Annotated in this window: 118 protein-coding genes, 1 tRNA gene and 2 pseudogenes (2 of these 121 running past the window's edge); 28 read left to right on the plus strand and 93 right to left on the minus strand. The window is 46.9% G+C overall.

Features of this window, described 5'->3' with window-relative positions:
- Together AD710_RS04920 and AD710_RS04925 are read right to left on the minus strand one after the other, a co-directional pair.
- Positions 1 to 507: the 5' end (the start) of an aminotransferase-like domain-containing protein gene (locus AD710_RS04920; protein WP_049627438.1), read on the minus strand. The gene continues 684 nt to the left of window position 1, outside the view; the window shows 507 of its 1191 coding nt (coding positions 1-507); the start codon lies at positions 505 to 507; its stop codon lies beyond the left edge, outside the window.
- A 30-nt stretch (positions 508 to 537) separates the two neighbouring features.
- Entirely contained in the window at positions 538 to 1257 is a 720-nt protein-coding gene (locus AD710_RS04925; RefSeq protein WP_049627439.1) for an L-lactate utilization/bacilysin biosynthesis transcriptional regulator LutR, read from the minus strand.
- Positions 1258 to 1461: 204 nt separating this feature from the next.
- Between AD710_RS04925 and lutP the strand changes: the two genes are divergently transcribed.
- On the plus strand, positions 1462 to 3138 hold the full coding sequence (gene lutP, locus AD710_RS04930; RefSeq protein ID WP_049627440.1) for an L-lactate permease LutP: 1677 nt from the start codon (positions 1462 to 1464) through the stop codon (positions 3136 to 3138).
- A gap of 36 nt (positions 3139 to 3174) precedes the next feature.
- Here the strand turns inward: lutP and rpoN are convergent, their stop codons facing one another.
- Entirely contained in the window at positions 3175 to 4485 is a 1311-nt protein-coding gene (gene rpoN, locus AD710_RS04935) for an RNA polymerase factor sigma-54 (RefSeq protein ID WP_049628769.1), read from the minus strand.
- A 77-nt stretch (positions 4486 to 4562) separates the two neighbouring features.
- Between rpoN and yvfG the strand changes: the two genes are divergently transcribed.
- The gene (gene yvfG, locus AD710_RS04940; protein ID WP_003151570.1) at positions 4563 to 4781 is read left to right on the plus strand and encodes a protein YvfG; all 219 of its coding nucleotides are present in this window, start codon (positions 4563 to 4565) and stop codon (positions 4779 to 4781) included.
- Positions 4782 to 4794: 13 nt separating this feature from the next.
- Here the strand turns inward: yvfG and AD710_RS04945 are convergent, their stop codons facing one another.
- The 15 genes from AD710_RS04945 to AD710_RS05015 all read right to left on the minus strand — a co-directional run bounded on the left by AD710_RS04945 (position 4795) and on the right by AD710_RS05015 (position 20511).
- A complete protein-coding gene (locus tag AD710_RS04945; protein WP_049627441.1) occupies positions 4795 to 5760 on the minus strand; it encodes a polysaccharide pyruvyl transferase family protein in 966 nt (321 codons plus the stop codon).
- On the minus strand, positions 5739 to 6911 hold the full coding sequence (locus AD710_RS04950) for an aminotransferase class I/II-fold pyridoxal phosphate-dependent enzyme (protein WP_047477223.1): 1173 nt from the start codon (positions 6909 to 6911) through the stop codon (positions 5739 to 5741). The genes AD710_RS04945 and AD710_RS04950 overlap by 22 nt, the downstream gene beginning before the upstream one ends.
- A 4-nt stretch (positions 6912 to 6915) precedes the next feature.
- Positions 6916 to 7563: an acetyltransferase gene (locus AD710_RS04955; RefSeq protein WP_049627442.1), complete on the minus strand. Its 648-nt coding sequence runs from the start codon at positions 7561 to 7563 to the stop codon at positions 6916 to 6918.
- Positions 7560 to 8168: a sugar transferase gene (locus AD710_RS04960; protein WP_049627443.1), complete on the minus strand. Its 609-nt coding sequence runs from the start codon at positions 8166 to 8168 to the stop codon at positions 7560 to 7562. The genes AD710_RS04955 and AD710_RS04960 overlap by 4 nt, the downstream gene beginning before the upstream one ends.
- Entirely contained in the window at positions 8165 to 9682 is a 1518-nt protein-coding gene (locus AD710_RS04965; RefSeq protein ID WP_016937863.1) for an MATE family efflux transporter, read from the minus strand. Before AD710_RS04965 ends, AD710_RS04960 begins: the two co-directional genes overlap by 4 nt.
- The gene (locus AD710_RS04970) at positions 9679 to 10713 is read right to left on the minus strand and encodes a glycosyltransferase (protein WP_049627444.1); all 1035 of its coding nucleotides are present in this window, start codon (positions 10711 to 10713) and stop codon (positions 9679 to 9681) included. Before AD710_RS04970 ends, AD710_RS04965 begins: the two co-directional genes overlap by 4 nt.
- Positions 10710 to 11786 (minus strand): polysaccharide pyruvyl transferase family protein, encoded by a 1077-nt coding sequence (locus AD710_RS04975; protein WP_049627445.1) that lies wholly within the window; start codon positions 11784 to 11786, stop codon positions 10710 to 10712. Before AD710_RS04975 ends, AD710_RS04970 begins: the two co-directional genes overlap by 4 nt.
- Positions 11787 to 11790: 4 nt before the next feature.
- On the minus strand, positions 11791 to 12828 hold the full coding sequence (locus tag AD710_RS04980) for a glycosyltransferase family 2 protein (RefSeq protein WP_049627446.1): 1038 nt from the start codon (positions 12826 to 12828) through the stop codon (positions 11791 to 11793).
- A gap of 18 nt (positions 12829 to 12846) precedes the next feature.
- Entirely contained in the window at positions 12847 to 13950 is a 1104-nt protein-coding gene (locus AD710_RS04985; protein WP_049627447.1) for a biofilm exopolysaccharide biosynthesis protein EpsG, read from the minus strand.
- 3 nt (positions 13951 to 13953) lie between these two features.
- Entirely contained in the window at positions 13954 to 15090 is a 1137-nt protein-coding gene (locus AD710_RS04990; RefSeq protein ID WP_049627448.1) for a glycosyltransferase family 1 protein, read from the minus strand.
- Positions 15083 to 15925, minus strand: coding sequence for a glycosyltransferase EpsE (locus AD710_RS04995; protein ID WP_016937857.1), 843 nt, complete (start codon positions 15923 to 15925; stop codon positions 15083 to 15085). Before AD710_RS04995 ends, AD710_RS04990 begins: the two co-directional genes overlap by 8 nt.
- On the minus strand, positions 15922 to 17061 hold the full coding sequence (locus tag AD710_RS05000; RefSeq protein ID WP_049627449.1) for a glycosyltransferase family 4 protein: 1140 nt from the start codon (positions 17059 to 17061) through the stop codon (positions 15922 to 15924). The genes AD710_RS04995 and AD710_RS05000 overlap by 4 nt, the downstream gene beginning before the upstream one ends.
- Before the next feature lie 15 nt (positions 17062 to 17076).
- Positions 17077 to 18894: a polysaccharide biosynthesis protein gene (locus AD710_RS05005; RefSeq protein ID WP_197083928.1), complete on the minus strand. Its 1818-nt coding sequence runs from the start codon at positions 18892 to 18894 to the stop codon at positions 17077 to 17079.
- Positions 18895 to 19117: 223 nt separating this feature from the next.
- Positions 19118 to 19798, minus strand: a complete 681-nt coding sequence (locus tag AD710_RS05010) for a protein tyrosine kinase EpsB (protein WP_016937854.1) — start codon at positions 19796 to 19798, stop codon at positions 19118 to 19120.
- Positions 19799 to 19803: 5 nt separating this feature from the next.
- Positions 19804 to 20511: a YveK family protein gene (locus tag AD710_RS05015; RefSeq protein WP_049627450.1), complete on the minus strand. Its 708-nt coding sequence runs from the start codon at positions 20509 to 20511 to the stop codon at positions 19804 to 19806.
- A 244-nt stretch (positions 20512 to 20755) separates the two neighbouring features.
- Between AD710_RS05015 and slrR the strand changes: the two genes are divergently transcribed.
- The 3 genes from slrR to AD710_RS05030 all read left to right on the plus strand — a co-directional run bounded on the left by slrR (position 20756) and on the right by AD710_RS05030 (position 23112).
- Entirely contained in the window at positions 20756 to 21211 is a 456-nt protein-coding gene (gene slrR, locus AD710_RS05020) for an HTH-type transcriptional regulator SlrR (RefSeq protein WP_003151541.1), read from the plus strand.
- Between the two features lie 80 nt (positions 21212 to 21291).
- On the plus strand, positions 21292 to 22755 hold the full coding sequence (locus AD710_RS05025; protein WP_049627451.1) for a carboxylesterase/lipase family protein: 1464 nt from the start codon (positions 21292 to 21294) through the stop codon (positions 22753 to 22755).
- A 156-nt stretch (positions 22756 to 22911) separates the two neighbouring features.
- Entirely contained in the window at positions 22912 to 23112 is a 201-nt protein-coding gene (locus AD710_RS05030; RefSeq protein WP_049627452.1) for a hypothetical protein, read from the plus strand.
- A 29-nt stretch (positions 23113 to 23141) separates the two neighbouring features.
- Here the strand turns inward: AD710_RS05030 and AD710_RS05035 are convergent, their stop codons facing one another.
- Positions 23142 to 23672 carry a dihydrofolate reductase family protein gene (locus AD710_RS05035; protein ID WP_049627453.1) on the minus strand — a complete coding sequence of 177 codons (531 nt, stop codon included), beginning with the start codon at positions 23670 to 23672 and terminating at the stop codon, positions 23142 to 23144.
- A gap of 37 nt (positions 23673 to 23709) precedes the next feature.
- Positions 23710 to 24345: a YczE/YyaS/YitT family protein gene (locus AD710_RS05040; RefSeq protein WP_049627454.1), complete on the minus strand. Its 636-nt coding sequence runs from the start codon at positions 24343 to 24345 to the stop codon at positions 23710 to 23712.
- Positions 24346 to 24464: 119 nt separating this feature from the next.
- Here AD710_RS05040 and AD710_RS05045 point away from each other — a divergent pair, with 119 nt between their 5' ends.
- Positions 24465 to 24983, plus strand: coding sequence for a spermidine/spermine N(1)-acetyltransferase (locus AD710_RS05045; RefSeq protein WP_049627455.1), 519 nt, complete (start codon positions 24465 to 24467; stop codon positions 24981 to 24983).
- A gap of 53 nt (positions 24984 to 25036) precedes the next feature.
- On the opposite strand, the gene AD710_RS05050 is transcribed toward AD710_RS05045, so the two are convergent.
- The 4 genes and pseudogenes from AD710_RS05050 to AD710_RS05060 form a co-directional block, all read right to left on the minus strand.
- Complete coding sequence (locus tag AD710_RS05050) at positions 25037 to 25525, minus strand: phenolic acid decarboxylase (protein WP_045925902.1); 489 nt, start codon at positions 25523 to 25525, stop codon at positions 25037 to 25039.
- 21 nt (positions 25526 to 25546) lie between these two features.
- Positions 25547 to 25693, minus strand: a pseudogene (locus tag AD710_RS20255) (DUF3237 family protein); the annotation flags it as partial.
- A 260-nt stretch (positions 25694 to 25953) separates the two neighbouring features.
- On the minus strand, positions 25954 to 26238 hold the full coding sequence (locus tag AD710_RS05055) for a DUF1433 domain-containing protein (protein WP_049628771.1): 285 nt from the start codon (positions 26236 to 26238) through the stop codon (positions 25954 to 25956).
- A gap of 211 nt (positions 26239 to 26449) precedes the next feature.
- Positions 26450 to 26737, minus strand: a complete 288-nt coding sequence (locus tag AD710_RS05060) for a DUF1433 domain-containing protein (protein WP_049627456.1) — start codon at positions 26735 to 26737, stop codon at positions 26450 to 26452.
- A 202-nt stretch (positions 26738 to 26939) separates the two neighbouring features.
- On the opposite strand from AD710_RS05060, the gene AD710_RS19960 reads away from it, so the two are divergent.
- A complete protein-coding gene (locus AD710_RS19960; protein WP_015387666.1) occupies positions 26940 to 27065 on the plus strand; it encodes a hypothetical protein in 126 nt (41 codons plus the stop codon).
- A gap of 95 nt (positions 27066 to 27160) precedes the next feature.
- Here the strand turns inward: AD710_RS19960 and AD710_RS05065 are convergent, their stop codons facing one another.
- Positions 27161 to 27499: a DUF1433 domain-containing protein gene (locus tag AD710_RS05065; protein ID WP_049627457.1), complete on the minus strand. Its 339-nt coding sequence runs from the start codon at positions 27497 to 27499 to the stop codon at positions 27161 to 27163.
- 66 nt (positions 27500 to 27565) lie between these two features.
- Here AD710_RS05065 and AD710_RS19790 point away from each other — a divergent pair.
- Positions 27566 to 27676 (plus strand): annotated as a pseudogene (locus tag AD710_RS19790) (sporulation transcription factor Spo0A); the annotation flags it as partial.
- A 188-nt stretch (positions 27677 to 27864) separates the two neighbouring features.
- On the opposite strand, the gene AD710_RS05070 reads toward AD710_RS19790, so the two are convergent.
- The gene (locus AD710_RS05070; RefSeq protein ID WP_171866179.1) at positions 27865 to 28179 is read right to left on the minus strand and encodes a DUF1433 domain-containing protein; all 315 of its coding nucleotides are present in this window, start codon (positions 28177 to 28179) and stop codon (positions 27865 to 27867) included.
- Between the two features lie 51 nt (positions 28180 to 28230).
- Here AD710_RS05070 and AD710_RS19965 point away from each other — a divergent pair, with 51 nt between their 5' ends.
- On the plus strand, positions 28231 to 28839 hold the full coding sequence (locus AD710_RS19965; protein WP_049627459.1) for a hypothetical protein: 609 nt from the start codon (positions 28231 to 28233) through the stop codon (positions 28837 to 28839).
- Here the strand turns inward: AD710_RS19965 and AD710_RS05080 are convergent.
- Positions 28787 to 29128 carry a DUF1433 domain-containing protein gene (locus AD710_RS05080; RefSeq protein WP_049627460.1) on the minus strand — a complete coding sequence of 114 codons (342 nt, stop codon included), beginning with the start codon at positions 29126 to 29128 and terminating at the stop codon, positions 28787 to 28789. The two genes, AD710_RS19965 and AD710_RS05080, sit on opposite strands and share 53 nt — an antisense overlap.
- 50 nt (positions 29129 to 29178) lie before the next feature.
- Between AD710_RS05080 and AD710_RS05085 the strand changes: the two genes are divergently transcribed.
- Positions 29179 to 30600: a lipase gene (locus AD710_RS05085; RefSeq protein WP_049627461.1), complete on the plus strand. Its 1422-nt coding sequence runs from the start codon at positions 29179 to 29181 to the stop codon at positions 30598 to 30600.
- Positions 30601 to 30616: 16 nt separating this feature from the next.
- A complete protein-coding gene (locus AD710_RS05090) occupies positions 30617 to 30928 on the plus strand; it encodes a hypothetical protein (protein WP_045925896.1) in 312 nt (103 codons plus the stop codon).
- Between the two features lie 848 nt (positions 30929 to 31776).
- On the opposite strand, the gene AD710_RS05100 is transcribed toward AD710_RS05090, so the two are convergent.
- From AD710_RS05100 to AD710_RS05110, 3 genes are all read right to left on the minus strand, one after another.
- A tRNA-Arg gene (locus AD710_RS05100) sits at positions 31777 to 31852 on the minus strand.
- A 251-nt stretch (positions 31853 to 32103) separates the two neighbouring features.
- On the minus strand, positions 32104 to 33573 hold the full coding sequence (locus tag AD710_RS05105; RefSeq protein WP_049627462.1) for a glycoside hydrolase family 32 protein: 1470 nt from the start codon (positions 33571 to 33573) through the stop codon (positions 32104 to 32106).
- A 14-nt stretch (positions 33574 to 33587) separates the two neighbouring features.
- Positions 33588 to 34820: an MFS transporter gene (locus tag AD710_RS05110; protein WP_049627463.1), complete on the minus strand. Its 1233-nt coding sequence runs from the start codon at positions 34818 to 34820 to the stop codon at positions 33588 to 33590.
- A gap of 365 nt (positions 34821 to 35185) precedes the next feature.
- On the opposite strand from AD710_RS05110, the gene AD710_RS05115 reads away from it, so the two are divergent.
- Both AD710_RS05115 and clpP read left to right on the plus strand, forming a co-directional pair.
- Positions 35186 to 36160, plus strand: coding sequence for a LacI family DNA-binding transcriptional regulator (locus AD710_RS05115; protein ID WP_016937835.1), 975 nt, complete (start codon positions 35186 to 35188; stop codon positions 36158 to 36160).
- Between the two features lie 240 nt (positions 36161 to 36400).
- On the plus strand, positions 36401 to 36997 hold the full coding sequence (gene clpP / locus AD710_RS05120; protein ID WP_003151513.1) for an ATP-dependent Clp endopeptidase proteolytic subunit ClpP: 597 nt from the start codon (positions 36401 to 36403) through the stop codon (positions 36995 to 36997).
- Between the two features lie 41 nt (positions 36998 to 37038).
- Here the strand turns inward: clpP and AD710_RS05125 are convergent, their stop codons facing one another.
- Positions 37039 to 37899: a LysR family transcriptional regulator gene (locus tag AD710_RS05125; RefSeq protein ID WP_049627464.1), complete on the minus strand. Its 861-nt coding sequence runs from the start codon at positions 37897 to 37899 to the stop codon at positions 37039 to 37041.
- A gap of 173 nt (positions 37900 to 38072) precedes the next feature.
- Here AD710_RS05125 and AD710_RS05130 point away from each other — a divergent pair, with 173 nt between their 5' ends.
- From AD710_RS05130 to AD710_RS05140, 3 genes are all read left to right on the plus strand, one after another.
- Positions 38073 to 39203: a 2-methylaconitate cis-trans isomerase PrpF family protein gene (locus tag AD710_RS05130; protein WP_049627465.1), complete on the plus strand. Its 1131-nt coding sequence runs from the start codon at positions 38073 to 38075 to the stop codon at positions 39201 to 39203.
- A 43-nt stretch (positions 39204 to 39246) separates the two neighbouring features.
- Complete coding sequence (locus AD710_RS05135) at positions 39247 to 40623, plus strand: MFS transporter (protein ID WP_049627466.1); 1377 nt, start codon at positions 39247 to 39249, stop codon at positions 40621 to 40623.
- Between the two features lie 133 nt (positions 40624 to 40756).
- Positions 40757 to 41641, plus strand: coding sequence for a hypothetical protein (locus AD710_RS05140; RefSeq protein WP_231595044.1), 885 nt, complete (start codon positions 40757 to 40759; stop codon positions 41639 to 41641).
- Between the two features lie 8 nt (positions 41642 to 41649).
- On the opposite strand, the gene AD710_RS05145 is transcribed toward AD710_RS05140, so the two are convergent.
- On the minus strand, positions 41650 to 42225 hold the full coding sequence (locus AD710_RS05145) for a TIGR00730 family Rossman fold protein (RefSeq protein WP_047477263.1): 576 nt from the start codon (positions 42223 to 42225) through the stop codon (positions 41650 to 41652).
- A 115-nt stretch (positions 42226 to 42340) separates the two neighbouring features.
- On the opposite strand from AD710_RS05145, the gene AD710_RS05150 reads away from it, so the two are divergent.
- Positions 42341 to 42661: a MazG nucleotide pyrophosphohydrolase domain-containing protein gene (locus AD710_RS05150; protein ID WP_016937830.1), complete on the plus strand. Its 321-nt coding sequence runs from the start codon at positions 42341 to 42343 to the stop codon at positions 42659 to 42661.
- Between the two features lie 44 nt (positions 42662 to 42705).
- Here AD710_RS05150 and AD710_RS05155 read toward each other — a convergent pair whose 3' ends face one another.
- Both AD710_RS05155 and AD710_RS05160 read right to left on the minus strand, forming a co-directional pair.
- Positions 42706 to 44295, minus strand: a complete 1590-nt coding sequence (locus tag AD710_RS05155) for a SulP family inorganic anion transporter (RefSeq protein WP_049627467.1) — start codon at positions 44293 to 44295, stop codon at positions 42706 to 42708.
- A gap of 2 nt (positions 44296 to 44297) precedes the next feature.
- The gene (locus tag AD710_RS05160) at positions 44298 to 44888 is read right to left on the minus strand and encodes a beta-class carbonic anhydrase (RefSeq protein ID WP_095241440.1); all 591 of its coding nucleotides are present in this window, start codon (positions 44886 to 44888) and stop codon (positions 44298 to 44300) included.
- A 364-nt stretch (positions 44889 to 45252) separates the two neighbouring features.
- On the opposite strand from AD710_RS05160, the gene AD710_RS05165 reads away from it, so the two are divergent.
- Together AD710_RS05165 and AD710_RS05170 are read left to right on the plus strand one after the other, a co-directional pair.
- Positions 45253 to 46245 (plus strand): 2-hydroxyacid dehydrogenase, encoded by a 993-nt coding sequence (locus AD710_RS05165; RefSeq protein ID WP_156187155.1) that lies wholly within the window; start codon positions 45253 to 45255, stop codon positions 46243 to 46245.
- 130 nt (positions 46246 to 46375) lie between these two features.
- The gene (locus tag AD710_RS05170; RefSeq protein ID WP_016937826.1) at positions 46376 to 46840 is read left to right on the plus strand and encodes a ribonuclease; all 465 of its coding nucleotides are present in this window, start codon (positions 46376 to 46378) and stop codon (positions 46838 to 46840) included.
- A 62-nt stretch (positions 46841 to 46902) separates the two neighbouring features.
- On the opposite strand, the gene AD710_RS05175 is transcribed toward AD710_RS05170, so the two are convergent.
- From AD710_RS05175 to AD710_RS05275, 21 genes are all read right to left on the minus strand, one after another.
- Positions 46903 to 47649: an arylamine N-acetyltransferase family protein gene (locus AD710_RS05175; protein WP_016937825.1), complete on the minus strand. Its 747-nt coding sequence runs from the start codon at positions 47647 to 47649 to the stop codon at positions 46903 to 46905.
- 24 nt (positions 47650 to 47673) lie between these two features.
- A complete protein-coding gene (locus tag AD710_RS05180; RefSeq protein ID WP_012118534.1) occupies positions 47674 to 47931 on the minus strand; it encodes an HPr family phosphocarrier protein in 258 nt (85 codons plus the stop codon).
- Between the two features lie 23 nt (positions 47932 to 47954).
- Positions 47955 to 48905: a DNA-binding protein WhiA gene (gene whiA, locus AD710_RS05185; RefSeq protein ID WP_007407421.1), complete on the minus strand. Its 951-nt coding sequence runs from the start codon at positions 48903 to 48905 to the stop codon at positions 47955 to 47957.
- Positions 48906 to 48931: 26 nt separating this feature from the next.
- Positions 48932 to 49885, minus strand: a complete 954-nt coding sequence (locus tag AD710_RS05190) for a gluconeogenesis factor YvcK family protein (RefSeq protein WP_013353725.1) — start codon at positions 49883 to 49885, stop codon at positions 48932 to 48934.
- The gene (rapZ, locus tag AD710_RS05195) at positions 49882 to 50769 is read right to left on the minus strand and encodes an RNase adapter RapZ (protein ID WP_013353726.1); all 888 of its coding nucleotides are present in this window, start codon (positions 50767 to 50769) and stop codon (positions 49882 to 49884) included. The genes AD710_RS05190 and rapZ overlap by 4 nt, the downstream gene beginning before the upstream one ends.
- Before the next feature lie 25 nt (positions 50770 to 50794).
- Positions 50795 to 51262 carry an 8-oxo-dGTP diphosphatase gene (locus AD710_RS05200; protein ID WP_013353727.1) on the minus strand — a complete coding sequence of 156 codons (468 nt, stop codon included), beginning with the start codon at positions 51260 to 51262 and terminating at the stop codon, positions 50795 to 50797.
- 274 nt (positions 51263 to 51536) lie between these two features.
- The gene (gene trxB, locus AD710_RS05205; RefSeq protein ID WP_029575303.1) at positions 51537 to 52487 is read right to left on the minus strand and encodes a thioredoxin-disulfide reductase; all 951 of its coding nucleotides are present in this window, start codon (positions 52485 to 52487) and stop codon (positions 51537 to 51539) included.
- 206 nt (positions 52488 to 52693) lie between these two features.
- Entirely contained in the window at positions 52694 to 54100 is a 1407-nt protein-coding gene (locus tag AD710_RS05210; RefSeq protein ID WP_049627469.1) for a peptidoglycan DL-endopeptidase CwlO, read from the minus strand.
- A 397-nt stretch (positions 54101 to 54497) separates the two neighbouring features.
- Positions 54498 to 55952: a tetratricopeptide repeat protein gene (locus AD710_RS05215; protein WP_049627470.1), complete on the minus strand. Its 1455-nt coding sequence runs from the start codon at positions 55950 to 55952 to the stop codon at positions 54498 to 54500.
- A gap of 92 nt (positions 55953 to 56044) precedes the next feature.
- Positions 56045 to 57130 carry a sensor histidine kinase gene (locus AD710_RS05220; RefSeq protein ID WP_049627471.1) on the minus strand — a complete coding sequence of 362 codons (1086 nt, stop codon included), beginning with the start codon at positions 57128 to 57130 and terminating at the stop codon, positions 56045 to 56047.
- A complete protein-coding gene (locus tag AD710_RS05225) occupies positions 57127 to 57804 on the minus strand; it encodes a response regulator transcription factor (RefSeq protein WP_049627472.1) in 678 nt (225 codons plus the stop codon). Before AD710_RS05225 ends, AD710_RS05220 begins: the two co-directional genes overlap by 4 nt.
- A 37-nt stretch (positions 57805 to 57841) precedes the next feature.
- Positions 57842 to 58456, minus strand: coding sequence for a hypothetical protein (locus tag AD710_RS05230; RefSeq protein ID WP_049627473.1), 615 nt, complete (start codon positions 58454 to 58456; stop codon positions 57842 to 57844).
- An 88-nt stretch (positions 58457 to 58544) separates the two neighbouring features.
- On the minus strand, positions 58545 to 60314 hold the full coding sequence (locus AD710_RS05235) for an ABC transporter ATP-binding protein (protein WP_016937819.1): 1770 nt from the start codon (positions 60312 to 60314) through the stop codon (positions 58545 to 58547).
- Between the two features lie 213 nt (positions 60315 to 60527).
- Complete coding sequence (gene hisIE / locus AD710_RS05240; RefSeq protein WP_016937818.1) at positions 60528 to 61148, minus strand: bifunctional phosphoribosyl-AMP cyclohydrolase/phosphoribosyl-ATP diphosphatase HisIE; 621 nt, start codon at positions 61146 to 61148, stop codon at positions 60528 to 60530.
- The gene (hisF, locus tag AD710_RS05245) at positions 61145 to 61903 is read right to left on the minus strand and encodes an imidazole glycerol phosphate synthase subunit HisF (protein WP_049627474.1); all 759 of its coding nucleotides are present in this window, start codon (positions 61901 to 61903) and stop codon (positions 61145 to 61147) included. Before hisF ends, hisIE begins: the two co-directional genes overlap by 4 nt.
- On the minus strand, positions 61900 to 62637 hold the full coding sequence (gene hisA / locus AD710_RS05250; RefSeq protein WP_047477288.1) for a 1-(5-phosphoribosyl)-5-[(5-phosphoribosylamino)methylideneamino]imidazole-4-carboxamide isomerase: 738 nt from the start codon (positions 62635 to 62637) through the stop codon (positions 61900 to 61902). Before hisA ends, hisF begins: the two co-directional genes overlap by 4 nt.
- A complete protein-coding gene (gene hisH, locus AD710_RS05255) occupies positions 62634 to 63272 on the minus strand; it encodes an imidazole glycerol phosphate synthase subunit HisH (protein WP_049627475.1) in 639 nt (212 codons plus the stop codon). The genes hisA and hisH overlap by 4 nt, the downstream gene beginning before the upstream one ends.
- Positions 63273 to 63857 carry an imidazoleglycerol-phosphate dehydratase HisB gene (hisB, locus tag AD710_RS05260; protein ID WP_016937814.1) on the minus strand — a complete coding sequence of 195 codons (585 nt, stop codon included), beginning with the start codon at positions 63855 to 63857 and terminating at the stop codon, positions 63273 to 63275.
- Positions 63854 to 65137, minus strand: a complete 1284-nt coding sequence (gene hisD, locus AD710_RS05265; RefSeq protein WP_049627476.1) for a histidinol dehydrogenase — start codon at positions 65135 to 65137, stop codon at positions 63854 to 63856. Before hisD ends, hisB begins: the two co-directional genes overlap by 4 nt.
- Positions 65134 to 65775 (minus strand): ATP phosphoribosyltransferase, encoded by a 642-nt coding sequence (gene hisG / locus AD710_RS05270; protein WP_045925879.1) that lies wholly within the window; start codon positions 65773 to 65775, stop codon positions 65134 to 65136. The genes hisD and hisG overlap by 4 nt, the downstream gene beginning before the upstream one ends.
- On the minus strand, positions 65768 to 66940 hold the full coding sequence (locus tag AD710_RS05275) for an ATP phosphoribosyltransferase regulatory subunit (protein WP_049627477.1): 1173 nt from the start codon (positions 66938 to 66940) through the stop codon (positions 65768 to 65770). The genes hisG and AD710_RS05275 overlap by 8 nt, the downstream gene beginning before the upstream one ends.
- Positions 66941 to 67180: 240 nt before the next feature.
- Here AD710_RS05275 and AD710_RS05280 point away from each other — a divergent pair, with 240 nt between their 5' ends.
- A complete protein-coding gene (locus tag AD710_RS05280; RefSeq protein WP_016937810.1) occupies positions 67181 to 67906 on the plus strand; it encodes a C39 family peptidase in 726 nt (241 codons plus the stop codon).
- 16 nt (positions 67907 to 67922) lie between these two features.
- Here AD710_RS05280 and AD710_RS05285 read toward each other — a convergent pair whose 3' ends face one another.
- From AD710_RS05285 to hprK, 4 genes are read right to left on the minus strand one after another with little or no spacing between them, the layout of a single operon-like run.
- A complete protein-coding gene (locus AD710_RS05285) occupies positions 67923 to 68441 on the minus strand; it encodes an acyltransferase (RefSeq protein ID WP_049627478.1) in 519 nt (172 codons plus the stop codon).
- A gap of 3 nt (positions 68442 to 68444) precedes the next feature.
- Complete coding sequence (gene ppaX / locus AD710_RS05290; RefSeq protein ID WP_049627479.1) at positions 68445 to 69095, minus strand: pyrophosphatase PpaX; 651 nt, start codon at positions 69093 to 69095, stop codon at positions 68445 to 68447.
- Positions 69096 to 69120: 25 nt separating this feature from the next.
- Positions 69121 to 69936 carry a prolipoprotein diacylglyceryl transferase gene (gene lgt, locus AD710_RS05295; RefSeq protein ID WP_016937807.1) on the minus strand — a complete coding sequence of 272 codons (816 nt, stop codon included), beginning with the start codon at positions 69934 to 69936 and terminating at the stop codon, positions 69121 to 69123.
- Between the two features lie 14 nt (positions 69937 to 69950).
- Positions 69951 to 70883: an HPr(Ser) kinase/phosphatase gene (gene hprK, locus AD710_RS05300; RefSeq protein ID WP_013353746.1), complete on the minus strand. Its 933-nt coding sequence runs from the start codon at positions 70881 to 70883 to the stop codon at positions 69951 to 69953.
- Positions 70884 to 71052: 169 nt separating this feature from the next.
- Here hprK and nagA point away from each other — a divergent pair, with 169 nt between their 5' ends.
- Genes nagA through AD710_RS05315 form a run of 3 tightly spaced genes read left to right on the plus strand, consistent with a single transcriptional unit; the run spans position 71053 to position 73710 of the window.
- The gene (nagA, locus tag AD710_RS05305; RefSeq protein ID WP_049627480.1) at positions 71053 to 72243 is read left to right on the plus strand and encodes an N-acetylglucosamine-6-phosphate deacetylase; all 1191 of its coding nucleotides are present in this window, start codon (positions 71053 to 71055) and stop codon (positions 72241 to 72243) included.
- Positions 72240 to 72965: a glucosamine-6-phosphate deaminase gene (gene nagB, locus AD710_RS05310; protein ID WP_049628773.1), complete on the plus strand. Its 726-nt coding sequence runs from the start codon at positions 72240 to 72242 to the stop codon at positions 72963 to 72965. The genes nagA and nagB overlap by 4 nt, the downstream gene beginning before the upstream one ends.
- Positions 72966 to 72978: 13 nt before the next feature.
- Positions 72979 to 73710, plus strand: coding sequence for a GntR family transcriptional regulator (locus AD710_RS05315; RefSeq protein WP_049627481.1), 732 nt, complete (start codon positions 72979 to 72981; stop codon positions 73708 to 73710).
- Between the two features lie 133 nt (positions 73711 to 73843).
- Here AD710_RS05315 and AD710_RS05320 read toward each other — a convergent pair whose 3' ends face one another.
- The 6 genes from AD710_RS05320 to AD710_RS05345 form a co-directional block, all read right to left on the minus strand.
- On the minus strand, positions 73844 to 74419 hold the full coding sequence (locus AD710_RS05320) for a TetR/AcrR family transcriptional regulator (protein WP_049627482.1): 576 nt from the start codon (positions 74417 to 74419) through the stop codon (positions 73844 to 73846).
- Between the two features lie 165 nt (positions 74420 to 74584).
- Positions 74585 to 78454, minus strand: a complete 3870-nt coding sequence (locus AD710_RS05325) for a metallophosphoesterase (RefSeq protein WP_049627483.1) — start codon at positions 78452 to 78454, stop codon at positions 74585 to 74587.
- 93 nt (positions 78455 to 78547) lie between these two features.
- Positions 78548 to 78907 carry a phage holin family protein gene (locus AD710_RS05330; protein WP_014418984.1) on the minus strand — a complete coding sequence of 120 codons (360 nt, stop codon included), beginning with the start codon at positions 78905 to 78907 and terminating at the stop codon, positions 78548 to 78550.
- Positions 78908 to 79102 (minus strand): PspC domain-containing protein, encoded by a 195-nt coding sequence (locus AD710_RS05335; RefSeq protein ID WP_003151448.1) that lies wholly within the window; start codon positions 79100 to 79102, stop codon positions 78908 to 78910.
- Between the two features lie 4 nt (positions 79103 to 79106).
- Positions 79107 to 80204 carry a DUF4097 family beta strand repeat-containing protein gene (locus AD710_RS05340; protein WP_049627484.1) on the minus strand — a complete coding sequence of 366 codons (1098 nt, stop codon included), beginning with the start codon at positions 80202 to 80204 and terminating at the stop codon, positions 79107 to 79109.
- A 24-nt stretch (positions 80205 to 80228) separates the two neighbouring features.
- Positions 80229 to 80555, minus strand: a complete 327-nt coding sequence (locus AD710_RS05345) for a hypothetical protein (RefSeq protein WP_016937800.1) — start codon at positions 80553 to 80555, stop codon at positions 80229 to 80231.
- 200 nt (positions 80556 to 80755) lie between these two features.
- On the opposite strand from AD710_RS05345, the gene AD710_RS05350 reads away from it, so the two are divergent.
- Entirely contained in the window at positions 80756 to 80995 is a 240-nt protein-coding gene (locus tag AD710_RS05350) for a hypothetical protein (protein WP_016937799.1), read from the plus strand.
- A 45-nt stretch (positions 80996 to 81040) separates the two neighbouring features.
- Here the strand turns inward: AD710_RS05350 and uvrA are convergent, their stop codons facing one another.
- The 3 genes from uvrA to AD710_RS05365 all read right to left on the minus strand — a co-directional run bounded on the left by uvrA (position 81041) and on the right by AD710_RS05365 (position 86318).
- The gene (uvrA, locus tag AD710_RS05355) at positions 81041 to 83914 is read right to left on the minus strand and encodes an excinuclease ABC subunit UvrA (RefSeq protein ID WP_049627485.1); all 2874 of its coding nucleotides are present in this window, start codon (positions 83912 to 83914) and stop codon (positions 81041 to 81043) included.
- A gap of 7 nt (positions 83915 to 83921) precedes the next feature.
- On the minus strand, positions 83922 to 85907 hold the full coding sequence (uvrB, locus tag AD710_RS05360; protein WP_049627486.1) for an excinuclease ABC subunit UvrB: 1986 nt from the start codon (positions 85905 to 85907) through the stop codon (positions 83922 to 83924).
- Between the two features lie 174 nt (positions 85908 to 86081).
- The gene (locus AD710_RS05365) at positions 86082 to 86318 is read right to left on the minus strand and encodes a CsbA family protein (RefSeq protein WP_003151438.1); all 237 of its coding nucleotides are present in this window, start codon (positions 86316 to 86318) and stop codon (positions 86082 to 86084) included.
- A gap of 299 nt (positions 86319 to 86617) precedes the next feature.
- On the opposite strand from AD710_RS05365, the gene AD710_RS05370 reads away from it, so the two are divergent.
- From AD710_RS05370 to AD710_RS05380, 3 genes are all read left to right on the plus strand, one after another.
- Positions 86618 to 89119, plus strand: a complete 2502-nt coding sequence (locus AD710_RS05370; protein ID WP_049627487.1) for a PEP/pyruvate-binding domain-containing protein — start codon at positions 86618 to 86620, stop codon at positions 89117 to 89119.
- Positions 89120 to 89190: 71 nt separating this feature from the next.
- Positions 89191 to 89760, plus strand: a complete 570-nt coding sequence (locus AD710_RS05375) for a TetR/AcrR family transcriptional regulator (RefSeq protein WP_049627488.1) — start codon at positions 89191 to 89193, stop codon at positions 89758 to 89760.
- Positions 89761 to 89785: 25 nt separating this feature from the next.
- Complete coding sequence (locus AD710_RS05380) at positions 89786 to 91123, plus strand: MFS transporter (protein WP_016937793.1); 1338 nt, start codon at positions 89786 to 89788, stop codon at positions 91121 to 91123.
- Positions 91124 to 91364: 241 nt separating this feature from the next.
- Here the strand turns inward: AD710_RS05380 and AD710_RS05385 are convergent, their stop codons facing one another.
- The 3 genes from AD710_RS05385 to ctpB all read right to left on the minus strand — a co-directional run bounded on the left by AD710_RS05385 (position 91365) and on the right by ctpB (position 94758).
- The gene (locus AD710_RS05385; protein ID WP_049627489.1) at positions 91365 to 92555 is read right to left on the minus strand and encodes a cell division topological determinant MinJ; all 1191 of its coding nucleotides are present in this window, start codon (positions 92553 to 92555) and stop codon (positions 91365 to 91367) included.
- 74 nt (positions 92556 to 92629) lie between these two features.
- Complete coding sequence (swrA, locus tag AD710_RS05390; RefSeq protein WP_012118562.1) at positions 92630 to 92983, minus strand: swarming motility protein SwrAA; 354 nt, start codon at positions 92981 to 92983, stop codon at positions 92630 to 92632.
- Between the two features lie 374 nt (positions 92984 to 93357).
- On the minus strand, positions 93358 to 94758 hold the full coding sequence (ctpB, locus tag AD710_RS05395; protein ID WP_049627490.1) for a carboxy-terminal processing protease CtpB: 1401 nt from the start codon (positions 94756 to 94758) through the stop codon (positions 93358 to 93360).
- A 167-nt stretch (positions 94759 to 94925) separates the two neighbouring features.
- On the opposite strand from ctpB, the gene AD710_RS05400 reads away from it, so the two are divergent.
- Complete coding sequence (locus AD710_RS05400) at positions 94926 to 96332, plus strand: right-handed parallel beta-helix repeat-containing protein (RefSeq protein ID WP_049627491.1); 1407 nt, start codon at positions 94926 to 94928, stop codon at positions 96330 to 96332.
- A 46-nt stretch (positions 96333 to 96378) separates the two neighbouring features.
- Here AD710_RS05400 and ftsX read toward each other — a convergent pair whose 3' ends face one another.
- From ftsX to AD710_RS05510, 22 genes are all read right to left on the minus strand, one after another.
- On the minus strand, positions 96379 to 97269 hold the full coding sequence (gene ftsX, locus AD710_RS05405) for a permease-like cell division protein FtsX (protein ID WP_016937789.1): 891 nt from the start codon (positions 97267 to 97269) through the stop codon (positions 96379 to 96381).
- Positions 97262 to 97948 carry a cell division ATP-binding protein FtsE gene (gene ftsE / locus AD710_RS05410; RefSeq protein WP_003151418.1) on the minus strand — a complete coding sequence of 229 codons (687 nt, stop codon included), beginning with the start codon at positions 97946 to 97948 and terminating at the stop codon, positions 97262 to 97264. Before ftsE ends, ftsX begins: the two co-directional genes overlap by 8 nt.
- Positions 97949 to 98166: 218 nt before the next feature.
- A complete protein-coding gene (gene cccB / locus AD710_RS05415) occupies positions 98167 to 98508 on the minus strand; it encodes a cytochrome c551 (protein WP_049627492.1) in 342 nt (113 codons plus the stop codon).
- Between the two features lie 35 nt (positions 98509 to 98543).
- Positions 98544 to 99392, minus strand: a complete 849-nt coding sequence (locus AD710_RS05420; protein ID WP_047475774.1) for a YitT family protein — start codon at positions 99390 to 99392, stop codon at positions 98544 to 98546.
- Between the two features lie 169 nt (positions 99393 to 99561).
- A protein-coding gene (gene prfB / locus AD710_RS05425; protein ID WP_099744546.1) for a peptide chain release factor 2 occupies positions 99562 to 100663 on the minus strand; the annotation gives its coding sequence in 2 pieces (ribosomal slippage) (positions 99562 to 100590 and positions 100592 to 100663; 1101 coding nt in all).
- Between the two features lie 74 nt (positions 100664 to 100737).
- Entirely contained in the window at positions 100738 to 103263 is a 2526-nt protein-coding gene (secA, locus tag AD710_RS05430; protein WP_047475776.1) for a preprotein translocase subunit SecA, read from the minus strand.
- A 166-nt stretch (positions 103264 to 103429) separates the two neighbouring features.
- Positions 103430 to 103996 (minus strand): ribosome hibernation-promoting factor, HPF/YfiA family, encoded by a 567-nt coding sequence (gene hpf / locus AD710_RS05435; protein WP_016937784.1) that lies wholly within the window; start codon positions 103994 to 103996, stop codon positions 103430 to 103432.
- 194 nt (positions 103997 to 104190) lie between these two features.
- Positions 104191 to 104568: a DUF8042 domain-containing protein gene (locus AD710_RS05440; RefSeq protein WP_029575299.1), complete on the minus strand. Its 378-nt coding sequence runs from the start codon at positions 104566 to 104568 to the stop codon at positions 104191 to 104193.
- A gap of 9 nt (positions 104569 to 104577) precedes the next feature.
- On the minus strand, positions 104578 to 104922 hold the full coding sequence (gene fliT / locus AD710_RS05445; RefSeq protein WP_045926617.1) for a flagella biosynthesis regulatory protein FliT: 345 nt from the start codon (positions 104920 to 104922) through the stop codon (positions 104578 to 104580).
- Positions 104922 to 105323, minus strand: a complete 402-nt coding sequence (gene fliS / locus AD710_RS05450; protein WP_049627493.1) for a flagellar export chaperone FliS — start codon at positions 105321 to 105323, stop codon at positions 104922 to 104924. Before fliS ends, fliT begins: the two co-directional genes overlap by 1 nt.
- A 19-nt stretch (positions 105324 to 105342) precedes the next feature.
- On the minus strand, positions 105343 to 106863 hold the full coding sequence (locus tag AD710_RS05455) for a flagellar hook-associated protein 2 (RefSeq protein WP_049627494.1): 1521 nt from the start codon (positions 106861 to 106863) through the stop codon (positions 105343 to 105345).
- Between the two features lie 247 nt (positions 106864 to 107110).
- Entirely contained in the window at positions 107111 to 108097 is a 987-nt protein-coding gene (locus AD710_RS05460; protein ID WP_049627495.1) for a flagellin N-terminal helical domain-containing protein, read from the minus strand.
- A gap of 144 nt (positions 108098 to 108241) precedes the next feature.
- Entirely contained in the window at positions 108242 to 108466 is a 225-nt protein-coding gene (gene csrA, locus AD710_RS05465) for a carbon storage regulator CsrA (protein ID WP_003151402.1), read from the minus strand.
- Complete coding sequence (gene fliW, locus AD710_RS05470) at positions 108460 to 108891, minus strand: flagellar assembly protein FliW (protein WP_016937778.1); 432 nt, start codon at positions 108889 to 108891, stop codon at positions 108460 to 108462. The genes csrA and fliW overlap by 7 nt, the downstream gene beginning before the upstream one ends.
- A gap of 29 nt (positions 108892 to 108920) precedes the next feature.
- Entirely contained in the window at positions 108921 to 109490 is a 570-nt protein-coding gene (locus AD710_RS05475) for a DUF6470 family protein (protein WP_049627496.1), read from the minus strand.
- An 89-nt stretch (positions 109491 to 109579) separates the two neighbouring features.
- The gene (flgL, locus tag AD710_RS05480) at positions 109580 to 110497 is read right to left on the minus strand and encodes a flagellar hook-associated protein FlgL (protein WP_049627497.1); all 918 of its coding nucleotides are present in this window, start codon (positions 110495 to 110497) and stop codon (positions 109580 to 109582) included.
- A gap of 12 nt (positions 110498 to 110509) precedes the next feature.
- Complete coding sequence (gene flgK / locus AD710_RS05485) at positions 110510 to 112027, minus strand: flagellar hook-associated protein FlgK (protein WP_049627498.1); 1518 nt, start codon at positions 112025 to 112027, stop codon at positions 110510 to 110512.
- Between the two features lie 15 nt (positions 112028 to 112042).
- A complete protein-coding gene (locus AD710_RS05490) occupies positions 112043 to 112525 on the minus strand; it encodes a flagellar protein FlgN (protein WP_045926612.1) in 483 nt (160 codons plus the stop codon).
- A gap of 14 nt (positions 112526 to 112539) precedes the next feature.
- Positions 112540 to 112806, minus strand: a complete 267-nt coding sequence (gene flgM, locus AD710_RS05495; RefSeq protein WP_016937773.1) for a flagellar biosynthesis anti-sigma factor FlgM — start codon at positions 112804 to 112806, stop codon at positions 112540 to 112542.
- A gap of 69 nt (positions 112807 to 112875) precedes the next feature.
- Positions 112876 to 113295 carry a TIGR03826 family flagellar region protein gene (locus AD710_RS05500; RefSeq protein WP_049627499.1) on the minus strand — a complete coding sequence of 140 codons (420 nt, stop codon included), beginning with the start codon at positions 113293 to 113295 and terminating at the stop codon, positions 112876 to 112878.
- A gap of 73 nt (positions 113296 to 113368) precedes the next feature.
- Positions 113369 to 114058 carry a phosphoribosyltransferase family protein gene (locus AD710_RS05505; RefSeq protein WP_197083943.1) on the minus strand — a complete coding sequence of 230 codons (690 nt, stop codon included), beginning with the start codon at positions 114056 to 114058 and terminating at the stop codon, positions 113369 to 113371.
- A gap of 3 nt (positions 114059 to 114061) precedes the next feature.
- Positions 114062 to 114296 carry the 3' portion of a late competence protein ComFB gene (locus AD710_RS05510; protein WP_016937770.1) on the minus strand. Its footprint extends 50 nt past the window's final position, so 235 of the gene's 285 nt are visible here — the last part of the coding sequence; the start codon falls outside the window, past its right edge — the gene reads right to left on this strand; the stop codon is at positions 114062 to 114064.

A 114296-nucleotide genomic window follows, 5' to 3' on the forward strand; every position in this document is an offset into this window, starting at 1 on the left:
CACAAGCCCTTTTCGTTTTCTTTCCTCAAGCATGAACGCTAATGTTTCTGTTTGCAGGCCGTCTTGATCTGCCGGAATGCTTATCATATGCGGTGTGTAATTTTTAAAAATCTCGAGCGCTTCCATGTAAGCCGGAGCTTCTGCGGCAGCCGCGGTTTGTTCATCGAGGAACACCCGGGCTGCCAGATCTATCGCCTGACAGGCGCCCGAGGTCACGAGCAGCTCATCGTCACGGCAGCGAATGCCGCGGATAGCCAACCGTTCTTGAATCTGCTTTTTTAAAACGGCCGGCCGAGGGCTTCCCATATAATGCAGCGGCAGATCGCGCTCCTCACCCAGAAGGCGGGACGCGGCTTCTTTCAGCTCCTTATCAGGAACGAGCGCGGGATCGGGATAGCCGGAATGCAGAGGGATGCACGCTTTTGGAACAGCCGGCATCCACTCCCCGGGAGGATCGTTTGTCAGAGCTTTCTTTACATGGTCAGGAAAAAAAGATTCGGCCTGCATGTGATCTTATCCCCTTTCACAAGTCAGCTTCTATACATTTTCTTCAAAATAAGCCCCCAGCACTTCTTCCACATTGGTCAGGTGCGCGGTCATCGCGGCTTCCGCTTCATCCGCGTCTCCGGCCGCGACCGCGCTGTAAATGCGTTCATGCTCTTCATACAATCGCTGCACGCTCGTTCGTTTAGAAAACAACCAGATTCTTCTCGTTTCTCTCATCGTTTCCAAAAGAAGCGCAGAGACATGATTCATGAGATGCTTGAGCAGGCTGTTTTGTGATGCTTCCGCCAGCGCCATGTGAAAGGAGAAATCTGCTTTTTCGCCCAATTCTTCGTCTCCGTCGATGTCTTTCATCTCCATGAGGGCCTGGCGGATTTTTTGTAAATCCTCTTCGGTGCGTTTTTCAGCGGCCATGGCGGCGACGCCGAGTTCAAGCAGCTTTCTGACTTCGAGCAGCTGTTTGACATCCTCTTTTTTCATTAAGAGAGCGGAAGAAAGCGGCTGGGAAATATGGGACGGCTCAAATTCTCTTATGTATGTGCCTTCTCCCTGCTTCATGTCGACGAGCCCCATCGCTTTTAAAGCCGACAGCGCTTCTCTGACCGCCGAGCGGCTGACCTGAAAGCTCTCGGAAAGCGCCTGAACGGAATCAAGCTTTTCACCCGGCTTAAGCTCGCCCGCTTTTATCTTCTCCAGCAATGCATCAGCGACTTCTTCGTAAATTTTTTTCGTTTTAATTTGTTTATATTTCAACGCGATCACCCCGTCACTTGTGAATCTTGATGTTTATCGTCTATTATACTTCTTTTTTCGCACCGCCGACAGGTTCAGACAAATTGTTCAAGAAAAGGATTGTATTTTCAAAACTTTCAAAATATAATGCTAATTAACCCGGTCATCAGATGACCTTATCATAAAAGTAATCGCTCGCATGACATAAGGAGGGGTTTTTTAGGGATGCAATGGACACAGGGGTATGCTCCATTAGGGGGAAATTTGCTTTTATCGGCAGCTTGCGCGCTCGTGCCGATGATCTTCTTTTTTTGGGCGCTTGCGGTGAAACGGATGAAGGGGTATATAGCGGGGCTTTTGACGTTAGCCGTTTCGCTTTTAATCGCTGTATTTGTGTACGGCATGCCGGCTGAAAAAGCGGTGCTGTCGGCTTCGCAGGGAGCGGTGTACGGTCTGCTTCCGATCGGCTGGATTATCGTCACATCGGTCTTTTTGTATAAAATTACCGTGAAAACGGGACAATTTGAGATTATCCGGAGTTCAGTGCTGTCCATTACAGATGACCGGCGTTTGCAGGCGCTGCTCATCGCCTTTTCTTTCGGGGCGTTTTTAGAAGGCGCCGCCGGTTTCGGCGCTCCCGTCGCGATCTCGGCCGCTTTGCTTGTCGGACTTGGTTTTCAGCCGCTTTATGCGGCGGGGATTTGCCTGATTGCCAATACGGCGCCCGTTGCCTTTGGCGCGATCGGCATTCCGATTACCGCCGTCGAAGGTCCGACCGGGATACCGGCTATGGACATTTCCCAAATGGTCGGCCGGCAGCTGCCGTTTTTATCCGTGTTTATACCGCTTTATTTAATCATTTTGATGAGCGGGTTTAAAAAGGCTTTTGAAGTATGGCCGGCCATTCTTGTTTCCGGCGTTTCCTTTGCGGCCGTGCAGTACGCAAGCTCGAACTTTTTAGGGCCTGAACTGCCGGATGTGCTGTCAGCGCTAGTTTCCATGGCCGCGCTCGCTGTGTTTTTAAAGTTTTGGAAACCGAAAACGGCCTTTCGTTTCGCGGCAGAACGGGAATCAGCAGCGTCCCTCGACGGGGTGCCGGCCGTGTACGGAGGCGCTCAAATATTTAAAGCATGGTCTCCTTTTCTTCTTCTGACGGCCATGATATCCGTTTGGGGGATTCCCGGCGTGAAGGCTGCCCTGACCGGCCATTATGAAGGAACGTCAATTTGGCTTTCCTGGCTGAATTCAGCCGGGCATGCATTGACTTTCACGCCTCCCGTCCCCTTTGTAAATCAGCAAATTCTTCAGGCGGACGGCACGCCGATTGAAGCGGTGTACAAGCTTGAGCTTCTCGGTTCAGCAGGCACGGCGATTCTGATTGCCGCCGTCATCTCCAAGTTCGCACTCGGCATGTCGTGGAAGGCATGGGGCGGGGCGTTTATAGAAACGGTGAAAGAATTGACGCTTCCGATCGTCACCATCGTTTCCGTTGTCGGCTTTGCTTATGTGACGAACGCTTCCGGCATGAGCACGACACTCGGTCTTGCGCTTGCCATGACGGGCGCGATGTTTACCTTTTTTTCACCGGTGCTCGGCTGGCTCGGCGTGTTTATTACCGGCTCTGATACGTCGGCCAATCTGTTATTCGGCGGATTGCAAAAGGTGACGGCGCTCTCTGTCGGGATGGAACCGGTTCTCTCCGTCGCCGCCAATTCATCAGGCGGTGTCACCGGAAAAATGATTTCTCCGCAATCCATTGCGGTTGCCTGTGCCGCTGTCGGTCTGGCGGGCAAGGAAGCTGACCTTTTTCGCTTTACGATTAAGCACAGTCTGTTTTTGCTTCTGCTCGTCTGTCTCATGACATTTTTACAGCATCATCTGTTTTCATGGATGATCCCGTAACACGGAGAACCTCCCCGGGTATGGCTTGGGGAGGTTTCAGCTGTACCGTTTTCGCGCAGATGACGGCGGAATATTTAATTGGTCACGGTATTTGGCGACGGTGCGTCTGGAGATTCGGATGTCATGCTGTTCGTGCAGCAGATCGGCAAGCTTTTGGTCTGAAAAAGGTTTCTTTTTATCTTCTTTACGGACCAATGCTTCCAGATGCGCTTTTACGGCATAATTGGAGGCGCCGCCGTCTCCCGATGATTCAGCTTTCGCCGAGAAAAATGTTTTCATTTCATACAGTCCGTACGGCGTCTGGACGTACTTCCCTTTGATGGCCCGGCTGATCGTTGATTCGTGGAGCTCCAGCGTTTCCGCCACCTCTCTTAAGGTCAGCGGCTGCATTCCGCTTTTTCCTGTGAGAAAAAAGGATGCCTGCCGTTCAGTCAGGACGCCGATGATTCTCGTGATGGTTTGTTTTCTTTGCGACAACGCCCGGTTCAGCCAGCGCCATTCCTGATATTTCGCCGACAGATAGTTTTTCGTGTCACGGCACCCGGCAGCTGACAATAGCGGCTGGTAATGGGCATGAAGCTGGATGTCAGGGAACGAACGGCTGTTGAGCCGCGCTTGAATGGTGCCGTTTTTCACCGTGATGAAAATATCCGGTTCTACATAAAAACCCGGCTCCTCATGCGCATAACGGAGCCCCGGCCTCGGATCAAGCGCGCTGATCATGTCAAAGATGTCCTGAATGTCTTTCAGCGGAATGCCCGTCTTCATTGTAAGCGCTTTCCAGTTCTTTCTTGCAAATAGCTCAAAATAGTCGCCGGCAATCCATTCCGCCTGTTCATTCCGTTCGGGCAGACGGCGGAGCTGAAGAAGGATGCATTCCTGCAAAGACCGAGCACCGATTCCCGCGGGCTCAAGCGATTGAAGCTTTGAAAGAACCGCTTCCGTCTCCTCTAATGATGCGGATACATGGTCGGCGGCAGCTTGTATGTCCTCATTTAAATATCCGTTTGAATCCAAAGAATATATCAGATAATTAAAAATTTTCTTCTCATCATCGGACAGCTTCATGTCCAAGGCCTGCTGTTTGAGCGAATCCTGCAGCGTTTTGCGCGTAAGTCTGATCTGCTGGCTTCCGTCCCGTTCTTTCATCCTGTTTTTACTTGTTTTATGGTAAGATAGTGGCGGCGTGTCTGTTTCCTTTCGTTCAATCAGAGGGTTTTCCAGTGAGAGCTCATCAATATATCCGGCCAGTTCCGCGGAATTGTATCCGAGTAATGTGATGGCCTGTTTAAGCTCTTGCGTTAATTGAGGCTTTAACATTTGTGTTTGCTGAAGTTTGATATCCATCATGCTCACTCCCCTTTTTTCATTGTACATGATTGGTTTCATACCGTATATACTTATTAAAAGGAGTTGCTTTATAGATGTCAGAACTTTTTTCTGTTCCGTATTTTATTGAAAACTTTACACAGCATATTGAAATGAATCCGAATGAAGACCGAATTCATGCGATGAACAGCTATTACCGTTCCGTCGTCTCAACCCTTGTCCAGGATCAGCTGACAAAGAACTCGGTTGTGCTCAAAAGAATTCAGCATTTGGATGAGGCATATAACAAAGTAAAACGTGGAGAAACAAAATAAACCTTCCGCTCATTCAAAGCGGAAGGTTTTCCTTCGTGCCGGCGGTTTCCCCGATCAGACGGACGTCCGGCGCTTCGTGCATCCAAGTGTGATAATAGTTGGCATTTTTCCCGTATGAATTATCAATGACGGTATTCGGTTTCCCGAGAAGCGAGGACAGAATGTGGCCGTGAAGCCTTGACGTTTCCACCGATTCGTACCTGCTGAAAAACAGGACCGCTTTTTTCGTTAAGAAATCGGAATAGCGTTTCCAAAACCGCGCAATCGGCAGCGGGTTTCCCGCTTTTTTATTCAAAACATTCAGTGTTTGAAAAAAAGCGATCCCCCGGCGGTCACTTGCTGACAGCACATGCTGCCAGTCGCAGCTTTCAACGGAAGAATCGGTTTGCAGATTCGGATTGATTTCCCCGTCCGTGCGGATAAAATGAAGCCTGCCGCTTGACGGAGCCGCTGCCATCCGTATCGGATACAGCTGATGGGCCATATCCGGCATAAGCCCGATATGATTTGCCGAAAAAAAGCGTTTCGCGGTTTCGTATGACACATGATCTCTCGTAAACAGGTGCAGATCCTTGTGCACCGCAAAAAGCGCCGCTGTCTTTCGCAGCCGTGTTTTATCCTGATAATAGATGGATTGCGGCAGAATGACGATCCTGTTTTCCGGAAAGGCTTTGACGATTCTTTCTCTGAACGTCTGATAGTACGGATAGAGATCCCCGAAATTCCCGCCTCCCTGGCAGACGATGATCGTTTCTTTGCCCGCCCGGCGCCCGAATGGAAAATTATCAGGGTTCCAGCGTTGTTTCACGCGGATGCCGTGCGCTTTAAAAAACGCCTCCGTCCCTTTCATAATTAATAAATCCCCTACATTTCCGTAGAGGGGATAGTCGGCATAAATGATGTCAGACTGGGGCGGTATGACGCTGAGCAGCCCTGCCAGCGTCTCTTTTAATCGGCTCATGACATGGCGGCTGTCCATGTTTTCTCCCCTTTCGTTTCAAACAGATGCGCAAGTGCGTCAATGACACGCTGCTGCTCGTCAATAGACAAGTCAGAGCCGGACGGCAGACAAATCCCCCGGCTGAAAAGATTCTCAGAGACCCGCTCATCTTCACTATGAGGATAAAAGACAGAAGACGAGAAAAGCGGCTGTGTATGCAGCGGTTTCCACAATGGACGGGCCTCAATATGCTGTTCTGCAAGATAGGCGACGGCTTCTTCCGGCGTCACGCCGTTATCAAGCGTCAGAGCCGTCAGCCAGCGGTTTGAAACCGTTCCTTCAAGCTCCGGCATCATACGGATTCCCGGATACGTTTCGAGCGCTTCCCGATACCTGTGAAAAATGTCTCTCCTCGCCCGGACACGATCTTCGAGCACTTCCAGCTGTGATATACCCACCCCTGCGAGAATGTTGCTGAGTCTGTAGTTATAACCGAGCTCACTGTGCTGGTAATGAACGGCGGCATCTCTCGCCTGTGACGCAAGAAACCTCGCTTTTTCAATCGCGGCTTCATCGTCAGACACGAGCATGCCGCCTCCCGATGTTGTAATGATTTTGTTTCCGTTAAAGGAATAAATGCCGAAACGGCCGAATGTGCCGCTCTGTCTGCCTTTATATGTTGATCCTAAAGACTCGGCAGCATCTTCAATCAGACAGACATCGTATGCGTCGCAAAGGCTCATGAGTTCATCCATTTTTGCGCTTTGGCCGTAAAGATTGACGGCGATCACCGCTTTCGGGAGCCTGCCGCGCCGTTTTGCATCACGGAGCGCCCGCTCAAGCGCGTCGGGAGACATGTTCCACGTCTCCCATTCCGAATCAATAAAAACGGGCTCTGCCTGCTCGTACACAATCGGATTCGCCGTGGCGACAAATGTAAAGGAGGGGCAAAATACAGCGTCTCCTTTTTTCACACCCGCAAGCCGCAGGGCAAGATGGATGGCCGCCGTTCCCGAGCTTACGGCCGCCGCGCTTTTCACTCCCGCATATTCCGCCAGCCGCGCTTCAAACGAATTGACGAGCGGACCGAGCGGCGCAATCCAATTGGAACGGAAGGCTTCCGCGATGTATTCCTGTTCTTTTCCGCTCATATGCGGCGGAGATAAATAAATCCGTTTGTTTGTATGCATGAAATCATCCTTTTTCATTATGAATAGAGGAGATGACGCGGGCCGGAACGCCGACCGCCGTCACATGATCGGGAATCCGGCTGATGACGGCAGCCCCCGCGCCGATCACGGACCAAGGGCCGATGTCCATCTGCGGTATGACGGACGCCCCGATTCCGACGTGCGCTCCTTCCCCGACTTTCACTCCGCCGGCAAGCGCCGCACGCGGTGAAAGGTGGACGTAATCTCCGATTGCATTGTCATGATCGGCAACCGCACCCGTGTTGATGATGCAATGGGCGCCGATGTCAGCGCCCGCCTGAATGACGGCGCCCGCCATCACAACCGTTCCGTGTCCGACGGAAGCCGTTTCACTGACGATTGCCTCCGGGTGAATGAGTGCGGCATAATCGTCTTGTTCAATCCCAAGCGTTTCAGCAAGCTGCTTTCTGACACCGTTATGTCCGATGCATATCGTGAACACGGCTTCAGGGACGAGTTGCAGAAGCATGTGCATGTCTTTCGTCCGGCCCGTATATAAACCGTTCCGAACGGCAAAACCGCTGAATCCGTCGTCCAATACGCCCGTAAGCTCCATATCGGAACGGGCCTGCACGATTTCCTTCACCACTTTTCCGTGTCCGCCGTTTCCGATCAGCACGACCTTTTTCACGATGACATATCTCCGCTGCCTGTGAAGCGCTTTGCCGTCACTTGGCCGTCTTGGTGTATGCCTTCTGACACGAGAACTTTTTTCACAGTTAAAAGCAGAATCTTTAAGTCGAGAAGGAATGAGCGGTTGTCGACATACCACACGTCAAGCTTGAATTTCTCTTCCCAGGAAATCGCGTTTCTCCCGTTAATCTGCGCCCAGCCCGTAATTCCCGGTTTCACCTCGTGCCGCCGCGCCTGCTCCGCCGTATAAAGCGGCAGATAATCCATCAGCAACGGGCGGGGGCCGACCAGACTGATATCGCCTTTGAGCACATTAAAAAGCTGGGGAAGCTCATCGATGCTCAGTTTTCTGATGAGCCTTCCCGTTTTGGTCAGACGGAGATGATCCGGAAGCAGCACACCGTTTTCATCACGCCCATCCGTCATCGTCCTGAGTTTATACAACGTAAACGGACGCCCGTTATGCCCCGGTCTCGTCTGTTTGAATAATACGGGAGACCCGATGGCGCATCTGACGGCTGCCATGGCGAAGAGAAGAATGACACTTGCGCCGCACAATAACAACATCGCGGCCGCTATATCAAATACACGTTTCACCTTCAAATGTGAACAGCTCCTTTCACTTTTCGGCATTTCTGTAAAGCAAGCCGCCTTTCTTCTTTCGTACAAATGAAGAAAAAAGCGAATGCGGCATAGCTCATGCATACGGCAAGCCCCGCGGCGATCAGACCGGCCCAGCTGTCAAGCGGTGAAAACAGCCGGATACCCCGGCAGACAGCCCAGGCAAATACGGCCGCCGCCAACGGGCCGAACATTCCTTTGTAAAACGCGGTTTTCTGAAAGCCGGTAATATGCGAAACATACAGCGGCGTGAAGACGGCATTTTTCAAAATGAGGGAGACTGCCCCGGCAATGGTGATGCCGTACAGGCCGAGATGAGCCGGTCCGCTGAGAACCACGGCCAATATGACATTCAGTCCGCCTAAACATAAAGTAACGACGGCGGGCGTTTTTTGTTTATTAAAAGCCGTCCATACGTAAAAAAGCGGCATGACAGAGAGGCTGACCGCCAAGTATCCGGCGTGAATGTATAAAAGCGGCGCTGTCTGCACAAATGACGGGCCCAGCCAAATCGCCAGAAACGGTTCGGCAAGCCCTCCTAATAACGCGGCGGGAAGCGCGAGCAGAAGCCCGTTCAGCCGCACGGCCTTATTGGCGTAAGACAGGAGGCCTTCCATATCGCCTTTTGAATAGCAGGAAGTCAAAACCGGCGCAAACAGCGAAGCAAGCGTCCCGGCGAGACTTCTGAGCAAAAGCGGAAATTGGATAATCGCCGCATAGACCCCCGCTTCCGACGGCCCCAGCACGAGGTTGGCCGTCATGAGGTCAATCTGCAGAAACAGCAGCACGCCGATTTGGTTGACAGAGCTCCAGGCACCGGCCGAAAACAGCACTTTGCTCGTCTGTAATGACAAGGTTTTACGGCTGAAAGAAAACCACGGAATCAATTTCTTAAAAAAGAAAAACGTCAGCACGGCCGCACAGACGGCTCCCGCTAAAGCCGAAAGCTGGATCTGCCAGATCTTCGGCGGCAGGCACGTAAACAGAGCGAGCACACACAGCACCCTGACCAGCATTTGCACGGCCTGAATGGAACTTGTGATATAAAGCTTGTTGGCAAAAAACGGTCCCGTCGCGAATCCCGCCGTCAAAAACGTCAGCATAAACAGCACACTGCCGATGACGATAGAGAGCCTCACATCCGTAACCAGCCCGGCCGGCACATTCATGATCTTGTCAATAAAAAAAGCCGTCCCGGCGAGCGGCACAGCGAGCAAGAGCGATATCACGGCAGACGCGGCTAAATAATTGCTTACATACGCATTGGCCTCCTCCCTGTTCCCCCTGTGGGCGGCGACGGTGAAAAACCTCACAACGACAGAGCTCAGCGCAACGGTAATAATCGAGAAATAGTTAATGATATTCTGTGTCAGATGGACAAATCCAAAAGCCTCCACACCTAATGTTTTCACAATAAAGGGCGTCATCCACACTGATAAAAACACCGATAGTAAAAACGCCGTCACATTGGCGCCGAAATTAATGGCAAATTTCATGCTCCTTCCGCACTGCCTTTCTCTTTCGTTTTCCGTTCGAAAAACGCATGCAGAAGAAGCGGAAGGCGCATTTTGCACAGGCCGAGAACCACGCGCTCCCCCGCCAGCAGCTGTTTATGCCGGCACGGCGTGCTGCGCACCGCCGTTTTTACCATGTCATACGTCAAAATTCTGCCGATGTGCGCCGTAATCTGATGTGACGGCTGCGGGGCGGCGCATGCGTTGGCGATCAGCATCGGGATCTGATGCTTGCACAAATACGTATCGATATCGTCCCGGCAGGCGTCCGTCAGCCCGTTCGCCTCATAAAAAGCCATTTTCGCCTCATATTGCTTCTGAAGTTCGTCATCTAAGTGAGGCTTAAACGGTGTTTCTGTAAGGCTTTGCGGGTTTTCCCGGTACACGTACAGCCCTTCATCTATCACTTTGACACGCGAGGCTTGGCGGAACGCTGCCAAGTTAAACGGAGAATCTTCGGCAAATCGGATATCTTCATGGAACAACAGCCCTTGCAGCGCTTCTCTCCGGTATATATAGCGCCACACATACCAAATAAACCGATGTTCGTGCGCGCGGGTCAGCAATTCAGTCATCTCAGCCGCCGTGAAGATGCGGCCCGGCGGAAGGGACGGCGGCATATACGTTCTTTCTTTAGACGGCGTTTCTTTGTAATAACCGCAGCCGGCGATATCAAGCCGGTTCTTCTCCGCTTCTTCATAAAGCCGCTCGAACATCGTTTCCGCCGCATAGTCATCGCCGTCCGCAAAACCGATATAACGGCCGCGGGCAGCTTTTATTCCGGCATTGCGGGCCGAGCTGAGGCCCCCGTTTTCTTTATGAATCACCCGGATTCTCGCATCTTCTGCGGCGAATTGTTCGGCAATCCGGCCGGACTGATCCGGTGAGCCGTCATTGACGAAAATGATTTCGATGTCTCTCAGCGTCTGTTTTGTTAAAGATACCGCACATTCTTCAATAAAAGGCTCTGTCTTATACATCGGGACGATCACGCTCACAAGCGGCGCGTTCATTGGACATCACCGCTGATTTTCAAGCGCAGCCCGGCAAAATAAACACTGCGCAAAGAACCGTCTGCCTCATGCTTGCCGCTCAGCAGCCCGTTTACAGCGGCCGTCACGGCTTCAGGCTCCGGACGTTCAAGCAGTGTCATGTTCGGTATATGTTTCAGCCATTGAAAGCCTTCCATCACTTTATGATCAAACGAACGAATGACGACACAAGGCGTTTTCGTCAGCGCGCAAAAAATCATCCCGTGAAGCCTGTCAGTGACTACCGCCTCCGCGCCTTTCAGCGTATTCCACAGCGCCTCCAGCTCCCCTTCGCGTGTATGGCGGCTGACCCTTCGGCCGACCGTCGTGGTAAAGGTATGCAGCTCTCCGTACTCTTTTTTCAAAGCTTCTTTTACCATCGTTCTTTCCTCAGCTGTCAGCGCACTCTCCTTATCCTCCCGTAAACAAAGGTAGATCCCTTCCCGCGGGATGCGCCGCTCGCTTTTATCCAAATATAAGACCATATCGGGCTGTTTGAGCACAGTTTTTCCGGGAAAATGCCGCTTCATCCACTGATACGTCGTCTCATCTCTCGCCATCAGCAGAAGGTCGGGATGCGCATTGTACACTTTTTGGGCGCGTTTCAGTTCCTTCCGCCCCTTTTTTGAATCAGAAAAGTGAGCCGTCGCCGGAAGCTGAACGATCCGATACTGCCGGAATGTTTTTATAATAAAACGGCGCGTCCATTCCTCATACCGGTACAAATCCCCCATGTTTCCGCCGCCGATGATGAATACCATATCATCGGGATGGCGCTTTTTGATCAGCGCTTTTGCGGACCTGTAAATATCCTTCATATCGACCTCAATCAGGTCAAAATCGGGATATTCCCGTTCAAGAAACGTTTTGCTTGCATAAGCGATGGCATGATCACCGAGATTATCGTGGGACGGAAGCAGCGTCAGAATGATCTTTTTTCTTGCCGCTGTATGCTCCGCCCTGTCCGCTGCCGTTCCGAAATGAAATTGGGACGGGTATTTGACCTTTAGCAAAAGCCATTCCGCGAGATTGATTTTTAAAGATTGTATCGACATGTCTTCACCCTCTGATTTTCATTTTGTACTCGATTGCCCGCTGATACGCGGCTGATGCCAGCGATACGAACGGAATCAGCTTCAGCCTCGCCAAAAGCAGAAGGCATGAGCGTTTGGCGTCAAACGGCGCCGTTCCGGTTTTGGAAAGACTCAGCCGGAACACGGGATCAGCGCATATCCGGCTGATATTCCGCCATTTTTCGGAGAACCGGCCGCCGTTATTCCGCTTCCATTCATTCAGCAGGCAGACTGTTCCGTGCTGGACGATAAAATAATCAAGCTCCTGCCGGTATTCCTGTAAGCAGCCATTTTCACGCAAAAAAGCCTCGTTCAGCCGATAGAGAACGAGACCTGAGTCAAACAGCTTTTTCTGATAGCTTTGTACAATAGAAGTCAAGTGAATCCGATAATGATAGAGCGGCTGATCCACGTACGAGACCGCATCGGCGAAAACATGCGCCCGGAGGCTGAAGTACTGATCCTCCACGTGCTCAAGCTCATCCCGAAGCGGAAAGCGCAGCCGATGCTGTTCGATCATAGCCCTTTTGTACAGCTTGTTCCATGAAAATCCGCTGACTCTTCCTTCGAATAAATCTTTTAGGTACAGCTGTTTCGGACGGCCCTCGTATGCTGAAGCGATCGTTGAAACGGCGGTTTTCCCCGTATCCGTAAATTCGGCCGCATATTCGCAAATCACGAGATCAGCCTGATGAGCCTTCGCTTTTTCATACATGCGCAGGCAATAATCGGGATCAACCCAGTCGTCCGCATCAATAAAAGCGATAAATTCGCCGCGCGCCGCCTCAATCCCCTTGTTGCGGACCGCGCCGAGTCCCCGGTTTTGCTGATGAATGACCCGGATTCTCTCATCCCGCTTCTGATAGATTTCAAGAATGTCCGGGCTTTGATCCGTTGATCCGTCATTGACGGCGATGATTTCGATATTGGCGAGCGACTGATTGAGCAATGAATCTAAGCATCTTTCTAAATAAGTTTCCGTATTATACACAGCAATTAATAAACTGACCGCGGGTGTTTCCATATAAACCTCCAGTATCCATTACCGGGAAAAAATCGTTCTGTACGGAAGCACAGACGAATCGACCGGCATAAGCAAATAGCTGTAAAGAAAATAACAGACAATAATGGCGATATAGATCAGCGCATTCGATTTTTCATCAAAAATCCTCACAAAATAAGGGATCAGGATCATTTGGTAAAGGCCGAAATATATATTAAACCGGGCAAAAATAACATCCTTTGTCGCCAGCAGACCGAAAAGCAGGCCCAGCAGACAGAAATTCACGATAACATCAATGTAAGGCCAGAGCTTCCGCAGCCGCTCCCGGTAGCAAAAAGCCAAAAACAGCGGCAGAAGCAGCACCGCGATTTTTACGACGTTCATCCCGTTCGTGTTGGTCATCAGCCATTTCTCATAATGGCCGTACGAACTGTTTTCCAGCACGACCACAAACAGCGAAATGAACTTCTGATACAGAAACGTCATGAGAAGAAACAAGGCCGACAGCCCGAAAATCGCGGGCGACCAGGCTCTTCTTCTGACAATGAAATAAACCGGAATCATGATTAAGGCCGAGGAATGAAAGAGCGAACACAACAGCACGATGGACATATAACGCTTCCAGCTTCCATTTATCACATAGCGGACTGCCCAAAACAAAACGGCCGCCACCATATACTGCCTGATTCCGTTAAAGGAAGCGTAATAATGATACGTGCCCAAAAACAAAAACACACTCAGTTCAAACGGACGTCCGAACTCAACGAGCCCCTTTAAAATAAAGCTGCATGTCACGACCGCCACGGTGAAATACATAATTTGCGGATCTTTCGTGATAAAATTCATGAGCCAGATAAGAGCGGTAAATCCCGGATCAACGGCTGCTTTTTTCGCTCCGAACCCGAAGATCTCCCATATGCTCCCGTAATTTCCCGCCAGCTTGTACATCAGCGCATACGTCTGAAAATCCGTCCCGACTCTGTAACGCAAACCGGAAACCAATACAAGCGATGCCAGCGGAACGAGCATGACGAGCTGATTCGGCCGGTATCCGGTTGAAAGCGATTGATCACGCCCGCCGCACATTTTTGCGAACCATGACCAAATATAAACAATTCCCATATTGACTACATATACAATCATTCGTTACTGTTCCTTTTCACAGTTCATATTGTAAAGCTTCATAACAGCCCCCGCATTCTCTCCCGCGTCATATCCCAGCCGTCCGAGTGTGTCTTTAATGCGCGCCCTGCCAGGCTTTGGCGCCTCAGCTGCCCGTAAAATCGCGGATGCCCATTGTTCAGGCGGTTCTTTGAGGCTGAGCCTTTTGACCAGCCCGAGCCCGGCATCGGCTTCTTCCGTTATGCCGTCTGATATGACGCACGGCACCCCGGAGGCCTGCGCTTCAACGAGTGTGACGGGCAGCCCCTCATAAAGAGACGGCATGACAAATACATCCAGCGTTTTCAGCAGATCATGAACGCGATCCTCTACACCGATAAAACGCACAGCATCATCAAGCCCCAGCTTCTCCGCCAGTTTTTCCATATCGGTGCGAAGCGGACCGTCTCCGGCGAGGATCAGCTGTAAACCGATGCCCCGCTCTTTCATATCAGCGGCCAGCCGAAGCAGAAATTCGTGGTTTTTCTCCTCTGTAAAGCGGCCGATATGACCGATCACCAATCGGCCGGCGGCAATGCCCCGCTTCCTTTTTTCAGATTCTATGTCCGCGCGTCCGCCGGCAAATAAGTCAAGATCAATGCCGTTCGGCAAAAGCCGCACGCCTTTTTGTTCTCCGAATAAGAAACGGCCCGCTTCTTCTCCGCAGGCGCACAGCGCGGTGGCATTTGCCGTAATCAGCCGCCTGAACACAAACATCTGCATCTTGCCAAGCCCGGACGACCGCCCCCGCCACGATGTGCTGTGAGAATGACAGATCCGCACGGGGACGCCTGCTAAACGAGCGGCCAATGCGATAAATCCCGACTGAAAATCGGTATGAGCATGCACGGCGGCAAACGGTCCTTTTTCCTGAATCACCCGTTTGACCTGTTTCACAAAAGTAATCGGGTTTGTGCTGCCGATGCTCGGCACATAAAAAAGCCGTCCGCCGAGAGCAAGAATTTCCTCATCATAAGCGCACGGATCGTTCCTATGGGTTAAAAAGTCAAATTGCACCTTCGTTCTGTCCATCTTCCGGTACAAATTCATCATCATCGTTTCTGCGCCGCCTCTGTTCATCCCGCTGAAAATGTGCAGCACCCGCGCCGGTTTGTCAGTCATGTTCGGCAAGCCCTTCTTTTTGGCGGACGTCCCTGTTTTTATGATAACGGTTCATGACCGCGGGCGGCGTAATAGCGCGGATGAGCGGTTTTGCGATATACACGTAATGGGAAAGCGGCAGTTTCAGCCGTCTGCACGCCTGAAAAACGAGCACCGCGTTATCAATGGAATACGTAAACGATCTCCGTTTAAACGCATCGCTGTCCTCTCTGACTTTATACAGCGTTTCCTGAAGGTTGTACCCTCGGAAACCCGCTTCAAAAAAGCGCAGCCACAAATCGATATCCTCCATCCGCCGCGTCCGCCTGACTGACCGGTAGCCGCCGAGTGCTTTGTACGCTTCGGCCCGCATCATGATGGTCCCGTGGCAGAACGGTGTGCCTTTTGCCATAATTCCCGGTTTCGGCACGGGCGGCAAAAGCCGGGCGCCCCTGACGCCGAATTCGTCAAATACGAGCATACCCGTGCCGACGACTTGATAGTGGGCGTGCTTGTTTAAGAAAGCGGCCTGTTTTTCCAGTCTTCTCGGGGCGGATATGTCATCACCGTCCTGTCTGGCGATATAATCCCCCGTTGCGTATGTCAGACAGCGGTTCAGCGAAGCGGCAAGCCGTTGATTTGTCTTATTTTGAATCAGCGTGATCCGGTCGCTGTAATGGTCCGCATAGCGGCGCGCAATCTGATACGTTCCGTCAGTTGACGCGTCATCACACATAATCAGTTCCCAATTCTTATAAGATTGGCTCAGGATGGATTCAATACTCTCCGCTAAAGTCTGTTCGCAATTATAAATCCCCATGATAACGGAAATTTTCGGTTGTGCTCCTGCATTCATACGCTTTTCTCCTTTTTATCCATATAGCCGGCGTAAATATGCGCCATTTCCTTTACCGTGCGTGTTTCTGAAAAACATTCCGCCGTACTGCGCCCTTTTTGCCCCATTGCTTTTCGCAGGCCGGGGGAGCGGTACAGCTTTTCAATCCGATCGGCAAACGCTGCGCTGTCTCCGGCCGGCACGAGAAAACCATTCACACCGTCTTCGATGATCTCGCGGTGCCCCCTGTTGTCCGCGGCAACGACGGGCTTTTCGGCAGCCATCCCCTCAAGCAGATTCATACCGAGCCCTTCGCGGATGCTTGAGGCGACAGACAGATCGGCAAGCTGAATCAGCTCATGAATGTCGCGGCAAAAACCGTAAAATCGCACAATGTCGGATACCCCGAGTGATTCAGCCTTTTTTCTGTACGGCTCTTCCATCGCGCCTTCTCCGGCAAATACGAGTTTCAGCTCCGGGATGCTGCGCTTCAGCAAGGCCGCAGACTCAATGAGGATACCCTGATTTTTGTTGCCGTTTAATTCGGCGGGATATACGAGGAGAAATTCCCCGGCGCTGAAGCCGTGTTTTTCTCTCAGCCGTTCACTTTCTCTCCGGCTCACAGGGCGGAACCTGTCTGTATTAACACCGATGCCGTGTATTTTTTTCGCTTCGCAATCCGTTTTTTTCATTTGCTTGGCCCGTTCGAAATCTTCTTCATTAATGGTAATGAGACAATCCGTATAAGAAGAGAGAAATTTTTCGATCGGGTAATAAAGAAGCCAGTTCTTCAGAGGCGCTCCGTCGCAGAAGTGAAAGCCGTGCGCAGTGTACAGCACCTTTGTCCCTTTTTGGCGCGCTTGTCTCGCAGCAAGGCGGGTGAGTACGCCGCCGACCGGCGTATGACAGTGAATCATGTCATAGCCGTTGTCTTGAATGAGCTGCTTCAGCCGCCTGTAAACAGAAAGATTTTCGGGATGAAACGGGGAGCGCCGGATCGGAATGGAAAACTTTTTATCAACGAACGGAAGGTTCATATGACCGCCTGCCGCGACGTGCACCTCCCAGCCCATATCCTGAAACCATTGAAAATACGGAAGGTGAAAGGCTTTAAAATGATAATCGACAGTGGCGCAGAATAATACTTTTTTCGTCATCTTTCTGTCCTCCCATCACACGCCTGCGGCCGCTTCTTCATGTACTGATTCAATCGCCTCAAACAGCCGTTTTCTCAGCTCATCTTCAGGCAGACGGCTGAATTCCTCCATAAAACGGATGAGCACGCCCCAATCCCCGTCGATCGCTTTCCCGATATGGATTTTCGGAAAAATCTGTTCCGTATGTACTTCATTATGATTCAGCAGTTCTTCATACATCTTTTCTCCCGGGCGGATGCCTGAGAATTCAATGGGAATCTGTTCTGTCGTATAGCCTGATAAATGAATCAGGTTCTTTGCCAAGTCGACGATTTTGACGGGCTCTCCCATATCCAGAACGAAAATCTGCCGCCCTTTTGCAAGCGCCCCCGCCTGAATGACGAGTCTTGACGCTTCGGGAATCGTCATAAAATATCTTGTCATCGCCGGATGCGTGACGGTGACGGGTCCGCCTTTTTCAATCTGCTTTTTAAAAATCGGAATGACGCTGCCGCGGCTTCCGAGCACATTTCCGAAACGGACGGCGGCGAATTTGGTGCGGCTGACCTTTCCGAGGTTCATGATGACCATTTCCGCAAACCGCTTCGTCGCGCCCATGACATTGGCCGGATTGACCGCTTTGTCAGAAGAAATCAGCACGAATGTTTCCGTTCCGCACATATCGGCGGCTTCGGCGACATTTTTCGTGCCGATAATATTGTTTTTGACGGCTTCTTCAGGATTATGTTCCATTAACGGCACATGTTTATGAGCGGCCGCATGATAGACGACGTGCGGCTCGTATTTCTTCATCAATGTAAAGATTTTATCTCTGTCCTGAATATCGGCAATCTCCGCGTGAAAAAGCACCTCTTTGCCGAAGCGTGCGGACAGTTCGTTATGCACCGAATAAATGCTGTTCTCCCCGTGGCCGAGAAGGACGATTTCATGCGGAAGAAACGCGCTGATCTGGCGGCAGATTTCAGAACCGATAGAGCCGCCGGCGCCCGTGACCAGAATCGTTTTCCCCTTTATGCTGTCAGAAATTTTGCTCGTATCAAGGGTGACCGGCTTTCTGCCGAGGAGATCTTCGGCTTTTACATCCCTGATGTGGCCGGCAGCCTGCGTTCCGAGCAGGATCTCATCAAATTGCGGCATGATTTTAATATGGGCGCCCGTCTGCACACATTCTTTGTACAGCGTCTGGAGCTCATGGGGGCAAAGAGACGGAATGGCGATGATGATATGATGAATTCTCAGCCTCTGCACCGCCGGCATAATGCTTTCTTTTCCGCCGATGACGGGCAGGCCCATAATTTTGAGCTTATGCTTCGTCTGATCATCATCAATAAAAGCCACCGGCATGATCCCGAGATCATTTTTCTGCGTAAGCTGACGGGCGAGCAGCGTCCCCCCTGCGCCCGCGCCGATGATCAGCGCCCGGGAAGAGTCCTTTTGCTTCCTGCCGATCGTTTCTTTCAGCACGCGCGAAATCATCCGGCTTCCTCCGATAAACAAGAGCTGAATCATCCAGCTGACGGCTAAAAGCCGGAACAAAATCGTGTGGAACACCCCGTATTGGACGGCGGCTGTCACGGCTGCGGACAGAGTGATCCCCTTCAGCAGATCAAGCAGCTCGCCTATTCCCGTATACGTCCATACCTGCTTATACTGATGAAACATAAAAGCGCATACATGGTGGCTGATCAGCATGCTCACGGCGGTCAGTAATAACGCTCCGGAGTCATAAAAGTGATAAGAATCCTCAAAAAATTGATATCCTATAACAACGGAAAGTAAAACGAGATACGTATCCAATGCAAAAATCATTGAAAGTCTTCTCCGGTAAGTCAATCTTTCCCCTCCTCATTTATCGGTTTAGCTGGTACGGTTTTCGTAAAAAAACTGGCATAACAGCTAAAACGATAACAATGCAGCATTAAAATAAATTGGGCATTTAACCCGTCCTCACACCCCGCCACCGACGACCAGCATCTAAGGCAGCAGCAGAAACCGCTGCCCACAGCAGAGCCGAGTGCCTCCGTTGATAAAGGTAAGGAGACATCACCTGCACCGCTCAATACGAGTAGTGCTCTGTTTTTTTGATTTTCTTTTTATTCAGCAGCGCGCCCAGAAGCTTCGCCTTTGACTGCTGGAGCGCGTCTTTCGCCTTTTGGACGGTATCCATTTTCGTTTTTCCGCTCAAAACGACGAGAACGCTTCCATCCGTCTGGTTTGCTAAAATCTGTCCGTCAGCCACCGCCAAAAGCGGAGGTGAGTCGAAAACAACAAGACTGTACCGGCTGTACATCTCCTGAATCAGCTCTCCCATCGCCTTTGAGGACAAAAGCTCTGCCGGATTCGGCGGCGTCGGTCCGCTCGTTAGGACATAGAGGTTGTCAATCAGCGTTTTTTGCACTGTTTCATCGAGGGAAGCGTTTCCGACTAACACATTCGTAAGGCCTTGTACATTTTCAAGCTGATAAGTCTCGTGTATCGTCGGTTTTCGTAAATCCGCATCGACGAGCAGCACCTTTTTCTCCTGCTGCGCAAATACCGCGGCAAGATTGGCGGCGCTGAATGATTTTCCTTCTCCCGGAACGGAAGAAGTGACGAGAATGGAGCGCAGATGGGTCTGGACAGAGGAAAACTCAATATTTGTCCGAATGGTGCGGTATTGTTCAGCCACCAATGATTTGTGATGTAAAACAGATATTTGAGCCAATCCCCGTCTTGACTTCTTTTTTCTGAATCCCAAACGCCTCACTCCCCGAAATGTTTTTCATCAGACCGTGTCTGCTGATTTTTGATATCATACACAACCCCTAAAACGGGCAAGTCCGTTTTTTCGCTGAGCTGCCGCTCGCTCTTAACGGTTTCATCAAGAAAGTGGAGAAAAAACGCAAGCGTCACACCGGCCATAAGAGCCGCACCGAATGCCATCATGATATTCCGGATGCGCGAAGGCTTGACCATCGGGCTTTCCGATGCTTTCGCCTCAGACAAAACGATGACGCCTTTTATATTCATCCTGTCGCGGACTTCTTTTTTAAATGCCTTCATCAGCGTGTTCGCTATAGCGGCGGCCTTTTTCGGATTCTCATCCTGCACCGCTGCGGTGATGATTTCTGAATCGGTTTCACTGCTTGTCGTGATCTTCGCTTTTAAAGCGGATGCCGTCTCAGAAAGATGCAGCGTCTGTTTCACTTTCTCAAGCACAACCGGGCTTTTCATTATCGTTTGAAACGTGGTGCTGTAATGAAGATTCAGCTGAACGTCGCTGAGATTCGAATTTTTTTCACCGCTTGTTTCATGTATGAGCACTTGTGTCGACGCCTGATAAACGGGCGAAATCACCCGGAATTGGATGTATCCCGTTATCAGCGTCACCGCTGCTGTCATGATAAAAATCAGTAAAAATCTGTGCTTAATAATGCCAAATAATTCTTTAAAACTCATATTCTCATTCATGTAATATACAGCCTCATCCTTGTTGCATCAGGCTTAAACGCCCCCTTCTGTTAATGATTGGATTATAAAAGAAAAGCTCGAAATTTGAAAATTTCAAATTAAGCCATTTGGTTCTTTTTAGAGAACATTATCGTGATTTTCCTCTTATTTACTGCACTTACCTTTCAATTTTAAATTTTATAAAGAACGAAAAATTTCTTATAATGAACGAAAAATGTCAGTATGCAGGGGAGAATTCAGCACAATGATTGGAAGAATAATACGTTTATACCGCAGAAGAAAAGGCTACTCTATTAATCAGCTAGCAGTCGAAGCGGGAGTCTCTAAATCTTATTTAAGCAAGATAGAACGGGGGGTTCACTCAAATCCGTCCATTCAATTTCTTAAAAAAGTGTCCGCCACCCTTCAAGTCGATCTGACGGAGCTTTTTGATGCCGAAACGATGCTGCATCATATGGGAGGCACGGAAGATGAGTGGCGCATTCATCTCGTGCAGGCTGTGCAGTCAGGCATGCCGAAAGAAGAACTGTTCACCTTTACGAACAAACTGACTGAAAAACGGCCGGAGCCCGCACCCTACCGCAACAGAAAACTGACTGAATCGAACATTGAGGAATGGAAAGCGCTGATGCAGGAAGCAAAAGAACTCGGCTTGTCCGTTCAGGAAGTCAGATCATTTTTAGAACGGAAACGTTACTGATCATATGCAGATGAAAGGGATTTCATTCGCTTCATGTCTTCATCTCTGTATATAATGAAAAGAAAAAAGGGGATGAAGTCATGACAAAACTTACCGTTCAAACCCGCTGCGGCGCATTAAAAGGAACGGCCGGCCGCGGTGTCCGCACATGGAAGGGCATCCCTTACGCCAAGCCGCCCGTCGGAGAGCTGAGATTTAAAGCGCCGGAGCCGCCCGCACCTTGGGACGGCGTAAAACATGCCGACTCGTTCGGACCGGTTTGTCCGCAGCCCGCTGATTTGCTGTCCATGTCGTTTTCCGGAGATGTTCCGCCTCAATCTGAAGATTGCCTTTACCTCAATGTGTTCGCCCCGGAATCAGAGGGTGTGAAACGGCCTGTCATGGTATGGATTCACGGCGGCGCATTTTTTTTAGGCGCCGGAAGCGAACCGATTTACGACAGGTCTGCTCTTTCCGCTGAAGGAGATGTCATTGTGGTGACACTTAATTACAGGCTCGGGCCGTTCGGTTTTTTACATTTGTCTTCTATTTCTGACGCGTATCCCGGCAATATCGGCCTGCTCGATCAGATCGCCGCGCTGCGCTGGGTGAAGGACAATATTTCCGCTTTTGGAGGGGACCCTGATAACGTCACGGTATTTGGTGAATCGGCAGGCGGCATGAGCATCGCCTCCCTTATGGCAATGCCTGACGCAAAAGGCCTGTTTCATAAAGCCATTTTAGAAAGCGGGGCCTCTCAGACGATGGCTGCTGATATGGCAAAAGACATTGCCGAGACTTTTATCAGCGAGGCCGGTATTAAAACAGATGACATGAGCAAATTGCATACCCTCCCGACAGATGACATTCTCACAGCTGCCGGAAAAGTGAACAGTATAAAGGGACAGAATATTTTTCATCTTTTTTATCAGCCGGCCATAGATCCGGCCACATTGCCGAAGGAACCTGAAAAAGCGATTCACGGCGGTGCGGCAGAAGGCATACCGATACTCATCGGCACCAATCGGGATGAAGGATATTTATTTTTCACCCCTGATTCACCTGTTCATTCCGAACAGGAGCACGCCGATTATTTGCGCCATCATCTTGGAGAAGAAGGCTATTTGCAAGCGGCACCCTTATATCCTCATTCCTTAACAGGACAAATTGATATGATGACGGATCTGAAATTCTGGCGGCCGGCTGTCGCTTTCGCACAAGGACAATCGCGATTCGCACCCGTCTGGATGTACCGCTTTGACTGGCATGGCGAAACACCGCCGTTTCATAAAGCGGTTCACGCTCTGGAATTGCCGTTTGTGTTCGGAAACTTTGATTCTTTGAAAAAGACGCTGCAGAAACCGCTCGGTGAAGATGCAAAAGAGCTCTCCAGGCTGATGCAATCCGCATGGCTGGCCTTTGCGAAAAAAGGAAACCCGGACACCGATCAGCTCCATTGGCCTCAGTATGAAACAGGCTCGCGTGAGACGCTCATTTTCAACACAGCCGTCTCGACGGAAACTGATCCCGATTCCGCCAAACGCCGCATCCTGTTTCAAGCATAAAAAAACCCCAAGGGATCAGGTTCCCTTGGGGTTTCGTTTTCATCCCAGTTCAGACCTCAGTCATTCGACTTCGCAGAATACTTATTTCCATATTAACCCTTATATGTTATATTCCTTTATAACTGATCATCTAACCATTCATAAAGGAGTTATTATATGGAGAAATCAAGTATTATCGGCACAGCTGCCGTTATCATCGGGGCGCTGATGATCTTAGTTTCGGTTGTCTTCCTGCGCGACACTGATTTCTATGCCGTGAGGTGGATAGGCGCTGTCATCATGGCTGCAGGATTTTCATACGGGCCGGCCCACACAATCTCAAAACATAAAAACAAACATGAAAAAGAAACCCGGTAACCTTACTGGGTTTCTTTCATCTATTTCATTTATCTCACTTCATAATGCAATTCCGCAAATTGTTTATAGCGCCGGACATCCGTCAGCTTCAGCCCGGTCTCCCGATCTCTGGGTTTAAATAACGGAATTCCCCGGCCGAGCAGAACAGGGGCGACCTGAATGATAAACTCATCGACAAGTTTTTCCTCCAAAACGGGGTGCAGCAAATCACTCCCGCCGACAATCCAAATCCGCTTGCCTTCTTGGCGTTTCAACGCTTGTATAAAACCGGCAGGCTCTTCATGAATAAACCGCACATTTTCAGTACGCCCGGTCAATGTCCGCGAAAACACATAGCACTCTTTTCCCTTATACAGAAACTCCTCGGGAAATAACTTCATAATTTCATCATATGTTTTTCTGCCCATAATGATCGTATCGACAGATTCATAGAAAGATGCATAATCGGTGTCTTCTTCACCTTCAGTCCCGATTAACCAATCCAAAGAATGATTTTCCCGCGCAAGATAGCCATCTGCGCTGACAGCACCGTAAAAAACGAGCTTTCTTTGACCGCCCATGAAAAATCCCTCCCCCTTTTTTACAAGTTCATACAAACTAATTATACCATTTTTTCTTATCTTTCTGCTTTTGAGATGCTGTTAAGATACCGTCTATCCATCTTCCTGTAATCGGCATAAAGAAATGAAGGATGAGCCCTCCTAAACAAACGGTGAATAACGTCCCGATGCCGACCGGACCTTTTAAGATCAAGGCCAATATGAAAAACAGGAAGTAAATGACCGTTCTTGAAAAAAAGATGCTTCTTCCTGTTAATTCGCGGATAATCAACGTTAACCGGTCAACCGGGATCGGTGCGAAATTTGTGTGCAGATAAGCCGCGGTTCCAATCCCTATCACAACCAAACCGATGGCAAAACAACCCGCTTTTTCGTACCACAGTTCAGGCACTATGAAACGATGCAGGAAAAACAGCCACATATCAATCCCGATTCCCGTTATAAACGCCGTAATCATCCCTGAAAATTCCGGTCTTTGTCTTTTTAACATTGAATTGCAGCATATTAACAGGAAAGCTATGATGATTTCCCAGCTTCCTACAGTCAGCCCAGCATGTACAGACAGCCCCACGATTAGCGCATCGAAAGGCGACGTTCCAAGATCAGATTGAATCGTGACAGAAATACCAAAAGTTAATATAATGATTCCCAAAATATAAAAACCATATTTCATGTTACCGGCCTCATTTTCATATTTTATGTTGCAAATACAACAAAACCACATTATATTTAATATACGGTATTTTTATTGCAATTACAATATTTCATAAATAAGAAAGGAGCTGTATGAACATGAGCATCAAATTAAAAAAATGCAGCCTCGACGATATAACAGCACTCCGGGAGATAAGCATTGAAACATTCAATGATACATTTACAGATCAAAATTCACTTGAAAATATGAAGGCTTATTTGGAAAATGCATTCCGCTCTGAACAGCTGAAAACGGAATTATCCAATCTGTCTTCACAATTCTATTTTGTCTATTATGATGATGATCTTGCGGGATATGTAAAAATCAACATGGATGAAGCTCAATCAGAAAAAATGGGTGATGATTCTCTGGAAATTGAGAGAATTTATATAAGAAAAAACCATCAGAAACACGGGCTTGGCAAATATCTGCTGAATGAAGCTGTGAAAATCGCTGCCGAACACAACAAAAAGAAAATCTGGCTTGGCGTATGGGAAAAAAACGAAAACGCAATCGCCTTTTATAAAAAAATGGGGTTTGTCCAAACGGGAGAACACTCTTTTTTTATGGGGGATGATGAACAAGTCGACTTTATCATGACCAAAACCCTGTCGTAGGATTTCCTGATTTCATACACAAAAAACCCGGCATCTGAGCCGGGTTTTTTCTATTATTTTAATTTTCCTGCGCGAATATCATCTGTCATTCCTTCGTACGGCGCTTCTGAAATCAATGATTCGTTATTGATTCCCGCATTGTTAAGATACGTAATATCCGCAAACTCGGGAACGACATATTTAGGATACGTTTCATATTTCTCACGTGACTCTTTCATCACGTCAATGTAATCATTTTGGTAGCATACGGTGATTTCCGGATGCTCATGCACCCATTTCGGGAAGAAAATAATCCCGTGCATCCGTTTTTCATTCGGCATAAAGTTTAATGAAACATCTGTGCCTGTCGGTTCAGTCCATGACACTTTATATACGCCTTCTGTCAGCTTTACGATATTCACTTCTTGGTCGCGCACCCAGCGTCCGCCTACCATACCGCTATGAATCCGATAGTCGATCGTATGATCATTTTTAATATAAATTTCATACTCCCAGCCGTTTTCATACGTGTAAATCATATGGCTTCCGATAAAGTTTTCCATGTCGACTCACTCTCCATATCATTATTGAACTTCATAAATATCCAACCGAATGTCATCCGGCAATCTGACCGCAGCCCCGATAAACAGCCGGTCCTGCAAACTGATATGCCTCACTGCTTGCTTCAAACATAGGCACAGTCCGAAATAAACATGCTCGGGATCAATGATGCCGTTCACTGAATCATTGATGACTTTTTTAAAGAAGGTTCATTCAAGAACGTATCACCTCCCGAGATATTATGTTTATTTAAACATGTAACTATTTACACGTTTAATTGTAACGCTGTTAAAATGGACTGTCAAATAATGAGCTGCCTCTGATAAAGTTTACCCGAAAAAAGAGGTGTTCAACAAAAAGACAAGGGCGGCAAATGCCAAACCCTTGTCTTTTTCGTTTAGTGTATGCTCATACCAGACGAGCGTCTTTATTAATAATCGCAGTCTTTATCTCTGCATTCTTTCTTTCTCACAGCATCTATAGTGTGTCCCATAATCTTGTCATTTGCCTTATCATAAATACCGTCAAATTTATTTGATGTATCATCGTTGTAATAGCCAAATACCTCTATCCCGCCCATTGGATCTGTTTCATATTTATCTTTAAATGTAACGTTATGTATTCCTTCATAATTCGCTTTGATAAATTTCTCCATTCGTTTCTGAGCAATCTTTACCTCTTCAGCCTGAACATTTTTATCATTCATACTCTTCATTATAAAACCTCCGGCTGCTATAAAGATAACCATGAAGATCATAATGTATGTTTTCACCAGAATCATCCTCCCATGAGTTATGATGAAGCTCGCGGACTAGAAAAAATGGCCGGTGACATCCGGTGCGTTTAGGCGTCTTAAGATTTTTCTTCAGTGTCCACAGAGGATCATATAAGCGGCAATCCAGAGTACTTCTTTATTTCAGAGTCTTTTAGTATTCACACTCTTTTTCCTGACATTCGGGTTTCTCTTCCGCATCGACTGACGAAACTCCTATTTCATCATTCGTTTTGTCATAAAGTCCAAAAAATTCTTTTTCCTTATTACCATTCAAGTACCCCTTCACGGAAATACCACCCATAGGATTTATTTTATAATCGTTAATGTATGTAATTTGCTTTATATTTTTGTAATTAGCTTTTATATAGCTTTCCATTTTATTTTTCGCTTGGATAAAAAGTTCTTGTTCTGCTTCTTTTTTATCATGGTGGTACTTCATGTAGATACTTCCTGACGCTATAGTTATTACAAATATTAGGACAATTTTGTATTTCCTCACAAACTCATCCTTTCTTAGATTAAATTTACATCAACCTCGGGGTGTTGTACATGTCTAAAAAGCATCAATGTATCAAGTATCAGTGATCGAGAATACTTTTTTATAAGCGTTAGTTATAGTTAGATCTAGGTTAAATGAAGTGATGAAGGAGAAAGGAATTCAAATCCAGAAGGAATTGGCTGATTTAGTTGGCTCTACTGAGGCTGCGATAAGCAGATTTAAAACAAATACAAGATATGATATCACAACACTATTCATTATTAACTGAGGATTAAATGTACCTATGGAAGATTTGTTTTATGTCGAGGAGATAGAGTAAGAGCAATAAAACAAAATTAGCTCAGCTCGATTGAGCTGGCTAATTTATCTTGTACAAAGCTTATCTTTACATTCTTCTTTGGGTTCGGCATCAACCGTATACGACAATATTTCTTTATTGCCTGGATCATATAGACATTCAAACTCTTTTTTTCCATTCGTATAACCCTTAATACTAATACCACCCATTGGATTAATATGGTAATCCTCGGAAAAATGGATATTATTCACATTTTTATAGTTCGTTGTTAAAAACTTTTCCATATGATTCTGGGCTTCTTCGAATAACGCAATCTCTTTTTCCTTTTGATCATACTGATGCTTCATAAAAAGTCCTCCAACTGCTATAATTATTAAAATAAGGATAATTATGTACTTTTTCATTTGGAAATCAATCCTTTCCTATAAATAACTGTCGTTTTTAAGTAAACGAAATGAGCGAAAACTTGATATGAATATACTTTCAGCATGTCAAAAGCAAAGCTAACCAATTCAGAATTCATCGCGATTGTTGCTGACAAGTTAAGATTGGAACTTAAAGCGAGTAAAATGCTGATCTGACGTTTTTCCTATCGTTGAGTTGTCATGATATTTGTATGCGGTTACCGTTAATATCGGGGATACCTCGACAAATGAGACGGTAGAGGCGATTGATCTCAGGAATAGGTTTGAACTGTATGAGAAACATATCACGAATTTTGTAAGATAATTAAACAAAATAAATACCCACTCATCCTGAGGTGGGTATTTTACCTTTCTTCGGCATTGACCACTGAAATCCCTATCTCCTTGTTCGTTGGATCATATATACCGGAAAATTCTTTTTCTTTATTATTATTTATGTAGCCTGAAACTTCGACTCCGCCTGTCGGATCGATATCGTAGTCTTTTGAAAAATGAACTTCCTGCACATTTTTATAGTCTTTTTTTAAGTAATTCTTCATATGCTCTTGCGCCTCAATCACAAGTTTTTCTTCGTTTTTATGTTTATCATATTGACGCTTCACGAAAAAACCTCCCACTGCTATAATTATAACAATTAGGATAATAATGTATTTTCTCATGCGTATCATCCTTTCGGAACTATTTTACAATATAAGAAAGGTGTTGTATATATGCCAAAAGGAAAAGAAATAACCGTCTCTAATGTCACAGATAAAGAATATTACCGTTTGAGTCAAGCAGCTTACCATTATAAAATGTTAGCCCTGCATATGAAATATAAAACTCCTTATAAAATAAGTAAGACGTCATATTGGTACGTTGAGAAAGTGAAGCAGGATTCTGATACGGATCTTGATGACTTTATATTCTCAAAAGGCATCAAGACAAAAAGCGGAAAATGGGTGAAATCAAAAAACCCCGAAAACGTGGTCGTCGCCTTTGCCGGAACCGAAATCGCAAAAGGCCCGATCTTTGACTGCTGGAATATTGTTTTCGGAAATGATCCGAAAAAAGAAGTGTATTATAAAGAGAAAAACAAGAATGGCTACTCTTTAAGCAAAAGGATTTATCGATTAGAGTGTTTGGGGCCAGCCAATAATACATATGAAGCATACGCAACAATAGCAGGCAAAGGTACACATGTAGCTCGCGGAATAGAAAAATGGTCCACAATTTCCGAAGCAATTGAAGGTATAATACAAAAAAGACGCCAGTGTGGCGTCTTTATTAATAATCGCAGTCTTTATCTCTACATTCTTTCTTTCTCACAGCATCTATAGTGTGTCCCATAATCTTGTCATTTGCCTTATCATAAATACCGTCAAATTTATTTGATGTATGATCATTGTAATAGCCAAATACCTCTATCCCGCCCATTGGATCTGTTTCATATTTATCTTTAAACGTAACGTTATGTATTCCTTCATAATTCGCTTTGATAAATTTCTCCATTCGTTCTTGAGCAATCTTTACCTCTTCTGCCTGTTCATTTTTATCATTAATATTCTTCATTATAAAACCCCCAACTGCTATAATAATAATTATAAGGATAAAAATGTATTTTTTCATAGAATCACCCTTTCAATAATTCATTTTACATTATATGTGAGGAGTTTTGTATGGCCAAGAACATAAAAGTACCTGAAGTATCGGATGAAACTTATTATTTACTTAGTCGGTACGCATATAATTATAATAAACTGAAAGAAAGTCTAAAAAACAATCAACCTATTATAGCTGATAGAAATATCCCTTGGTATGTTGAAAAAATAAAAACTGACGAAGATACCGGATTGGACGCAGTTGTACTATCACAAGGAGAAAAAACACAAGATGGAAAATGGGTAAAATCAAAAAACCCCGAAAACGTGGTCGTCGCCTTTGCGGGAACCGATATCGGAAAAGACCCGATCAATGACGGCGTAAAAGCGGACGGCGGGAATATTGTTTTTGGAAATAATCCAAAAAAAGAAGTGTATTATATTGTAAAAAAAGATGCGAAAGACACGTCTAAAACACTCGGAAAATACAATGGAACGCCCTCTCAAGACGCCATGCTCACAAACGGAAAGTATAAGCTGATAACGAAAACATCACAAATCGATCAAGCCGATCAGCTGGTACGCAGCGTAAAGAAAAAATATGCCGGAACGTCAACGATTATTTCAACAACCGGCCATTCACTCGGCGGCGCTGAGGCCGAATACAGCGCGGTGAATAATGATATTTATGCCGTTGCGTTTAACAGTCCTTCCGTCGTGAAACTGCACGATGAAGAAACACAGAAAGACATCAACAGCGGCATATACGATCCTTACATCCGGTCAATTATCAATCCGGACGACATGGTTGGGGCAGGTTATTGGAACGAATATGACCGCCACAACGGGACAACGATTTATACGAAAAACCCCTCACTCTCACAGTTCAGCCGAAAGCAGCGGCTTGATGGGAACTTAAACGAGCAGATCAGCAAGAATCTCGCTTATTTCTTTACTACCGTCATTCTGAGAAATCCGGATACACACGGCTTAAACGAAGCGAATTTCATATTTGACCGAAACGGAAACATCACAAATCCGAACGGAGATGAGTTAGTCTTCGATAAAAATCTCGGCGCTCTTCTGCCGGCCGGTGCGATCGGAAGCGGAGACGCGATAAAAGTAACGCCGAAAAACGCAAAGAAGCTGGCTGAAAAGGTACAGGCCATGACTGAGGATTTGCGGACGATGAAAAAAGAAGCGCAGAACGCCTATCAAGAGCACGATGAAAAAATCGCCGAGCTGAAAACCGAATTTTACGGCCAAGTCGGACACGGCTTGTTTGATCAGCTTCAAGCACAGGACGTGACCAATACAATTGAAGATATTGCGCAATCCTACGATAAAGGCCCGATTTTTTACGACACTCAGGCTGAGCAGGCGTTTATTGATTCCTTGCAGGCGGCGATCACGGACCTTGAAGAGATCGGCGGATTCTTACATAAAATAGCGGACAAATTTCAGGAAAAAGACCAGATGCTCGCAAACTGGTTAAGATGATAGAGGTGGATACATAATGCCGACATTAGACGAACTTTTAGAACATAAGGACGACCCGATGAAGAAAAGGCTGCAGCGGCAAATGCTGAAAACCGTCATGACGCAGGCAGCGGGGACAAAACTGGAAACAGTGCGCCAAACGCTGAAGCCGACATTCGAAATGGACACATTGAAAGATGAATTATATGAAGTTTACTCAGCCTTATTGAACAGCTTCGAAGGCAAGGCGCAAAAAGCTCTCGCACAGCGGATCAGTGAAAGTGCGCGGCTGATTGCCGGCACTGAAAATAACAGGGACACATTCATTAACAGTTTCAAAACAAGGTAAAATAAAAAACCTCGCGGATTTATTATTTGCGGGGTTTTTCCTATCGTCTTAACTGACACGCTCGGAGAATGTATCATATACCTCTATGAACGTTGATATATAAGTTTTTTTGATAATCCTTTGATCCGTCAGTCGGAATGAGTAGCCGGCGGGAAGTGAGGGCGGGAGAATAAAAGAAGCTTTTCATGAACATAAAAAACAAGGGGTTTATTGTATAAGATCGCGCGTATTCTTGACGATGTTCAAGCTGCTAAAAACGGCATGCTTGGAAAAAGGATAAACCGCCACGCTGCAGGAAAAACCACCGGGATACTAAACGAGTGGGATTTTTTTCGGCTAGGCTATATCCTCTTTTAAACAAAATCCTTATTTGGTAAAATAATGGGTATTGTAAGGAAGGAGTGATTGAAGCGTGTTATTGTTCATAGGAAAGTTCATATTGCTCTTTTTGTTCTGTACGTTAGTGTATTATTTATTCAAAGTGGTTTATTACAATGTTGGTAAGAAGGTCGCTCTCAATGCGTCAGAAGGAACAAAAGCCAATTGGGTTGCGAACGTCTTAATTAAAAATGGTACTAAGCTTACTGACGGAGATTACTTTATGGTTGCTGTCGTTACGACATTATGGCTTGTGATCCATTTATGATGTATCAAAACGATTAGGACTTGCTAGTATTGATACGACTCAAAGCCTGTGCAAAATTTGTGCAAAACGAAATGAAATAATCCGTTTTTTAACGCTTTCTCGGGCTCCCAATAAGTCCATAGAAACAAAGAAAAACCCTTGCACGGCAAGGGTTTTCGACTTCTTTAAGCTTTATTCATTTAAAGCTATCTCATGCTTTTGACGCGCTCGGAGGGATTCGAACCCCCGACAGACGTGGTACCGGAAACCACCGCTCTATCCAACTGAGCTACGAGCGCACGTTTTTTCAATCAGATACCTTTATATTATAATAAAGACACACGCAGAAAGCAACACTTTTTCAATAATAGTGAACTTTACGGCGCTTATGCTGCAGTGATGTATGTATAGTAACAGGATTATGCAGCGTCCTCATGCAGCATAATCCCGCCCCGCATAACGGCTTGTTTTTCAAAAGGCTCACACGCCTGATGCGATCAGTCATTTCAGCTGCTCAGTACTTTTCCAGTCACTTCAGAAAAAGCACATTTCAGCTTTTTTTCCAAATGTCCTTTAACGTCCAATAGGTGAATTCCTCAACCTTTACAGCGCCTTTCTCAGAAAACAGCTCAAGCCCCAATCTGCCCTCTTTCGGATAGATACGGCTTGTCATCGTTGCTTCTCCATGATTGGCGAATACTTCAATCGAAGATCTGTCAATAAATATCCGCAGCGTCAGCTTGCCGCTTGCATCCAGCCGCACTCTTCTCACACCGTCTTTCGCTTTTCCCATTTTGGTGCAATCAAGTGTCAATTTTCTATCCGTTAGATTGTACTTAAGCACAAGTTCTTCTTCACCAAGGCCGCGAATCTTAAAACCTGCCGATTCGGCATCGCAATCGTTTATATCAAATACGACTTGGGCTTCAAGCAGGTCTTCGGACGTCTTTGCCAAGTAACTCCCTGATACCTGCCGGCCTGCACATTCCCGGTATTCCTTTGTTCGCAGCTGCTTGGTTTCTTCTGCGGGATTCATCAAAAGTTTATGATCGTCACGCAATGTCAGTTCTCGCGGCAGCGTCAATGCACCGCACCATCCGTCCGCTTTTGTCGGCATCTCAGATTCCCACATATCCATCCAGCCGATAGCGATTCTGCGTCCCTTATCATCCAGTAATGTTTGCACGGCGTAAAAGTCATGGCCGTAATCCAGCTCTGTAAAAGCGCCGTGTGTAAATTTATTTGTTTCATAATTATAGTCACCGATTAAATAACCGGTTTGATGTAAATTGTTATATGAATCGCCGTCCGCTTCAATACCCTGTGGCGAAATCAGCAGGACATGTTTGCCGCCTAATTCAAAGAAATCCGGACATTCCCACATATAGCCGAGATGACCGTCACTTTGGGCGAGAACACCTGCGTATTCCCAATTACGCAAATCAGATGAGCGGTATAAAACGACCCGTCCGACGTTTTCTTTTGAGGAGTTGCCGATGACCATATACCACTCATTGCGATGCTTCCATACTTTCGGATCGCGGAAATGACGGGCGCTGTCTTCCGGCGGTGCCGCAATAACGGGGTTTTCCTGAAGCTTTTCAAACACAATTCCATCTTGGCTGACCGCGATATTTTGAGTTTGATAGAAAAGGTCTTTCTCTTGATCAATCATATTATGGCCTGTATAGATTAAAGTAAGGCGTCCGTTATCATCGGCCGCGCTTCCCGAAAAACAGCCGCTTTGATCAAATGCATCACCCGGAGCTAAGGCAACCGGCAGGTGCTCCCAATGAATGAGATCTTTACTCTTTACATGCCCCCAATGCATCGGCCCCCAATTCTCATCATACGGATGATGCTGAAAAAAGACGTGGTATTCTCCTTTAAACTGAATAAGCCCGTTCGGATCATTGATCCAATTCGCCCGGGGCATAATGTGGTACCCCAGCCGATATCTTTGTTTCACTTTACCCTCTGCTTCCTTCAAAGCTTCCTCCGCCTGCTGAATTCTATCCATTTGCGACATCCTCTCTATCCGATTTTTTGTAAATCCTGCACACGCTTGCTGTTTTTTTTCGAGTCTAATAAAGTAAAAATGGAGATCATGGTAAAACCAAAGACGACGATTCCCATGATGAGATAAGTTTGACGGAACCCCGCACTGTCATATAATCCTCCCGCCAGCGGCGACAGAATCGACGCGCCTGCCTGAGATGCAAATTGAAAACCGACGAGATAAAGGACGGACGACAGACGCGTATCAAAATTGGCCGCCAAATATTTAAAAACGGCGATCAGCATAATCGGCAGTTCCAGTGCGTGGATGAGTTTCATTGATGAAATTCCTACAGGCTCAACTGCAATTCCGGACCCGACGATGCGGAAAGCCATTAAAAACCCCGCTAAAATCAAACTGTTTTTCGCTCCGAACTTATTGACGATAAAAGGCGCAAGAAACATCATGCCGGCCTCTAAAAATACCTGGACTGAATTAAGATAGCCGAATACTTGGTTGCCTATCGCCACTGAAGGAAACAAAGACGCGTAGTAGATCGGGAACTGCTGATCATATACGCCGTAAATGCAGGTCACGCCGATAATGTACATCATAAAAAACCAAAAATCCTTTATTAAAAAGAGCCGCCCCACATCTTTTAACCGGACCGAATCCGCTCTGTTTTTCTCGTGGTCTGTCATTTCGATTTTTACAGACATGATAATGGCCGTTAAAATGACGGCTGAAACAGACGCGATCCAGAAATTGATATTGGGATTGATATTGAAAAGCTGTCCTGCAAAAAATGCAGCCGCCGCCCAGCCCAATGAGCCCCACATTCTTGATTTTCCATACTCAAAATGATATTTTCGGCTGACCTTTTCAATGTACGTTTCAATCGCGCCTATCCCAGCCAAAAAGCCGGCTCCCAAATACAGGCCTCCGACAATGGCGCCAAGAAAGACATTGTACTGCAGGAGCGGTCCATAGATGAAAATATAAAACGGACCTGTAAATAGGAGAAGAAAGCTGATCATAAATAAGATCTTTTTCTTCAGCCCCAATTTGTCAGAGATAAAACCGTAAAGAGGCTGCATGCACAAGGCAAATACGGCATTTACAGAAAAAATAATGCCTGTCGCTGACCCGTTTAAATTGATTTCCTGCCCCAGCCAAATCGCAAATAAAGAATAGCTGGAAGACCAAGTAAAAAAGAAAAAGAAAAAATAAGCACTCAGTTTCCAATACAGACTTTTTGCGTTTTTCATTTTCACCGCTCCTTTAATAGGACCTTTTCATCCACGTTCCCGAACCGCTGAGCCATGTCATTCCTTCCCGCTATAAAGTAAGCGCTTTCTTTTTTAGCGCTGTCCGGTACTTCACTTTAGCTGCATTACGCAAACAGCCGGTGTCACTTCCCTTCACCCTTTTTGTAAAGCGCTTTCATAAAGAATTGTATGTCAACCGGTTTCATATGTCAATCGGTTGACATACACTTTTCTGATTATTCAAATTGAACAAAACGCACCCCTAGCAGAAATATGGAATTTCCTTGCGCATGTCAGCCCGATTCTCTAAAATAAGTGCGTGACGAGAATTGTAAGCCATTTCAGTAAAGCAGGAGGGCAAGGGAATGAAGCCTAACATTCACGATGTTGCAAAAATAGCGGGAGTTTCCTCTACAACCGTTTCGCGGGTATTAAATAACCGCGGCTATATCAGCGAAAAAACAAAAGAAAAAGTGTACAAGGCGATGGAAGAAATCAATTACTTTCCAAACGATCTCGCCCGCTCTTTATTCCGTAAAAGAACCAATTTAATAGGGCTTATCATCCCAAACTCCGGCAATCCGTTTTTCGGCGAACTCGCTTTTCATATTGAAAGCATTTGTACGTCCATGGGCTACAAACTGCTGCTTTGCAACAGTTTACATCGAAAAGATAAAGAAGAAAAATATGTGGAGATGCTGATAAGAAACCAAGTGGACGGCGTGATCGCTGTGACTTACAACCGGGGAATTCTCAATTATCATAAGCAAAATCTGCCGATTGTCGCCATTGATCATTTCTTATCGGATTCAATTCCCGTCGTCGGCTCAGACAACTATGACGGCGGAAAAAAAGCGGCGGAACTGCTGATCGAAAAAGGGTGCCGGCACATCGTCCATATCAACGGCCCGCTTGAACTCGAAACACCGGCAAACCTCAGAAGAAAAGCATACGAAGATGTCATGCGTAAACACGGAAGGCAGCCTATTACATATGAAGTACCCTTTTATCAACATGACCATGACATCATTTCATCGTTATTCGATGAACAGCCTGACACCGACGGAATTTTTGCCAGTGATGATCTGATGGCGGCAGCAGTCATGACGGAGGCCAAAAAACGGGGAAAAGACATCCCGGCTCAATTAAAAGTGATCGGTTATGACGGCACCGAAACCGTTCAATCGATCCTTCCGGAATTGACAACCATCCAGCAGCCGATCGAATTGATTTCCAAAACAGCCATCGAGATTTTAGTAAAAGAAATTGAAGGCGAATTTGATGATTTGCCGCTGGAAACGTATTTGCCGGTGCGGTTTCTGGAAGGTCAGACAACTTAATCAGCCGGTTCAGCCGTACGGCACGCCAGCGTTCTATTTCGGCTGCTCAGGCCATATCATTTTCTCAAGCGCCGGCGTTGTTAATACCCATTTTTACTTTGCTGTTTGAACTTTTTGTTTTCTGGGAAAAATGGTGTTAGAAGAAAAGGTTGGCATTTGGTCAGCGTTTTGTTTGACCTTTATTGACCAAAAATGTATCATGTAAATACATACTTACCTAAAAGGTGAAGGAGGAGCATTATGAATTTAATACCTACAGTCATTGAACAAACGAACCGCGGAGAAAGAGCTTATGACATTTACTCCCGTCTTTTGAAGGACCGTATTATCATGCTTGGATCTGCGATTGATGACAACGTTGCGAACTCCATCGTGTCACAGCTTTTATTCCTTGAAGCGGAAGACCCTGAAAAAGATATTTCCATTTACATTAACAGCCCTGGCGGATCAATCACTGCCGGTATGGCAATCTACGATACAATGCAGTTCATTAAACCGAAAGTATCTACAATCTGCATCGGGATGGCCGCTTCTATGGGAGCATTTTTACTTGCAGCCGGTGAAAAAGGCAAACGTTACGCGCTTCCTAACAGTGAAGTCATGATTCACCAGCCGCTTGGCGGAGCGCAAGGACAGGCGACAGAAATTGAAATCGCGGCAAAACGCATTCTCTTGCTTCGCGATAAATTAAACAAAGTGCTTGCTGAACGTACCGGCCAGCCGCTTGAAGTGATCGAGCGCGATACAGACCGCGACAACTTCAAATCAGCTGATGAAGCTTTAGAATACGGCTTAATCGATAAAGTGCTGACACGCAATACGGAAGACCAGAAGTAAGATCCTGCCTGCAAGAGAGTCTCAAACTCTTGCAGGTTTTTTTATGTTCTATCTTCATTCAAAAAAGTAATGAATGCTTTGACGACAGACAATTCTAACGCTGAAGAATCATACATAAGCCACGTATCACGTATCACAGGCTCGTTGTTTTTATAGGACAGCGCCAATGTGTATAATTCATCAGAAGGCTGAAGACAGATTTCCGGCACAACAGAATAACCGAGACCGTTTTTCACCATCTCTTTACAGGTTTCCTGTCTGTCTACCTCCATTGCAATGAAAGGCGGCTCAGTAAATTGATTATTCCACCATTTTTGAATCAGACTTTTCAAAGAGGCATCAGTTTGATAATAAATCATCGGCAATTTGGGCAGGTCCTCACTGTTGATTTCAGTTTTTGAAATAAGGTACAGCCTCTCTTCATTTAACAGTTGTTTTTCCCCTTGCCAATCATAATTTCCCCTCATAATCCCAAGGTGCACGCCGGAATGATGAAGCAGATCCATCACCTTCGCACTCCATCCCGTATTGACGTGGAATTGAACAGACGGATACTGATCAGAAAACCGTTTTAGAATCGCCGGGAGCTTATACTGAGCAAAATTGCTTGAGACTCCTAATCTGAGAACCCCGCTGACTTCATGGCTCATATTGAGCATATCATCCTTCATTTTTCTGAATTCCTGCAGCATCTCTTTCGAATATTCAACCAGATATTCACCCTCTGAAGTGAATTCCATCCCTTTTTTTCTTTTATAAAAGAGGCGCACTCCGAATTGCGATTCCAGGTTTTTGAGCCGATAACTTAATGCCGGCTGTGTCATATATAACCGCTCCGCCGCCTTCGTCATATTTTTTTCCTCGAATAATGTAATGAGTACAGCCCAATCCTTTTCATCCATATAAAATCCCCCAAAATATTTTTCTGCTATAAAATTTTCTTCTGTTATAAAAGTTTTTTATTCAACTTTATAAAAATTATATGTTTTACTTATAATCCTTATTTATCATACGATATTTTCCAAAGGGACCGGTACCTTTTTATCCACACAAAATGATGTAAGGATGAGACAGCATGGAAAAAGTTCCTGTAACCGTCATGAGAGGCGGCACCAGCAAAGGCGTTTTTATTCTTCAAAAAGACATGCCAGACGATACAAACCTATGGAGCGATTTTCTTTTAGACATTATGGGGAGCCCTGACGAGAGACAAATTGACGGCCTCGGCGGCGGCCATTCTCTCACAAGCAAGGCAGCAATAATTAAGAAATCCGCCAGAAAGGACGCAGATGTTGAGTATACATTTGCGCAGGTCAGTCTGACTGACAAATTTACCGACTTCAAAGGCAATTGCGGAAATATCTCTTCTGCCGTAGGCCCTTATGCTATTGAGAAAGGGCTCGTTCAGGCTGAAGAGCCGGTGACAACAGTCAGAATTTTAAACACAAACACTCAAAAAGTGATCGCAGCAGAAGTTGAAGTCAAAAACGGAACATTTCATTATCAGGGAGACTGCTCGATTCCGGGGGTTCCAGGTACAGCTTCTCCTATTTATCTTTCATTTCACCAGGCTGAAGGGGCGGTGACCGGAAAACTGTTTCCGACCGGTCAGCCTATTGATGTTCTCGATACACCGTATGGGAATATCTCCGTATCGATTATTGATTACGCCAATCCGCTTGTCTTTGTAAAAGCAGAGGACGCTGGGCTTACCGGCATAGAGCTTCCGGACGAATATACTCCGGATATATTGGAAAAGCTCGAAATAATCCGATCAATTGCAGCCGAGAAATGCAGATTCGCTCCGAGACATGAGGCTTCGGCAAAATCACCGGCCGTACCAAAACTGACTTTAATCTCATCCCCAGCGGATTATATTGATACAAAAGGGATAAAGAGACACGCTCATGAGATGGACCTTGTCATTCGTATGATGTCCATGCAAAAACCGCATCAAGCTTTAGCCATTACAGGGGCGGTATGCACGACCGCCGGCATGTTATTGGAGGATACGATATTATCTGAATTTTCATTCTCCGGAAAAACGATCCGATTAGGGCATCCAAGCGGCATTTTAAAAACCGAAGCAGAAGCTGATCCGGACGGAACAACGATTAAAGTAGTACGCACAGCAAGAAAAATCTCTGAAGGCTATGTGTTTACTAAACAAAGTTACAACATGAATACGCTGAATCACATTGGTTAATACAAGCCCCCAGACAAGTCAAAGATAAACGGAGGAATACGAGATGATCAATGTAAACGCGTCTAATCGACTGAACAGACTGCCTTTTTCAAGGGCTCATCAAGCGGTGCTCGTTATCCTTTCATTCGCTTACTTTTTTGATTTTATTGATTTAAATACGTTTTCATATGCGGCGCCTTCACTTTTAAAGGAATGGAACATATCCACTCATACCATCGCTTTTATTACGTCTGTCTCCTATTTCGGAATGTTTATCGGCGCCTCTGCCGGAGGATGGTTTTCAGACCGTTTCGGAAGGAAAAAAGGTTTAATTCTGGTTGTCACCTTTTTCTCTTCCTTCTCCCTCCTCTCTTCTCTGGCTTGGAACCCAGAAATACTCGGTGTTTTTAGATTTCTTACGAGTTTAGGTATCGGCGCCACAACGATTGTGGCAAGTACGTATATCAGCGAATTTTTCCCATCCGCAACTAAGGGAAAATACCAGGCAATCTGTATTACGATAGGCATATGCGGAATTCCTGCAGCCGGCTGGGTGGCTAAATTGGTCGTGCCGTCCGCCTCTTACGGCTGGCGGTTTATCTTTCTATTCGGCGCGGTCGGTATTTTTTTTCCGCTGATCGCCAGAAAACTGGAAGAATCACCGAAATGGCTGGATACGAAAGGAAAAAGCGAACAGGCACACCGCATTCTGCTTGAGCTTGAAGCAAAAATAGAAAAAGAAAAGGGTGAACTGCCTGAACCGGCTCCGGCTCTAAAAAGCAGAAAAACCGCTGTAAAATCCGTTCCGTATCGGACGTTATTTCAAAAGCCTTTAGCAGGAAGAACTTTTGTTTTAATGACGATGTGGGCAGCTTCCACGATTGCCATTCAAGGCTTTGGCACGTGGGTTCCCACCCTTTTGGTGAAAGAAGGCGTATCAATGGATGAGTCTATCGTATACGTCACTCTGGGAACGATCGGTGCCCCGCTTGGCGCTCTCATTGCGTCGCAAATCTCTGACCGTGTAGATCGAAAGTGGGCCATTTCTGTTTTATCGTTCATTATTATGGCGCTTGGATTCATTTACGGCATCAATCCTTTGCCGATGGTCATTGTCATATGCGGATTTCTCATGCATATGTTTGAGCGTACGTTCAGTTCAATCGCATATGCTTATACGCCGGAATTATATCCGGTTGAAGCCAGGGCGTCTGGAAATGGCCTCACTTACGGCGTGGGACGTCTTGCGAATGTAGCCGGTCCCTTTGTCGTCAGTTTCCTGTATTCAGGCTACGGATTTTTAAGTGTCTTCTTGTTCTTTACAGGCTGCTGGCTCCTTTGTGCACTGACAGTCGGTATTTTTGGAATCGGGTCAAAAAAACAAAAGATGCAGCAGGATGATTTCATATCGGAAGACACATTCGCGCAGCAAAAGTTGTAAACGCATACACCTCAAAACGCAAAACATCCATCTCCTCAGAGGAAATGGATGTTCTTCTTTCAATCCCAACCGCAGTCTCTTTCTCATCTTATTCTCATACACATGTCTTATCCTTAAGAAAGGCGTGATACGCATGAGATGGAGAAAACGGTTTTTCCCCGGGAAGAAAAGGTATTTTATGGGCGGAGAACTTTCCGATCAGAATGGTTTAGATGCAACCGCCGAAACATCTTCCTACAGAGCAGTTGATGCCGAAACATATTTCAGACCCTCTTGTCTGCCTGTCCTGAACACAGCAATTGAAAGTTCCTTTTTTAATCCTTATATTGACAGGCCTTGGAAAAGCATTCATCTGCCCCAATCCCTCACATTGGCTCCGGAAAAAACGGTCTTGCATTATTTTAGTGTTTTACGTGAAGCCGAAAATCTTACGGACGAAAAAGCCGGGGGGTGCGGTACAGTCGGCCAGGCCCGCATTCCTTTTCCGCTTGCCTATGCCTTTTTCTCTCCGGCCTGCCGTAAGAAACATTCCTACAAAGCTTTTCTTGCCTCATTTGAAGGTATTGGCCAGACCCACCTGATCAAATTGAATCAGCTTGAAGGCTTGCGCTATTTCGTTGAGATCGAAACCATTCAAGGTTCAAATCAAAACGCCACATTTTTCGCTTATTATCACGGTATTGTCCAGTTGGAAAAACACAATGGCCGGTTTCTGATCGGCCAAATAATTTGGTATGGTGAAGATTTTTTGTGTGCCGCTTACCATTTATGGCAGCACAATGCAGAAACCAGCCTTGATATCAAATTTGGCAGCTGGTGCAAGCTTATTAAAAAAAGGTGGCCCGTCCGGCAGAATGGTTATGTCAAAACAATTGATTTTGACGGGACAGACGGCGGTTATTACCGTTTTGTCTATTTTCAGCTCACGAATGGTACAGACGTGTTAGCCAAACAGCTGAGAAAAAACAGCTCCGGGCAATGGGAGCTGATTCATCTTGATGCTGACGGCTGCTTATAGGATCTTCCTTACAATTCCCGCCATTTCTTATCTAAAATCGGGTATGTATACCGATTCATCTGCTCAATCAGCTCATCCGGCCGGGAGGAACTGTGGATCAGCTTTAAATGAGACTCATTCGAAAATCCTTCCTGGATGCTGTACTTGACCATCTTCATCATCGGCTCAAAATACCCGTTCACATTGTAAAGTCCGATTGGTTTTTGATGAATGCCGATTTGTGCCCAGCACAGCACTTCAAATAACTCTTCATATGTTCCAAAGCCCCCGGGCATGGCAATGTACCCGTCGGCAAGTTCACTCATTTTCGCTTTCCGTTCATGCATGCCGCTGACTTCAATCAGCTCCGTCAGATTTTGGTGAACAATCTCTCCGCTGAACAATCCGCTCGGCATGACGCCGACAGCTTTTCCGCCGCCTGCCATTAACGCGTCGGCAACGGTTCCCATCAGACCGACCCGTGAACCGCCGTAAACAAGGGCGATTCCCTGCTCCGCCATATATTCACCGAGTTCGGCCGCTTTGCGTTTGTATTCTTCATTTACCCCCGGATTTGATCCTGCAAATACACAAATCGTTTTCATTTTTTCATCTCCGCATCTATATATGTACATCAATAAATCAAAATACACTATATATTGTCCCATCTCTATATGATAATATCAATAAGAATCATACAGGACATAAGGAGTGTTTCACATGCAGATCGCTGAAACAGAACAATGGCTGAAAGACTTTTACGAAAAAAGAGGATGGACGGCGTACGGACCATTTATCAGAATCGGCTTTTTAATGGAAGAAGCGGGTGAGCTCGCCCGGGCGGTAAGAGCATATGAAATCGGCAGGGACCGGCCGGATGAAAAGGACGCGACCCAGTCAGAACGCAGGCAGGAGCTGATGGAAGAAATGGGTGACGTCCTCGGAAACCTCGCCATCCTCGCCGATAAGTACGGAATCACCTTAGAAGATGCGATGAGAGCCCATCAGGAAAAACTGATTAAACGTTTTGAAACCGAATAAAAACACGGCCTGTCCGCTTTTTCATGGACAGGCCGCACCTGAATTTATCCCGTTATCTCGTCCTGATGCTCAAAGAAGTGCTGTTTTCCGATTTTATGAAACAGCCCCGTCTTTCGGATCAGCTCCCTCGGCTGAGACTGCAATCCGACGATCATCAATCTGCCGTTATGGCGTTTGATCCGGTTCATGACATTCCCCAGAACCGCTTCTGCGGAAGTATCCATGTAATGCACATTATTCATCAGCAGGATAAGCGTTTTCGGCTTTTCCTGAAGCCTCTCCAGCAATGATGATTCCAATGAATCAATCGAACCGAAAAACAGCGGCCCTTCAATGGAATATGTGCTGACGGACGAATCGTTTTTAACCGATTTGACGGCGGCATGAGGTGTTTTGACGCTTGTCGATTCGCTCATTTTTCTGATAAAGAAAACAAAAGCGAGCACGAGACCGGCAGACACGCCGATGATTAAATCAAACAGAACCGTCAGTAAAAAGGTTGCCGCCAGTACGAATGAATCAGTGTTTTTCAGCCGCATCATATTGGCGACTTCCCTCCGTTCACTCATGTTCCAAGCCACAACCATCAATACCGGCGCCATGCTTGCCAGCGGTACGTGAACGGCAAGCGGGGCGAAGACGAGCAGGACGAGGAGGACGGTGACTCCGTGGACAACACCGGAAATCGGAGAAACTGCGCCGTTTTTAATATTTGTTGCGGTCCGCGCAATCGCTCCCGTTGCCGGTATGCCGCCGAAAAGCGGCGCGGCCATATTGGCGATGCCCTGCCCGACAAGCTCCCTATTGCTGTCATGCCGTGATCCCTTCATATTATCCGCCACCATTGCCGATAATATGGATTCAAGCCCGCCGAGAAGCGCAATGATCAGAGCCGACGGAAACATCATTATCATGTTATCAATTGAGAAATCCGGTAGCTGAAAAGCCGGTAGCTGCCGCGGAATCTCTCCGTAAGCAGAACCGATTGTCGCCATCTTGTCAGGGAAAAACACGACCGCCGCGGCTGTAGATACAAGCAGCGCCACAAGCGCACCCGGAATCTTCGGCATCAGCCTGGCTGATAACAGCAAAATGGCCAAAGCAATTCCCGCGATCAAAATGCTGTACAAATTAAAGGTTCCGATCTTTTTGCCGATCTCCGCAATGTTAAGGATAAAGCTTTCATGCTTTTGAATATCGCGCAGACCGAGAAAATGGGCGATCTGCTCTGAGAAAATCAGCACCGCGATTCCGGCCGTAAATCCGACGATCACCGGCTTCGGCACGAATTTCATAATCTTCCCGAGCTTAAATACGCCGAACAGGACGAGCATCACGCCTGCCATGAAACCGGCGACAAGTAAATTCTCAAAACCATACTGCATCACAATGGCAAATAAAATGGGAACAAACGCCCCCGTAGGCCCTCCGATCTGATATTTAGAGCCGCCTAACAGCGAAATCAGAATTCCGGCCACAATAACGGTATAAAGCCCGTATTCCGGACCGACCCCGGAGGCGATGGCAAAGGCCATGCCCAAAGGAATTGCTACAATTCCGACGACAATTCCTGCGACCAAGTCTTTCTGAAATTTCTGCAAATTGTATCCATGATATCTGCCGGAAAATTGCATGGTCAGCTGCATCCCCCTTTGACTGTTTCATAACCGTCAACCACAACATCCAGCGTCCCCGTCCCCGGATCAATCACCAGCCCGTGCACCGGCACCTCTTCAGGCAGGAGCGGATGGTGCCTGACCATATTCACGCTGTGAGCCACGCTTTCTTCGACGCTGTGAAAACCGGACAGCCATGTCTCCAAATCGACTCCCGCATGCTGCAAAAGGCTGAGACATTTCTCCTCCACGCCGCGCTCTTTTGCTTTATTTAATATGGAAGCCGCATTCAATCCCGACATCCCGCACTCGCGGTGACCTACGATGCAGACTTCCTCAGCCTGCAGTTCATAAACGGCAACCAAAATACTCCGCATGACACTTCCAAATGGGTGAGAAACAATGGCTCCCGCGTTTTTTATGATTTTGGCATCGCCGTTTCTGAGTCCCATCGCCTGCGGCAGAAGCTCCGTCAGCCTTGTATCCATACAGGATACGATGACAAGCTTTTTTTTCGGGAATTTTGTCGTTTGGTAAGGTTCATATTTCCTTTCTTGGACAAACTGCTGGTTGTGCTCCAAAATGCTTGATAAAGAAACCATTTTTCTAATCATCTCCCATCCGATTGTATTGCAAGCCTTCTTACCCAGCTTACAGTAAGGAATTATAGCACAGAAAAAGGCTTCAAAAGCGCTTTCAAAAAAAGACACGATAATTTAACTGTAAATTCAGATTATATTCATTTATATCTTTCAAAAATAATAAAATTTATCTTTATACAAACCTATAAAGCTTTTGAAAACAGCGGTCCCGCGCTTTTGCCTTTAGAAATATAGGCGGATTCTGTTATGGATTGGAGAAATCACACATGTATATCTCTTCTTCTTTTCATTTTGGGTTCAAAAGAACCAGAAATTCACCGAATGCGTTTGAATATTTCTCACCTTCCCGCTTCTCTTATATAATAAAATAGAGATGAAAGACAAAGGAGGAGAAGCCCCGTTGAAACCATATGTATTCATCGCAAAACCGATACCGCCGGAAGTCGAACAAATGATAGGCGAGCATTGCCGCTATGACATCTGGAAAGAAGATACCATTTCAAAAGAAGAATTGTACGAGAAAATGAAGGATGCTGAAGGGCTGCTGACATCCGGAACGGCGATTGACAGTGATTTGCTGGATCACGCGCCGAAACTGAAAGTCGTCAGCAACAATTCAGTCGGCTACGATAATTTTAATATAGAAGAAATGAAAAGACGCGGGGTCGTCGGCACACATACGCCGTACACCTTGGATGACACGGTCGCTGATCTGGCTTTTTCATTAATCCTGTCTTCCGCCAGACGGGTTGCCGAATTGGATCGATTCGTCCGGGCCGGCAAATGGGGAACTGTTGAGGAAGAATCCCTTTTCGGTATGGATGTCCACCATCAGACATTAGGCATTATCGGCATGGGCAGAATCGGTGAACAAGCAGCCAAACGGGCAAAATTCGGCTTCGATATGGACGTGTTATACTATAACCGCAATAGAAAACCGGATGCTGAGAAAGAGCTCGGCGTTACATATGCCAACTTAGATACACTGCTGAAAACGTCAGACTTTGTGCTTTTAATTACACCGCTTACTGACGAAACGTATCATATGATAGGAGAACGGGAATTTAAAATGATGAAAGATACGGCATTTTTCGTCAATATTTCCCGGGGAAAGACGGTTGATGAAAAAGCGCTCATCCGCGCATTGCAGGAGGGCTGGATAAAAGGCGCCGGTTTAGATGTATTTGAAAAAGAGCCGATCGGTGAAGACAATCCGCTCCTCCAGCTGGAAAACGTCACATTGCTTCCGCATATCGGTTCAGCAACGGCTAAAATCCGTTTGAATATGTTCAAGCAAGCCGCCCAAAACATGATTGACGCCGTATACGGAAAAACACCGAAAAACCTCACGAAAGAATTTCAATGAGAGGAAAAATCCCGGTTGGTTCAGCCGGGGTTTATTTTTCGCTGGATCAAAAGTACTATTTTTAAATTCTATCTATTCCTTTCTTTCGATGCTGATACAATAAAAAGGAATCAGCTTCACATGATGAAAAATGGGAGGTATTGCTTTGAAAAAACGTTTATCATGGATTTCCGTATGTTTACTGGTGCTTTTCTCGGCGGCGGGGATACTGTTTTCAACGAATGCCAAGACGGAAACACCGTCTCACAAGGCACACACAGAAGCACAGGTTATCAACACATTTGACGGGGTTGCGGATTATCTTCTGACATATCACAAACTTCCTGATAATTACATTACAAAATCAGAGGCACAGGCCCTCGGCTGGGTAGCATCAAAAGGGAACCTTGCAGACGTCGCTCCGGGAAAAAGCATCGGCGGAGACATCTTCTCAAACAGGGAAGGCAAACTCCCGGCCAAAAGCGGGCGGACGTGGCGTGAAGCGGATATTAACTATACATCAGGCTTCAGAAATTCAGACCGGATTCTTTACTCAAGCGACTGGCTGATTTATAAGACAACAGATCATTATAAAACCTTTACGAAAATCAGATAAACCGAAACAAAAAACGGCTTCCCTGCGGGAGGCCGTTTTTTTCTGCTGGAAATCTGCAGGCTTTACATAAAATGAGTATTAAATTTTTCTTCAAACTCTGATCGGTCTATTCTGCTGTTTTCCGCTGTGCCATCGTGTTTTTTTATTGTTATATTGCGTTCAGACAGAACCATGTGCCCTTCCGGTGTCCGCTTAGAAGCAAGCAGGCGTTTGTTGAAAGGAGAGCGTTCATGTTCAAAGATTGTTTGTTTCATAGACTTGAGGTCCTTTTCATCGATTTCTTCAAGCGAAAATGCGTAACCTGTCTGCCAGCCGTCCCCTTTGTTCATTTCAAGCACGTATGTCCCGAATTCCGTCTCTTCTATCCTCACACGGAACGCGCCGGCCGCTGATACCATCTCGTCTCCCAACATCGGCACAGGCTGCATGGCGAGATTGAGGCCGAAGCCTGCATCAGCGATGTACTCACTCCCCCCGGCGGAAAGAAGTACGGCCGCATGTGTGCCGGGCAGCGCCCAGCCGTTTTTCCAGACCGTTCCGCGGATCAATTTGACATCAAATCCGGCATCTTTCAGTATGAAATAAAGCAGTCCGTTTAAGTCATAACAAAGGCCGCCATGAGGTTCCTTCACCATGTGCCGCCACAGTCCTTCTTTCGTGACGTCATATTCTTTTTTGGACAAAACCGCGCGATTTTCAAACGGAAACCGATACGCGAGCGCCTTTAAAAACTCCGGCAGGTTGCTGAAATCGAGGGAATCCTTTTCCCAGCCTATCGTTTGATAACAATCTTTCAGAAACTCATTCATCGTTCCGTCCCCCTTACAAAGTGTTTACACTTCTTCCTGCACATAAGCGGACAGCTTTTCCAGCGCTTCCTTTTCATCGTCGCCTTCAGCGATCAGAGTGACTTCCGTCCCCGTGCTGACCGCCAGACTCATTAATCCCATAATGCTTTTGGCATTCACTTTCTTGCCGTTTTTCTCAAGAAACACATCTGATGCAAAACGATTTGCCTCCTGTACAAACAATGCAGCGGGACGCGCCTGCAATCCCGTCTTTAAACGCACTTCCACTTTCTCCTGAACCATAAGATCTCCCCTTTTCTGTACGGTTATTTCAAAGTGATGCTTTGTCCTGTACGCAGCTGTTCTGCAATTTCATCGAGCTTTCTCAGCCTGTGATTGATGCCGGATTTGCTGATTTTCCCGCTTGCAACCATTTCCCCAAGTTCTTTCAGCGTGACTTCCTGATAATCAATCCGCAGCTGCGCAATTTCGCGAAGCTTTTCCGGCAGCGCTTCAAGACCGATCCGTTCATCAATGTATTTAATATTTTCCACCTGTCTGAGCGAAGCCCCGATGGTTTTGTTTAAGTTTGCTGTTTCACAATTGACGAGGCGGTTCACCGAATTTCTCATATCTCTGACAATCCGCACATCTTCAAAGCGCAGCAGTGAATTGTGGGCGCCGATGACATTCAGAAATTCAGTGATTTTTTCCGCCTCTTTTAAGTACGTAATATAGCCTTTTTTCCGTTCAAGCGTTTTGCTGTTCAGGTGGAATTCATTCAGCAGCGCGCATAATGAATCGTTATGTTCCTTATAAAGCGAGAAGATTTCCAAGTGGTATGACGATGTTTCAGGATTATTCACGGATCCCCCCGCCAAAAACGCCCCTCTCATATAAGAACGTTTGCAGCAGCGTTTCGCCACCAGTTCCTCAGAAATATTCCGCTCGAATACAAAGTTCTCCCCGAGGATTTTCAATTCCTCCAAAATCAGCTTTGCATTTTCAGAAAAGCGTACAATATAAACATTGTTTTTTTTCAGCCGCATTTTTTTTCTGACTAACAGTTCGACCGATACATCATATTGTTTCTTCAGCAATGTATAAATGCGGCGCGCAATCGCCGCATTTTCGGTTTGAACGTCAAGCACGAGATGGCGGTTTGAAAATGACAATGAACCGTTCATCCGAATCAGCGCGGACAGCTCCGCCTTGGCGCAGCAGTCCTTCACTTCCAGATTCGTCAGTTCTTTTTTGGTTTCCGATGCAAATGACATATTAGCCACCTCATTTCAAAAGACCTCTAGTCCCTTAATAAATCGACGAGAAGAGAAGCCACTTTATGTGTATCGTGACGGATTACGCCATTTTTATACGTGATAATCTGGTCTCTGATCACTTCAAGCCCCATGGCTTTCAGCTTTTCAACGTTAAATTCAACGGGCCGGGCCAGCTCTTTCGCATATTTGCTTTTGATTTCGTCAGGGATATCTTCATTATTGATTAAAATCGTATCGATAAACGGCTGCTCCATATGATCGTTCAGCGCCTTAACATGGTCGGCCGCGCTGTATTGAAGCGTTTCGCCGGGCTGCGTCATGACATTGCAGATATATACTTTTTTGGCCGCAGCCTTGACGACTTCCTCTCCGATTTTCGGCACGAGCAGGTTCGGGAGAATGCTTGTATACAGGCTTCCCGGGCCGATAATGATTAAGTCGGCCTGGCGGATCACGTCAATCGTCTCCGGCAGTGGATCAATTTTTTCAGGCGTAAGAAACACCCGTTTAATGCGCTGGCCGTAAGAAGGAATGGTCGATTCTCCGGAGACGACCTGCCCGTCCTCCATTTCGGCATGAAGAACGACGCTGGTGTTGGCAGCCGGCAATACTCTGCCGCGGACATTCAGCACTTTGCTCATTTCGGTGACAGCGTGAAAGAAATCACCGGTTATATTCGTCATCGCTGCCAAAATCAAATTGCCGAGCGAATGTCCGGTTAAGTCGCTTCCTTTGTTGAAACGGTGCTGAAACAGGTTTTCAACGAGCGGCTCAACATCTGACAAAGCAGCCAGTACGTTACGGATGTCACCCGGCGGCGGAATTTGAAGTTCATCCCGCAGACGGCCTGAACTTCCGCCGTCATCAGCAACGGTCACAATCGCTGTAATATCAACGGGCTTATGCTTTAATCCGCGGAGCAGCACGGACAAACCCGTTCCGCCTCCGAAGATTGCGATTTTCGGCTTCTTATTCATTTCCGGCTTCTCTTTTCAATGTCCCGGTGAGTAACATGAGTATAGAAATCCTTTTTAAAGTAATCAGCCAGATACTCAGCAAGTGTAACGGAGCGGTGCTGGCCGCCCGTACAGCCGATCGCGATGACAAGCTGGCTTTTTCCTTCCCGCTTATAAGACGGAAGCATAAAGCCGAGCAGATCAACAAGCTTTTCGATAAACTTTTGTGTTTCGTTCCACTTCATCACATAAGATGAGACTTCCTCATCTTTCCCCGTAAGCGGCCTCATGCTTTCAATGTAGAATGGATTCGGCAGAAACCTTACATCAAACACGAGATCGGCATCTATCGGAAGGCCGTATTTGAAACCGAATGACATCACGTTCACTGTAAAGGTTTCACCTTGGTTCGTGGCGAAATGCGCCACGATTTTTTCACGCAGATCACGCGGTTTCATATCCGACGTGTCATAGATCAGCTGAGAGCGCCCTTTCAATTCTTCAAGCAGCTGGCGCTCCAGTGCGATTCCTTCGAGAGGAAGCCCGGTAGCGGCCAGCGGATGAGAACGTCTCGTTTCTTTGTATCTCGTCACAAGGATGGAATCCTTCGCATCTAAAAAGAGAATGCGCGGTGTAATCCACGGATTTTCCGCCATTTCATCCAGCGCCTCAATCAGCCTGTCAAAAAATTCACGTCCCCGCAGATCCATGACAAGCGCGACCTTGCTCATTTTTGAACTTGATTCTTTCATCAGTTCCAAAAATTTCGGCAGCAAGGAAGGCGGCAGATTGTCGACGCAAAAATAGCCGAGATCCTCAAAGCTTTGAATGGCGACGGTTTTCCCCGCTCCAGACATTCCCGTTATGATGACGAGCTGAATATCATGATTTTCATTCACACTCATCTTTCTCCCCCCTGAGGTCTTTCTTTTATTTGATAAGCTGCGGATCTAAACGATAGCTGAGCAGCTCGAAGTCCGGCGTATACGTAAAGGTGCCGTGCAAAAGCCCTTGGCCCTTGATCATAAAATCAAGGATATGTCCGTCTCCGGGTGCCATCGGAAGGCTGTGGATATCTTTCACGTCATGCCACTTCAGAATGCCTTCCTCTGATTCAGCGACATTCCGCCCCGTGTAGGAATCGGCGACAAAAGTAAACATCATCCACTCTGACACGATTTGTTCCTGTTCCTTAATAATAAAGGTAAACACGCCTTTTAACTGCGGATTTAATATATAAATTCCCGTCTCTTCTCTGTACTCTCTGATGACGGAATCTCTGACTGATTCACCGCTCTCCATCTTCCCGCCGGGCGCGACCCACCAGCCCCGTCTCGGCTTTTGGAGAAGGAGAACCTGATCATCTGTCTGCAGCACACAATTTGTCACTCTTTGCACAAGTACGTCACCTAACCTTCTCAACAAATCATCGTCTCTTCATTATACCGTTTCGGCATGTCTCTCACAATGCAGAGACACCGACATCCTTTTCTTTTATTTGACAGAAAACAAAAATTTACAAAAAAAGGGCACGGATACTGGAATCCGTGCCAAGGTGTATTCATATAAAAAGGGGGTCAATTACTACATTCATCTTAAAACATCAGTATTTCACCCGTGTTACAGCGGAATTAAAAGCCAGTAACGATTCAAAAACTGAACATTACAGCGATTATTTAACGGTTTTGAGCGTCTCCTGAAGCTCTTCCACATAATGCTGAACGCTTTGGGCCGCAATACTTCCGTCACCTGTCGCCGTAACGATCTGGCGGAGTGATTTTTCACGGATGTCTCCCGCAGCGAAAATGCCGGGAACTTTCGTTTCCATTTGATCATTTGTTTCAATGTAGCCTTCTTCATTTGTGATGCCCAAGTTTTCGAACGGTTTAGAAAGCGGAAGCATGCCGATATAAATAAAGACGCCGTCAGCTTTGAATTCTTCCTCTTCTCCCGTCACAGTATCCACAAGTGTCAGTCTGCCGACTTTTCCGTTTTCTTCATGGATTTCTTTTACGGTTTTATTCCATTCGAAATCAATTTTGTCATTGTCAAAGGCACGCGCCTGAAGAATGCTTTGCGCACGCAATTTATCACGTCTGTGAACGATGGTGACTTTTGAAGCGAAGCGTGTCAGATAGACGCCTTCTTCCACAGCCGAGTCTCCGCCGCCGACTACGACAAGCTCTTTATTTTTAAAGAATGCGCCGTCACATACCGCACAGTACGATACGCCGCGGCCGCCAAGTTCTTTTTCCCCGGGAACGCCGATCTTTTTGTATTCCGCTCCGGCAGAAATGACGATGGCGCGCGCTTTATATTCTTTTGAACCGGCTTTGACCGTTTTATATTCTTTGCCGTCGACGATTTCTTTAATATCGCCGTACGCATATTCCGCACCGAATTTTTTCGCATGTTCAAACATTTTATTAGAAAGTTCAGGGCCGAGAATGCTTTCAAAACCCGGATAGTTTTCAACATCCTCTGTGTTGGCCATCTGGCCGCCCGGAATTCCTCTTTCGATCATTAATGTGGATAAGTTCGCTCGTGATGTGTAAACGGCAGCGGTCATCCCCGCCGGACCCGCGCCGATAATGATCACATCATAAATTTTTTCTTCTGACACCATGATTCACTCCTTTTCGAAATGGGGCGCACCCTATATGGATAAGAATCCCCATCAATCGTATTCCTTACCCATATCCTATAAAATCTGAGGGCGATTCGCTATTTTTTTGCTCATTTTTCTGAGAAAATGTGATTAGGCATCTCCTGAGCGGGTATACAAATAAAGAAAGAGCCTTCCGGGATGGAAGGCCCTTGTCTTATTCATTATTGCACGACACGTCTTACATTGCCGTTGAATACTTTTTTCCAGTAAGGGTTGCTCATAGAATCGATGGATACACCATGAGATGTATTATCGTTCAGGAATGTCCCGTTACCTAAGTAGATGCCGACGTGGCCGTTTGTTTTATACGTATCGAAGAATACTAAGTCTCCGCGTTTCATGTCAGACGCGCTGACTGCTTTACCTCTTCCGATTAGCGTATCTGTGCTTGTGCCGCTTACAGGTCCGAGGTTAACGCCTGCGTTAGCATAAGCCCAGCGTACAAATGATGAGCAGTCAAAGATACGGTTGTTAATATCAGATTGTGTGCGTCCGCCGCCGAATTTGTACGGAGATTGACCCACAAGGCTTGATCCTACGCTGATCGCGCCTTCAATACCGCCTGAATTTGAGATAACAGATCCGCCGTCAGAATCATCTGAACCGCCGCTGTTATGAGATGAGCCGCCTGAAGTGCCCGATTTGCTTGAGCTGTCAGATGAATCAGATGATGTTGAAACAGCCGCTTTTTTCACAGTTTTAACCGCTGCCGGCTGGCTGTCATCTGTTTGGTTTTGGTCTTCAGAGGCTTTTTGCGCTTCTTCCTGCTTTTTGATCAGGGCAGCCGCTGCAGCCTGCTCAGCTTTAATGCGCTTCTGTTCTTTTTCAGTGTCAGCTTTTGCGTTTGCAAGCTGTGACGCTTCTTTTTTCAGATCAGAGATAGCGGCAGCCGCTTTTTTCTGACCGTTTTTCGCTTCGTCGAAAAGCTTGTCTTTCTGATCAAGCTGTTTGTTCAGGTCTTTTTGCATAGACTCTAGCTTCGCAAGGTCGTCCTGGACTTTTTTCAGCTTCACGTTAAGCTCAGCTTCCGCATCTTCGAGTTTCGCTTTATCCTGCTCCTGCTGTTTGATCAGATCTTTATCCGCATCAACGATAGAAGATACCGCAGTCGCACGTGAAATGAAGTCCCCGAAGCTTGTCGCCCCTAAAAGAACATCTATGTATCCTTGAGAACCGCCGTTTTCCTGTAAAGAACGAACGCGTTTTTTCAGGATTTCATTGCGTTTTTCAATACGCGCTTCTGTTTCTTTGATTTCTTTTTTCAAATCAGCGATGCGCTTTTTCGTTTTTTCGTTTTCAGCTTTTTTATCTTCAATTTTATTACTTGTATCCAACGCTTTTGCGTTAATGTCTTTCAGTTCTTTTTCAATCTTAGCCTGCTTGTCCTGAAGTTTAGACAATTCCTTTTCTTTTGCATCAAGGCTTGAAGCCACCTCAGATTGCTTGCTTTCGATTTTTGCTTTTTTGCTGTCTAATGTTTCCGCCGATGCAGTTTTTGTAAATGGGATCAAAAAACTGCTTGTCCCGATGACGGAAGCCAAACCAAGTGTTAATAAACTCTTTTTCACTTTTTCTTTCCTCCCTTTTACTTTAAACCTGTTCTCATTTGGAATTCTATTATGAACATCAAAGTTACGCTTCCTCACATACCCGTGAGGCTGATGATTTTTATGTATGAATCTTTTAATCTTTTAAATTGGTATAGATTATACAGCACATGTAAAATAAACTAATCTCTTATGTACGAGAATCATTATACCATCATGTTTCGACAATTTTTATTACAGTTATATTTCAATGTGATTGCAAATCTCATATTTTGCAAAATAAACGGTGCTGGCGGCCTGATTTCGGTTCAAAAAGCAAAAAAAAGACGTATAAAAATCTCTTTTTCCGGCAGTAAAGTTCTGTTTTGCCCCTTTCTGATAAAAAAAGAACCGACTCTTTATATAGAAAGAATCGGTTTTATTCTAATATATCATCTATTTGTCTGATGTATTTTGACAGTGTTGCCGGAGATACACCGTAAACGGCGGCCGTATCTTTTTTTGTCGTTTTTTCGCCGTTCGCTTCTTTCCATACGTATGCGATGGCTGCGGACCATGCCCGCTCATTCTGTACGGCAGCGGCGGCGCGGATGTGCTGAATGACGTGAAAAACCCAGCAGCTCATGACGTCAGTCTTTAAACTGCCGGCATCCGCTTTCTCCAGCAGCTTGACCGTCCGATACGTAAACAAAGCATCATGAGAAACGCCTGAAGCGCCTTCTTCACCGGAAAGCAGCAGTCTGACGAAGTCTTGTTCAAACGGTGAAGCAGCGCGTTTTGCCGTCAGAACTTTTTCAAGCTGGTTTCGCTCTCCTTCAGCGCTGCTGATATAATAGGCGGCGAGCCGCTGTTCAAGTGCAGCAGGCAGAGGTTCCTGCCGTTCTGCCCAAGGCGCGGACCGGTCTGATTCGGGAAATTCGGTTTCGGCCTTTCTCCAAATGGTTTCGGCAAATTCTGTGCGGCCTGTCCCGTAGGCTGAGGCGGCCAGCCAGTAATAAAACGTGTCGTCGCCTTCAAACCCGCTTTTGTAGAGAGACCGGAGCCATTTATAGCCGAGATCATGTCTGCCGACAAGCGCCAGCGTCGCCCCCAGCTTGTAGCGCTGTTCGAATAAAATCGGATACACATTGGAGAGCCTTTCGCTCAATTCCCCGACTTTTTCATCTTCTCTCTCGTAATAGCAGAATACCAGGTAGTTGCACAAGGCATGGAGATTGCCTTCATTTTTCTCAAGCACTTCGAATACCGTCTGTTTCGCTTTTGTGACATTGCCTGAGTAAAAGTAAGCGAGCGCAAGGTTGTTGTACGCGGACCAAAGCTCGGGATAATCGGCTGTAATCTCTTCAAGCATGACAACCGCTTCATGAAGCTGGCCGCTCTCAAGAAGCGTTTTTGCCCGGTCCTGCCTGATCAGCAATTCATCCTGGTCATAGAGCGATTCGTTTTCACCCGCTTCACCGAAATCCAAAAGCTCCATCAGATTTTCTATCTCTTCGCTGAATTCTCCGTCCGGTTCGGCATCTGAATAAGCCGCGGCTTCTTTGTATGCTTCCTGAAAGAGCCCCAAATGCGCGAAATTGTTCGCTTTAAAGTAATGACACTCGGGCATTTCTTCTTTCAGGTTCACCATAATAAAGTCGAACAGCTCATTTGACTGCTGGTAGTGGCCCATTTCAGAATAAATGACGGCCAGCCGGGACAGCATTTCGGAATCATTCGGCTCGAGGTGAACGGCCCTCTGAATCAGTTTGCTGGCCCGTTTTAAATTCCGCTCTTTATATGCTTTTAAGCCTTTATGAAAAAAATATTGTCCATCCTGAAGCAGCTGGACAATTTGTGCGTGCTTTTTATGTTCAGAAGTGTGTTTTCCCACAAATATCCTCCGTTTTATACGTATTACCGTCAGTAGTATACCATAAAACGGTTTCGCCTCAATAGTTCAAAAGACAGAATCAGCTTCGTTTTTTACTGGCTGGTTCGACCAGATTTTAGCTGTTTTTTTTCATGCGGATCGGCAGGAAGGGTGACGCGGAAAAGGGTTCCTTCGCCCCGCTTGCTTTCTACCTCTATCGAACCCCCGTGCAGCTCGGCGATTTTTTTGGCGATGGACAGGCCGAGGCCGCTGCCCCCTGCGTTTCTCGCCTTGTCCGCTTTATAAAACCGTTCAAATACGCGCTCCGCCTGCTCAGGCTCCATTCCGATTCCGTTGTCGGCGATTTCGACAGCCGCCGCCTCCGGCAAATCAACAATTTTAACGGATATACGGCCTCCCTCACCGGTAAACTTCACGGCATTGTGAATCAGATTCATCCATACTTGGCTGAGCAGCGCCTCATCTCCGTACACATGCGATTCCTGTAAATCGATGAGAAATTCAATCTGTTTGGCGGACCACTCAGGCTCACAGGTCAATATGGTGCGCCGCAGCTGTTTGTCAATGCGAAACGGTTTTTTTTGAATCGGTTCGGTTTGGCGTTCGAGTGCAGTGAGCTTCAGCAGATTTTCACTGATTTTGGATAAGCGTTCTGTTTCTGTCTCGATGATGTGCAAGTAGCGCCCCCGCTCCTCATATGATAAATCCGGTTTTTTCAGGAGGTGCGCGTACCCCTTTAATGAAGTAAGCGGGGTTTGGATTTCATGGGAAACATTCGAAATAAATTCTTGTTTCAGTTTTTCCATTTCGCTCAGTTCCGCGGCAAGTGTCGACAGTTCATCAGCCAATTTCGTCACGGGGTGGTCCCGTTCAATCTTCTCCATTTTCCTGGAGGCGGCCGCGGTGAAGTTGCCGCTCGACATTTGCTTGATCGTGGCGGTCAGCGAATCCCAGATCGCATGATGTCTTTCACGTGCTGACTTTGAAAAAATAAACATCGTGACAAACAGCAGGCCGAAAACAAGCCAAAGCGTGAGAATCTGCTGGACGTAGGGCACAAGCAAAATCGGCCATATGAGACCGAATCCCTGAACGATCAGGTGGGCCGCGAGCCATAAGAATGCGGTGACGGTGAGAAGGATAATAATTTTTCCAGCCGTTCTGAAGATCCGTTTCATCCTGTCACCACAAACCGATAGCCGAGCCCCCGCACCGTATGAATGGCAAAAGGATAGTCTTTTTCCGGAAACCGTTCTCTCAGCCTTTTAATATGCACGTCAACCGTCCGCTCATCACCTTCATAATCAAAGCCCCAAATATCTTCTATTAAATGTTCTCTAGAAAACGTCTTATTCGGGTAACTGGCAAGCTTGAATAATAGCTCAAATTCACGCCGGGGCAGCGTCATTCCCGCCCCGCCGCCGCGCGTTACGGTGCGGGATTGCTTATCTAATGTGACCGTTCCGACGGTCAGCAGTTTTTCAGCGGTGATCCGGTACCGTTTCAGCAATGCTTTGACCCTCGCTTCAAGCTCAAGCGGCTCAAACGGTTTGACGAGATAATCGTCCGCTCCGGAAGTAAAACCTTGCACTTTGTCCAATGTTTCGCCTTTTGCCGTCAGCATCAAAATCGGAATGTCCGTAAAGCTGCGGACGGCTTCACTGACTTCAAACCCGTCCATTTTCGGCATCATCACATCCAGTATGACAAGATCAACAGATGTTGATTCTATCAGCCGCACCGCCGCTTCCCCGTCTTCAGCTTCTGCGACGTCAAAGCCGCTCTGCTCCATCATAAGGCGGACAAGCTCACGGATATGGCGGTCATCATCCGCAACCAATATGACAGCCATAAAAATCCCTCCTTCTGATTTTTTCACTCATCATCTTTTAATGAATCGACATGATTTTTATAAGCCGTCTGATGTTCTCATTGTCTCCTGTATCAACATACACTTTTTTTGTATGGCGGATCATCTCCTCCGTCACTTCTTTCATTACGCCTTCATCAGTATCTATAGGAGACTCCCAGCGCAAAGGAACATTGTATACCTGAATGGTGCCGTCGCTGTTGCTGCTGTAAGTGACCGACCCATCGACTAAACGGGAACCGGCTAACTGAGTAACATCTTCCGGATAGCGGGCGCTCGTACGATCGTCAGGATTGACGAGTGCTCCGGCCGGAATGCGGCGAACGTTCAATTCATCTATCTGCTGATTTTCCCCAAGCTGCAGCCAGACGCGGGCATATTCAATTTGCAGAGGAGAATAATCTGCCGCGATGCTGTCTGGTTCGCTTTTGTCCGCAGAGATGTGATGTGAATCTTTGTTTACAGCTTCGTTTTTTTCTGCCGGTGATGCTGTTTCAGTCTTGTTTATGCTGCTCCCCCCGGCCGGACTTGAAGAATGGGCCGGCTCTTCGTCGTTACCGCCCGTACACCCGGCAGTCATAATTACGAGCAGCACGGCAGCGTGACAATAAAAAATCGTTGTGCGTTTTTTCATAATTTAACCCCCGCTTCCAATGAATAGGACTCCGGCTGCAAAATAAAAAGCAGCTTTTTCAGCTGCTTTCTATTCCTAAAGTCTTGCTTTACACAGCTTTGTTTTCTAAATCGGCATTCAGCTTCAGCTGCTGTTCCGCAAAATCGCGGTACAGCGCATGGGATGCCATTAATTCATGGTGTGTGCCCCGTCCGGTGATTTCCCCCTGTTCAACAAAGAGAAGCTGATCTGCATCCACAACCGTGGATAAACGGTGGGCAATCACAATGGTGGTGCGCCCTTCCATTAAGACTTCGAGCGCCTGCTGCACCCATTTTTCAGATTGGCTGTCCAGACTGGATGTCGCTTCATCAAGCATCAGAATACTCGGATTGCGGAGAAGTGCTCTGGCAATGGCAATGCGCTGGCGCTGTCCGCCTGAAAGCATAATCCCCCGTTCACCGACCTCGGTTTCAAATTTCTTCGGTAAGTCTTCAATAAATTGCAGGGCGTAGGCCATGTCAGCCGCTTGTCTCAGTTCCTCATCAGTCACCTCGCGTTTTAATCCGTAGCAGATATTATCGCGGATGGTTCCTGACATTAACGGGCTTTCTTGCGACACGTAGCCGATATGCTCCCTCCATGATTCAAGAGAATACGCATCAATCGGTTCGTTTCCGAGCAGGATGCTTCCGGCCGTCGGATTGTAGAATCGTTCAAGCAGCTTAAATAACGTTGTTTTCCCGCCGCCGCTCGGTCCGACAATCGCGGTGACTTTGCCGGCATCAATCGTTGCCGTAATGTCTTTTAAGATGGTTTGATCTTTTTTGTAGCCGAATGAGACTTGTTCAAGCTTAATCGGCTGATCTGCATTTTCAATGATTTTTCCGGTTTGGATATCTTCTTCTTTTTCTGCAAGAATGTGAATCATCCGTTCCGTTGCGCCGACCGATTTTTGAAGCTGTGTAAAAAATGAAGTGATCTGGCCCATCGGCATAATGATCTGAAACAAATACAGAATAAAGGCAACGAGCGCGCCGGCTGTCAGTTCACCGGATGACACCTGCATTCCGCCGTACCCGATGACAGCGACCAGCGCCGCCATTAATACAAGTGTAATGAGCGGGCCTACGAGCGACTGCACCTTCGCTTCACGCAGCCCGAGTTTAAAGAGCGCCATGATGCCGGCTTTTCCGCGGCCATATTCCGCTTCTTCAGCGTTTGAGGCTTTCACAAGTCTGATTTCCGGAAGGATGTGGTTTAATAATCCGGTGAATCTCGCCGTCTCATCCTGTGTTTCCCGAGAAATTTTAAACATTTTCCGGCCGATCGGCACTAAAATCACCGCAGCCAGCGGCACGACGATCAGCACGAGCAATGTGAGCTTCCAGTTCATGAAAAATAAGATCGTCAGTGATCCGATAACGGAAATGATTCCGGTAATAAATCCGCTGATATTGTTGGTGATCAGCTCTTTTACCACCATTGTGTCATTGGTGACACGGCTGATCGTTTCTCCCGTGGCGTTTTTGTCAAAATAAGAGACAGGCAGTTTAATTAACTTCTGCCACAACAAATCACGCAGTCCCGAGATGATTTTCTGGCCGCTGTAGTTTAGGGCGTAGGTGGCGTAGGCGCTTAATGCAGCCTGTACGATAAACACGGCTGCGATGATTCCGATCTGCACGCCTGACAGCGACGACATGGAAAAGCCGTCAACGAGCTGCTTTGTCAACAGCGGAATCAGCAGGCTGACGAGCGTTGTCACAATACTGAGAGACAGCGCGAAGGCCAGCATTCCGTAGGATGGTTTTGTTTTTTTGACTAATGAAAAGAATGAGCTGAATTTCCCTTTAGGTTTTGGTTGTTTATTCGGCATATGTTTTCCTCCTATATCACTGTTTATACTATAACGGATGTGCATGAACGGAATATGAACAAAACGTACATTTTTGATAAAAACCAAAATAAACTCTATTAGTCAATATTATCAAATTCATCTGCCTCCGGTTGCAGAAATAAGGAATATTTTATTGAATGTTTAAGTTCGGGCATATTTAAAAACCTCACGGAGCTCTCCGTGAGGTTTGTTTTACTCAGATGCTGAATGGCGTTTCGCAAGAACGTCAAGCACGTCGTCCAAAGGAAGCGACTGTTCACGCAGAAGAACGAGCAAATGATACAGCAAATCTGCCGCTTCCCATTTTAATTCTTCATGATCGCGGTTTTTCGCGGCGATGATCACCTCTGCGGCTTCTTCGCCGACTTTTTTGAGAATTTTATCGACGCCTTCCCGAAACAGATACGTTGTGTAGGCCCCCTCAGGCATCTCCGCCTGCCGTTTGGCGATTACGCTTTCCAGTTCGTTTAAGATGCCGAAACGATCCTGCGCGTCCGCTTTTTCCGGAGAAAAGCAGCTGTAGCTTCCCTTATGGCATGCGGGTCCTGAAGGTTCCGCAAGCACAATGAGGGCATCTTGATCGCAATCATAGCGGATGGCTTTCACCTTTTGGGTATTCCCCGACGTCGCTCCTTTATGCCACAGCTCCCCGCGTGAACGGCTGTAAAACCAGGTTTCTTTCGTTTCTATCGTTTTTTCGTAGGATTCACGATTCATATAAGCCAGTGTCAGTACTTCTTTGCTTGCCGCATCCTGTACGATGGCGGGAATCAGCCCGGCCTCGTCAAACCGCAGTTCATCTGCCCGTTTCATCTCACATTCACCCCGTGTTTCTTCATATAATCTTTCACTTCTTTTATAGATGTCTCTTTGTAATGGAAAATGGAAGCTGCAAGCGCGGCGTCCGCTTCACCAATCGTGAAGGCTTCAAGCATATGGCGCGCGCTGCCGGCTCCCCCTGAGGCAATGACAGGCACCGGGACGGCATGTGAGACAAGTTTTGTAAGCGTATGGTTAAAGCCTGTTTTCTCACCGTCAGCGTCCATGCTTGTCAGCAGGATTTCACCCGCTCCCCGTTTGACGGCTTCTTTTGCCCAAGCCGTGACTTCCCACTCGGTTTTCTTTCTGCCGCCGTGTGTGTACACTTTATAGCAATCCGAATATTCGTCATACTTTGCGTCAATCGCCGCTACGATGCATTGCGAGCCGAAAAACTCAGCTCCTTCCGTAATCAGCTCGGGTCGGAGAACGGCCGCTGTATTAACGGATACTTTATCAGCGCCCGCGCGAAGCATTCGTTTCATATCGCTTAATTGATTGATTCCGCCGCCGACCGTAAACGGAATCGCCAGTTTTGCCGCAACCTGCTCCACGACGTCAGTCATCGTCTTCCGGCCTTCATGAGAGGCGGAAATGTCGAGAAAAACAAGCTCGTCAGCACCCTCCCTGTCGTAGGCTTCGGCCAGCTCGACAGGATCGCCCGCATCTTTCAGCCCGAGAAATTGAATGCCCTTGACGACGCGTCCTTCTTTCACATCGAGACATGGAATGATTCGTTTCGTGATCATGCGTCCTTCACCCCGCTGAGTGCTTCAGCCAATGAAAATTGTTTTGTATACAGCGCTTTTCCGATAATCGCTCCCGATACACCGGTGTCTTTGCAGCGGGCCAGCGCTTTGAGGTCGGCGACTGAGCTGACACCGCCTGAGGCGATGACGTTTTTCCCCGTTGCTTTTGCGAGCTGAACGGTGCTTTCGATGTTCGGGCCTGACAGCATGCCGTCAGTCGCAATATCCGTGAAAATGAAGGTTTCCGCTCCTTCCTCCGCCAATTCACGGCCCAAATCGGACGCTCTTACCGAAGATGTTTCCAGCCACCCTTCCGTCGAGACATACCCGTTTCTCGCATCGAGACCGATGGCGATTTTCCCGCCGTATTGTTTCAGCATGCTTTTCACAAACGCCGGATCGGAAACGGCCGAGCTGCCGAGAATGACGCGATCAGCGCCTTGTGATAAGTAGCCGTACACATCCGCTTCAGAACGGATCCCGCCGCCGATCTCAACCTTGACATCAAGCTGCCGGACGATGTCCAAAACATGCCTGTCGTTTACTTTCCTGCCCTCTTTCGCACCGTCAAGATCCACGAGATGAATCCATTCGGCACCTTCGTTTGCAAATTGGGCCGCCATGTCTAAAGGTGAGTCTCCGTAGATCGTTTCCTTGCCGTAATCACCTTGAATGAGGCGGACGCATTTGCCGTTTCTCATATCGATTGCCGGATATAATGTAAAAGCATTCATTTTTTCACCTTCTGTTCCGCTGCCATTTTTGTAAATTGCGTTAAGATCGCCATTCCGGCCGTGCCGCTTTTTTCCGGGTGAAACTGCGCTCCGAAGACATTGCGTTTCCCGACGACCGCAGGAACACGAACGCCGTACTCAGCGCTTGCCAGAAGATCGCCTTCTTCCATCCCGTCTATATAATAGGAATGGACAAAATAAACAAAGCCTTCTCCCGCTTCCGAAAGCAAAGGAGATGTTTGGTGAACCGCCAGCCGGTTCCAGCCCATATGCGGCACCTTCAGCTTATTTCCTTCGGCATCCCTGTCTTTGAGTCTCACTGCTTTTCCGGCTAATAAACCAAGTCCTTTTGCAGAGCCGTTTTCGCTGCTTTCTTCGAAAATGAGCTGCATGCCGAGGCAGATGCCAAGAAGCAGCTTCCCTTCGTCAACCATACGGTGTATGAATTGATCAAGCTTCGTGCTGCGTAAATTGTCCATGGCGTCACTGAATGATCCGACACCGGGGAGAATAAAAGCATCCGCTTTTTCGAGCTCTTCCGGCCGGTCTGAAACGACATACGGGACGCCGACGCCTTCCAGCGCCTTCGACACGCTGAATAAATTGCCCATTCCGTAATCAATTACACCGATCATTTACAGCATCCCTTTCGTAGACGGCACACCCTTGACGCGCGGGTCAATGGATGACGCTTCGTCCAGCGCTCTGCCAAGCGCCTTAAACACGGCTTCTATCATATGATGGGTATTCGTGCCGTAATGAACGATGACGTGCAGATTCATTCTCGCTTCGAGCGCCAGTTTCCATAAGAATTCATGTACCAGCTCGGTATCAAACGTTCCGACTTTCGCTTGCGGAAATGCAGCGCGCATCTCAAGGTGCGGCCGGTTGCTCAGGTCTACGGCGACTTGGGCGAGCGCTTCGTCCATCGGCACAAGCGCTGACCCGTACCGTTTGATTCCTTTTTTATCACCGAGCGCTTCCAAAAAAGCCTGACCTAAGCAGATGCCGATATCTTCAGTCGTGTGGTGATCATCTATCTCCGTATCGCCTTTTGCGTCAACGGTTAAATCGAATTGTCCGTGCTTTGTAAACAAATCAAGCATATGCGTCATAAACGGCACATCCGTGCTGATATCGGCTTTTCCTTCTCCGTCTATACCGAAAGCCAGCTTAATATCCGTCTCATTTGTTTTTCTGGCGCGTTCCGCTTTTCTCATCGGTCATTTCCTCCGTTTCTCGCTTCAATCGATCTTGCGTGCGCTTCAAGCCCTTCCAGTCTCGCAAAGGCGGCAATGCTGTCCGCGTGGGTTTCAAATGCCTTCCGGCTGTATGAGATGATGCTCGATTTCTTTTGAAAATCCGTGACATTCAGCGGGCTTGAAAACCGCGCCGTCCCGTTTGTCGGCAGAACGTGATTCGGTCCCGCAAAATAATCGCCGACCGGTTCAGCGCTGTATCGCCCTAAGAAAATCGCTCCCGCGTGCCTGATGCTTCCAAGCAAAGCCTCCGGCGAATGCGTCATGATTTCTAAATGCTCAGGCGCCAGCGCATTCACCGTGTCCACCGCATCCTCCATCGTTTCCGCGATGTAAATATGGCCGTGATCTTTGATCGATGCTTCGGCGATTTCTTTACGCGGCAGCGTCTGAAGCTGTTTATCCACTTCACCTGATACCGCTTCTGCAAGCTTCCGTGAGTCGGTGACAAGCACGCATGAGCTGAGCATATCGTGTTCGGCCTGAGAAAGCAGGTCAGCGGCAACTTCTTCGGGCACCGCCGTATCGTCTGCCAGGACTGCGATTTCACTTGGCCCGGCTATCATGTCAATATCCACATCGCCGAAGACTTCGCGCTTCGCCAGCGCCACAAAAATATTGCCGGGACCTGTAATCTTATCAACAGGCTGTATCGTTTCCGTTCCGTAAGCGAGCGCGGCAATCGCCTGCGCGCCTCCCGCTTTGTAAATTTCCTTTATGCCGAGCTCAGACGCTGCCGCCAGAACGCCCGGCGAAAGGCTGCCGTCTTTTCCCGGCGGACTGACAAGAACGATCCGCCCCACTCCCGCAGCGAGAGCGGGGATGACATTCATTAAAACGGAAGACGGATAAGCGGCCGTCCCGCCCGGCACATATACGCCCGCGGAATCAAGCGCCGTTATTTTCTGCCCGAGCATCGTGCCGTCTTTACGATGGTAAAACCAAGAGGATTGCAGCTGGCGCTCGTGATATTCTTTAATATTGGCAATTGCCTGCTTGATCACTTCCAACAGCTGATCATCAAGCAGACGGTACGCCTCTGCGATTTCTTCTGCGCTCACCGCCAACTGTTCCAGGCTGATGCCGTCAAATGTTTTTGTATAGGCCAAAACGGCTTTGTCGCCGTTTTTTCTGACGTCTTCAATAATCGCCCTGACGGTTTTCCGCTGCTCTTCGGTTCCGCTGTCAATGGAACGCTTCAGTGAAAACCGCTCGCTTTTTTTTATTGCGGTTATTTTCATTTTGCCGTTTCTCCTTCCACAACCCTGGCCAGCCTGGCAGCCATTTCGTCGATGACGTCATCCTTCATGCGGTAGCTGACCGGATTGACGATAAAACGCGATGTGATGTCACAAATGTGTTCTGATTCAACGAGTCCGTTTTCCTTTAATGTCCGCCCTGTTGATACGATATCCACGATTCTGTCAGCAAGCCCGATTAAAGGCGCCAGCTCAATGGAGCCGTTCAGCTTGATGATTTCCACCTGCTCGCCCTGCTCTCTGAAATAACTTGACGCAACATTCGGATATTTCGTCGCAATCCTCGGGGCGACACCGTTCCAATCCGCTCCCGGAAGCCCCGCAACGGCGAGATGGCATTTGCTGATATTCAGATCGAGCACCTCATACACGTCACGCTCTTCTTCAAGCATGACATCCTTTCCGGCAATACCGGCATCAGCGACGCCATGTTCGACATAAGTCGTGACGTCCATCGGCTTCGCTAAAATAAAGCGGAGATTTTCTTCAGGAACATCGATGATCAGCTTTCTTGATTCCTCAAACTCCTCGGGCAGCCTGTATCCGGCCTGCCGCAGCAATCCGGCCGCTTCTTCGAATATCCGCCCTTTTGGCATTGCCATTGTGAGTACCTTACCCATTTTGCTCTTCCTTTCTGGCACCGATAAAGTATGTGACTTTTGTGAATGATTTTGTCATATGATCGATATTTTCAATGCCCGCCAAATCCTGCAGGACGACCTTTCTGCCTCTTGCCCTTTCTTCCTCCGCGAATAAAATGGCCTGCGCCCGCTGCTCCTTGCTGAAAATAACGGCGTCCGCCTCGCTTGTTTCTTCCTGGATGCCGAGCGCTTCAATCAGCCTGTCGATACGGAGTCCGAAGCCCGTGGCGGGAGCAGGGCTGCCGAAATGGCCGAGAAGATTGTTATAGCGGCCGCCGCTTCCGATGACAAACCCGACATTTGCCGCATACACTTCGAATAAAATTCCCGTGTAATAACTCATATGGCTGACCATGTTCAGATCAAGGCGGATATGCTCGGCACACCCGTAATCTTCAAGAATGTCCCATAGGTCTTCCAGCTCCTGAATCACGTTTTGCCCGGAGATGCCGATGATCTCCTCCGCTTTGGCGCAGATCTCTTTTCCGCCGCGCAATTCCAAAAGTCCGAGCAGCCGGCTTTTGTCTATTGAAGAAAGCGGAAGCGATTTGACATGTTCTCTGTATCCCACATAATTCTTTTCAAAGAGAAAGCGCCGCAGAACATCCGCCCGCTCGGCATTGCCCAGCACCTCGACAAACAGCTCATCTGCGAGTCCTGCATGGCCGATCGCGATTTTAAATTGGTGCAATCCCGCGTTTTTCAACGCGCCGGCCGCGAGTGCAATCACCTCAGCGTCCGCACTTGTTGATCCGTCGCCGATCAGCTCCGCGCCGACCTGTTCGAATTCGGCCGGACGTCCGCCTTCCCGTTCTTGAGCGCGGTAGACGCTTGCCGCGTATCCCGCTCTGAGCGGATGATTATTTTTGTGCAGCTTAGACGCCGCCACCCGGGCAATCGGTCCGGTCATGTCAGGCCGAAGCACAAGCGTTTTTCCGTCCTGATCGAGAAGCTTAAACAGCTGCTGTTCTTCAATGGCTGACTGGACACCCACTGTTTCATAGAATTCGAGGGTCGGAGTCTCCATAAACTGATAACCCCATTTATCAATTAAATCCGTCAGTGTGGAACGGACTTTCTTCTTTGCTTCGTATAAACCGGGAAGCGTATCTCTCATGCCATGCGGTTTCTCAAACATAAACATTGCCTTTTGCACCTCCGCTTTGTCTGAAGGAAAATTCCGAATCCTTTAGTTCGCTAATATGATAATATGTTAGCAGATAAAAGAATGGATTGCAATGCCCAATGTCCGCCTATTCTTTCCCATATTGATGACTAAATCATGAACAAATCTGTAAACATAACAGAACCATCTAATCATATTGAACAGAAGTGCTATAATACATAGAATAGCTTCATCAGAAACAAGGGAGAATAATTGATAATGAAGACGCTTGGAACATTATGTGTGCTGATTCTGACAGCCGTCCTTGTCTATCTGGGATATAACATCTATACAAACGATATTCATTTGAATTTTTTCAATCAGCAGTCCGACGAGCCTGATGAGAAAACACCGTTAAAAGGGAGCGCGTCACCGCTGAATGTCGTTCTGTACAGACAGATGGATTCACCCCGACTGTACAATGGCTGTGAGGTGACAAGCCTTGCTATGATTTTGAACAATGCCGGATATCATGTATCAAAAAATACATTGGCGGATCGAATCAATAAAGTTCCGCTCACATACAGCAGCGGGCTGAAAGGAGATCCGAATGAAGGGTTTGCCGGAGACATGGAAAATGGCCCGGGTTTAGGCGTTTATCATGAGCCGATTGTTAAACTGGCCAAAGAGTATGCGGGAAACAAAGTATACGACCTGACAGGAAAAGACATTTCTGCTGTGTACCGCCAGCTTGAAAAGGGACGGCCGGTCTGGGTGATTATCACCACTTCCTTTAAACCGGTTGATCATATGCAGACTTGGAATACGCCGAACGGAAAGGTCGACATCACGTTCAGCATGCACAGCGTAGCCGTCACCGGTTATGATCACGATTATGTATACGTCAATGACCCTTACGGTTATAAAAACAGAAAAACGGACCGGACTGAATTCGAAAAAGCCTGGAAGCAGATGGGCAGCCAGGCCATTGTGATCAAGTCATAAAAAAACCCCGCTGACGTTAATCAGCGGGGTTTTCCATTCGTTTTTTCATTTCTTCGTGCGTATAGATCAGCTTCATCGGGTTTCCTCCGACAAACGCCCCGGCCGGGACATCTTTATGCACCAGCGTGCCGGCTGATACAACGGCTCCGCTCCCGATGGTGACGCCAGGCAGAATCGTTGTGTTTGCCCCGATCATTACCTCGTCACCGATTGTGACATCACCGGTCCGGTACTCATGTATTAAATATTCATGGGCCAAAATCGTCGTATTGTAGCCGATGATGCTGTTTTCTCCGACAGTGATTTTTTCAGGAAACATAATATCCGGCATCACCATCAGCGCGAATGAGGTTTGTTTTCCGACATTCATTTTCAAAAAGGTTCGGTACAGCCAGTTCTTCACGCTTAGAAACGGCGTATACCTTGCAATCTGGATGATGATGAAGTTTTTTATCACCTTCAGAAAGGGAACCGTCTGATATACATGCCACAATGAATTTGCACCTGCAGCCGGATGGCGGTCTGTTTTTCTCACGGATTACTTCACTCCGGTAATGTGCAATAAATCACTCATTTTCTCAAGCATATAATCGGGTTCATACGCGGAAAGCGCCTGTGCGCCTTTAATCGTCCACGCGACGCCGGCTGTTTTCGTGCCGGCGTTTTTGCCCGCCATGACATCGTGATAATTGTCACCGACCATCATGGCCTCCGACGGATCGCACCCCAGCCGGCTGAGCGCAAGCCGCACAGGTTCGGGATCAGGCTTCGGATGCTTTACATCATCAAGCGTGACGACAGTATCGAAAAACTCACCAATGCCTGTCAGCTTCACTCCCATATTGACTGTATCCCTCAGCTTTGTGGTAACAATCCCGAGCTGATAGCCCGCTTTTTTCAATTCATCGAGCGTTTCATAAACCGTTTCGTACTCCGTGACAAGCTCATCGTGCTTCTCATGATTGAATGCCCTGTACATGCTGATCATGTCATCGCACTTTTCGGCATCAATGCCTGAAAATGTTTCGTACAGAGGCGGGCCGATAAACGGAAGCACATCTTCCCGTTTATACTGTCCCGGGCAATAATGATCAAGCGTATGAAGATAAGAAGCGATAATCAGTTCATTCGTGTCAATCAGCGTGCCGTCGAGATCGAATAAAATGGCGGTTAAACGTTTATCAGTCATCTTATGTCCTTTCCGATTTCAGACGTCAGTCCGTATCCGCATACCGCTTATCGGCATACCCTTTAACGCGTCTGAAAACCATTAAAATAATCGCAAGAACAATCAGCACAATGGAAATGACCTGCGCGATCCGAAGCTGGCTCGTGAGCATCAGGCTGTCCGTGCGCATTCCTTCAATAAAGTATCTGCCGATCGAATACCAGATGATATACGTTAAGAACAGATTGCCCCTGCGCAGGTTCACGCGGCGGAGCAGAAGCAGAATCACGACACCCGCAAAGCTCCATAGCGATTCATACAGAAACGTCGGGTGATAATAATGTCCGTCTATGTACATCTGATTAATGATGAAATCCGGAAGGTGAAGACTTTCCAAAAATGAACGGCTGACCGCTTCGCCGTGAGCCTCCTGGTTGATAAAGTTTCCCCAGCGCCCGATGGCCTGACCGAGCAGAATACTCGGCGCGGCAATATCCGCCAGCTTCCAGAATGAGATCCCTCTTACTTTTGAAAAAACAACGCCTGTTGCGATCGCGCCGATTAATCCGCCGTGAATCGCGATGCCGCCTTTCCAAATTTTAATGATTTCCCCGGGGTGTTCCGAGTAATAGCTCCACTCGAAAAGCACATAGTATGCCCGGGCGCAAATGATTGCGATCGGGATGGCGAAAAGAACAAGATCAATAAAAATGTCCTTTTTCAGCCCCCGCTTTTCGCTCTCCCTCATGGCCATCCAAAGCCCTAATAACGCACCCGCGCCGATAATGATCCCGTACCAGTGCACGGATAAAGGCCCGAGCTGCAAGGCAATCGGATTGATTGGTGTTCCTGCTTCGTTCATATTATTGCCAACTCCTATTCGTCTTGTTCGCCGTCTTCAATGACATCCGCCAGCTTATTCGTAAATTGCTCGGCGGCATTTAAGCCCATCCGCTTCAATCTGAAGTTCATCGCCGCAACTTCGATAATAACAGCGAGATTTCGCCCAGGGCGGACTGGAATGGTCAGTTTTGTAATTTCCGTATCAATGATTTTCATTTTTTCTTCTTCAAGTCCGAGACGGTCGTATTGCTTCCCTTGCTCCCAAAGCTCAAGGTCCATGACGATTGTAATTCTCTTATTGCTTCTGACGGCGCCCGCTCCGAACAGCGTCATGACATTTATAATGCCGAGACCCCTGATTTCAAGCAGATGCTCAATCAGATCAGGCGCATTCCCGACGAGCGTATCCTGATCCTCCTGCCGGATTTCGACGCAGTCATCCGCGACAAGACGATGGCCGCGTTTGACGAGCTCCAGGGCCGTTTCACTTTTACCGACGCCGCTTTTTCCCGTTATGAGCACACCGACGCCGTATATATCCACAAGCACGCCGTGAATGGCGGTTGTGGGCGCGAGACGGCTCTCAAGAAAATTCGTCAGCCGGCTTGACAGTCTGGTTGTTTTCAGAGGGGATCTCAGCACCGGCACGCCGTTTTTCTCGGATGCTTCTACAAGCTCCGGCGGGATCGGCATATCTCTGGAAAGTATGATAGCCGGCGTCACATCGGTGCACAGCGATTCCATCCGCTGTTTTTTATCCTCCTCAGGAAGCTGATCGAAAAATGACAGCTCCGTTTTTCCTAAAAGCTGCACCCGTTCTCTCGGGTAATATGTAAAATAACCGGCGATTTCAATACCGGGCCGTGATAAATCACTCATCGTAATCGGGCGGTTAATTCCTTCTTCTCCGCTGATCAATTCTAAATGGAACTGCTCCATTACGTCTTTGGTCCGAACCTTTGCCAAGATATGTTCCTCCTGTTCTGGGATGTTCCGAGCTTTGAACAGTTATATTTTATCACTTTACCGTCTGAACCAAAACAGATTTATACAATTCCGGCATAACTGGTCTAGATAACTAGTCTGAAAAAGAGTAAAATAAAACTAACAACTAACAAGAAAGGCGTGTTTTAAAGTGGCTGAAAGCTTGTTAATCAGCGGTGCGGACATCGTAACAGAAGAGGAAATCATCCGAAACGGATTTCTCGGCATAAAAGACGGCATCATTTCTTACGCAGGTCAAACAAGACCGCAGGAAACGTATGAGAAGGAATGGAAGGCGCCCGTGGGCTCGTATGCGCTTCCCGGAATGATAGATATCCATATTCACGGCGGTTACGGCGCGGATACGATGGATGCCGATCTCGCGGCTCTTGAGACAATGTCCGCCCGGCTGCCTGAAGAAGGAACAACCGCTTTTCTAGCGACCACGATCACACAGCAGCACGAAAACATTGAAAAAGCGCTCAAAAATGCCAAGGAATGGACGGACTCCTCACCGCAGGCTCATAAAGGCGCTGAGTTGATCGGCATTCATTTAGAAGGACCGTTTGTCTCTCCGAAAAAAGCGGGAGCACAGCCGAAACAATGGATTACGCCGGCCGATGCCGGACTCTTTCAGAAATGGGAGCGTCTCTCCGGAGGGCTGATTAAAATCGTGACGCTTGCGCCGGAAGAAGATCCTGATTTCAGCCTGATCCGTTATTTAAAAGACCGGAACATCATCCCGTCAATGGGACATACAGACGCGGGAGCCAATCTTTTAGAAAAAGCGGCGGATGCCGGAGCGCTGCATATGACACACCTTTTCAACGCCATGAGCTCCTTTCACCACCGTGAGCCGGGGGGCATCGGTACGGCGCTCGCCTGCGGCCGCATCACGGCGGAGCTGATCACTGACGGCATTCATTCTCATCCTTTGGCTGTAAAGCTTGCCTATTTGGCGAAAGGAAGCCAAAACCTGATCATGATTACAGACTCCATGCGGGCAAAAGGGCTTAAGGACGGAGAATACGAATTCGGCGGACAAAGAGTCACCGTTTGCGGAGACAAAGCGCTTCTTTCTGACGGGACGCTGGCCGGTTCCATTTTAAAAATGAATGAAGGCGCGGCGCTCATGCGCAGGTTTACGAACTGCTCATGGCTGGATATAGCTAATATGACAGCGGCAAATGCAGCCCGCCGGCTCGGCATTTTTGACCGTAAAGGAAGCCTTGCGGAAGGAAAAGACGCCGACGTTGTTTTGACGGACGGACAGTGCGGCGTGCTGGCAACGATTTGCCGAGGAAACACCGCATATATCTCAGGAGGAGCTGATTGGATATGAACGTCATCACATGCAGACATTATGAAGAATTAAGTGAAAAAGCCGCAGAGATGATTGCTGAAACAGTTAAACAAAAGCCGGATGCCGTTCTCGGCCTTGCGACGGGCGGCACCCCTGAAGGCGTATACAAAGAGCTTGTGCGGATGCACCGCTCCGAGGGCCTGTCATTCCGGGATGTCACGACGATCAACCTTGATGAATACGCCGGGCTTTCTCCCGAGGACAAAAACAGCTATCATTATTATATGAATACACATTTTTTTGCACATATCGACAGCAAAAAGGACCGCCACTTTCTCCCTGACGGACGGGCAAACGATCTTGAGGCTGAATGCGAACGTTATGACCGATTGATTCAAACACTCGGCGGAGCGGATATTCAGCTTTTAGGCATCGGACACAACGGCCATATCGGCTTTAATGAGCCCGGGACGCCATTTGAATCCCGAACCCATGTCGTTGAGCTAAATGAAGAGACAAGACGGGCGAATGCGCGGTACTTTCCGTCAATCGATCAAGTTCCTGAAAAAGCCGTGACAATGGGGATCAGGACGATCTTGTCCGGCAAACGGATTTTGATCATGGCATCCGGAAAAAGCAAGGCCCAAGCGGTGAAGCAGCTTCTGGACAGGCGCGTCAGTGAAGCATTCCCCGCCTCCGCCCTGCACGAACACCCGGATGTGACGGTCTTGATTGATGAAGAGGCTGCGGGCGGCGATTGAAAGGATTTGACCTATGCAGATTGATAAACAATCTCCGATTCCGATTTACTTTCAGATTATGGAACAATTGAAAACCCAAATCAAAAACGGCGAGCTGAAAGCGGATGCGCTGATTCCGTCGGAACGGGAATACGCCGAACAATTCGGCATCAGCCGCATGACGGTGCGCCAGGCGCTTTCCAATTTGGTGAATGAAGGATTTTTATACAGACAGAAAGGCCGGGGAACCTTCGTTAGCAAACTGAAGATGGAGCAGCCGCTTCAAGGGCTGACAAGCTTCACCGAAGATATGAGAAGCCGGGGCATGAAGCCGGGGAGCAGACTTGCCGAATACCAGCTGATTCAGGCGACGGAAGAATTATCTTCTATCCTGGGATGCGGCTGTCCGGCAACGCTTCATAAAATCATCCGCGTCCGGCTGGCGAATGATATCCCGATGGCGATCGAAGCCTCGTACATCCCGTTTGACAAGGCGGGGAAATTGGATGCCTCCCATTTTCAATCATCCATGTATGAGCACATCGAAGCGTACAATCAGATGCCGATTTCACGTGCCAAACAAGAGCTTGAACCGGGAACAGCTTCCGAGGAAGAAGCCGAACTGCTCGGGATCCAGCCCGGCGCGCCCGTCCTCTATATCAAGCGGACCACTTATCTGCAGGACGGCACTGCCTTTGAGCATGTCAAATCCGCCTACAGAGGCGACCGCTACACATTCGTGCATTATATGGACAGGGTGAAATGAAACATCTCCAACCGTTACGGGTTGGAGATGTTTTTTTGATCTGCCATTTTCAAATCAATTCTCTATGACTCTGTCAAAACGGAGAGGCTGGGGTTCTGGTATCTATTTTTATAAAGAAAAGAGTACTAAAATGCTACCCTCTGTTTTGGACAATATACGGAACCTGCTTTGAAATTAGCAGCAGCGGTTCTTTGTTTTTGTGAGCCAGCGAAAACATGATTGCGCCTTCAATCATCGAGTTGATTGTCATCCCAAGCTTCTCCGCTTCCTCTTGTTCAAATCCATGTTCAAGAAATTTTGCCGCAAACACATCCGTCCACTTCTTGAACACCTTAACACATGTGCATCTTAACGTTTCATTGATCAGAGCGGTCTCACCCGCCAGCAATCCAACCGGCACGCCCTCAATATTCTGAGGATCATTAAACTGTTCAGCCGTTACATGAATAAAGTGCTGAATGGCTTCTACAGGGTCCCCGAATTCAGACATACTATTCTGTATTTTCTTTTCAACGCATCTTCCCGTATGTCTGATTGCCGCAATGGCGAGTTCTTCTTTTCCGTTTGGAAAGTGATGATACACAGACCCTCTGGGTGCTCCGCTCTCTTTTATAATTTGATTCAAACCTGTCGCATGGTATCCCTGAATCTGAAAAAGATATGCAGAGGTTTGAATAATTCTTTCTTTTGTCCCGGTTTTACTGTTCATTATGTTTCCTCCTGCATTTAAGAAAACCAATCGATTTTAGTATAGAAAAGGGACATAAAAAAGTCAAAAGCACTTATCACAGCAGGGCGCCGCCATTTCCGTACAGAAAAAATCCTGCTGACCGTCAGATTCCGTTCTGAGCGATCAGCAGGCGGTATTTCACTGTTATGGGTTGGAGACATGCCTGAAATCAAGCTGATCCGGAGCTGGAGCATACGGCGTATTTCCCGTTTTGAACATCCAGATCGGTGATATTGTTTTGCCGTTGTACGGATCTTTGACGACGGTGTACCAGTAATAAACTGATTCTGGCTGCAGGCCGTCCCAGACCCACTCTGCGGTTTTTCCGCTTTTTACGTGTTTTTGATGACCGAGCAGTTCGTTCGTATAAACGTTGCATTCAAAATAATCGGTCGCTACCTTTTTCATTTTCGGCTGTAAATCCATTTCAACTGAAAATTCGTCTTTATCAGCGAACAGATCGGTGTCATAGTAATTGATGTCATCCGTATACGGCGAGTAGGAGAACATGTGAACCTGATTGGCGGCCTGATCGAATTGCATGATGCGCATATAGCCTTGGCCCCCTTCAGGACCGTCCTGATAGTCGGTCAGAATTTGATGAACGAGACGGTCCGGTTTTCCGTCGCCGTCATCGTCAAGGGCATCGGTTTTTTTCATGGCATTATGGTAATGGCCGCTCAATACCATCGCCACATTGCGATTCGGCTTAACGACTTTTTGGTAGATCGTCTCCCCGATCGGGCTTCGGTTTCCGCTCACAAGCAAATACTCATGAAAACATAATATGGCGGTTCGGTCCGGATATTGCTTAAGCACTTGATTGATCCAGTCAATCTCTTGATCCGTAATGCCCCAGCCCATATAAATCATTATAAAATCGTTCCCGCTTGCCGACAGCAGATCATAATGCCCGCGGTTATTTTTGTATGACCCGCCGTAATGCATGTTCTTTTCAAAACGGCGGCTTCCGAAGAAATCCCCGAAGGTGCGGTATGTGCCGTCTTTATGGCCGACGTCATGATTGCCGGCAAGCACGCCGTACGGAATCCCCGCCTTATCAAGTGTCCGCATGGAGTGATCGGCGTTTTTCCACTGTTTCATCACCATTGAATCATCGACGATATCGCCGGTATGAAAGACATATTTGATATTGTGCTTTTCCTTATTTTCTTTGATCCACTCCGTCATTTTGTCAAAAATGTTCGGGTGCCCTTGTGCGTAATACTGTGTATCGGACATCCAGACAAACGAGTAATTGCCTTTTGCCGGGATTTGATCCTGAACGATGACATTCATCTTTGAGTTTTTCACCGCATCCGCTGCAGACACGGCGGCTTTTAACGTAAACGGCTTTTTATTTTTGGCAAGGACGCTGTCCGCCTCCTGCCAGCGGCTTGTCCGGTAATTCCAAATATACATGGTTACCTTTCGGCCGGGCAGAGAGCTTCCTTTCCAGACCGCCTCGGCCAGATCCGTTTCGTCAATAGACGGGTCAACGGTTACTTCAAATCGGTGATAAGGGAAACGTTCCTTGCTTTCTGATGAGACTGTTTTTCCGTCATTTGCCGAGATACGGTTCATTTCCGGCAGTGTAAACGGCATTTCATTTTCTTTTATGCCTTGCGGCGGTTCTGTTAATGAGGCGTGTTTATACACTCTCACGCTGCCCGGATTCCGCGCGGTGTAACGGAATCCCCGGTAAAATGATACATTCATCTCATCCTTCGTCGGATCTTTTACCCGGACGGACAGCTTCGCTTTATGGGCGCTTATGTTTTGATCGGCAAGCTCCGGCTGATCCGGCTCCTCCCGTTTGATATGGAAGGTGCGGACGGACGTTGTTTCATTTCCGGCAAGGTCTGCCGCAGTGATGGTAAGGGTATGCTTTCCGGGCTTAAGATCGGCTGATGACGTATGATGCGGGAGCGTGATGCTTTCTCCGTCCAAAAACGCTTTGACTTCTTCCACCTTGCTCCATTTATCACGGATGTCCGCTTTCAGCTCAAAGTTACCTTTCAATGTCGCGCCTTCTTTGATACCCGGAACAATTTTCGGCCCTGTATTGTCCACCCGTACAGACTGACTGAGCTGCTCCTCACCGTCGCTTACAAAAATCTGATGATAGCCTTCAGAAAGCTTCGCCGTATTCCATGACAAAAGCCGCGACGTAAATAAATGATCCGGCAGGCTGAATGAGAAGGTCATGCTCTGATTCGCCCGCTTCCCGTCACCGATAAACAGCTGCTCAGCAGGATCCCGCTTCCCGTCTTTGATCAACGTTCCGTCTGAAAGGACCAGTCGGGCATTTTTTACGATAAAATCATCCCGATTCTCCCCCGTGTCATACGGAGAAACCTTTGAGCCCGCGCGGATGGATACTTTCTGCGTTTTGCCCCCTTTTTGCAGCAGACGTTCCGGAAGCAGAACCGAATACGTTCTGTAGCGGTGAGCCGGGTCGTCAAAAATGTGCAGCACCTCGTTTTCCATCATGACGGTGTTTTTGAAATAAAGATTGGTTTTCCGGGCATCAAAGGCGAAATAGACCTCTTTTTCCAGCGCCGGCCGGGTCTCCTGCCGCTTGCCGTCAATCCACAGCCTGATCTTATCCGCGCCGGCGTCAGATGTGGCTTTGAGCAGATAGGTGCCCGATATCGTATCTTCCGGTTCAATGTTCATTCTGAGTCCGTGTGATTTACTCGTCTGTTCAATGTCAATCATCTTTATGGGTGTTTTTGCTTCATTTTCCCCGTCACCGGCTGCGATATAATACTCCAGCTGATCCTGGCCGAGCAGTTCCGGGGAATAAATAATGTGACGGTATAAACTGTCGTTGCGGTCTTTTTCAGCCAGAATCCGTTTGAATGGTTTGTTCTCATTGGTTCTGTAATAAAACGCGGCTGTTTTGACAAGGTTTTTGTCCCGGATGTCCGCTTTTAATTCAATGCTTTCTGCCGGCCGGACCGGCTTTTTGTCTGTAAGGTCTTCAATGACCGGTTTTTCCTTGTCCGGTTTGATCACTCTTTTCTGCTGAGGGATCTGCGCCTGAAAAACGGAGCCCGGTGACGGCTTATGTTCGCTTGTGGAGATCTTCAGCAATTCTCCCGTTCCGTTCAGCGGATATTTGTACAGCAAAGAAGTCAGCCGTCGGAATGCATGTTTTCGGTAATGCGCTGAGGCGATGGTTTTTCCGGTGTTTGCTGACAGCACCACCGTCCGCGGGCGGGCGTTGGACATTCCGTCCGTCCCTTCGATGACGGCGAGATGTTTTCCCTCCTTCAGGCGGGTTCCGTAATAGCGGTTGAAATCATGTGCTGTCAGTTCTGATCCGGCGCGCCTCAGCCAAAACACATAAGCGCCGCCTGACGGAATGACAATATCTTCTTTCGGCCTCCATATCACATCTGATTCCGGCCCTTCCTTCGGGTAGCGGTAGCGGATATGATAGTCCTTAAAGTGAATGGGTCTGTCCGTCGTGTTATACACCTCGATAAATTCATAGGCATCAGCGCCGTCTTCATTTTTCGTATCAACGGCAAGCTCCGTAATCATCAGCTCGGGAATATGATTCAAATCGGCTTGATAGCCGTCCAGCTTCAGCCGCTTTTTCTCCGATTCCGCCCGCTGTCTGCCGTTGGTGAAAACGAGGTAATATTCCAATTCTCCATTCCAGATATCCCGTTTTGAAACCTGGGCCGTAAACAGCCGGATTGCGCCTGGAGCGGGCTCCATCGGCACCATCTTATATCCCAGCTCATTGCTTTGTTTATAAAAAAGAAACGCCGAAAACGCTTGATAATCGGCATTCTGTACATGAGCCTGTATGAACAGGTTTCTTTTCATTTCCGCCTTTACTTCGATTTGGGGAGGATTCTCCAGAAGCGGTATGTAATGAGGCGGCTGTCCGAATTCCTGCTGATTCACCGGGATTGCCGATTCTTTGCGCGCCGCACCCGCAGAAGGACTCACACAAAGCAAACCAATCAGAAAAAAGAGCGTCATCACAAGTTTCATCTCATTACCTCCCTATGCATTATGTTGCGTCAGGAGGCCTCCGCTTATGTAACCGCACATAAAAAAGCTGCCCCCTCGGGGACAGCTCTTTTTTTATCCTTTTCTAAGCGGCTCCAATATGCCTTTTTGAATCAGCAAGTGGAAAACGGAAAGCACGACGGATGCCCAAATGGCGGTGCCGAACCCGTCAATCTGAAAGCTGTCTCCCATTAAGGCAGCGGTCATCATTAACGTAATGGCGTTGATGACAAACAGAAAGAGGCCGAGGGTCACAACCGTGACAGGCAATGTCAATATGACGATGATCGGTTTGATCAGCACATTTAACACAGAAAGAATCACACTGGCGATGACAGCCGCTCCGATACTGCTGATATGGACGGAATCAAAATATCCCGCGATAACGATTAATAATAAAGCATTTACTAAAATGCTGACTGCCCATTTGATCATTTATTTCAAATCTCCTTCTAAAGGTACAACAAAACACCAGATAATATATACAATCGGCACGATTCCGCTCGTGACAAGCGCTAATACAACGGTTATGATGCGCAAAAGCGACGCATCCATATTGATATACTCCGCCAAACCGCCGACGACACCGGCGATTTTACGGTTTTTTTCTGAACGGTAAAGTCTTTTCATCCAATCACCTCTGAGTATGCTTGAGCTTAATGGCTCCTGTTAACGATTCTGAGAAAATCGAGAGATGCTGATCATGGCCTTGATTTGATTCCAACATCAGTTCTTTTTGAATAGTATCATTCTTTTCCTTTAAAATCTCCGCATCAATCAGCTCGTGGCTGAGAGAGCCGAGATTGCTTTTAAGTTCCGCTTTCACCGCCGAGTCATCAGGCAGGGCGATCTCCACATTTCCGGTCGTCGTTTTTGTGTAGATGGAGCGGCAGTGCGGCGCTGTCACGGTAAGGATGATATTGCCGTTAAAGCTTTGGACGTCTATAGATTCACTCGATCCGCGCAAATCAATCAAGCCGTTAATTGTTTCCGCTTCGATCGCGCCGCATTGATGGCCGGCCAGCTTGATTTGTCCGTTAGCCGTTTCCGCCGACGCTTTCTCAGCCGTCAGATGAGAGAACGACAGGACGCCGTTTGTCGTTTTCGCCGAGAATTCTTTTACATGTAAATGTTCCCCTCTGATCGGTCCGTTAAACAGTTTCACTCTTATCTTATCGTACTCTTTCTGAGGAACATAAAGCGTGACATTGGTTTTCATCGTTTTCTTTTCCGTGCGGACAAAAAACTTATTGCCCTTCATTTCACACTCAATGTGCTGGAGGAATGCGGTGCGCGCCGCCTCCTGACTGTCCGCCCGGTACACTTTCGCCTGGCACTCCGCTCTGACATCTTCATCCGCCCACGGTACGATATTGACGCTGCCGTTTGCAATCTGCATATCAATGGCTGAGAATTCACTGTCTTTAAATTGAAAAATATGCTGCACGTCGTGTGCGTGGCCGAAATTCAGATCGAGATCCGCTTCCTTCACTTTTTTGACAGCCGAATCAATCCACTCGAACAGCTTAGCACCGAGCGACGGCTTTTGGCTTTCTTTTGTCCCGCTTTTGAAATCTTCCGCAGGTTCCTGGACCTCCGTTGATAATGCGGTGATCTGCTCTTCTTTTTCTTTATATTCATGATCCAGTTTTTCAATGAGCGTCAAAGCTTCCTGCGCCGTCAGCCTGCCTTCTTCCACAAGCTTTAAAATCCGTTCTTTCTCCTGCTTCATATAAAACTCCTCCCCCGACTTTTCTTACACCTGGCGTAATACCTTTATTCCCTGCACAATATTCCAAATGACCATTCCGATGAGGATCAGAAAATAAACAGCTGCTCCTGCTATCATAACAAAAACCGGAACCATACTCTCCCCCTGAGCCGTAATCGCTCCTCCGACAACACCGGCAATCACAATCAGCAATCCCGCAAACGGAATGATGTGAGAAATCAGGGCGCGCATGGCATGCCGCTTCGTCTCTTTTTCATCGACGACGAAGTAAGCCACAATCGGAAGAATAAGAGGCGCGAAAAACACGCTGAAATAACAGATGGATGCGATGATCGCTTGGTTTCGATTCAATAAAAACACTCCCTGTGCGGTAATGTAAAAGGCCCTTCATTATACATACGTATGACGAATGGGCGGGTTTCATTTTCATGCTAAAGGACATGCTTCGTTATACGTAATTTTTCATTTCAGAGATTTCACTATAGAATCTTTTCCCCTAACCGATTACAATATGTAACAAAGCCTGACCGTATGCAAGGAGGACATACCAAATGGAGAAAGATCCCGGAAACGACCAAGTAACGGAAGAAAGTCTGCGAAAATTGATTCGCGAACAGAAAAGAATGAACAGCGAAATGCTGGCTGAACTGGAACAGATCAAGGCGGCGCCTCTTCCCATTTCTCATGATATTCAATATATAAAAGTGCTGCTGGACAGCAGCAGCACTCATATTCTGCAGGATTTAATGCATTTAAGCAGACAGCTTCCCCAACAGAAGAAAAGCCTGTAGCACAACAGCCCAAAACCGATCGGTTTTGGGCTGTTCTTGTATCTGTTAAGTGGCTGCCGTTTCTTTTTCGGCCAGCAATGCTTTCATCCGTTTTTTATCACGTTCCATTACCGGTTTCAGATAGCGGCCCGTATATGATTCTTTCACTTCGACAATTTCTTCAGGCGTCCCGGAGGCTACGATCGTGCCGCCGCCCGCGCCGCCTTCAGGTCCGAGATCGACGATGTAGTCCGCCGTTTTAATGATATCGAGATTGTGTTCAATAACCAAAACGGTATCTCCGTTATCGACGAGTCTTTGAAGCACAACCAAAAGCCTTGCGATATCATCAACGTGGAGGCCTGTCGTCGGTTCGTCCAGAATATACAGCGTCCGGCCGGTGGAGCGCTTATGCAGTTCGGAAGCAAGCTTGACGCGCTGCGCTTCTCCGCCTGAGAGCGTCGTCGCAGGCTGGCCGAGCGTCACATATCCGAGTCCGACATCGGCAAGCGTTTGAAGCTTGCGTTTGATTTTCGGGATATTTTCAAAGAAAGACAGAGCATCTTCCACCGTCATATCCAGAACATCAGAAATGCTTTTTCCTTTGTACGTGACCTCAAGCGTTTCCCGGTTGTAACGTTTGCCGTGGCACACTTCGCACGGGACGTACACGTCAGGAAGGAAATGCATCTCAATTTTGATGATGCCGTCGCCGCGGCAGGCTTCACAGCGCCCGCCTTTCACATTAAAGCTGAATCGGCCTTTTTTGTAGCCGCGCACCTTTGCTTCATTTGTCTGCGCGAACACATCGCGGATGTCATCAAACACACCCGTGTAAGTTGCCGGATTCGATCTCGGCGTCCGGCCGATCGGCGCCTGGTCGATATCGATCACTTTATCAAGATGATCGAGGCCTTTGATCTCTTTATGGCTTCCCGGTTTCGCTTTGGCTTTATGAAGCTTTTGCGCAAGCGCCTTATGCAGAATTTCATTCACAAGCGTGCTTTTTCCGGAACCGGATACCCCTGTCACCGCCGTAAAGGTGCCGAGCGGGAATTTGGCGTTCGCTTTTTTCAGGTTGTTTTCCGTAGCGCCTTTGATTTCAATGTATCGGCCGTCAGGCTTTCTTCTCTCAGGAGGCATCGGGATGAATTGAGCCCCTGACAAATAACGTCCGGTCAGAGAATCCGCATCATTCATCACTTCTTCAGGCGTGCCCGCAGATATAACACGGCCGCCGTGAATGCCGGCGCCCGGTCCGATATCTATCAGATAATCGGCAGCCATCATCGTATCTTCATCATGCTCGACGACAATCAGTGTGTTGCCGAGATCTCTCATGTTTTTCAGCGCGCTGATCAAACGGTCATTGTCACGCTGGTGAAGACCGATGGACGGCTCATCAAGAATGTACAGGACGCCTGACAAACGGGAGCCGATCTGCGTCGCAAGCCTGATACGCTGGGCTTCGCCGCCTGACAGCGTACCCGCCGCCCGGCTCAGCGTCAGATAATCAAGACCGACTTTATCTAAGAAACTGAGCCGTTCCACAATTTCTCTTAAAATTAAATCTGCAATCTGCATATCTTTCTCAGACAGCGTCAGGTTTTTGAAAAATTCCAGCGCATCGCCGACGGAAAGTTCGGTAATGGTCCCGATGTGGCGTCCATTGACCAAAACGGCCAGCGCTTCTTTCTTCAGCCGGTAGCCTTTGCACGTCGGGCACGGCTTCTGTGACATATATTGCTCCATCTGTTCACGGATATAATCGGAGCTTGTCTCTTTATACCGTCTCTCAATATTGCGCAGTACGCCTTCAAATTCAATTTCATTCTCCCGCACTTGTCCGAAATCATTCTCGTATTTAAAGTAGATCCGTTCATTGCCGCTGCCGTACAGCACTTTATCAAGCTGATGCTTCGGCAGGTCTTTGACCGGAGTCTCCATATCGATGCCGTAATGGCGGCAGACCGCCTGAAGCAGCTGCGGATAATATTGTGAACTGATCGGCGTCCACGGTGCGATGGCGTGTTCTTTTAATGAGAGCTCAGGATTTGGAATGACGAGCTCCGGGTCCACTTCAAGCTTCAAACCGAGACCGTCGCAAGTCGGACAGGCGCCGAACGGGCTGTTAAACGAAAACAGCCGGGGCTCAAGCTCTCCGATGGAAAAACCGCAAATCGGGCAGGCGTGATGCTCGCTGAACATCAGCTCTTCCTGGCCGATGACATCTATCATGACACGGCCTTCTCCTAAGCGGAGAGCGGTTTCCAGTGAGTCGGAAAGCCGGGCGGCAACGCCTTCCTTGACGACAATCCGGTCAATGACTACTTCAATGGAATGCTTTTTGTTTTTTTCAAGTTCAATATCGTCGGAAAGCTCGGCCATTTCTCCGTCAATCCGCACCCTTACATACCCTTGCTTTCTGATTTGGTCAAGGACCTTAACATGGGCGCCTTTTCTGCCTGAGACCATCGGCGCAAGCACTTGAAGCTTCGTCCGCTCAGGATATTCAAGAATCCGGTCAACCATCTGTTCAATCGTTTGCGATGTAATTTCGATGCCGTGCTCCGGACAGTGCGGCTTACCGACTCTCGCGTATAAGAGCCGGAGATAATCATAAATCTCCGTTACCGTTCCGACGGTTGACCGCGGATTTCGGCTTGTCGTTTTCTGGTCAATGCTGATGGCCGGAGAAAGCCCTTCGATCGCATCAACGTCCGGCTTATCCATCTGCCCTAAAAATTGGCGTGCATAGGCAGAAAGCGATTCAACATACCGCCTCTGTCCTTCCGCGTAAATGGTGTCAAAAGCAAGGGATGATTTTCCCGATCCGGACAGACCCGTCACGACGACGAGCTGATCCCGCGGAATCGTTACATCAATGTTTTTTAAATTGTGCGCCCTTGCCCCTTTCACCTCGATCCGGTCAATTGCCATGTGTTCATCATCCTTCCGCTTTTAGCTCTAACAGTAAGTCACGAAGCTCTGCCGCCCGCTCGAAATCAAGCGCTCTGGCCGCTTCTTTCATTTCATGCTCCATTTGCTCAACGACTTTCTGGCGTTCTTTCTTCGTCAGCTTCGTCAGCTTAGGCGCGGCTTTTGTTTTGTATTCTTCTTTATCCTCAGCAGCCTGCGTCGCGCGGATCACATCGCGGATTTCCTTATTGATCGTTTGCGGCGTAATGCCGTGGATTTCGTTAAAATGCTCCTGCTGTTCCCGGCGGCGCTTCGTTTCATTCATCGCGATTTCCATCGAATTCGTGATTTTATCGGCATACATGATGACCCGGCCTTCTGCGTTTCTCGCTGCCCGTCCGATCGTCTGAATCAACGAACGCTCAGAACGGAGGAAGCCTTCTTTATCCGCATCCAGAATGGCGACAAGCGACACTTCCGGAATATCAAGACCTTCTCTCAGCAGGTTGATGCCGACCAGCACATCATATTTTCCGAGCCGGAGGTCACGGATGATTTCAATCCGTTCAAGCGTCTTAATCTCGGAATGCAGATAATTGACCTTGATGCCGATTTCTTTCAGATAATCGGTCAGATCCTCTGACATTTTTTTCGTTAAAGTCGTTACGAGCACGCGCTCATTCCGTTCTATCCTCGCCTGAATCTCGCCGATCAGATCATCAATCTGTCCTTCGATCGGCCGGACATCAATGAGAGGGTCGAGCAGTCCCGTCGGCCTGATGATCTGTTCGATCATTTCCGGCGTATGCTCAATCTCATACGGTCCCGGAGTAGCCGACACGTACACGATATTGTGCATATGTTTCTCAAATTCCTCGAATCGGAGCGGACGGTTGTCAAGCGCTGACGGCAGGCGGAACCCATGATCGACAAGCACCTGTTTTCTTGCCTGGTCACCGTTGAACATGCCGCGCACCTGCGGAATCGTCACGTGTGATTCATCAACGACGATCATAAAATCGTCCGGAAAATAATCAAGCAGCGTATACGGCGTAGAGCCCGGAGGACGGAGCGTCAAGTGTCTTGAATAGTTCTCAATGCCCGAACAGAAACCCATTTCCCGCATCATTTCAAGATCATATCTCGTCCGCTGCTCAAGCCGCTGCGCTTCAAGGAGCTTGCCGTTTTCGCGCATGACTTTCAAGCGCTCCTCAAGCTCCTGTTCAATGTTCAGAATCGCTTTTTCCATCTTTTCCGCCCGGGTTACGAAGTGGGAAGCCGGGAAAATCGCGACATGATCGCGGTCGCCGAGAATCTCTCCGGTCAAAGCGTCAACTTCTCTGATCCGCTCTATCTCGTCTCCGAAAAATTCCACTCTGATACAATGTTCGTCACGGGAAGCCGGGAAAATTTCCACAACGTCGCCGCGCACGCGGAACGTCCCCCGCTTAAAGTCGATATCATTGCGGGCATACTGGATATCCACAAGCTTTCTCAGCAGCTCGTTCCGCTCAATCTCCATTTCCGGTCTGAGCGACACGACCATCTCCCGGTATTCTTCAGGCGAACCGAGACCGTATATGCATGACACACTCGCAATGATAATGACATCTCTCCGTTCAAACAGAGAGGATGTCGCGGAGTGCCGCAGTTTATCAATTTCATCATTAATACTTGCGTCTTTCTCTATAAATGTATCCGTTTGAGGCACATACGCCTCCGGCTGATAGTAATCGTAGTAGCTGACAAAATATTCGACAGCGTTGTTCGGAAAAAACTCCTTAAACTCGCTGTACAGCTGTCCGGCAAGGGTTTTGTTATGGGCAATGACCAATGTCGGCTTATTGACTTCTTTAATCAGATTGGACACGGTAAAGGTTTTGCCCGTCCCTGTCGCACCCAGGAGAGTCTGGTGTTTTCTGCCTTCCTGTATGCCTTTGACAAGCTTCTCAATCGCTTGCGGCTGATCTCCCTGGGGCTGATATTTCGAGACTAACTCAAAACGATCTTTCACAAAAAAGCCTCCGTTTCTTTACGAAATCTTCCTATTGATATAGTAACACAATGACGGGCAAAATCACTAAAAATACGAACTAAAGTTCGATGGTTTGTTTTTACCAAGTCAATTTTTGTATAAAAAACCTGCTTTTATGGCGTAAAAGCAGGCTTCCATTTCATATTCACCATGTCAGGCATTGTCTTTCTTTTTGTCTGCTTCTTTTTTGGCCATGTACAGCCCGCCGGCTACCAATGATACGACATCCAATCCAACGATAAAATACGTTTCGGTGTAACCTTTTAAATAGGATGCGAAAAGCAGTGCGGCTGTGAGAGCGATCGCCACATAATGGTTAAAAGTGACCCGCGTAAAAAGGACGACCAGCATAAAAGGGAAACATAATGCAAAAACGGCTTTTGTAATCACAAAAACCCTCCTCGGGAATTCTTCATCTCATCTGATTATAGTAAAAAATGAAGAATCGGACAATCGTTCCCCTGCTATCACAATACCCTTTTTCAGCAGTCTTCAATCATTTGTCAGAAAAAATGTGAATGTAAATCTATTGAACCATTAATGAAATGAACCAAATTGCCTTTCTTCAGCCGAAAGGAGGAGAAGGATTAGGTCTTTGTGTCTTTGACAGTTTCTTCCTCCCTCTTTACAATGTAATGATAGTGTTTACTATCATTTTCTTGGATGAAGAAAAAAGGGGGTTATACCGCATGTATTCAGTACGATTTCAAAAAGCGGAAGAATCGAGCCGCTCAGCAGGCGCAAAAGGAATGAACCTGATTAAACTGACGAAAAACGGCCTGCCCGTTCCCGACGGTTTTGTGATTCAGACAAATGCGCTGACGCGTTTTATGGAAGATAACCGGCTACAGGCAGATGAGGAAGAGATGGAGCGCGCCATTATAAACGGCACGTTTTCAAAAGAGCTCCGCGATGAGCTGATTGCCTCTTTTTATGAATTGAGAGAATCATACGCCTCTGTTGCCGTACGTTCCTCGTCTGCGTCCGAAGATCTTGAAGGCGCTTCTTTCGCGGGCCAGTACGAAACCTATTTAAATATCAAAACAGAAGAAGAGTTTCTCGGAAAAGTGAAAGAATGCTGGGCTTCCTTCTTTTCGGCGCGGGTCAGCGGTTATAAAGAGAAAATGAACAATGACACTGCAGAACCGCTAATGGGTGTTGTCGTCCAAGGGCTGATCAATTCTGAGGTATCAGGGGTCATTTTCAGCCGAAACCCCGTCACACATGATGACGGAGAACTGATGATCAGCGCGAGCTACGGTCTTGGAGAAGCAATCGTTTCCGGAAGCGTGACGCCCGACACATTTATCGTCAATAAAGACACATTCCGGATTGACAAAGAAATCGGTTTAAAAGAAATGTATATCGTTTCTCAAAAGGAAGGCGTGACCGAAAAAGAAACGTCCGCTGACATGAGAAACCGCTTCTGCCTTGATGACGAGAGCATCAAAGAGCTTGCCATGCTGACGATAAAGACGGAAGAACTGTACGGTTATCCCGTGGATCTTGAATTCGGATTTGCCGAAAATAAGCTGTATCTGCTACAGGCCAGACCGATTACAACGATCGCGCAGGATCAGAAAGCGGCAGATGAAGAACGGGAATTTATCATGACGCCTCGGGACCAGAAAGATTTTTGGATCAATATGGAGTCTAATATTGAAGGCCCAATCAGCCCGTTATTCGCCTCTCTCATTGTGCCTGCTTTAGAATACGGCCTCAAAGAGAGTACGAAGACATTCCCTGTGATGGGCATCGAGATTGAGCGTGTCAAGCTCCACCAGGGCCATGTTTTTTCCAGACAGCATAAGACGGACGACAACCTGCCCGCAGAACAGTTAGAAGCGCTTTTTCCCGTTTTGGCTGACCGCATGTATGATATTATTCATAAAACCTTTCTGCCTTTTTATCAAAAGCTGGACGGACTGGCGCATAAAAATCATACACCGGAGACTGCCCTTGAGGCATTCCGAAACCTGCAAGAATTCTATTTAAAAGGATATGAAGAACATTTCAACATTGTTTTTCCGCAAATTGCGTTAAATATGACACTGGAGTCCATGTACGGACAGATTGAAAAAGACAACGCCTCCCTTCTGTATGAAATGCTGGCCGGCGTCATGAATAAATCACTGGAAACCGACAGACAGCTTTGGCTGCTTTCCGGACAAGTAAAAGACAACCCTGAACTGCTGCGTGTCTTTACGGCTTCCCAGGCCGACGAGCTTCATCAGACGCTTCAGCAATCAGATGAAGGAAAACGCTTTCTCGAACAAGTCGGCGAATTTTTACAAGAATACGGCTGGAGATCAGTAAAAAGCCATGATCTGATCGAAGAAACGTGGGCGGAAAATCCTTATTTCGCTTTGGCTAACATTCAAAACTACGTCCGGAACGGCTACGATTTTGACAGTGAGTTTCATAAAACGATAGCAAAACGCAAACAGCTTTACGCCGCCTTCATGAATCGAATTGAAGATGACGGCTTCCGGGAGACGTTTGACCGTTATTATCAGTGGGCGTTATCTGCATCCGTCATCATAGATGATCACCATTTTTATATCGATGCGATGCTGGACGCCAAAGCGCGCCTTTGTCTCTTGAAAATCGGCGAGCTGCTGCAAAAACAAGGCGTGATCGATGACCGGGAGGATATGTGGTACTTATACAGCGATGAAGTCGAGCAAGCGCTGGTGACGCCTGTTCCGATGAAGGAAAAAACCGCTGAACGGAAACAGCTTTTCCAGCAATATCAGCTGCTTGAAGCGCCCGCTTATCTCGGCACACCGACGCCCGAACAGCTGAAAGCCGCTGAGCAGGTTACAGGCGCCATCACAGAAGATGAAAAAAACACTGAACATCATATTTACGGACTTGCAGCGTCAAGCGGAATCGCAAGCGGCCCGGTGAAAGTCATTCGTGACGCAAGTGATTTTTCCCGTTTTTCATCAGGAGATGTGCTTGTCTGCAAAATGACGACACCGCTTTGGACCAGTCTGTTTCAGGATGCAAAGGCCGTCGTTACGGATACGGGCGGCATCCTGTCACATGCAGCGATCATCGCAAGAGAATACGGGCTTCCCGCTGTTCTCGGCACACGTGTCGCGACTGACAGGCTCAATGACGGAGATATCGTCTCGGTAGACGGCACAAACGGACAGATTACGATAGTCAAACGCGCTTCATGCTAGGTTTCCCTCTTTATTGACGGGCAGGGCGGGTGTATACTTGTCCTGCCAGTATTTACGCGAGGTGAAACATGTTGAGAACGACGAACAAGAGAATTCTTGACGCTGCGATGAATCTTATCATTCAAAAAGGATACCGCGCCGCGACAACAAAAGAAATCGCAGAAAGAGCGAATGTAAGCGAAGCAACGATTTTTCGTAATTTTAAAAACAAACAAGGACTAATGAAAGCCATGATTGAGCAGCAGGCACCGGTACCGGAAAGCGTGATCACCAAGGCGGAAGGCAATCTGTATGAGGATCTTCTTCATTTCGCCACGACCCTTTTGCAGCGATTGGAACAAAAAAAAGAGGTGTTCCGCATCTGCCTGCGCGAACCGGAATTATTCGAAGACGTCCTGCAGGATATTGTCGTATATCCGCAATCCATAAAAAAGGATTTAATCGTTTACTTTAAGGAACTGACAAAGAAAAATAGGATAAGCCCCGGCAGCGAAGAAGCTAATGCAGACGTCTTTATGACGATGATTTTCGGTTATTTTATGCACCGGCTGCAGCTGGGGAAAAGAGTCATTACTCTTTCTGAAGAAACGATGCTGAAACACAGCACTGAGATTTTTATTAAAGGAATTATCAGCCGGTAATGTCCGGCTCCTAGGAGGATGAAGGATGAGTTCAAAGAAAGAATGGGCGCTGATCGTTTCGCTTTTGCTGGGAGCCATACTCGTTCCCATCAATTCTACGATGATCGCAGTCGCTCTTTCATCCATTTCCCGCTCATTCAGCGAATCAATTGCCAGCATCACATGGGTCGTGACGGTTTATTTAATTGTGATGGCCGTGACACAGCCCATTGCCGGCAAGCTCGGTGATATGTACGGAAATAAAAAAATGTATTTATGGGGTGTCGGCCTTTTTCTGATCGCTTCATTGGGGTGCGCCCTCTCGCCAAGTCTTTTCTTATTGATTTTCTTCCGGGCGCTTCAGGCTGCCGGCGGCGCTTTGCTTACGCCAAACAGCATCGCCATCATCCGCCATGTCGTGTCCGAAAAACGGCTTCCGAAAGTATTTGGTTTTTTCGGCCTCGGTGCCGGGCTGGGCGCGGCTCTCGGACCGTTTATCGGCTCTCTTTTAATCGAGAGTTTCAGCTGGCATTCTATCTTTTGGGTCAACATTCCGTTTCTGGCGATCGCACTTGGGACGGCATTTATCATGTTTCCTAAATATAAAGAAGAAACCTCTGACGCGCCGCTTGATATCATCGGATCCGTTCTGCTTGCCGGGAGCATTGTTTCTATTATTCTTCTGACGAAAAATGAAAGCTCTTTGGGCTATTGGGTGTACGCGCTGCTCATTCTTTTATTTGTTCCGTTATTTTTCAGGCGGGAGCTGCGCACGAAACATCCGATTATTGATTTTGACCTGTTTAAAAACACAACCTTTACAAGCGCCAATCTGTCCGTTCTGTTAAGCAATTTAATGATGTATGCCGTGTTATTGATTATGCCGCTCTTTATGACCGGCCACTTCAGCATGAATACGTCGCACAGCGGTATGGCTCTTTCAGTCTTTTCCATTTTTATGTCCGCCAGCAACTGGGGCGGAGCTCAGCTGCATCACAAATGGGGCGCGCGAAGAATGATTTTTCTGTCGTTCGGGCTGATGGCCGGAGCCAATCTTTTATTTCTGCTTTTGGTTTATTCCCATTCCGTCCCGTTCCTTATGGCATCGCTTATTGTGGGGGGCATCGCGTCCGGTGCGGGGCTGACGAGCATGCAGGTGTCTTCTCTTGCGACGGTAGAACCGGGCATGTCCGGTATCGCATCCGGGATTTTTTCCACCTTCCGTTATTTCGGAAGCATTATTTCTTCAGCACTGATCGGTTTAATCTCCGGATTTCACATTCTGTTTATAATATTGATCGGCGTATCTGTGATCGGCTTGTTCGTATCGCTTGGAATTAAGTCCGGCGAAACCGTTGATACGAAAAAAAGCCATTCGGCGTAAACAAAAAAAGGTTCCGTGAGCACCCGCTTTCCGGAACCTTTTCTAGTTTTCCTTCTTATTTTTCTCTCTCAAAAGTGTCACCTCACTCCCCCGCCGCATAGAGTATCGCAATGCCGTTTGCTCTATGAGAATCTTTTTATTTAAAAGAGAGAAGGGGAATGTAACTGAGTTCGGCCGCTGGCGCCGTAATCCGGCCGTAAAAAAAAGCCCGGCCGCCGTGTTGTTAGCGGCACCGGGCTTTTTATAATGCTGTCATTTCTTCTTGCTCATGTTCGTCCTGAACGAATAAAATACCTAATTCATGATGTTCGCCTTCATAGGACGCGCGCTGATCAAACCGGATCTCACCATTCAGGCCGATGATCTCCATTTTTACAAATGCGCGGTTTTTTTGAAGTGCTTCGTAAAAATCCGATACATGCTTTACGGGAATGCCGTTTACTTTCGTTATAATCTCACCGATCTTCAGCTCAAGATCTTCCGCGGGCGTATTCGGAATGATGCCGAGCACCATTAAGCCCTGATCCCGCTTAGAGAAATAAAACGGAGCCGCGTTATCGTTCAGCCGCTGTCTCAATGATAAGAACAGGCGTCCGAGCACCGCAATACAAGCGGCAGCACCGGCAAGCGGACTCCACCAAAGGGCCGCTGCCCCGAATGCGGTGACGATAATCCCGAGAATCATGACACGCTTCGCCGTTATCCGTATGCTGACTTCCGGCAGGGATCCCTGCACACGCTGTCCGAAGCCGGCGATATAAGGAATCCAGATCAGATGGAAAGAGCCGCCCGGCACGGTAAAGACAGGCCACCAAGAAAGGTGTGACTCAAGCCCGCTGCCCGGCACCATTAAGAAAAGCGGAAGCAGCCATGCGCGATTCGCCAATTGACGGCCGATGGGCAGACCTCTGCTGCTGACGACAAGCGCCGGAGATGTTTTCAGGTGCGCTGAACGGTAAGCAGCCGCTCCCTCCGTGATGATCAAAAGGCCCATAAACACGGCCGCTGATGCCCAATTCACGCCGAATGCCTGCGGAAACCGATCCGCAAACGGCACTGTGTGGGTATACTGAAGGATAAACGCAATCATCATGCCGGCGCTGACAATATAAGCTGATGACAGCCAGTTCATACGGAACGTCAGCGATGCCAAAGCCGTCACAGCCGCAATTATGCCGAGAAGACCGAATGGAATCGAAATTCCCAGTCCAAAAAATAATATGGAGAGAAGAATACCCGGTATAAGCCCTTTTATGTATGTAAAGATAAGCTCGTCATACATATCTGCGATTTTTGTATGAAACGTATGGCGTTCACGTTTAATCCGCAAATATCCGCATGCGAGACTTATGATGATAAAAAACCAAAACATCGGGTGCAAAAAAAACAGACCGATACTTTTCAGAAGTTCAATTCCCCATTGAACAGACATTGCTTTCACCGCCTCAAGCCAAACATTTTAATTCTATTCTACCAAATAATCATTGGCTTGAATATCTCAAACGTCTATCTCTCTTCCGTCATCCACAACGTCACATTTGATAGAGAGAAATCTTTCAGATAGTGGTCGACTTCCACCTCGATTACACCGCTGATCAAAAGCATGGACCGTTTAATATCCGTCAGATTGATTCCTAAACGCTTATGGTTTTTCATTAAGTAGGTGAAATAATGCTTTGCACACTCCTCATTGATATCGTGAACACATTCAACATTTGTGTAATTGACCAGGTATCTGCTGAACAGCATAAGAAGACTTAGTGCTTTTGTTGATGAAAATGTAACGTCTTTTGTTCGGTCTTTTAGTTGTTCCACTAATTCATAATATTTTTTTTCACGCACAATACTTGCCCTCTTCAATTGTGAACCCCCATTTTTTTATCCAGATAAGCACGGGTGATTACAGCTGCCGTGCTGAAGCGCCGCAAACACTTCTGCTTTCAATACTGAAATGCAGCTGCCAAACTAAAAAACTGTTCTCTATTAGAACCTTCTTTTATTGTAAGAACTAAAACTGACTGAGGCAACTTTCAAAAGTTTCATTTTGAATACATATTAACTCGGCATAAAGTCTCTCTTCCCTATAAATATCGGGTAATGTTTGTCCTTTATAAATGTTTAAATGTGAAAATTTTTTTAATATCTTGTCAAAATCGTCATAATTATGTGTCTTTTGGTTCATTTATGAGACATGATAAAAGAAACAGGAGGCCTTAAAAAAGCCTCCTTTTCATTTATTTAACAAATAATGATTTTAACGCCATTTGCAGCTGTATATCATTTTTTTCGTCAGATTTCTTCTCATTCATCAGCTGATTCATTTTTTCCGCTGTTTGTTTGTCAATGACAGCTGTTTTATCAAGTTTGTACCGATCTTGGAACGCCATGACGGCTTTTTTCATTGTGCCGCTGAAATAGCCGTCCGCCCTGCCCGGGTCGAAACCCAAACCTTTCAGCAGGATTTGCGCGTGTTTGACATCTGCGCTGTTCATATCAGGCTGAAGCGGCTGTTTCAGCTGAAGCGGTCCCGCCGCAAAATAATCCGGCTGGCTTACGGCGATTGTCGGAGTAATGCCTTTTTTGTGAATCCAATTGCCTTTCGGCGTCAGCCATTTGTAAAGCGTCAATTTAATGTTGCTGCCGTCTCCCATCGGCACGGCCTGCTGTACCGTTCCTTTACCGAAGGAGGTATCACCGACAACGTCATAATGCCCCGCTTCTTTCAGCGCGCCCGCAAGAATTTCTGAAGCAGAAGCGCTTCCTTTATCCGTAATGACATTAACGGGATACGGCTTCTTATGTTTTAAAGTTGAGAAATATTGTTTTTTATCTCCGTTGCGTTCCGCGATTTGGATATACGGCATGTCTTTTGTGACGAAATGCTTTAAAATCTGTTCGACGCTTTGAAGGTAGCCGCCGGGATTTCCTCTTACGTCAAGAACGAGTCCGTCAATCCCTTGTTTCTCAAGCTTTTTCAGCGCCGCGGCGAAGTCCTGAGCAGTATGCTCGGAAAACGTCGATATAGCGATGTAGCCGACATGATGCCCGCCTGATTCCTTACGGGAAGCAAATACGGTTTCCAGCGGGATTTCCGCTCTTTTAATCCGGAATGACAGCTGTTTTTCAGTGCCCGGACGATGTATTTTAATAGAAACTTTCGATCCTTTTTTCCCTCTGATTTTCAGCACGGCTTCATTTAAATCTTTCCCGTTCATTGAGTCGCCGTTTATACTGATGATTTCATCATTCGGCTTGAGGCCTGCCTTTTCAGCCGGAGATTGCTTAAACGGTGATACGATAATGATTTTATTCTCTTCCATACCGACTTCAGCGCCGATCCCTTCAAAAGATGAATCCAGAGAATCGGAAAACTGCTTGGCGGTCTGCTTGTCCATATAAACGGAATAAGGATCGTTTAATGTAGACAGCATCCCCTGAATCGCTCCTTCAAGTAGCTTTTCTTTATCCACATTTTCCACATATTCGTTCGAGATCAGCTCATATGCTTTTTCGATTTTTTCCATTGCCTGGCTTCTTTCTGCTTCTGATGATTTCGGCTGTGCCGCCCCGGCAATATGGGCTCCGCCGCACAAGATGCTGACGGCCGCTATCGCTGCGATTATTTTCTGCTTCATCGTTTACCTCCTCTTAGTCCTTTTACGAAAACCTGGAGATAGTATGTGTAAACTGAAAAGAATTCATGTAACGGCAACAAAAAAACGGAACCGATAGATTGTTTCATATAAATGGGTAACGTATAATAATTTGTATGCAATTCATTAAATATACAGGAGAATGCGATATGAAAATAAAATTATCGATTTTATCCGCGGCGGTGCTGGCCGCAGGCATTACCGCCTTTGTCTGGCAAAAAACAGAGGCCAATGAAAAATCACAGGCTGACGCTCTGTATGTTTCTCCCGCGGGAAACGATCAAAATGACGGAACGAAAGAAAAGCCGTTCCGCACATTGAAGCATGCGGCGGAAAAGGCGGAGGCCGGAACAACAGTATTGATTCGGGAAGGAACGTACGACGAAACATTTGAAGTAAAGCACAGCGGGACGGCGAAAAAGCCGATTACATTTCAGAACTATCAGAATGAGCATGTCACCATCAGCGGCAAATCTGCACCTAAAAGCGATTCTGAAACACCGTTAATTCAAATCAGCAATAAACAGTACATTACCATTCACGGCATTACGCTTGAAAACCTATCCGTCTCATCAGAAGATGCGACAGCCATGGGCATCTATGTCACCGGATCAAGCAGTCATATCGCCATTGACGGCAACCATATCCGGAACATTAAAACAACGGCTGATGAGGGAAATGCACACGGCATCGCGTTTTACGGCTCGGGCGCCATGAAGGATGTCAGCATCACAAATAACACGGTTGAAAAACTGACGCTCGGCGCAAGCGAAGCGGTCGTGCTGAACGGGAATGTTGACGGTTTTAAGATCGCCGGCAATACCATCCGGAACAACAACAATATCGGGATTGACGTGATCGGCTACGAAGGAACTTCCAAGCAAAATGACTATGCGCGAAACGGCGTCATTGAAAACAATACGGTGAGCCATAACTCTTCTTACGGAAACCCCGCCTACGGCAATGAATACTCTGCGGGCGGTATATACGTTGACGGCGCAGAACATGTGGACATTAAGAAGAACACCGTTTACAACAATGACCTCGGCATTGAAGCCACTTCCGAGCATAAAGGGAAGTACGCACAAGATATACGGATTACGGATAACAAAGTGTACAACAATGCTTACACGGGTATTTCAATCGGGGGATATGACACAAAACGAGGCGGCACAATCAATTCCGTGATCGCTCACAATATTATGTACCGAAATGACACGAAGGACCTTGACGGCGGCCAGCTGCTGCTCCAGTACGATACAAAAGGGAACACCATCGAAAAGAACATCATGACGGCAAGCGGTTCACGAATTTTTATCGCAAATGATTATACGAAAAACGAAGGCAATACCGTTAATCATAACGTCTATCACAAAGAAACGGGAAAAGACGGCATTTGGAATTGGAAGAACAAAGAATATGATTCATTCGCAGCTTACAAAAAAGGAACGGCAAATGATCCGAATTCCATATATGCCGATCCGATGTACCGTGACGAATCGTCTTATGACTTTACATTAAAGCCGGGATCACCGGCCCTGCCCGTCATTCAATAACGGAACCATCAAAAAAAGCCAGTCTGACAAAGACTGGCTTTTGCATTTATACACGAAGGAATTTCCGGATGGAAGTCAGGCTTCCCCATACTCCGATAACCGCGCCGATCAGAATGAGCACAAGTGATACTTGGAACACAAACGGACTGTACGGCAGGAGTGAAACAAATGAGCCCTGAACTTTCGGAGCCACCCAAGCGACCATTGACTGGTACGTGCTCAGCACGAGAGCGATCGGTATGACAGAACCAAATACCCCAAGCAGCAGCCCTTCAAGGAAAAACGGCCAGCGGATAAACCAGTTTGTCGCGCCGACAAGCTTCATGATTTCAATCTCTTTTCTTCTGGCGAAAATCGTGATTTTAATTGTATTTGAAATTAAGAACATTGCCGTGAACAGAAGGCCGATGATTAACGCGATCCCGATGTTGCGTGACACTCCGACGACCTTAAACAGACGGCTGACTTCTTCTTTCCCGTATGTCACTTTATATACATGATCCAGCTTCTCAATTTTTTTCGCGACTTTCGGCGTATCATGCGGATCTGTCGTTTTGACAATAAACGCGTTGTTCAGCGGGTTTTCCTGATCTTGCATTTTCATGGCCTTTCCGCTGTCGCCGAAGCTTTTGACCAATTGATCAAGCTCTTTATCTTTAGATGAAAATTCTACGCTTTGGATTCCCGAGATGTCTTTAATCTCATTCTGCAGCGTATCCTGCGTTTTCTTATTTGACGTCAGATCGATTAATACTTTAATTTCAACTTCTTTTTCAGCATTTTTAGCCATGTTGTTTAAATTCAGCATAATGACTAAAAACACGCCGACCAAAATCAATGTAACGGTAACAGCGCTGATGGATGCAAATGTCATCCATGTGTTTCTTCCGAGAGATTTAAAACTCTCACGCAAATGGCGCCCGAGAATTTTAATCATAAGAACCATACTCCCCTCTTGACTCATCACGCACAATAATTCCGTCTTCGATCGCGATGACCCGTTTCTTCATGGTGTTTACTATTTCTTTATTGTGTGTCGCCATCACGACGGTCGTTCCGCGGTTGTTAATCTCTTCCAGCGTCTTCATGACTTCCCATGATGTTACCGGATCAAGGTTGCCCGTCGGTTCGTCAGCTATAACGACGTCAGGATTGTTGACGATGGATCTTGCGATGGAAACACGCTGCTGTTCTCCTCCGGAAAGCTGGTCGGGAAACTGCCGCGCTTTATGCTTCAGCTGCACAAGATCGAGCACTTCGAGCACGCGTTTTTTAATGACTGACTGCTGCTCTCCGATAACCTCAAGCGCAAACGCCACGTTTTCAAATACCGTCAATTTCGGAAGAAGTTTAAAATCCTGGAAAACAACACCTATTTTACGCCGCACGAAAGGAATCTCTTTTTCTTTCACAGCCGCGAGATCTTTATGATTAATCAATATTTGCCCTTTTGTCGGTTTTTCTTCTCTGTAAATCATTTTAATAAAAGTAGATTTACCGGCTCCGCTCGGTCCTACGACATATACAAATTCTCCGGGATGAATCATGACTGACAGCCCGTTAATCGCTTTTACACCGTTCGGATAGGATTTATATACTTCTTTCATCTCTATCATGAAATCACCTAATCTTTTATTTATGTCTTGCAGCCATAGAGTTCGCAAAAATACTGCGGTTTATGGCCGATCTACCAGGAAACAGATGAAAAATCTGAAAGTTCCTTTTCCTCAGTACACTTCATTATACGTCAAATTTAGACATATTACTATTACAGTTTCTTTTCATTCCCAGGCCGTGAAAAAACCTTGCCCCTATAACAGGCAAGGTTTTTCTGTTATTTTTTCTGTGACAGCCATTTTGCGATCTTCGCGGCTTCCTCATCATTTACAAGATGGCTCGGCATATTGCCGCGTCCGTTTTTAATGATGCTTTCAATTTTAGCTTCATCATACTTCCCGCCGACTTCCTGTAAATTCGGACCTCCGCCGCCTTCTAAATCTTTACCGTGACAGCCGATACAGCTTTGCTGATAAAGCTCTTCGCCCGCTGACGCAGATGCTTTCGATCCGCCTGAGCTGCCAGAGCTTTCTTTTTTCGATTCATTGGCTCCGCCGCATGCCGCCAGCAGGACGGACATGGTCAGAACCAGCGCCAGCAGCGCCCATTTTGATTTCATATGTAAGATGCACCCCTTCGCTATTATAACCCTGTTTATGCGCGTTTGAAACCCTCGCCGAGCACCTCACTTGCGTCTGCGACAATGACAAAGGCTGACTCATCAATTTGTTTGACGATTTGTTTCAGTTTTGTGAATTCGGTCTGGCCGACGACACACATTAAGATCGGCCGGTCATGTTCCGTATACCCGCCAACTGCGGAAATCTTCGTCACACCCCTGTCAATTTCCGTAAACACAGCCGACCTGACGGCTTCTTCATGCTGCGTTATAATTAAAGCCATTTTGGAGCGGTTGAACCCGACCTGCACGACATCAATCGTTTTGCTTGACATAAATACCCCAAGCATCGCATACAGTCCCTGTTCCACTCCGAAAACGAGCATCGCGCTCAGCACAATTAATCCGTCCATGATGGCAAGGCACGTTCCCAGTGAAAGCCCCGTGTATTTGTGGATGATCTGCGCCGCCAGTGCCGTTCCCCCCGTGGAGCCTTTGCCGAGATACACGATGCCGATCCCCGTGCCGATCCCGACGCCTCCGAAAATCGCCGCCAGCAGTTCATGGGTCGTCGCGGCAGGCAGGTCTCTTGTTAAAAAGACGGCAAGCGGCAGAACGATGGAACCGACAAGTGTCTTCATTCCGAATTTCCCGCCGAGAATGATCACTCCGGCGATAAACAAGGGGATGTTAATGATCCACTGCACGTAAGCCGGCTCAAAACCAAACGTCTCCAAAATGGTGCTGATTCCGCTTACTCCGCCCGCCGCTATACGGTTCGGCAGCAAAAATACGTTAAAAACGACCCCTGTAATCGCCGCGCCGATCATGATATATATGTAATCTTTGATCAGCCGGAGCGGCTTATTGTGATTCACATCCATGCAAAATCCTCCGTTCTCCGATTTTCTCTCGATAGCATTTTAAGTCTTCCCGGCTTAGAAGTAAATAACAGCCAAATACCGTATTAATTTGCTAAAGCGCTATTGTGAAAAATGGAAAAAGAGAACGGATAAAAAAACACACCATGCCAAAGGCAGGTGTGTTCCCGGATTAAGACAGTTTAGAGCGTAAGTAGGCATCAATGAAGATATCAATATCTCCGTCCATAACCGCCTGTACGTTCCCCATTTCCGTATTGGTCCGGTGGTCTTTCACCATGGAGTACGGATGGAATACGTAAGAGCGGATTTGGCTGCCCCAGCCGATTTCTTTCTGTTCGCCGCGGATTTCGTCAAGCTCCGCCTGCTGTTCTTCAATTCTGCGCTGATACAGCTTCGCTTTGAGCATTTTCATCGCTCTGTCGCGGTTTTTGATTTGTGAACGTTCCGTCTGGCACGTGACGACTACATTTGTCGGCAGGTGGGTGATCCGAACGGCTGAATCAGTCGTGTTGACGTGCTGTCCGCCGGCACCGCTCGCCCGGTACGTATCAACTTTAATATCTTCGGTACGAATATCAATGTCGATTTCTTCATTGAATTCAGGCATGACTTCACATGACACGAATGACGTGTGGCGGCGGCCTGATGAATCAAATGGAGAAATCCGCACGAGACGGTGTACGCCTTTTTCCGCTTTTAAATAGCCGTATGCATTGTGGCCTTTAATGAGCAGTGTGACCGACTTAATTCCGGCTTCATCACCTGGCAGATAATCAAGCGTTTCAACTTTGAATCCGCGTCTTTCCGCCCAGCGGGTATACATTCTGAGCAGCATGGAACCCCAGTCTTGGGATTCTGTACCGCCGGCACCCGGGTGAAGTTCTAAAATCGCGTTATTTTTGTCATATGGTTCACTGAGCAGCAGCTGAAGCTCAAATTCATTCAATTCCTTCGTTAATGACTTCAGCTCTTTCTCAAGCTCCTGCTGAAGATCCGTATCAGGTTCTTCTTTTAAAAGATCATGTGTCATTTGGAGCTCTTCATGAGACTCGCTCAGCTGATGGTAGGAGTTCACGTAGTCTTTCAGACCGTTCGCTTCGTTGATGACGGTTTGGGCCTTCTGCTGGTCATTCCAGAATTCCGGTTCCGCCATCTTTTCATCTAATTCTGCAATGCGGGCTTCCTTTGATTCGAGGTCAAAGAGACCCCCTGAAGTCCGCTAAACGAGAAGCCATATTTTCGAGCTCTGCCCTGATTTCTGATAATTCCATTCCATTCACCTCATTAAAAGATCCGGGGCGCCATAAGACGCAGACCCGGTCATGTTCGATGCATACAGTCGTGACTATTCTGTCCGGCCGCAGCAATTTTTATATTTTTTTCCGCTTCCGCAATGGCAAGGCGCGTTGCGTCCGATATCTACGACTTTGCGCACCGGCGCTTTTTTCGCTTGTTTGGCCTCATCGCCGTCCTGCGGCTGGTGAGCCGTCGTTTGGCCCTGAACAACTTCTTCGCGTTCCAGATTGCTTTCAATCTCGGCCTTCATGACGAATTTCGCCACCTCGTCCTCAATGGACTCAATCATGTGCTCAAACATAGCGAAACCTTCCATTTGATATTCACGCAGCGGATTTGTCTGCGCATAGGCGCGAAGGTGAATCCCTTGACGCAGCTGATCCATCGCATCAATATGATCCATCCATTTTGAATCGACGGCACGCAATACGATGACTTTTTCGAATTCACGCATCTGCTCGGTGCCGAAATTCTCTTCTTTTTCATTATATTTTGTCATGATACGATCCATGATCATCTCATGCATTTCATCCGGTTCTTTTCCGAAGATATCGCTCTTTTCAAGCGCGCCTTCATCAAGATACGTTGTATTCACAAGCTCCACGAGGCCGTCAAGATTCCATTCTTCCGGAAGCTCCTCTTTCGGCGTATAAGCGGCAATTGCACGCTCCAGTGAAGACTTGATCATGCCTTCCACAATGTCACGCAGGTTTTCAGAGTCAATGACTTCAAAACGCTGCTTGTAAATGACTTCGCGCTGCTGACGGAGCACGTCGTCATATTGGAGAAGCTGTTTACGTGAATCGAAGTTGTTTCCTTCGACACGTTTTTGAGACGATTCCACGGCGCGTGACACCATTTTGCTCTGAATCGGCGTGGAGTCATCCATACCGAACCGGTCAAGCATCGCCATCGTCCGTTCAGCTCCGAAACGGCGCATCAATTCATCTTCCATTGAAAGATAAAATTGTGTGATACCCGGGTCTCCCTGACGCCCTGAACGTCCGCGGAGCTGGTTGTCAATCCGGCGGGATTCGTGGCGTTCCGTACCGACGACTGCAAGGCCGCCAAGCTCTTTTACGCCTTCACCGAGTTTAATGTCGGTTCCGCGTCCTGCCATGTTGGTCGCAATTGTGACAGCGCCTTTTTGTCCCGCTTCTTCAATGATCTGAGCTTCACGCTCATGGTTTTTCGCGTTCAGCACCTGATGCGGAATTCCTTTATTCTTCAGAAGTTTAGAAATCAATTCAGATGTTTCAACGGCAACCGTACCAACAAGAACGGGCTGTCCGGTCATGTAGCGCTGGGCGACATCCTCCGCCACCGCCTTGAATTTCCCTTCCATTGAGCGGTAGATCAAATCCGGACGGTCTTCACGGATGACCGGCTGGTTGGTCGGAATGGACACAACCTGCATGTTATAAATATTGCGGAATTCTTCCTCTTCCGTTTTTGCGGTACCGGTCATGCCGGCAAGCTTTTCGTACATACGGAAATAGTTTTGGAACGTAATCGTCGCCAGAGTCATGCTTTCATTTTGAATCTCCAGGCCTTCTTTCGCTTCAATCGCCTGGTGAAGGCCTTCGCTGTAGCGGCGTCCTTTCATCAGACGGCCGGTGAAGGAATCGACGATGACGACCTGGCCGTCCTCAACAACATAATCCACGTCTTTCTGCATCGCCGCATGGGCTTTTAAAGCCTGATTGATATGGTGGTTCAACGCCACGTTTTTGACATCAAACAGGTTGTCGATGCCGAACGTTTTTTCAGCCTTCGTCATTCCTTCTTCCGTCAGCTGAACGCCCTTAGTTTTGACGTCATACGTATAATCCTGATCTTGCTTGAGTGTGCGGACAAACGCATTTGCCTGCACGTACAGTTTTGTGGACTTCTGAGCTTGTCCGGAAATAATCAATGGCGTTCTCGCTTCATCGACTAAAATGGAATCGACTTCATCAATAACGGCAAAATGAAGCGGGCGCTGCACCATTTGTTCTTTATAAAGCACCATGTTGTCACGCAAATAATCAAAGCCGAGTTCATTATTCGTTGAATATGTGATATCGGCCGCGTAAGCTTCGCGTTTTTCGTCTTTTGACAACGAATTCAGGTTCAGGCCGACTGTAAGCCCGAGAAACTCGAAAATTTCTCCCATTTGCTGGGCATCACGGCTTGCCAGATATTCGTTGACCGTTACGACGTGAACGCCTTTTCCCGTCAACGCGTTTAAATATACCGGAAGGGTGGACGTCAGCGTTTTCCCTTCCCCTGTTTTCATTTCTGCGATATTCCCCTCATGAAGGGCAAGGCCCCCCATCAGCTGTACTTTAAACGGGAACATGCCGGTTACGCGGCGTGAAGCTTCACGAACGACGGCAAACGCTTCGACAAGAAGGTCATCCGTCGTTTCTCCTTTTTCAAGCCGCTCTTTAAATTCTGCCGTTTTTTGTTTAAGCGCATCGTCAGAGAGATTTTCATAATCTCCTTTTACAGCATCAATGTCATTCGCTATTTTTTCGTATTTGTTCAGCGCACGTTTGGTCGGATCAAACATTTTATTTAAAATCCCAAGCATCTATAACGCTCCTCTATGTTCACATGCAGATTTCGCATGGAATAAATGATAATTTTCTGTCCATGTATACCTCTCATTATCATAACATACCTTTGGTTATTTCCAAAGAATTTGCAGATAAAGTATAGAGAAAAACCTTCCGCGCGTTCACGGAAGGCTGGATGGTTTATTCAGTCGGTTCAATTAATCCGTATTTGCCGTCATTTCGGCGGTAAACGACATTTGTGAGATTCGTTTCCGCGTTGGTGAATACGAAGAAATTATGTCCGAGCATATTCATTTGGAGAATCGCTTCTTCATTATCCATCGGTTTTAAATTAAAACGTTTCTGACGGACAATTTCCGGGCTGTCATCTTCAATTTCGTCCTGAACCGCTACGTTTGTATCAGCTGCGCTTCCGTTCTCGAAGTAATGTTTCGGAAGACCCTGCTCGCGGAATTTTCGGTTGACTTTTGTTTTATGCTTTCGGATTTGACGTTCCAGCTTGTTTGTTGCGAGATCAATTGCATTGTACATATCCTCGTTATGCACTTCGGATCGAAGCGCCAGATCAGTCATCGGAATGGTGACTTCAACTTTGGATTCCTTATCATTATAGAATTTTAAGTTGACGTTCACATCGGCATTGACGCTCTGCTCGAAATATCGTTCCAGCTTGCCGATTTTTCTTTCCACATGATCCTTTAACGCAGGTGTAACCTCAATGTTTTCTCCTCTGATATTGTAGTTCATCAAAGAACGCCTCCCTTTATCTAAGGATATGTAACTATTTCTCTTTTTCCCCTTCTGATCCCTGCTGAAACGTTAAAATAATGTGTAAATTCGGTGAACGATGACGAATGGTGTCGGCCTTTATCCGCTGCTTCCGGCAGGATTATCAGTATATGCAGAAGACGCAGGCAAAAGACCTGCCGCTTGCAGCAGGTCTAGTGAAGAACATACGGTTTGATGCAGTCGTGCGTCTGCTCCATCCACACCTTATAATGCGGCAGAAAGATGGTTTTTAAAAACTCCTGAAATGGAGCGGACGGGAAATCATAATCATTTAACATGCTGAAATCCTGAAAAATCTCGTCAAATGACCGAATCGCCGTCTCCACGCATCGGCACTCAACGATAGACAAGAGAAGCGCATGAGAGGAATCGAGATGAAAAAAAGCCTGAATCAAATCGTTGTAAATCCGTTCGCCCTCCGTCTTGAAAAAATCATCCTGCGTATCCAATAGGTAGCAAAGCCCCTCATCAATGGTAAAAAGAAGCTGGTAGTATGCTGACACCAAATGGTAATCGTTCAAACTTCTCAAAACACTCACCTATTTGCGTTTGTCGTAATAACGGCCGTCACTTGTCGTTTGATGATACGGATTAAAATACGTATTATGGTACACCCGTTTTTTCTTGAGTGTTTTTATTTCATTTCGGATGCCATCCTGGATCCGTTTCACTTCCCCGGTAATCAAGCGGTCCATCGCGGCCACCTGCTGAAGCAGCGTTTTTTCTTCTTCGGAAAAAGGCGGCTTTATGCCTGCAAGCATCTCCTCCCTTTTCTCCGTAAATGCCGTAAAGCTGCTGATGAGGCCGTCGCTTTCCGGGGCATCCTTCAGTGCGGTGTACATGTTCTTCGTTTCGTTATACAAAGAAAGGACATTGCTGTTCATCAGGCAAGGCCGCCCGCGCCATGGCTGTTTTTCCGTTCGCTCTGCATGGCCTGTTTCCACGTATCGCGGAATTCAGTAACTAGCTTTTCCGCTTCATCTAAAAATTCTCCGTTATTCTGCACGTTCGCGTCGATCAGCCGGCGGCGGATGTAATCATAAATGGATGACATCTGCTCGGAAATCTCAATCTCCCGGTTTAACGTGATGCTGAGCTCTTGAATGATGTTTTGCGCCTTTACGATATTTTCATTTTTGGCTTCAAGGTTGTTTTGCTTCATCGCCTGCCTTGCCAGCTTAATGAATCGCAGGCAGCCGTTATAAAGCATAAGGGTCAGCTCTTCCGGAGCGGCTGTAAAGACGGATGTCTGCTGATAAGCAGCAAAAGGATTATTTAATGCCATTTTTATAAAACCTCCAAGGTTATGATGTTGAAGATCCTAACATTGACGTGAGATATGAAGATTGGCTGTTCAATTTCTCCAATGCCGTATCCAATGCGCTGAACTTTTTATAATATCTCGTCTCGATGTCATCCAGCTTCGTTTTCATATTGGAAATATTTGTTTCTATTTCATCCAGGCTTTTTCCGATGGCAAAGCTGGTTGATACCGAGCTTTCCGTACCCGCCTGTTTTGAGATTTGAATCTGCATTTTATTTAATGTGTCTTTTAATCTCCGGGCAATCCCCTGTTCCTCCGGGTTTTTGGTTTTCGCTGTATCAGGGCTGTCTGCATTAAACAGTTTAGCCACGAGAGCAGGATTCTCGGTAATTTTCTGTTTCAGTTTCGCTTCGTCTTTAATGACAAGCTTTCCTTGATCCGTATAACTATCAGACGTCTCAATTCCGAAATCGGCAAGCTGATATTTTTTTCCGTCAATCGTAACCGTTGAGTACAGATCAAGCCGCATCTCCGCCAAACCGTTCTGCAGCGTGCTGTCGCTCCGTAATAAACCGCTTTTGGCTTTTGCCTCCCACTGCTCAATCTGCTTATCGGTCATCGCTTCTCTTTGTTCATCGGTTAGCGGCTTATAATCGCGGTATTTTGATTCTGTCACCTTCTCGTTTGCGCTTTTAATTAACGTATTGTATTTATCAACGAAATCTTTAATGTTGTTAAAAATGCCGTCCGTATCAGTCGTGCTGTTAATCGTAACCGTTTTATTGCTGTCCGTCACGCTGTTCAGCGTGTATTTGATGCCGTTGATCGTAAAGTTATTTGACGTTTTTGTCATTTCAAGCCCGTTGAACGTAAACTTCGCGTTTTTCCCTTCGGCATTGGCCGTCAGTTCATTTGTTGCATCATCAACGGCAAAACCGAGCTGATCTTTCAGAAAGCTTTTGGTCGCGTCATCACCTGCTGAAAGGGTAAACCCTTCGCCCGTTTTATTGGAAGTGAACGCAATCGTGTCCACATAATCCGATCCGTTGGAGATTTTCTCTTTTAAAGCCGTCACCCCGAGGCCTGAGCTGTTCAGTTTGGTGACCACATCATCAATCGTATCGGTTGCGGCGATCGTGACGTTTACCTCAGTCGGCTTCGTTTCACCCGGATTTGTGACATTGAATTTCAATGTCTGGCTTTGACCCGAAGTGAAATTGATGGCCCCTGAGGATTTATATGTCGTCGGCGTGGCCAGCTGCTGAACAGACATGCTTGTTGAAATATTTTGCTCAGCACTGACGGCCGCCGCGCTGACACTGGCATCCGAACTTGTTACTGTTTTTTTATTCCAGTTTGTGGACATCAGCATATTATTAAATGTAGTGGAATACATGTCGGCAATCTGGGTATTCATTTCCCGATAAGCATCGCGCTTCCATTCAAGCGTCTGCTTTTGCTGGTTTAATTTATTAAGCGGCTGCTTTTCAGCATCCATCATTTTTTTCACCAGAGAATCTACATCAAGACCGGAATTAAGGCCTGTGATTCTTGTGACCATATGTACCCTCTCCTTTTCGGCGTTTAGTCGTAGACGGCTCTATGACAACAGTGAGTTTCCGACTGTTTATCATATCACAGCTCCATAAATGTATGATCTTATTCTTATATCGGTCAGATTAAAAGGTTTTCAATAATTTAACTGCAAATTATAACGTTTCATTTTGTCAATAGGGTTCTTTGGCATGATGAGGGGGAAAAGCTGCAGAAATAAAAAAAGACCCTGGAGAACCAGGATCTTTCCGTCATTAACCTTTAAGCAATTGAAGAACTTGCTGAGGCTGTTGGTTAGCTTGCGCAAGCATTGCTTGAGAAGCCTGAGTAAGGATGTTGTTTTTCGTGTACTCCATCATCTCAGAAGCCATGTCTACGTCACGGATACGTGATTCAGCAGAAGTCAGGTTCTCAGAAGAAGTACCAAGGTTGTTGATTGTGTGCTCTAAACGGTTTTGAACCGCACCAAGTTTAGCGCGCTCGCTAGATACTGTGTCGATAGCTGTTTTGATTGTTGTAAGAGCTGAAGACGCAGCTTTAGCTGAAGAAGAGATGTCGATACCTTTTGTTACTTTAGAATCTGCAGCTAATTTTTCAGATGCAATGACTTTACCGTCAGTATCATAATAACCAGCCGGTTTGTTTGTAGCATCGTCTGCATCCGCCCAAGTAGCAGTACTTCCGTCAGTTGCTGTAAGTGTATTTTGATCACCAGATACAGTATAAGTCGTACCAACTTTCAGGCTTTCAGAGTCCATTTTATTGATAGACAGGCTCATTGTTTGGCCTTCGTTAGCTCCGATTTGGAACGTAAGGTTTTGCGCAGTTCCGTCAAGAAGTTTTTTCGTGTTGAACTCAGTGTCAGTAGAGATTCTTGTTACTTCAGACGCTAATTGGTCCATCTCTTTTTGAAGCTCAGAACGGTCTGAATCTGTGTTTGTATCGTTCGCCGCTTGTGTAGCAAGCTCGCTCATACGCTGAAGAATGCTGTGAGTTTCGTTCAATGCACCCTCAGATGTTTGGATAAGAGAGATTCCGTCTTGAGCGTTTTTAGACGCCATGTCTAAACCGCGGATTTGAGAACGCATTTTTTCAGAGATCGCAAGACCCGCAGCGTCATCACCAGCGCGGTTGATGCGAAGACCTGAAGATAATTTTTCCATGTTTTTTGCAGCAGAGTTTGAACCTGCATTCAGCTGACGGCTAGTGTTAAGAGCCGCGATATTGTGGTTGATTCTCATTTTGTATTTCCTCCCTGAATTGTTTTTCGCACGTCCTTGTGCATTTGCGCAGCATCATTTTTGAAGAAAATTTTTCCTCTCATTGGCTACACTATATATATCGGACGGCCGCTTCTATTGTTTATATTGAAAATAAAAAAATCCTCACTTTTTTTGTGAGGATAAATTAAGTAATAAATCAGTATTAAAAGATACGGCTCTGTTATTCTCTTCCAGGATGGACAAGTATATTTCTTTCCGATGAATATCCACGTGCTGCGGCGCTTCAATTCCCAGCTTCACTTGCTCTCCTTCGATGGCAATCACCTTGATTTCAATATCCGGCCCGATCTGAATGGACTCATTCACTTTTCTCGAGAGAACTAGCATGATCCTCCTCCTATCAAATGTTTTGTTTCATAGGAAGCATCATGTAAAATGATTTGTTTCGCCTTCATTTCCTTTTTATTGACGATAATCGGCGCTTTTAAATTGGCGGTCGTGTTTTCAAAAGGCTCTTCCAGCGTTAAAATCGCCATCACTTCGACGTCCTCTATATCTTCAATGTGCAAAAGCTCCAGCGTCGATTGGTCAATGTCAAATTCGTATCCTTTAAAGAAAATAAACGGACTGGCGACAATAAAGGCGATATGCTCCTGTTTGACAGACTGCAGCGCCAAAAACGGTGAATCTTCCGACAAAGGAAGAACAACAAATTGAGTCTCGTCATTAAATCCCGGCAGCCCGTTTTCAAATGAGATAATCTGCCCTTCGTCTATTCTGATTTCTCCGTGATATTTTGTTTTAATAATCATGCTTCACAATCCTTTACCACTTTCATCTTTTATTCTGTATTACCGTCGTCAACCGAAATCGTCACTTTAGGGTCTTGCCTCATATCAATCTGAACTCTCCCCGGTGTGTAATTCCATACCGGTTTATGGGCGGTGGCTTCAATTGAAGGTTTGCGGGCTTCAATATCAACCGTAAGCTTTGAAGGAATGCAGTCAATGTCAACGAGAAACTGCGCAGGCAGAAAGTCGCTGAATTCGCCGAATGGATCAGGCGGGCTGACATCCGCTGCCTGCCGGGCCATCACATTGCCGGTTTTCTTTTCGATAGCCGCCATTTCCTTCCCTTCTCTGACTGTTTTCGCAATAAACTCACTGCATGCTTGCGCACCTTTCTGGGCGGCTTCAGCGTTCAGCTTCTCAAATGATTTCAGATTTAAGTTCTCCCACGCCCTCGTCTGATCAATCGTCAGTTTGGCCGGCGTGCTTTCAATGTTCAGCTCTGCCGGCGGCTGCTCGATTTCCAGGTCAGCGGGCGGCTGTTCCATCTCGATTTCTTCCTTCTGAAAGGTTATACCGATTTTAGCAGGCACACTGTCAATAATCAATCTCGGCATCTGCATAGAGACCCCTCCTCTTTAGAGTGTTCTAGTAAAAAAAGCGATCTCCCTGTTGTGAGTCGCTTTTTTTATATATAGAAGACGTTCATCTATTATTTCAGGAAGTCGATCAGTGACGGCTGAATGATATTCGCATTTACTGACAGCGCAGCTTTATGAACCGTCTGCTGAGATAAATAATCAACAATCACATCTTCCATTTCCACATCTTCATTATCTGACAATACTTTTTCAGCGGTAGCAGCTTGAGATTCCAACCTTGTCTTAATGAGTTCCAAACGGTTTGTTCGGGCGCCGATATTGGATTTTTCAGCATTCATTTTGTCAGTAAAACCGTCGATGTCTGACAGAATTTGATTTGAATCTGCTTCAGAAAGCGTACCTTTGCTTAAAGAAGCTTCTAATGAGTTGAGAAATTCAAATACATTATCTCCATTTTGAGCGACGCCTCCGAAAGCTGAATTCGGGTCAGAATTCACTTTCAGCACTGCCCCGTTCGAAATGTTGATGTTAACATCCGAAGCACTCTTGTAATTTTCATAGTTGTACGTATACGTGCCGTCGGCATTTTCAGTGATCGGCGGGACATCTGAATTTGTTCCGTTAAACAGGTAACGCCCGTTCACTTGAGTATTCGCGACAGAAACGAGCTGCTTTTTCAGCTGGCCGATTTCTGTACCGATTGCTTTTAATTCCGTTTCACCGTTCGAATCACTTTTTGCCTTAATCATCAAGTCCCGGATTTTCCCCATAATATCCGTTTCCGAGTTTACGCTGGATTCCGAGTTTTCCAGCCATGTGAAACCTTGCGAAACATTCCGCTGATACTGGTTGACCTGCGCAAGCTGAGTACGGTACTGCATTCCCTTCATTGCGACGACCGGATCATCAGAAGCTTTGGTGATTTTTTTCCCCGTAGACACTTGCTGCTGAAGCCGATCGAGCTTGTCATAACTTGAGCCGATAAATCGAAGAGAATTTTTTGCGATCATCCCTTGAGTTACTCTCATTTACTTATCTCCTTATCTTCCTCCGGTGCCCATACCGTTAATAATTTTATCGTATATTTGATCCTGCATCGTTATGATTCGCGCAGCGGCATTATAAGCGTGCTGAAACTGAATCATATTTGTCATTTCTTCATCTAATGACACGGCGCTGACTGATTGTCTCCGCTGATCGGCCGAAAGGGTGTTGCTTTCAGAGTTGTTCATAAGATTGGCCGCTTTTTGTGAATTAACGCCCAGCTTGCCGATAAGGGATTCATAAAAGTCATTAATTGTAGTGGTTTCACCGTTAATTGTCAGCTTGCTGTTCTGCACGGCTGCCAGGTTTGTCGCGTTTGTGCCGTCGCTTTTTTCTCCGTTTAACGACGCTGCGATATTGTCTGTAGACGCAAGGACTTTGTCACTGACTTTTATTTTGGCTGCCGCCCCTTTTACCGGCACCGCTTCATCACCGCTGAAATCAAAAAATGCTGCGCCCTGTTCGCCTGTATAGGTCTTTCCTTTTTCGTGAACTGCATTAAACGCGTCAGCAAAGGAGAGCGCCATATTATCAAGAGCAGTCATCATTTCAGGATAAAGGCCCTTTTCTTCTCCATTTGACATATAGCCGTATGACTCAATAAGACCTAAAAGTGAGCCTTTGCCGGTAAATGCATCCGCATTAACCGCATTGCTGCCGACGGATACGCTTGACACAAGACCGCTGTCCTGGTCGTAGTTGATTTTCATTTCTGAAACGGTTTTTGTATTACCATCAAGCAGTGTTCCGAGAGAATTGTTGTTTCCGTTCAGCAATTCCACGTTGACCGTGCCCTCAGCAGTCGCCAAGGCATGTCCGCCCGACTTATTATATGAAACTTTTATATTTGCCATAGAAGATAGTTGGTCAATCAATCTGTCTCTTTGGTCATATAAATCATTAGGAAGCATACCGCTCGGCTCAACTGCCGCTATTTGAGTATTAAGGTCATTCAGCTGATTTAAAATTGAATTGGCCTGATCCGCTGTGTTATCCAGGTTCTTTTTAATATCCCCCTGAATGTTAGTCAAAGAGCTTGATATATAGTTAAAACTCTCGACAAGAGATTTCCCCTGCTCCTGCAAGACTGAGCGCGCTCCCGTATTTTCCGGGTTCGTCGCCAGGTCCTGAAGAGCATTCCAAAACGAACTGAGTGATCCGTTTAATCCGTTATCATCAAGCTCTTTCATGACGCCTTCCATTTGCGACAATGAATTGGAACGGGCTGTATAGTAGCCTAATTTTGTATTTTCAGTTCTGTACTGATAGTCTAAAAAACTGTCTCTGACACGCTCCACTGAACCTGCTTTGACCCCGGTTCCGATTTGGCCGGCCGTCAGCTCACTGTTTTTTGATACAGCGGGGTAAGGGCTCGTCGATTGTAATGTGACGCGCTGCCTTGTATATCCTTCTGTATTTGCATTTGCAACGTTATTTGAAACTGTGCTCAATGCAGTCTGCTGCGCACTCAGTGCACGTCTTGCTGTTTCGAGCCCCATAAATGTCGATGGCATTGAAAATCCTCCGTTCTAAGCTTTTGAATCGAATAATGTCAAACGGCTGACAGGCTGGCGCGCCGCTTGCGGCTCTTTATAATTCATATTCTCTTTTTCATCCGGCATGATCATATCGAATGCCCCTGAGATGAATTGCAAAGCCTGAATCGTGAGCTGCTTATTCATCTCATTCACTTCTTTCAGACGGTTAAGAAGCGCAGATAAAGAGTGAAATAATCCTTCAAGCTCCTGTTTTTCACTGCCTGAAGTTCTTGAGATACATGCAGCAATTGTGTTATCTTCATCGCGGCTGAGAAACTGGGAAGTTAACTTGATTCGTTCTTCTTCAGTCTGCCCGATTGCCTGAATATACTTTTGCTCTTTAGTTAATATGTTGGAAAGCTCTTTTGTTTTACCTGCTTTCAGCGCTTCCGTTTTCTCCTCAGACAGCGTGAGCAGATGTTCATGCAGTGCGCAAAGTCGCTTCAGTTGATCGATAATTGGCTTTGCTGACATTGGCTTTCTCCTTTTTATTGCTTTTTATAGAAATTCATTATTTTTTCAGCGATGCTGTTTGAATCTATTTTATATGTTCCGCTCTCTATATCAGCTTTCAGCTGAGCGATTTTTTCCTGACGTGTTTTAGTGACCGCATCTGACGCATTTTGAAGCTCTTTTGCATGAGAAGAAATTTCCACTTTGTCTTTCGGCTTTGCAGCCTCTTTTTGTACGGCTTGCTTTTCGTAATTTTTTTGGTATGGATTAACGGATTGTGTTCCGTACTGATTGATTTTCATTGGATTCCTCTCGCTTTCTGTTCGCAGTCTAATTCTTTTATCGACTGCGTTATCAGTTAGTTTAGGGAATCAGGTGTTTTTGGTATTATAGGCATAGTATGTGTCTTTAGTACCATTTTTCTCTTTGAATTCAGCAGCTGTTTCTTGGTTCATATGATCTAATTGCGACTCGATATCAGTCTGACAGGACTTGCAGAATTTCCCCGTCCTGATCGAATTTCCGCACCTTTCGCAAGGGTATGCCAAATTCGGAAGATGGCTGATTTGAATCCTTTTTTGTTTGATAAACTTGAGGATCAGCTCTTCTTCCACACCTGTTTCCTCAGTAATCTGCTGCATCGTCGACTGTCTGTTGATCTGCTTTCTTAAAAATTTATAGACGGTTTCAAATGCTTTTTCTTCTTCTTTAATACATGCCTGGCATACGGTCTGCAGGTTCGTTTTAAAAAATAGAGCATTGCATTTTGGACAATTTGCCAATTCACCCATCGTTTTAACTCCTATTCCTTCATTTATCTGCCTTATATTTCTATCAATTATATCGGCAGAAAAAATGAATGATTTAGCTCCTGATTAAAGTAAAAGAGGAGGCCGATAACGCTTTGCCTGCTGTCAGCAGAGCTTCGGCAGCTTGATGCAGTGTGGCGCCCGTCGTATAAATATCGTCTATTAAAATGACGTTCATACCTTCGACGGAGTTTTCAGCAGCTGAAAACTTTTTTTCTGCGGAGAGCCTTTCTGTTTTGCTTTTTTTGGATTGTTTTTCATTGTTCAGTCGGATGAGGGGGTAAATGACGGGCATTCCGAGCAAAGAGGCCAGCAGCTCGGATTGATTGAATCCGCGTTCCGCCAGCCGTTCGCCGCTCAGCGGAATAGGGACGAGGGTATGTGTATTTGCCGGGTATGCCGCTTTAAAGCCGGCAGCAAAATCACGTTCAAATGCTTGAATGATTTTCGCATCACCCCGAAATTTAAACCGGGCCAATGCATCCTTCATCGCATCATTATACAAATATACCGAACGGTTCTGCCGCAGCAAAAAACGCTTTTCCGTTTTTGATTCCCGCGACATGCAATCAGCGCATTTTTCATTTGACTCCTGAGACCTTCCGCACAAACAGCATACGGGACCTTCAATTTTTTCGAATTGATTGCTGCATGCGCTGCATACCTCTTGTTCCGGCGCAAGGGAAAATAGAGATCTCCAGGTCAGTGAACTTGAAATTGGTGAATCACACAATAAACAATTCAGAGATTACGCTCCTTCCCGATTTTCACAGAACTCGCTTGGTTTAACTGATACAATCGCGGCTGATTCAGCCAGAATGACAAGCAGCGCCGTATTTTTCTGTTTATCAACCATCTCTGCTTTTGCATAAGCAACTTTCTTTTTATCAGTAACATATGCCGGTTCAGCCCGGTTTAATGAAAGAGCCAGTACATCATTTTTGCATACGCGGCATGTGCATTTCATATGAAGCTGAGGCATA

It is taken from the genome of Bacillus sp. JFL15, from assembly GCF_001184225.1.
In the GTDB taxonomy this organism is placed as follows: Bacteria; Bacillota; Bacilli; order Bacillales; family Bacillaceae; genus Bacillus; species Bacillus siamensis.

Excerpts from the sequence above, each read along its gene's own strand:
- AD710_RS05115 (WP_016937835.1), top strand. The coding sequence starts at position 35,186 with ATGAAGCCTAACATTCACGATGTTGCAAAAATAGCGGGAGTTTCCTCT.
- AD710_RS05475 (WP_049627496.1), bottom strand. The coding sequence starts at position 109,490 with ATGCAGATGCCGAGATTGATTATTGACAGTGTGCCTGCTAAAATCGGT.
- uvrA (WP_049627485.1), bottom strand. The coding sequence starts at position 83,914 with ATGGCAATTGACCGGATCGAGGTGAAAGGGGCAAGGGCGCACAATTTA.
- AD710_RS05015 (WP_049627450.1), bottom strand. The coding sequence starts at position 20,511 with ATGAATGAGAATATGAGTTTTAAAGAATTATTTGGCATTATTAAGCAC.
- AD710_RS05155 (WP_049627467.1), bottom strand. The coding sequence starts at position 44,295 with ATGCAATTTTCCGGCAGATATCATGGATACAATTTGCAGAAATTTCAG.
- ftsX (WP_016937789.1), bottom strand. The coding sequence starts at position 97,269 with ATGATTAAAATTCTCGGGCGCCATTTGCGTGAGAGTTTTAAATCTCTC.
- AD710_RS05275 (WP_049627477.1), bottom strand. The coding sequence starts at position 66,940 with ATGTTTATGTTTGAGAAACCGCATGGCATGAGAGATACGCTTCCCGGT.
- AD710_RS05065 (WP_049627457.1), bottom strand. The coding sequence starts at position 27,499 with ATGAAAAAGTACATAATTATCCTTATTTTAATAATTATAGCAGTTGGA.
- AD710_RS04975 (WP_049627445.1), bottom strand. The coding sequence starts at position 11,786 with ATGTCGATACAATCTTTAAAAATCAATCTCGCGGAATGGCTTTTGCTA.
- AD710_RS05460 (WP_049627495.1), bottom strand. The coding sequence starts at position 108,097 with ATGAGAATCAACCACAATATCGCGGCTCTTAACACTAGCCGTCAGCTG.
- AD710_RS05085 (WP_049627461.1), top strand. The coding sequence starts at position 29,179 with ATGGCCAAGAACATAAAAGTACCTGAAGTATCGGATGAAACTTATTAT.
- AD710_RS04945 (WP_049627441.1), bottom strand. The coding sequence starts at position 5,760 with ATGGACAGCCGCCATGTCATGAGCCGATTAAAAGAGACGCTGGCAGGG.
- lgt (WP_016937807.1), bottom strand. The coding sequence starts at position 69,936 with ATGAACGAAGCAGGAACACCAATCAATCCGATTGCCTTGCAGCTCGGG.
- AD710_RS05350 (WP_016937799.1), top strand. The coding sequence starts at position 80,756 with ATGGAGAAAGATCCCGGAAACGACCAAGTAACGGAAGAAAGTCTGCGA.
- AD710_RS05125 (WP_049627464.1), bottom strand. The coding sequence starts at position 37,899 with ATGGATGAAAAGGATTGGGCTGTACTCATTACATTATTCGAGGAAAAA.
- lutP (WP_049627440.1), top strand. The coding sequence starts at position 1,462 with ATGCAATGGACACAGGGGTATGCTCCATTAGGGGGAAATTTGCTTTTA.
- AD710_RS05370 (WP_049627487.1), top strand. The coding sequence starts at position 86,618 with ATGTATTCAGTACGATTTCAAAAAGCGGAAGAATCGAGCCGCTCAGCA.
- flgM (WP_016937773.1), bottom strand. The coding sequence starts at position 112,806 with ATGAAAATCAATCAGTACGGAACACAATCCGTTAATCCATACCAAAAA.
- AD710_RS05035 (WP_049627453.1), bottom strand. The coding sequence starts at position 23,672 with ATGGGCGGTCAAAGAAAGCTCGTTTTTTACGGTGCTGTCAGCGCAGAT.
- AD710_RS05025 (WP_049627451.1), top strand. The coding sequence starts at position 21,292 with ATGACAAAACTTACCGTTCAAACCCGCTGCGGCGCATTAAAAGGAACG.
- clpP (WP_003151513.1), top strand. The coding sequence starts at position 36,401 with ATGAATTTAATACCTACAGTCATTGAACAAACGAACCGCGGAGAAAGA.
- AD710_RS05000 (WP_049627449.1), bottom strand. The coding sequence starts at position 17,061 with ATGACGAAAAAAGTATTATTCTGCGCCACTGTCGATTATCATTTTAAA.
- ctpB (WP_049627490.1), bottom strand. The coding sequence starts at position 94,758 with ATGAAGCAGAAAATAATCGCAGCGATAGCGGCCGTCAGCATCTTGTGC.
- AD710_RS05110 (WP_049627463.1), bottom strand. The coding sequence starts at position 34,820 with ATGAAAAACGCAAAAAGTCTGTATTGGAAACTGAGTGCTTATTTTTTC.
- yvfG (WP_003151570.1), top strand. The coding sequence starts at position 4,563 with ATGTCAGAACTTTTTTCTGTTCCGTATTTTATTGAAAACTTTACACAG.
- AD710_RS05170 (WP_016937826.1), top strand. The coding sequence starts at position 46,376 with ATGGGAGGTATTGCTTTGAAAAAACGTTTATCATGGATTTCCGTATGT.
- AD710_RS19960 (WP_015387666.1), top strand. The coding sequence starts at position 26,940 with ATGAAGGAGAAAGGAATTCAAATCCAGAAGGAATTGGCTGATTTAGTT.
- AD710_RS04990 (WP_049627448.1), bottom strand. The coding sequence starts at position 15,090 with ATGACTGACAAACCGGCGCGGGTGCTGCACATTTTCAGCGGGATGAAC.
- AD710_RS05045 (WP_049627455.1), top strand. The coding sequence starts at position 24,465 with ATGAGCATCAAATTAAAAAAATGCAGCCTCGACGATATAACAGCACTC.
- AD710_RS05055 (WP_049628771.1), bottom strand. The coding sequence starts at position 26,238 with ATGAAGAGTATGAATGATAAAAATGTTCAGGCTGAAGAGGTAAAGATT.
- nagB (WP_049628773.1), top strand. The coding sequence starts at position 72,240 with ATGAACGTCATCACATGCAGACATTATGAAGAATTAAGTGAAAAAGCC.
- AD710_RS05130 (WP_049627465.1), top strand. The coding sequence starts at position 38,073 with ATGGAAAAAGTTCCTGTAACCGTCATGAGAGGCGGCACCAGCAAAGGC.
- AD710_RS05235 (WP_016937819.1), bottom strand. The coding sequence starts at position 60,314 with ATGCCGAATAAACAACCAAAACCTAAAGGGAAATTCAGCTCATTCTTT.
- AD710_RS05060 (WP_049627456.1), bottom strand. The coding sequence starts at position 26,737 with ATGAAGTACCACCATGATAAAAAAGAAGCAGAACAAGAACTTTTTATC.
- AD710_RS05385 (WP_049627489.1), bottom strand. The coding sequence starts at position 92,555 with ATGTCTGTTCAATGGGGAATTGAACTTCTGAAAAGTATCGGTCTGTTT.
- hisA (WP_047477288.1), bottom strand. The coding sequence starts at position 62,637 with ATGAATGCTTTTACATTATATCCGGCAATCGATATGAGAAACGGCAAA.
- hisH (WP_049627475.1), bottom strand. The coding sequence starts at position 63,272 with ATGATCGGTGTAATTGATTACGGAATGGGCAATTTATTCAGCGTGTCG.
- AD710_RS05050 (WP_045925902.1), bottom strand. The coding sequence starts at position 25,525 with ATGGAAAACTTTATCGGAAGCCATATGATTTACACGTATGAAAACGGC.
- AD710_RS05145 (WP_047477263.1), bottom strand. The coding sequence starts at position 42,225 with ATGAAAACGATTTGTGTATTTGCAGGATCAAATCCGGGGGTAAATGAA.
- secA (WP_047475776.1), bottom strand. The coding sequence starts at position 103,263 with ATGCTTGGGATTTTAAATAAAATGTTTGATCCGACCAAACGTGCGCTG.
- AD710_RS05040 (WP_049627454.1), bottom strand. The coding sequence starts at position 24,345 with ATGAAATATGGTTTTTATATTTTGGGAATCATTATATTAACTTTTGGT.
- AD710_RS05230 (WP_049627473.1), bottom strand. The coding sequence starts at position 58,456 with ATGAAAAAACGCACAACGATTTTTTATTGTCACGCTGCCGTGCTGCTC.
- AD710_RS05080 (WP_049627460.1), bottom strand. The coding sequence starts at position 29,128 with ATGAAAAAATACATTTTTATCCTTATAATTATTATTATAGCAGTTGGG.
- rapZ (WP_013353726.1), bottom strand. The coding sequence starts at position 50,769 with ATGAGTGTGAATGAAAATCATGATATTCAGCTCGTCATCATAACGGGA.
- AD710_RS05140 (WP_231595044.1), top strand. The coding sequence starts at position 40,757 with ATGAGATGGAGAAAACGGTTTTTCCCCGGGAAGAAAAGGTATTTTATG.
- AD710_RS05400 (WP_049627491.1), top strand. The coding sequence starts at position 94,926 with ATGAAAATAAAATTATCGATTTTATCCGCGGCGGTGCTGGCCGCAGGC.
- cccB (WP_049627492.1), bottom strand. The coding sequence starts at position 98,508 with ATGAAATCAAAATGGGCGCTGCTGGCGCTGGTTCTGACCATGTCCGTC.
- AD710_RS05380 (WP_016937793.1), top strand. The coding sequence starts at position 89,786 with ATGAGTTCAAAGAAAGAATGGGCGCTGATCGTTTCGCTTTTGCTGGGA.
- slrR (WP_003151541.1), top strand. The coding sequence starts at position 20,756 with ATGATTGGAAGAATAATACGTTTATACCGCAGAAGAAAAGGCTACTCT.
- fliW (WP_016937778.1), bottom strand. The coding sequence starts at position 108,891 with ATGATTATTAAAACAAAATATCACGGAGAAATCAGAATAGACGAAGGG.
- AD710_RS04980 (WP_049627446.1), bottom strand. The coding sequence starts at position 12,828 with ATGGAAACACCCGCGGTCAGTTTATTAATTGCTGTGTATAATACGGAA.
- AD710_RS05225 (WP_049627472.1), bottom strand. The coding sequence starts at position 57,804 with ATGGCTGTCATATTGGTTGCGGATGATGACCGCCATATCCGTGAGCTT.
- AD710_RS05320 (WP_049627482.1), bottom strand. The coding sequence starts at position 74,419 with ATGAACAGTAAAACCGGGACAAAAGAAAGAATTATTCAAACCTCTGCA.
- AD710_RS05070 (WP_171866179.1), bottom strand. The coding sequence starts at position 28,179 with ATGAGAAAATACATTATTATCCTAATTGTTATAATTATAGCAGTGGGA.
- AD710_RS05340 (WP_049627484.1), bottom strand. The coding sequence starts at position 80,204 with ATGAAGCAGGAGAAAGAACGGATTTTAAAGCTTGTGGAAGAAGGCAGG.
- AD710_RS05030 (WP_049627452.1), top strand. The coding sequence starts at position 22,912 with ATGGAGAAATCAAGTATTATCGGCACAGCTGCCGTTATCATCGGGGCG.
- AD710_RS04985 (WP_049627447.1), bottom strand. The coding sequence starts at position 13,950 with ATGATTGTATATGTAGTCAATATGGGAATTGTTTATATTTGGTCATGG.
- fliS (WP_049627493.1), bottom strand. The coding sequence starts at position 105,323 with ATGGCATTAAATAATCCTTTTGCTGCTTATCAGCAGACATCCGTCTTT.
- AD710_RS05165 (WP_156187155.1), top strand. The coding sequence starts at position 45,253 with ATGAAAGACAAAGGAGGAGAAGCCCCGTTGAAACCATATGTATTCATC.
- AD710_RS05180 (WP_012118534.1), bottom strand. The coding sequence starts at position 47,931 with ATGGTTCAGGAGAAAGTGGAAGTGCGTTTAAAGACGGGATTGCAGGCG.
- AD710_RS05455 (WP_049627494.1), bottom strand. The coding sequence starts at position 106,863 with ATGGTCACAAGAATCACAGGCCTTAATTCCGGTCTTGATGTAGATTCT.
- rpoN (WP_049628769.1), bottom strand. The coding sequence starts at position 4,485 with ATGGATATCAAACTTCAGCAAACACAAATGTTAAAGCCTCAATTAACG.
- AD710_RS05150 (WP_016937830.1), top strand. The coding sequence starts at position 42,341 with ATGCAGATCGCTGAAACAGAACAATGGCTGAAAGACTTTTACGAAAAA.
- AD710_RS04965 (WP_016937863.1), bottom strand. The coding sequence starts at position 9,682 with ATGAAATTTGCCATTAATTTCGGCGCCAATGTGACGGCGTTTTTACTA.
- AD710_RS05190 (WP_013353725.1), bottom strand. The coding sequence starts at position 49,885 with ATGAATAAGAAGCCGAAAATCGCAATCTTCGGAGGCGGAACGGGTTTG.
- csrA (WP_003151402.1), bottom strand. The coding sequence starts at position 108,466 with ATGCTAGTTCTCTCGAGAAAAGTGAATGAGTCCATTCAGATCGGGCCG.
- AD710_RS05500 (WP_049627499.1), bottom strand. The coding sequence starts at position 113,295 with ATGGGTGAATTGGCAAATTGTCCAAAATGCAATGCTCTATTTTTTAAA.
- AD710_RS05280 (WP_016937810.1), top strand. The coding sequence starts at position 67,181 with ATGAAGACGCTTGGAACATTATGTGTGCTGATTCTGACAGCCGTCCTT.
- AD710_RS04970 (WP_049627444.1), bottom strand. The coding sequence starts at position 10,713 with ATGAACGCGCCGCTTGTGAGCGTGATCGTCCCGATGTATAAGACAGAG.
- hisIE (WP_016937818.1), bottom strand. The coding sequence starts at position 61,148 with ATGAAACGGGCAGATGAACTGCGGTTTGACGAGGCCGGGCTGATTCCC.
- hpf (WP_016937784.1), bottom strand. The coding sequence starts at position 103,996 with ATGAACTACAATATCAGAGGAGAAAACATTGAGGTTACACCTGCGTTA.
- flgL (WP_049627497.1), bottom strand. The coding sequence starts at position 110,497 with ATGAGAGTAACTCAAGGGATGATCGCAAAAAATTCTCTTCGATTTATC.
- AD710_RS05135 (WP_049627466.1), top strand. The coding sequence starts at position 39,247 with ATGATCAATGTAAACGCGTCTAATCGACTGAACAGACTGCCTTTTTCA.
- hisG (WP_045925879.1), bottom strand. The coding sequence starts at position 65,775 with ATGGGTAAGGTACTCACAATGGCAATGCCAAAAGGGCGGATATTCGAA.
- AD710_RS04950 (WP_047477223.1), bottom strand. The coding sequence starts at position 6,911 with ATGCATACAAACAAACGGATTTATTTATCTCCGCCGCATATGAGCGGA.
- AD710_RS05335 (WP_003151448.1), bottom strand. The coding sequence starts at position 79,102 with ATGAAAAGACTTTACCGTTCAGAAAAAAACCGTAAAATCGCCGGTGTC.
- AD710_RS05420 (WP_047475774.1), bottom strand. The coding sequence starts at position 99,392 with ATGGATGTGAATCACAATAAGCCGCTCCGGCTGATCAAAGATTACATA.
- AD710_RS04995 (WP_016937857.1), bottom strand. The coding sequence starts at position 15,925 with ATGAATGCAGGAGCACAACCGAAAATTTCCGTTATCATGGGGATTTAT.
- AD710_RS05105 (WP_049627462.1), bottom strand. The coding sequence starts at position 33,573 with ATGGATAGAATTCAGCAGGCGGAGGAAGCTTTGAAGGAAGCAGAGGGT.
- fliT (WP_045926617.1), bottom strand. The coding sequence starts at position 104,922 with ATGAACAGCAATGTCCTTTCTTTGTATAACGAAACGAAGAACATGTAC.
- AD710_RS05330 (WP_014418984.1), bottom strand. The coding sequence starts at position 78,907 with ATGATCAAATGGGCAGTCAGCATTTTAGTAAATGCTTTATTATTAATC.
- whiA (WP_007407421.1), bottom strand. The coding sequence starts at position 48,905 with ATGTCATTTGCATCGGAAACCAAAAAAGAACTGACGAATCTGGAAGTG.
- ftsE (WP_003151418.1), bottom strand. The coding sequence starts at position 97,948 with ATGATAGAGATGAAAGAAGTATATAAATCCTATCCGAACGGTGTAAAA.
- hisF (WP_049627474.1), bottom strand. The coding sequence starts at position 61,903 with ATGATCACGAAACGAATCATTCCATGTCTCGATGTGAAAGAAGGACGC.
- AD710_RS05315 (WP_049627481.1), top strand. The coding sequence starts at position 72,979 with ATGCAGATTGATAAACAATCTCCGATTCCGATTTACTTTCAGATTATG.
- AD710_RS05220 (WP_049627471.1), bottom strand. The coding sequence starts at position 57,130 with ATGAAACGGATCTTCAGAACGGCTGGAAAAATTATTATCCTTCTCACC.
- AD710_RS19965 (WP_049627459.1), top strand. The coding sequence starts at position 28,231 with ATGCCAAAAGGAAAAGAAATAACCGTCTCTAATGTCACAGATAAAGAA.
- ppaX (WP_049627479.1), bottom strand. The coding sequence starts at position 69,095 with ATGACTGATAAACGTTTAACCGCCATTTTATTCGATCTCGACGGCACG.
- hisD (WP_049627476.1), bottom strand. The coding sequence starts at position 65,137 with ATGAAAATAACCGCAATAAAAAAAAGCGAGCGGTTTTCACTGAAGCGT.
- AD710_RS05090 (WP_045925896.1), top strand. The coding sequence starts at position 30,617 with ATGCCGACATTAGACGAACTTTTAGAACATAAGGACGACCCGATGAAG.
- AD710_RS05490 (WP_045926612.1), bottom strand. The coding sequence starts at position 112,525 with ATGTCAGCAAAGCCAATTATCGATCAACTGAAGCGACTTTGCGCACTG.
- AD710_RS05175 (WP_016937825.1), bottom strand. The coding sequence starts at position 47,649 with ATGAATGAGTTTCTGAAAGATTGTTATCAAACGATAGGCTGGGAAAAG.
- flgK (WP_049627498.1), bottom strand. The coding sequence starts at position 112,027 with ATGCCATCGACATTTATGGGGCTCGAAACAGCAAGACGTGCACTGAGT.
- hisB (WP_016937814.1), bottom strand. The coding sequence starts at position 63,857 with ATGAGAAAAGCGGAACGCGCCAGAAAAACAAATGAGACGGATATTAAG.
- AD710_RS05325 (WP_049627483.1), bottom strand. The coding sequence starts at position 78,454 with ATGAAACTTGTGATGACGCTCTTTTTTCTGATTGGTTTGCTTTGTGTG.